Genomic DNA, 115,343 nt, shown 5'->3' on the forward strand with positions numbered 1-115,343 from the left:
TGGTTATACCTGTAGATTAGTTGCCGTTCGCTTCCAGCCACTTTCTGGCGTTCACGAAGGCTTCCATCCAAGGCGATACTTCATCGTGGCGGCCTTTCGGGTAGTGCGCCCACTGCCACTGCAGGAGCGAACGCTCGATGTGCGGCATCATCACCAGGTGGCGACCAGTTTCATCGCAGATCATGGCCGTGTTGTAGTCAGAACCGTTCGGGCAGGCCGGGTAGGTTTCGTACGCATACTTTGATACGATCTGGTACTTATCCTCGGTGTGCGGCAGGCTAAAGCGTCCTTCACCGTGCGATACCCAAACACCTAGCGTAGAACCGGCCAGGCTCGAAAGCATTACCGATTTGTTTTCCTGGATGGTGAGGGAAGTAAAGATACTCTCGTGCTTCTGGCTCACGTTGTGCAGCATTCTGGCTTTCTGATCGTGTCCCATCGTAATAAAGCCAAGCTCCACAAACAGCTGGCAGCCATTGCATATACCTACTGATAGCGTGTCTTCGCGCTTGAAGAAGTTTTCGATGGCATTCTTTGCTTTCTCGTTGTACATGAAGGCACCGGCCCATCCTTTGGCAGAGCCTAGCACGTCGGAGTTTGAGAAACCACCAACCGCACCAATGAAGCGGATGTCTTCCAGTGTTTCTCTTCCGGAGATCAGGTCGGTCATGTGCACGTCTTTCACGTCGAAGCCGGCCAGGTACATGGCGTTCGCCATTTCACGCTCGGAGTTGCTTCCTTTTTCGCGGATGATGGCGGCCTTGATTCTTGGCTTCGAGCTGTCGATCACCGGTTTTTTACCGTCAAATCCTGCCGGGAAGGTATAGTGCAGTTCGTGTTTCTTGTAGTTCTCGAAACGCTCTCTGGCGCTGTGTGGTCCGCTTTGCTTGATATCGAGCAGGTATGAGGTCTTAAACCAGGTATCACGCAGCTGCGCGATGTCGAAGGTATAGGCATCTGCACCGTTCTTCAGCTCCAAGGTAGCGCTTGAAGTGCTCGTTCCTATTTTGTGGAAAGGAACATTGTTCGCTTTCAGTGTTTCTTCGACATCTGCTGAAGCCTGGAACACGACACCGATGTTTTCAGCGAAGAGCACCTTCACGCTATCCGCTTCGCCCAGTGAGGTCAGGTCGATTGAAGCGCCCAGGTTGTTATCCGCGAAGCACATCTCCAGCAAGGTAGTGATCAGACCGCCGCTGCCGATGTCATGACCTGCGGCAATCTTTCCTTCTTTGATCAGCTGCTGCAACGTGTTGAAAGCATTGCCGAATAGCTCCGCATCGGTAATATCAGGTGTCTCGTTGCCGATTCTGTTGACGATCTGTGCAAAAGAAGAACCGCCCAGCTTAAAGGCGTCGTTTGACAGGTTGATGTAGTATATGTTGCCGCCATCACGCTGCAACACCGGTTCTACCACCTGGCGGACGTTGCTGCAATTTCCGGCTGCTGAAATGATCACTGTGCCCGGCGCAATCACGTCCTCGTCCCTGTACTTCTGCTTCATCGAAAGCGAATCCTTACCCGTTGGGATGTTGATGCCCAGGGCAATCGCAAATTCAGAGCAGGCTTCTACGGCTTTGTACAGACGGGCATCTTCTCCTTCGTTCTTCGAAGCCCACATCCAGTTGGCTGAAAGCGAAACGCTCTTCAGACCGTCTTTCAAAGGAGCCCACACAATGTTTGATAAGGATTCCCCGATGGCGTTGCGACTGCCCGCTGCCGGATCGATCAGGGCTGAGATAGGGGAGTGCCCGATGGAAGTGGCTATACCTTCTTTGCCCTGGAAGTCCAGCGCCATCACACCGCAGTTGTTCAGCGGCAACTGCAGCGGACCAGCACACTGCTGCTTCGCTACACGTCCGCCTACGCAACGGTCTACTTTGTTTGTGAGCCAGTCTTTGCAGGCTACTGCCTCTAACTGCAGCACTTGCTCCAGGTAGGTATAAAGCTGTTCTTTGTCGTAGGTTACCGGCTGGTATTTCCGGTCAACCGTCTGGTCGTTCATCACCACTTTAGGCGAACTGCCAAACATGTCGCTCAGCTCCAGGTCCATTGGCTTCTGGCCGGTAGAGGCTGACTCAAAAGTAAAGCGGTGGTCACCGGTCACGTCACCTACGGTGTACATAGGAGCACGCTCGCGTTCCGCTATTTTCTGCAGCGTCTCAATATCCTTTTCACCGATCACCAGGCCCATACGCTCCTGCGATTCGTTGCCGATGATCTCTTTAGCCGACAAAGTAGGATCGCCAACTGGCAGCTTGTCAAGATCTATTTTGCCGCCTGTTTCTTCCACCAGTTCAGAAAGGCAGTTCAGGTGACCGCCGGCGCCATGGTCGTGAATGGAAACGATTGGGTTGTGTTCGCTTTCCACCATACCACGGATGGCATTGGCAGCACGTTTCTGCATTTCGGGGTTTGAGCGCTGAATGGCGTTCAGTTCTATACCTGTACCGTGCTCACCTGTGTCGGCAGAGGACACGGCAGCACCGCCCATGCCAATGCGGTAGTTCTCTCCACCCAGGATCACAATCTTGTCGCCTGTTTTCGGGTGTCCTTTCTGTGCCTGATTTGCTTTGCCATAGCCAACACCACCGGCCAGCATGATCACTTTGTCGTAGCCCAGTTTACGTGGGGCTTCTACCTGGTCTGCTTTCTCGTCGTGTTCAAAGGTCAGAACCGAACCTGTGATCAATGGTTGTCCGAACTTGTTACCGAAATCAGTAGCACCATTTGAGGCTTTGATCAGGATGTCCATTGGCGTTTGGTACAGCCACTTTCTTTCCTGTGTGGCTTGTTCCCACGGGCGGTCTTTCTCCAGGCGTGACAAAGCAGTCATGTATACAGCCGTACCTGCCAAAGGCAAGGCGCCCTGACCACCGGCCAATCGGTCGCGTATCTCACCTCCAGAACCGGTAGCGGCACCGTTGAATGGCTCTACCGTCGTCGGGAAGTTGTGTGTTTCTGCTTTGATGGAAATAACCGATTCGAAGTCAGTTACTTGGTAATAGTCAGGAATATCAGCGCGTTTTGGGGCAAATTGCTGCACCACCGGCCCTTTGACAAAGGCCACGTTATCTTTGTAAGCCGAAACGATGTCGTTCGGGTTTGCTTCTGATGTTTTGCGGATCAGTTTGAACAGCGAACTCGGCTTCTCTTCACCATCGATTACAAACTTACCATTGAAGATCTTGTGACGGCAGTGCTCGGAGTTCACCTGTGAGAAGCCAAACACTTCGGAATCAGTCAGCGGTCTGCCCAGTCTTTCAGCAAGCTGGTTTAAGTAGTCCACTTCCTCTTCACTCAGCGAAAGGCCCTCCTGCTTGTTGTAAGCTGCAATATCGGTAACCGGCTGCACAGGCTCCGGCTGGATGTTAATTGTGTAAATCTCCTGGTCCAGACCGTTATACCTTTGAGAGAGCATCGGGTCAAAGTCCGTGAAGTCCTCTGTTACGATGGCAAACTCTTCGATCCGGATAATGCCTTCAATGCCCATGTTCTGCGTGATCTCTACCGCATTGGTACTCCAGGGGGTGATCATGGCAGCACGGGGGCCAACAAAAAAGCCACTCAGCGCAGTTTCCTGCTTTAGAGTGGCGTTGCCGAATAACCATTCCAGTTTTTGGATGTATGTAGCGCTCAGTTCACCTTCGCTTTGTAAGGCATAAACTGTATTAGGTTGACTAAAAAAGAAGTGAAGCATGCTTAGTTTTTTTCAATACACAAAGGTAGGTTTTAAATTTCAAAAACTGAACACCCAAACTACTGGTATGTGCTCCTTTTGGTGATTATGGAACAGGAAAGGTTCCTAAACTGGAATGACTTGTTTCGCAAGTAAAGCGATGTTACTGACGCTATTGTCTAAAGCGTAGGCATCAGCTTTAAAAACCTACTACTGGCTTGAACTTATTATAGAATTATTAGTATATATAACACCTTTGTTCAGATAAGCTGTAATCTCTAATAACATGTGGTTCCTCTTTTAAGAGCGTAGTTACAGATGAGCTGGGCAAACTGTTTTGATCTGATAAATCAATATAATCTGTTCACTCCAAATATATTTGTATGAGAATTTTTACGCTCAGGCTCAGTTTCCTGCTTGTCCTTGTTTTGATGGCAACGTTAGGAAAAGCGCAGGATATCTACCCATCTGTAGGTATAATCGGAACAGCAACAACAAAGGGATGGGAGGCTTCTACGCCGATGAAACTTTCCAACCCCAGCGATCCACACCAATGGACACTCACGCTAAACTTATTTCAGGGAGAAATAAAGTTCAGAGCGAACGATAGCTGGGATGTCAACTGGGGAGGGAGCAGTTTCCCATCTGGAACTGGTACACGGAATGGTTCAAATATACAAGTGCCATCTACAGGCTATTATACCATCAACTTTGATGATCGTACCGGGAATTATCATTTTGAAGCTCTTCACCCTACTACTTATGCCACTATTGGATTAGTAGGGGATGCTACGGCTAACGGTTGGAATGTCTCAACGGCTATGCTGAAAGATCCGACTGATCCGCATAGCTGGACATTAGAGCAAATTACACTTAGCGAGGGGGAGGTAAAGTTCAGAGCAAATGACGCATGGGAAGTGAGCTGGGGAGGTAGCAGCTTCCCTGCAGGTACTGCCTATCATAGTGGATCTAACATAGTCGTAACACCTGGTGAATACAGGGTAACATTCAATGATATAACCGGTGAGTATTTCTTTAAAGACCTGAACCCTACAATATATCAAACGGTGGGGATTGTCGGCTCAGCTACAGCCAAAGGATGGGATGATTCCACACCTATGCAGCTTGTTGCAGAAGGTGACCCGAACAACTGGATACTGACGACCTATCTTCAGTCTGGTGAACTGAAGTTCCGGGCCAACAATAACTGGGATGTCAACTGGGGCGGCAGCGATTTTCCGTCAGGTACCGGTACATTGAATGGACCAAACTTACAGATAGCAGAGAGTAGCTACTATACCATCCGGTTCAATGACCTTACAGGGGCCTACCATTTTACAAGACTATATCCGACAGCCTACGAAACGGTAGGTATTATAGGCAGTGCTACTGCTAACGGATGGGAGAGTTCCACACCGATGGTGAAAGGAGCAGACGGCCATACGTGGACGCTGGAGAACTTTGAGCTTTCTGGTGGTGCAGTGAAGTTCAGAGCGAACAATAGCTGGGAGGTAAATTGGGGCAGTGCAGATTTCCCAACAGGGGTAGCGGTGCAGAATGGCCCAGACATACCTGTGGCACAAGGTATCTACACGATTACTTTCAATGATGTAAGCCGTAGGTATAGCTTTGAACTTACAGGTGCTGCAACAGGTGGTATCGTGACCATGAGCCCGGCACTGCCTACAGCCGATGAACCGGTAACTATTACTTATGATGCCAGCCAAGGTGTGAGCGGGTTAAGAGGGGCGCAGAAAGTATACATGCACTCAGGTGTGGTGCTGACCGGACCTGATGGCACCGCCTGGAGCAACGTGGTAGGTAACTGGGGACAGGATGACGGCATAGGAGCGATGACACCTGTAGAAGGGGAGCCCAACAAATGGCAGATCACGCTGCCCAGCATTCGGGAGTACTACAATGTGGAAAGTGGCGTGCCATTGTTCCGATTAGGTATGGTGTTCCGCAACGCCAATGGCACCCAAGTAGGTAAATCTGAAACCGATGGGGACATCTTTGTTGACCTTAACCCCGGGGACTATGTGCGTTTTACTGCGCCACTAGCTGCAGAGGTGTTTGGCGTTAGCGGAGAAAAGCTGCAGCTTAGCGCAGAAGCCTCCGGCGAAGGAACGATCACACTGGAAATAAATGAAGGCAGCGGTTACCAGCAAGTAACTCAGGTCAGCAACAGCAAGACGATCAGCTATACCTATACCTACGGTACTGCCACCAGTCTGCAGCTTCGGGTAACCGCGCAGTTAGAGGGTAAGACTGTAACTGCCGAAAAAGCCTTATCCATCATTCTTCGAAAGCCGAATACCATAGCCGCGCTACCTGATGGCATGCGCAACGGTATTAATTACGACCCGAATGACCCAACCAAAGCCACACTGGTATTACTGGCTCCTAAAAAAGATTTTGTATATGTGGTGGGCGATTTTAATAACTGGCAGGTTAGCGATGCCTATCAGATGAACCAGACTCCTGACGGGGAATACTTCTGGCTGGAGCTAAACAACCTGGAGAACCAAAAGGAATATGTGTACCAGTATTGGGTGGATGGCACTATCAAAATAGGAGACCCTTATGCCGACAAGGTAGCCGACCCTTATAACGACAGCCATATACCTGCACATATCTATCCAAACCTTGTGGCCTATAACAAGACCGAAAATGGTATAGCTACCGTGCTGCAAACAGGCCAGCAGCCTTATCAATGGAAGTTTCCGGAGGTAGTGGGTGGACGCCCGGCTAATGAAGACCTGGTTATTTACGAGCTGCTGGTGCGCGATTTCCTGAGCACGAACAGCTACAGTGTGCTGGCCGACACACTGTCGTACCTGAAGCGCCTGGGTGTAAACGCGATCGAGCTGTTGCCTGTGATGGAGTTTGAAGGTAATGAAAGCTGGGGGTATAACCCAAGTTATCTGTTTGCACCGGATAAATACTACGGCACCAAAAACGACCTAAAGGCTTTTATCGATAAGGCGCATGAAGAAGGGTTTGTTGTCTTGCTGGACATGGTACTCAACCACCAGTTTGGGCAGAGCCCAATGGTGCGCATGTATTTTGATGACGACACAAACCGGCCTTCAGCAGAGAGTCCCTGGTTTAACCAGGATGCCACGCACCCCTACAACGTGGGCTACGACTTTAACCACGAAAGCGCCTATACCAAACGCTATGTGGATGATGTGAACCGCTACTGGATAGAGGAGTTTAAGTTTGATGGCTATCGCTTTGACCTGACCAAAGGATTTACGCAGCGGAATAATCCGAATGATGTGGGAGCCTGGAGTGCTTATGACCAGTCCCGCATTGATATTCTGAAGCGCATGTCTGACGAGATATGGAAGATTGATGCCAGCGCCTATATTATTATGGAGCACCTGGCTGATAACAGTGAAGAGAAAGTGCTGGCAGACTATGGCATTATGCTGTGGGGTAACATGAACCATGCTTATAATGAAGCTGTCAATGGCCAAACCGGTGCTGACCTTAACTGGGCCCTTTCCTCCACAAGAGGCTGGAGCCAGAAAAACCTGGTATCTTACATGGAAAGCCATGACGAAGAGCGCCTGATGATGCGGGCCTTGAACCACGGAGGCAGCAACGGAGATTACAATATCAAAGAAGTAGGTACAGCCCTGGAACGTATCAAGTTGGCTTCGGCCTTTTATTACCCGCTGCCGGGACCAAAAATGCTCTGGCAGTTCGGTGAGCTGGGATATGATGTGCCTATTGACTTTAACGGCAGAACAGGTAATAAACCACTACCATGGGGCGATGATACAGGCATAAACTATTATGACGATCCGGCTCGTAAAGATTTGTATAAAGCCAAAGCCGCTATCATTAACCTGGTTAACGAGCACAGCCATGTTTTCGAGGAAGGAGCATTCTCCTGGAACCCAACCGGGCAGCTGCGCAGGATAAGTGTGAGCCATGCCGATATGAATGTCATCATCGTCGGCAACTTTGGACTCACAGCAGGAAGTATTCAGCCTGGCTTCCAGCATACCGGCACCTGGTACGACTTCTTCTCTGGCCAGTCTTTCAAAGTTAGCTCAACCACAGGCAATCTGAGTTTGTCACCAGGCGAATTCCATATTTTAGTTGACAAGCCTGTTAAGTTTCCTGAACGAGGTATAACGGCTAACACATTTGTTTATATGGCTGATCCTGCTGAACTGGCAGTAAGCTTTATGGAGCCTTTTGCAGCCAGGCTCACCTGGACAGACAATGCTGCCGGTGAAACAGGCTATGTGATTGAACGCAAAAGTGAGTTGCAGCAGGAGTTCGAGCTATTGGTTATGCTGGGAGAGAATGTACAGGAATATGTGGATGAACAGCTTGTTGACGGGCTTAATTACCAATACCGCGTAAAAGCGATCAGTTCCACTGTACCACATTCTGGCTGGAGCAATGTAGCAGAAATTGATCTGCCTTTGCTTGCACCTGCAAACCTGGCAGCAGCAGCGGCAGATATGCGTACGGTGGCCCTGCAATGGCAAGACCGATCATCAAACGAAACAAATTATGTAGTAGAGAGGGCAACACAGCACGGTAATATCTTAACGTCCTATGCGGTTATTGCAGAGCTGGCTGCCAATGCAGCTACCTATACCGACACGCAAGTGCGTCCTGGCATGCACTATCACTACAGAGTGCTGGCAAAAGATACGGATGAGCTATCAGATTATAGCAACACAGCCAGTATACGTATTGCAGATGATCCTTCAGGAGCAACATTACGGGATCAGCTGACGCAAAGCATCAGTATGTATCCTAATCCGGTCTCTGATGTGTTATCCATCCGGAGTGACTTGGCACTTACGGAAGCTATGAAGTTCCAGATTGCAACTGTTGACGGTACGGTAGTTCATAGCTTCGAGATGTCGCCTGGTAAGGGAAATGAAGTAAAGGTTAATGTGAGCAAATGGAGAGAAGGAATTTATGTCTTAAAGGTAAGCTATCAAGGAGTTGTAGTCAGTCAACTGCTGATGGTGAAACGCTAATGGAGTAAATTTAAGGTATAGGAGGGGAGGAAAAAGGAAACGCCACGCAGGGTATAAACTGCGTGGCGTTTGTATATTACAGGTATAGCTTATGCAAATGCAGCCGGGTATAGCTCTTTAGCTCTGTGCTTAATCTTATCTATTGTATCAATATAGGCAATGGTCAGGATATAGGAGATGGTGATGTGCAGAGCATAGGGCCAGATTACTTCCGGAATTAGTTTTTCCAGAACCATGTAGTTAAGGTACATCGGAAAATACACCAGTGGTATGAACCCAAAGGTATACTGCATCACCGACAGCTTTTTTTGCAGGTTCTTTTTCAGATAGACAAACTCTCTTACCGCAAAATACAGAATGGCAGCCGTCAGTGCTCCCAAGCTGACAAGTTTCACCATAGCTGGATCGAGTGAGGTGAGCGCCAGTTGAAAACCAACGAACAGTACAAGAGAAAGTAGCAGGTGAGGCAACTTAAAATAACCTAAGAATGTCCGTAGCCACCGCAGCATGTTCTCTTTCTGAATAGCCGCTATTCGCTTTTCATATACATCCATAAAGCCGAAGATGCCGAAGCTTTTGTAGACTTTTTGAATAGCCTCGTCCAGCGTCAGGTCGGGGTTCTCCTCCCATTGCTGCTCAATGTCAGAGGCAAGGTGGTCTACCAGCTCTGTTTGGATGTCATAGGTGTCTACAAACTTCTTCTGCAGAAAGGCATACAGTTTTTCGATATCAGCCGCTGTGAGTTCTTTTTTCATATTTTGGAGGGGTTAGCCAGGTTCGTGTTCAGGATTAACTGCATTTGCTCTACAAAGCCTTTCAGCTCGGCCAGCTTATCAGCTGTTTCTTTCTTGCCTGCCTCTGTCAGCTTATAATATTTCCGCATCCGGTTGCCGATATGCACCATCTCTGCCTGAAGCAGCCCTTCGGCTTCTAGCTTGTGAAGCGAAGGGTATAGAGCGCCTTCTGTTATATTGAGTTCTCCGGCTGTCAGCTCCTTTACTTTCTGTGTTATTTCATAGCCGTACATTCTGGCATTTTCCTCCAGAAGTTTCAATATAATGGTCGAGAGACTGCCTTTATAAAGCGAACTGTTTTTCATAACGCAAATATATAAGAGTATTTTGCATAAGAAAGTTAGGTATGCGTTTTTGAGTGAAAAATTTTGGAGCGGGATTAAAGCTGGAGGCTGCCAGGAAGATAAAGCTGGGCAAGCGGCAGTGTTAAGGCTGAAACTCTTCCTGAAGAAACCCCCGTGATCTTAATTCAACTAACTTTTACATATAGCCCAAGCTATACCTAGCCCAGGATATAACTGCAAGCACCAAGACTCAGTAAAGAAGAGGTATGCAACCTCAAAGACGAAGACCTACCAAAGAAGAGCTGGCAGCGGCTAATGGGAGAACCTTGCCTGATATCATTGCTCCCAACCTTAAAGTCCTTTTCTGCGGCATCAACCCGGGGCTTTATACGGCTGTGGTTGGACACAACTTCGCCCGCCCGGGCAACCGCTTCTGGCCGACCCTGTATGCGGCAGGTTTTACGCCCCGGCTATACCTGCCCGAGGAAGAAAGTGAACTGCTGAACCTGGGCTTCGGAATCACCAACATTGTAGACAGGGCCACAGCCAATGCCGCTGAACTGTCAGCCGCGGAGTTGGTAGAAGGTGGGATCAAGCTGGTGGAGAAAGTGATCGTGTACCAGCCGCAGGTGCTGGCTTTGCTGGGTATATCCGCCTACCGCGTAGCCTTCGGAAAAGTAAATGCAGGTATAGGTATACAGGAGCAGACCATTGGGAGTACCAGGCTGTGGTTGCTGCCCAACCCCAGTGGCCTGAACGCGCATTTCCCGCCCCCAAAGCTGGCCAAGGTATACCAGGAGCTCAGACTCTTTGTCGATACGCTTAACTAGAAAAGCCTGTCTTTTGGCTATACCTATGAGAGGCAGGTGTAACTGATCAATCCGATTAGTGCCAGATCTGTAAGCTTACATTGCTCATGCTAACTTAAGCTACGGCCCTGGAAAACGGATGATTTGGATAGCCTTCGCATTGGGTACAACTCTTGTTAACGGTAGGCGTTCTCATTGTATTTTATGTCCGCTATTTCCAGCTTTAACCACGTCCAATCCCCTTCGTCAAGTCTCCAGGTGGCGGTCATGTTAGAGGGGACTTCTATACCTTCAAACCTTTTATAGTCGTTTACCAGCAGCACCCACTCATACCTTCTGGCATCTTTGACATTATCCTTAAATCGTAAGGCTGAAAATTTGACAAAATCTCCCTCAGCATTGAAATAGAAGGTTCCGCTTCCCTTTGTTCCTTTGTAGTCCATGGTCGCAATGGCAGTCGTATCGTCCACTTGTTGCCATGAAACATAGGGGCTCAGAGCCAAAGAAGGGAACCAGACCAATTCACCTAAATATCGCTGTAGCGTTCCTTCATTGAGTTTTTCACCTTGTTCGTTTACTACAGGTATAAGCGAGTTAATTTTGATCAGCATTTCTCCTTCTCCACCTTCAAATTTGTCTCTACCCTGAAAGCTGAGTAGGCTATTCATTTTTACGTCTACTGTCCAGATAAAAGCAGGGCTGTCGATCATGGTGTATTGCAAAGCAGTTGCTTTCATCCAGTTTTGTTGGTCGGGCTTCAATTTCATTTCAGCTTTTTGTGTCACCTTTCCCACCTTGATAGAAGGCTTTCCGATAACTCCTGACCGCCTCAACCACTTCTGTACAGGCTCAGGTAAGTCTTTGATATCATTTTCGGTGATTATCTTTTCGGTTGAAGTTTTGCTTTGAGCTAATAACTGCTCGGCTTCTTGTTGAACAGTTCTTTGAAAATTGTAAAAGCCGAAGGATACTATTGACACAACTAAAATGATGATGTTTGGGATTGTGCCAAACCTGGCATCTTGCCAATACAAAACGATCAGAATTTGCGAAACAAGTACAGACAGAAATCCTAAGAGCCAGGTATACTTACTGTTCGCTAAATAAAATACACCATAAGTTAGCGTTAACACAGCTGCCAATAACCATACTATTCCCATCGGTTTGGATATGGGGAGTGTCAGTTCTTTTACTTCTTTCATTCCAAACCCTTTCACAAATCCCAGTATGTGGATGACTCCGTGTATGAAGACAAGTATCAAAAATGCTGCTCTCATTTTATCAATTATTATAAGCTCCAAACTGACCGACAGTACGCGTACGTGGCATGAGGAAGGTATCAGCCTCAGCGCTTACTATAGGTCTTGTTAGTGAAGTATGTTGTTTCTCTCATTGCCTCTCTACGCATGCTTCAGGTAAAAGCGGAGGTGAGAGTTGCAGCACTTTATAGCTTAAAGAGTTCAGCGCTCCTGCCTGAGAAGTTGCCACGTTAATAAAAGTATAATAATAGCTGCAACTGCTGTAGTCGGTTGCAACCAGGACGTGTATCCTATAATGGCCACTTGTACTGCGATCCAAAGCAGCAGGATTATACCGCAGCTATAAGCTGCCATACCTGCCATGCGGTGTCGCCGAAACACAGCAACTGCAGCAACAAGAGCATAACCTCCAATAAAAACAAAGAGAAACAGGCTTGGAATAAAATAGTCCTGAAAGGGGCTGCCCTCCAACCACTCAGTAGGAATATCTTCTGCTCCCGACATTCCATAATACCCGCCACCCAATGCATTCAATGCTACAAACAGGAGCAATCCCCCTAAGGCGTAGCGAACAAAATGACCTGAAGATCTAGCCATTATACTTCGATTTGTTGATGAAAAGCACTGCATTGGAAACTGTCGCTTCCTTACTTAGTGTTAGTGCCGGGCGTGTTGTATTTTACCGCGCTACTTTCTGTAAAACAGGTTATCACGGTATTGCTCCTGCTGTATTCCAAATATAGTATATAATCGTGATTGCAAACACTGTTCTTAAAAATTACTTATTCACTCCTTTCCTGCGATTCACTGGACGCAGCTGGTAATTTATAACTCCTCAAGCCACACGGCACTATAGTATTTACTATACACAAAATCATAGAAATAACATCTACATATGTTAGCCCTTCCGCCTGAACGCATTACAAAAAAACGATCTTTATGATTTTTGTATTATCACGTGATGCTGTTTTCGTTAGAAGCGTATACCTTTAAGGCAAAGTAAATTACAAACTCAGCTGGCATGGAACATGAATTTACAAACTATTGAAAAGGCACTGGAGCTGGATTTTGTGACGATACGGTACAGCCCTGATAAGAAAATGTTCTGGGGTGATTGGCGGGGCAATATACCGAGCGAACCACTCCGTGAAGCCATGCATTTTGCCAGTCAGTTTATACTAGACAATGAAGTCGAACTTGTATTAGTGGACTATACCTTCATGTTGCCACCATCGCTGCAGGACCAGAACTGGATTGCCACACACTCTGCTGCAATACTGCAGAATAGTAAGCTAAAGCGTGTTGCTAACGTGATGGGTTCCGATATTTTTCAGCAAATCTCCATCGAAACTATGAATGTATTAGCCTACAAATACCCCTTACCCTTCGAGTCCCGCGATTTTATGTTCAGAGGTGATGCACTGGAATGGCTATTCAGTACCGATAGCTAAAGCTTAGGTCAGGCTTCTGCATCCGCCTCCGGTTGTCTTTGCCGCAGCACCTTATTGTCGATGGAGTAGCGTCCAGGGCCTTTGATCATGAAGAAGAGGAGGAGGGCTGTCACAGCCAGGGACAGGATCAGTTCGGTGTTGCCCAAGCTAATGCCTCCTTGCTGGGGATTTACGATCAGCAAAGCACCTATCAGAATCGGAATCTGGCAGAGCAGGGCCAGGCGCGTGAGCATGCCAAATGCGATCATCAGTCCACCCACTATATGCACCATGCTGGTGAGGAAGTGAGCCTTGCCGGCAGAGAGCACGTCCTGGCTGGAGCTAAAGATGTAGAATACGTCCGTAGTGTGCTCCAGGAAGAGCAGGCCTTTGACGAGCAGGAACAGTCCGAGTAGGATTCGCAAGCCGTCCATCCAGACCGGATTGTTGGCGCTGTTGATGCGGCGGGTGTGGCGGAGATCATGTGCGAGTGCCATGGTGGTAGGGTTTAATTGAAAAAATGCGCTATACCTATATTTACGTTCACTTCCACCATCCCGTTTATTTGCAATGCTTTTTGAGTCGTTTGGCCAGAAAATTCGGCTTTTTGCCGGAGCAGCTTTCACTATTGTAGATACAATCGTAGCTTTGCAGACCGAATGAACATTCAATTGGAAAGTGGGAAGCAGCTATATGGAGCCGATCGCAGAAAAGAAGAAAGCCATCTTTATTAGTACGATGGAGCTGGTCCGGGATAAGGGCTTTCACGGTACGCCCATGAGTATGGTCGCCAAACATGCCGGGGTGGCAGCTGGCACCATTTATCATTACTTCGAAAGCAAGGAGCAGCTCATTACCGAGCTGTTTGACTATGCACAGCAGCAGGTCATTGCGGTTGTGGAGCGGGAAACATGTGCCGTTATCCCGTTCAGGGCCTGTTTCTTTAACCTCTGGGGCGGACTCTATACCTTTTACCAGAACAATCAGAACCTGCTCCGGTTCTTTGAGCAGTTCGTCAACTCCCCTTACAGTTCGGCAAGGCCTCCTCTGGAAGAAGACAAGTTCTATACACTGCTCTTCGCTTTTTTTGAGCGCGGTATCCAGGAAGGCGAACTGAAAGAGGTAAGCCCGAAGATATTGGCTACGCTCACCCATAGCAGTGTCCTTTCCATGGCCAAAATGACGGGCAGCGGCAGACTCCACCTGGACAGCAAAGAGCTTGATCAGATACTACAGCTTCTCTGGAATGGCATCGCGCGTGAACGCTAGTTTAGCCTCTAATAGAGTAGAATGGCAACATTACCAATGTTTAAACAATAACATCAGACGCCGAAATGAAACATGAAAGACAAAACTAAAGCTGTAACAGCACCATCAGTTGCTGCACCTGCACGTTTAATATTCAATCAAAAAGCTGAACACCAGAATTATACATGAAATTGATACCATACATTAAATCTCTGCTGATTGCCTGCCTGCTGGCACCGGGTACCCTGTTGGCACAGGACCGACAAGGTGTGGCGGCAACCGACAGCCTGACGCTGGAGCAAGTCGTGAACTTTGCCCTGGAGAACAGGGCAGCCATGGAGCAGGCGCTGATCGACGAACAGATCGGTGAGCGGGAGATCAGGGCCAGTCTTTCGGGCTGGTTTCCGCAGATCAATGCTAATTTCGGTAGCACTTACAACATCCGAAGACCGCAGCAGCCGATTGGAGGGGAACTCATTACTTTTGGCCAGAAGTATAATTCCAGCTTGGCGCTACAAGCGACCCAGAGCATTTTTGACAACAACCTGTTTCTGGCTTCGAGAGCATCCCGTTCCAGAAAACTGTTGCTGGACCAGCAGGTGACGGATACCCGCATCAACACGGTGGTAGAGGTGAGCAAGGCATTTTACAGTGTGCTGCTCACGCAGGAGCAGCTGCGCATTCTGGACCAGAACATCTCGCGCCAGGAAAAGCAGTTCAACGACGCCCGTAGCCGCTACGAAGTGGGACTGGTGGATAAGACGGACTACCAGCGTGCCGCCATTACACTGGCTAATATCCGCTCAGACCGCAAGCGGGTGCAGGAGAACATAAAGGCCAGCATAGCCTACCTGAAGCAGCTGATGGGATATCCGGTAGAGCAGGAGCTGAACCTGACTTACCAGTATGCCCGCATGGAGCAGGAGGTACAGGTAGACACGACTGAGATCATCGCCTTCGACAAAAGGGTGGAACTGCAGCAATTGCAGACACAGCGCGAACTGCTGAAGCTGAACACAGCCTTTAACCGCTGGAGCTTCCTGCCAACCGTTTCGGCTTTCGCTAACTACAATCTCCTGTACTTCAACAATGAGTTTGCCAACCTGTACGACCAGCACTTTCCTAACTCGTCGGTAGGACTGCAGGTAGCCTTGCCAATTTTCCAGGGAACGAGAAGGCTGCAGAACCTGAAGATCGCGCAGTTGCAGGAAGACCGCCTGGATGTGCAGATCGAAGACGCCCGACGGGCCATCAACACGGAGTACCAGACGGCGCTGGCGAATTACAAAGGCGATTATACCGAATGGCGCACGGTGCAGTCGAATCTGGAAATGGCCGAGGAGGTGTACGAGATCATCAAGCTGCAGTACGATGAGGGCGTGAAGGCCTACGTGGATCTGATCGTGGCCGAAACAGAGCTGCGCACTACCCAGCTGAATTACTACAATGCCCTTTACAGCGTGCTCTCCAGCAAACTAGACCTGCAGCGCGCCCTTGGAAACATAGACATCAATCGATAAAATCAGAGAAACAGGATAATGAAAAATAAATACGCCTGGCTGTTCGCAGCCATCATCAGCCCGACTTTGCTTGTGTCTTGCGGCGGTGACGATGCCGGACAGCAGCAGATGAACCCCGCGGCCATGGCCGTTCCGGTGAACACGATTCAGGTACAACAGCAAAGTGTAACCGGCCGCGACACTTACCCGGCTACCGTGGTGCCGCTGCAGGAAGTAGAGTTGCGTCCGCAGGTATCGGGATATATCACCAACATTTTTGTGCAGGACGGACAGCGTGTGAAGAAGGGTCAGAAGCTTTACGAAATAGACCAGAACAAATACCAGGCAGGTATACAGCAGGCGCAAGCGAGTCTGCAGAGCGCCAAGGCCAACCTGGCCCGTGCCGAGAAGGACCTGGAGCGATACGAGCGCCTGGCTGAACGCGACGCTATTGCCAGACAGCAGGTAGATTATGCCCGCACCGAAGTACAGACCGCACGTGCGCAGGTATCAGCCGCACAGGCGCAGGTTAGCAGCGCCTCCACCGACCTGAGCTACTCGACTATCACGGCTCCGTTCAGTGGTGTGATCGGTATTTCGCAGGTAAGGGTAGGTGCGCAGGTATCGCCAGGGCAGCCATTGCTTAACACGGTGTCGTCCTCTGACCCGATCGCGGTCGACTTTGTGATCAATGAGGCCGAGATTGGCCGCTTCAGCAACCTGCGCCAGGGCAATCAGCCTGATTCGCTTTTCACGATCCGCTTCAGCAACCTGCGCCAGGGCAATCAGCCTGATTCGCTTTTCACGATCCGCTTCAACAACGGAGAACAGTACGAGCACAACGGTAAGCTGATCGCCATCGACAGGGCCATCGGGCGCAGCTCCGGTACTACCACAGTGCGCGTGCAGTTCCCGAACCCCGACGAACGCCTTATACCAGGTATGACCGTGAGCCTCAACGTGCTGAACCAGGACCTGGGCGAGCAGATCGTGATCCCGTTCAAGGCGGTGACAGAGCAGTTGGGCGAGTACTACGTGTATGTGGTGCAGGGCGACTCGGCGGTGCAGCAGAACGTGCAGCTGGGCACCCGCGTGAACGGCAACATTGTGGTGCGCGAAGGCCTGCAGCAAGGGCAGCAGATCGTGACCGAAGGTATACAGCGTCTGCGCCATGGAGCTAAGGTACAGCTCGAAGGTCCTGAGCAGGGACAGCCACAGGCGGGAGCCGCAAAATAATTGGAGATAGGTCTTTCAGAAGTTTAGCAGAAGATATGATTTCAGAAGTTTTTATAAGAAGGCCCGTCACCGCCATGGTGATCTCGATTGTGATCGTACTGGTGGGTTTACTGGCCATGATGAATTTGCCTGTCACGCAGTATCCGGATATTTCGCCGCCCACCGTATCGGTATCGGCTAACTATACCGGCTCCGATGCGCTGACGGTAGAGCAGTCGGTGGCGACGCCGGTGGAGACGCAGATCAACGGTACGCCAGGTATGGCCTACATCACCTCCACCAACACGAGTACCGGCCAGATGAACATGTCGGTGACCTTTGAGGTGGGCACTGACATCGACATTGCCACCCTCGACGTGCAGAACCGTGCCAGCATTGCGCAGCCGACTCTGCCGGAAGAGGTAAGGCGACTGGGTGTGACGGTGCGTAAGCGTAACCCGAGTATCATGATGGTGATTGGTATCTACTCGCCCAACCGCACCCACGATATTCAGTTCCTCGACAACTACACCAACATTTATATCAAAGACGCTCTGATGCGTGTAAGCGGGGTGGGGGATATCACCTCAATTGGCCAGGACTTCAGTATGCGACTGTGGCTGCAGCCGGACAGGCTGGCGCAGTATAACATTGGCGCCAACGAGATTACGGCGGCCATACAGGAGCAAAACCTGCAGGTAGCAGCCGGTACGGTAGGCGGTGCGCCGCAATACAACACACAGGCTTTCCAGTACCCGATCACGGTAACAGGCCGACTGCAGACGCAGGAGGAGTTCGGCGATATCATCGTGCGCACGAATCCGGCAGACGGCTCGGTGGTATACCTGCGCGACGTAGCCCGCATTGAGTTTGGCCGTTTCGATTATGGCCGTCAGTCGAAGATCAACGGCAATCCGGCTACCATGATGCTCCTGTACCAGGCGCCGGGCAGTAACGCCCTCGAAACAGCCGAAGGCATCTATGCCGCGTTGGACGAACTGAAAGCTTCTTTCCCGGCTGACGTGGATTATATCGTTTCGTTTGAGACGGTGTCGGTGGTGCAGGTATCGATCAACGAGGTGGTGAAAACGCTGGTGGAGGCGCTGATCCTCGTGATCCTGGTGGTGTTCCTCTTCCTGCAGAGCTGGCGCGCGACGCTCGTGCCGATCCTGGCTATACCTGTGTCTATCATCGGTACCTTCGTGTTCTTCATTCCGCTGGGCTTCACCATCAACACACTCACGTTGTTTGGTTTTGTGCTCTCAATTGGTATTGTGGTGGACGACGCCATTGTGGTGGTGGAAGCGGTGCAGCATTACATAGACCATGAGAAGCTCTCGGCCAGAGAAGCTACACGCAAAGCCATGAAAGACATCACGGCGCCGGTTATTGCCATCGGTCTGATTCTGGCGGCGGTGTTTATACCAGTGGGCTTTATTCCTGGTATCGTGGGTAGACTCTACCAGCAGTTCGCGATTACGATTGCGATCTCTGTGTTGATCTCCGCCTTCGTGGCCCTTACGCTCACGCCGGCACTTTGCTCCCTGATGCTCAAGCCAATGAACGTGAACAAGGACTCACGCGGCATCAACAAATTCTTCTACAACTTCAACAACTGGTTTGCCCGCACCACGGAGCGTTATTCAGTTGGGGTGCGCAAGAGCATCAAAGCGACACCACTGGTGCTGATTATCCTGATCTGTATTTATGTGGGTACTTTCGGATTGTTCGCCACCAAGCCAACCGGCTTTATACCTACCGAGGACGAAGGCCGTATGTTTGTGTCGGTGGAGCTGCCGGAAGGCGCTTCTATGAGCAGAACCAACGAGATACTCGAGGAGATCGGTAACCAACTGGGCTCGGTGGAAGCGATCCGTAACTATACCTCCATTGCCGGTCTGAACGCGATTAACTTTTCATTTAAGTCGAACAGCGGTACCTTCTTTGTGCAGCTGGAGCCCTGGGACCAGCGCAAGGATGAGGCCTCGCACCTGAATGGGGTGATGGCCGAAGTGCAGCAGAAGATTGCAGGTATAAAAGAAGCCAACGTACGCCTTGTAGCGCCCCCGGCTATACCTGGTCTGGGCCAGTCGGGCGGTTTCACCTTCGTGCTGCAGCAGCGCCGGGCCGGCGATGTGCGTGAGCTCGAACAGGTAATGGGCCAGTTCCTGGCAGCTGCCAATGCTCGGCCTGAAATAGGGATGGCCTACAGCTTCTTTACAGCCAAAACACCGGGCTACCACATTGACGTGGACCGTGAAAAAGCGAAGCGACTGGGTGTGAACATCGCTGATATTTACACGACCATGTCTACCTACATGGGTAGCCGTTACGTGAATGACTTCACACGCTACGGCCGTAACTTCAGGGTAGTGGCGCAGGCCGACACTTCCTACCGCATGGACATCGAAAGCCTGAAGCAGTACTACGTGATGAACAGGCAAGGGGAGGCCGTTCCGCTGAGTGCACTGGTAACCTCGCGGGTGGTGGAAAACGCGGCGGTGATCTCGCACTACAACCTGTTCCGCTCTGTCGACATCAACGGCGGTGCGGCACCGGGCTACAGTAGTGGACAGGCGCTGGATGCACTGGAGGAAGTAGCAGCCGAGGTATTACCTGCCGGTTATGGTTACGAGTTTACGGGCCTGAGCCGCGAAGAACGTGCAGCCGGTGCGAGTACGATCTACATCTTCTCGCTCTCGATCCTGCTGGTGCTCCTCTTGCTGGCAGCACTTTACGAAAGCTGGTCGGTGCCGTTCTCCATCCTGTTTGCGATTCCGCTGGGAATGTTCGGCGCGATACTGGCGCTCACCTTGCTGCCTAAGCTGGACAACAACGTGTACGCCCAGATCGGTATGATCACGCTGATCGGTTTGGCGGCCAAAAACGCCATCCTGATCGTGGAATTTGCCAAGGAGCGTGTAGATCGGGGCATGGACCTGATCGAAGCGACCATCGAAGCGGTGAAGCTGCGTCTGCGGCCGATCATCATGACCTCACTGGCCTTCATTCTGGGTGTGGTACCGCTTGCATTAGCAGGTGGTGCAGGTGCCGTGTCGCGCCAGACGATTGGTTGGGTAGTAATAGGCGGTATGCTGGCCGCGACCTTCCTGGCGATCTTCGTGGTACCGGTCCTGTACGTGGTGATCACCCGCATTGCCTACGGCAAAAAAGGCCTGGCTGAGCTTCGCGCCAAAGGCGACGATTTGCCGGATAACGATGGCGGTGATCCGGCTTATGTGAATCCTTAGGTTTTAGACAAAGGATTATTTGACAAAGGACAAAAGACTTTTTGATCCTGGTATAAATGAAAAGCCCCGGCCGTCTTTGGTCGGGGCTTTTCATTTATACCAGGATCTGTCTGTACCTATAGCTATACCTATGCAAATCAGAGCATAACTGTAAGTTCAAGGTATAGAAAACCTATCATTGTGTAGCGCTGAGAGTCGGAATCCATCCATCTAAATAGTCCTTTGTCTTTTGTTAAAAAGTCTTTTGCCAGGCACACTACCTAGGAGTTTTCTCCAACAATCGCTCCATCCAGAAGATCAGGAACAGGGCGACGAGGTTCACACCGATGAGTTTCTGGCTCAGGTCGGTGCCGATACTGAAGTGAAAAGAGGAGAGGGCCAGCCGGAATTTAAAGATCCAGCCTTCCACCATATCCACACCAAGTCCAACACGCAAGCCTGCCACATACTGAAAGGCGTAGCTGCCGAAGGAGAAGTACACCACCTGCAGCACCTGGTTGATGATGGAGAGCACCAGTCCACGTCGGTGGTTGCGGAACAGCATGCGTCCGCAAAGGATGGAGAAGATGTAAAGTCCGCCGGCAAAAAGGCCGATGCGCATGGCCGTCTGGTCTACAAACATCTCGCCGCTGAACATAACCCATACTGTAAGGGCTATACCTAAAATGCCGCCGACAATCTGGTAAAGCGCAATGGCTTTTATTTGCTTATTGTAAGAAGTATCCAAAGAAGTGCTTTTTCTGCTAGTTTGATTTGTATTTGCTCTTTTAGCATATCAAAATTACAAATTTATACGCACCTGTTCAGCACAATTGTCATGACGTTTGTGATGGCTTTAACCTGGGCTACTTTATCGTGGAGTGACGGGAGGTATGGATGAAGGAGTCGTGTAGCGGGTTTGCCAACAGAAAGAGGACTGGAATGCTCCTGTTAATACTTGAAAAGTACATTTGTACCGTTTCGTATCCACTTTTCAAAAAAGGCATTGTCATTGAATTCTCCCGAAAGTAACACGGAGCCGGTTTCTGTTACAGGAGTGCGGGTGCTCATAAAGTCAGAAAGGAAGCTCTGGTTATTAGGTACCCAATCCAGTCCTTTTTTGAGAGCAATGCACAAGTATTCATGTGTTATGGTATCTACTAAGTATTTTCTGTTCATCTTTAGCGTATTAGATTTTACATTGTATAAGAGCGCTGGTAAAGACCTTAAGCCCATAGCAGCAATAAAAAAGCCTTACCGGAGGTAAGGCTTTTTAGCAGATATAGTTTAGAACTAAGCGCGTTTTACATTAACCGCATTTAATCCTTTTCGTCCTTCTTGCAGGTCAAAGCTTACTTCATCACTTTCTCTGATCTCATCAACGAGGCCAGAAGCATGTACAAAGTATTCCTGATCTGAATTTGTTTCTTTAATAAACCCGAACCCTTTCAGGTCATTGAAGAATTTTACTGTTCCTGTATTCATTATTGTGTTTGTTATTATATACCTACTACATATCTGCAGGTATATACGTTCATTATTTTTTACAATATACAATAAATAAATTACAAACACTCACCCTAGCCTCACTCTTTCGCAAATAAATAGGATTCATAGCAGCATGATGATAAGGGTTTTCTAAAAGCGTACAGTCCGTGTTCTCCAGGTATGAAATCCTATAGTGTGATTTATTTGTGCATACTTGAAATGCCTAATCCAGCCAATACGCGGCTCCTGACATTAAGTGCTCCTATAATGCGGTTGACTGGTGTTGGCTCCATTCTAATGAGAGTAGGTATAGCGATGATGCCTGCCTCCTCGGCCTTATCAGGGTCTTTCTGTATATCAATTATTTCAAGCTGATAATTACCATTTAGATTCTCCCTGCAAATTTTAAGAAGTGTGTCCACAGCCTCGATAGAGTTCAGGCTGTGTCCGTTAATAAAGAGCTGAAATACATGCATGCTCATTTTGTTGTTTTTAGCGAAAAGCTTCGTAATCGAACGACTACTATTTGTTTACTGTAATCAACTGTTACTCAAGCTTGATAAGCATAGGGTTGCCAGTCAGAATGCCGCTGATTCCTTCGAAGTGCTTTCCTATGTTTGCTCCCTGATCTGTTATTGAAAACTTCCGGATAGAAGAGTCATGCTTGGATCCGCGCATTTTAAGCACAGCGATGCTTCGTTGCATTTCGCCTGACATCTCTACATAGCGCAGCAGAATAATGGAGTCTGTGATAGGAGAAATGTTGCCTTCTGTATCGGATGTGCCGCCTGCCAGCAAGGGCGTATTTGACGTAAACATGCCTGTAATTTCCTCGTGCTTGAGGTAAGCCGTGAAGGCTATGATAAACTCCCGGAATCCTTTGTCTGTAGAAGTTCTGGACAAAGCCGACAAACTATCAATTGCGATCCGGTCAGGCTTGAAGTCTTTTACAATTTCCTGGATATTGATGAAATGATCCTCAAGTGAGGAAATCTCCGGGTAGATGCAAATCACCTTTAAAAGCCCTTCTTCTTCGAGTTCTTTGAAGTCGATTCCCCAGCCGGCTGCATTACGGTGTAGCTGTTCGGTGCTTTCCTCAAAGGCCATGAGCAGGCAGCGCTCATTGTTTTGCCGTATGGCGTGGATGAAGTTGGCTACCAGCAAGGTTTTACCAGCCCCGATTGCCCCGGAAACCAAGTTGATGGAGCCCTTGTAAAACCCTCCGTTTATCATATCGTCCAGTGCCGGTATACCGGAAGTAACCCGCTCGTTAGAAGAGATATGGCGGAGATTCATGGCTGAAAGCGGAATAATGACAATGGCCTTCTCCGGGTTTATGGAAAATGGGTTTTCGCCTTTCTCGTGATCACTTCCCCTGAATTTAAGAATTTCGATGGTTCTCCTGCGCTTCTCATTCTGAAGTACATTACGAAGTATGATCACATTGTCTGTCAGAAATTCCTCTACTCCGAAACGTGTAATGTTTCCATACTCCTCCAGGCGTTCAGCCGTTATAATAGACGTGGCATTTAACCGTGATAACGTAAGAGCTACCTGTATTAATTCACGGCGTATGGTGTGCGTCTCTTCGTGGAATTGCGTAAAGATGCTGCCTATAGAATCTATAACAACGCGCTGTGCTTTACATTTCTGCACGGCTCTCTCCAGTCTTATCCTGAATGCACTCAGGTCGAAATCACCGACAGCAATTATTACCTCTTCTTTTGGGGCGGCATCCACAAATATCCACTTGCCTTCTCTTTCCCATGTATCAATGTCCCAGTTAAAGCTTTTCAGGTTTTTCCGGATATCGTCTACCTGCTCTTCAAACGTGACAAAAACGCCCGGCTGATCGAACAGCTGGATACCCAATGCGAGGAACTGCGCACCGAAAAGTGTTTTTGCGCTACCAGAGCTGCCTGCTACAAGGGTGGTTCGGCCAAGGGGCAATCCGCCGTGAGATATATGATCGAAGGAAGCGTTTCCTGTTTCTAGTTTTTTAAGGTTCATAGGCAAACGTAAGCGGTTTGGGAAGAAGAAGTATGGGGCTGAACTTACAGGTCGAGGTGTTACCATGACAGGCAGTTTAATTTTGCTTTAGAAATGTTGAATAACCATTTGTGAGTTTATTACTGCCTGATGACTTTACACCTCATGTTAGGATACAGTAACCGGCTGTATAAGCAGATCATAAGCGCATGCACACTGAGGTCCGAAACAGCACATAAAAGATGCACAAAGGTGGGTGGAATAGAAGGGGAATTCTTTACATACTTGTTCAAGTATGTTTCAAATATTACAGGTTTTCGAGCACGTTCTCCCGCTTCTCTTTGATTTTCTTGTAAAAGGTAGGGGAAAGCCCTGTCACCTTTTTAAACTGACTTGACAAATGGGCCACACTGCTGTAATGTAGGCGATGAGCAATTTCGGTAAGGGAGAGTTCATCGTAAAACAGCAGTTCTTTTGCTTTCTCTATCTTGTGAAGGATAATGAACTGCTGAATGGTGATACCCTTAACTTCTGAAAAGATGTTGGCCAGGTAGTTATAATTATATCCCAGTTTCTCGCTTATGTAAACTGAATAATTCACGTTCGGCTGTTCTTCCGAAGCGTGGATCATGTCGGTGATAAGTGTCTTTATCTTTTCGATCAGTTTGCTTTTGCTGTCGTCAAGCAATTCCAGGCCGGCTTTGCTTAAATTATCTTTCAGCTGTTCCAGCTGAATATCGGTGATGTCTTTGTGTATTTCTACTGTGCCGAGGTCAACTACCACGTACTCTGACTGTAATCCAAGATTTATAAGCTCTTCCTGCACCAGCGCTTTGCAGCGGCTGCTGACCATATACTTAATGTATAGTTTCATTTAATTGGGTTAAGTACACACTCAAATCCGGGAGTATGAAACGGCGCTGCTGCTGGGAATTGCTTAGAACCTGGTGCGATTGATGAGCAATGAGATCAGGACTTTACAAAAATTGTAAAGCAGGTTCAGGTTGTTGTATTAATTACGTTTGTGCTGCCATATTAATTCATTAAAAGTAAAGTATATTTTTGAGTTACAATACAATAAGTTATAAAAGACTGCTGCTCTTTTGCTTAGAGACAGTGAAAAACAACCCAAAATACTGGCACACAGTTGCGGCTTTGCAGTAAGCAGGAATCTAGTGCTTAACCAGGTGACTTAAAACCAGGAGATATATCTGATCATCAGAAAACCAAAAACAATTCTTACCACTTGTATAATAATTTCATCGCTATTGACTACATTCCCAATAAGAAGATAAAATCACTATTCTGGAAATGATGAAAAAGGCATGGCAGCATTCATAAATAAGAACAGTAGCCAGATTAAAGTTGGGCTATACGCAGCAGTGGTCGTATTCTTTGCTTATACCATGATCTTTGGTTTCAGAAAATCTTTTACTGTCGCCACGTTCGACGGGATTGAGATTGCCGGTTACAGTTACAAAACGATTCTGGTGATCAGCCAGGTGCTGGGGTACCTGCTGGCCAAATTCTATGGCATCAAGTATATAGCAGAGCTTAAGCGAACAGGCAGGGGGCAGGTGATTCTCCTGCTAACGGGCATCGCCTGGCTAAGCTGGCTGTTTTTTGCCCTCGTGCCGCCTCCTTACAACATTGTTTTTCTCTTCATCAACGGATTCCCGCTGGGGATGCTTTGGGGAGTCGTTTTCTCTTATGTGGAGGGCAGGAGAAGTACCGATTTTATCGGAGCAACACTAGCGGTAAGCTTCATCTTCGCCTCCGGATTTGTCAAGTCGGTCGGTGCCTGGCTGATGGTGCAGTTTGGCGTATCAGAGTTCTGGGTGCCTTTTTATACCGGTTTGGTGTTTGCCGGGCCGCTTCTGCTTTTTGTTTTCCTGATGGAAAGGATTCCGCCACCCAGCGAAGAGGATGTCAGGCTGAGAACAGAACGAGCTCCCATGACAGAAGAGGATCGGAAACGCTTTATAAAGGAGTTTTTTGCCGGTATAGTTGTTTGTGTGATCATCTACTGCTTTGCCACCATCTTCCGGGATATTCGCGATAACTTTGGCGCAGAAATGTGGAAAGAGCTGGGCTATTTTGATCAGCCTGCCATCTTCTCGAAAACAGAGACGCCCATTACCTTGATTATCCTGGTCTTGATCGGCAGCATGGTGTTGATCAAAAACAACTACAGAGCGCTGCAAACGGCCCATGTTTTTATCCTGATCGGATTTACGATCGCTGGCATTTCAACGGCACTTTTTGCCGCTCAATCCATGGATCCGGTATGGTGGATGATGCTGGTCGGGCTAGGTTTGTACATGGTATACATCCCTTTCAACGCCGTCTTTTTCGACCGGCTGATCTCTGCTTTCAGGTATACCGGAAACGTAGGCTTTCTGATCTATGTGGCGGATTCTTTTGGCTATGTGGGCAGCGTTGGGGTGTTGTTCAGCAAAGAGATCTTTCAGGTACAGCTGAACTGGGTGACGTTCTTCTCTAACAGTGTGATCGCCCTTTCCGCAATCGGTATCCTGCTGACCGCTTTCTCCATGGTGTATTTTGGAAGGAAGTATGAGAAGATGAGGAAAAGAGATATGAGTGAGGCAATGGCAGTGCAGGTATGACCGCTTTACAAATACTATAGCAACTGAGTATCACCGCCCTCACTTGTTCAGGAATTTATAAAAGATGACACCACCCACTGCATAGAGCAACCCATCTACCCAGTCTCCGGTATAGCGGACCATATACCTGGGGAAAATCATCTCAAAAGCCACTGTAAAATAAAGTACCGCGAATGTCACCTGGCGCCAGGAGAGGCATACCTGTGGCCCGTATATGAAGCGCAGCACAAACAAGGTAGTGGTAAGCACCAGCGGCATGCAAAGCAAATCATCCAGGTAATGCTGCACCCACCAGGGCCTGGGCAGGTCCAGCCAACGCCATACCCAATGACTCAGGTATACCGCTGTCAGCACCCGGAACGAGGGACTAAGCGTGCTCCAACTTATCCGGCCAGCAACGCGATAAGCCATAGGATAAAAGACACAATAGAAACAAAGGCGATCTGAAAACCAAGCCCGATTCGTTTGATAATATTGAGGTACCAGGGGTCTTCCGGTTTTATCTCGATGAATTTGATGGAGAAACGCTCCTCTTCTTCCTGTTGGCGTTCGGCACGGGCCTGTTGACGGGCAACGGCAACAGGGTCAAGCACGCTGCCGCAATGCTCACAACGGTCGGTCGGATCTTGGTCCCAGCGGGACCATTTACCGCAGTTCGGACATTTCTTGCTGGCATTCATAGAAACTCAAATTGATAACCTGCTGCATCAGCAAGTCGCTGACGGGAGGTAGACACATTAATTTACAATGACCATTCAGGCCATTGTCGCCCAAAGGGACTATTGCAAAGTTAACATCTTTTATTTAGCCACCTCCGGTACATAAGGTTTAGCAGAATTACTCGAAGAGGGGAAAAACAAAAAAGGCCCTCAGTTTCCTGAGCGGCTTTCTAGTAATCCGTAGGATGGAATTATTGAACCTTATCCACATGGAATTAACCAGTCTCGAAACATTTTTAAAGGCATAATAAGCGAGCCAATAGGTACTACTACTTATCCATTAACTCTTTGCGGATACGGCTGAGTGATTCGGGAGTCATGCCCAGGTAAGAAGCAATCATCCAGAGCGGCAAGCGCAGAGAGAGAGACGGATAAGTTTCAACAAAACCTACATACCGCTGTTCCCCGGTTTCACTTAAGTGGCTAATCAGCCGTTTCTGAAAGGTTCGAAGGCTGTTTAACTGTAAACTGCTCAACAGCTGTTGTACATCAGGAACTATCCTATTCAACTCATCAAAGAAGGCCAGGTCTATGGCTAACAAATCGGTTGCTTCAATGGCATCTATGTAAAAGATAGCAGGAGTCTTTTTAAACAGGCTGATCTGTTCAGCTATCCACCAGTTCTCAGGCGCAAACTGAATAATGTGTTCTTTGCCCTTTTCATCGATCACATAGCTTCGCAGGCACCCTTTCAGCACAAAACCACCATACAAACACACTTCTCCGACACTTAGTAATACCTGTCCCTTCTCCACATGCCGTGTTTTTAAATGTGGCTCGAGTTGGGAAAGTTGCTGGTCAGTGATAGCCAGCTTGGAGCGTAGATAATCAAAAAAGGCTTCTGTCATATTTCTTAACATACATCAAGGCGCTGGCTTTACGAGCCCGCTACCTTTGTAGCACAAGATAAGTAAAAAACTAAAATTTAAAATTTTAACCATCATGACAACGAACAGCACTGCAACTCCACAAAATCAATCTAAAGCCCTGCACATCACACTTTGGGTAGTACAGGTATTATTAGCCTTGGCATTTGGTATGGCAGGCTTTATGAAACTGGTTACGCCACTCACAGATCTTGCCGCACAGGGAATGACCTATGTGAATTCATTTGGAGAAGGCATGGTTCGCTTTATAGGGATTAGTGAGCTATTGGCTGCTATTGGTTTAATCTTACCAGCTGCCTTACGAATCAAGCCTGTACTGACACCACTTGCTGCAGCTGGTTTAGCAGTAATCATGGTACTTGCTTTCGGATACCACGTTACGAATAATGAGCCGTTCCTTCCAACTGCAATATTATTTACATTGACAGCCTTTGTTGCCTGGGGACGATTTAAAAAAGCTCCCATTCAGCCTAAGTCTGCTGCAGGTAGAAGTACAAGCATGTCCTTATAATTCACGCTGAAGTTAATCAATGTTGCACTAGCTTAATGGCATTGATAGAAGCGTTCATGAAACGGTTGCTGAACAAAGCAACCCTCGTTCACACCTGCCGTGCATCACATCAGGATACAGAGTGACAGTATCAGGAAAGCTGAGTTTTTACCTGGCTACTTTTTGAGAATGACGGTAGGGCTAGATAATGGTGCGCTGTCTACTAAAGACAAGATCAGAAGCTACACTGTTTGGAATATCGAACGTGAGAAGGGTACCATAGACCTGGCCATTGCCACAGAAAGCAATGCTAGGGACAGTAATTGTAGGGGAAATCTTTTTTGTTACTTTTCTGTTACTCTGGAAATAAAAAACCCGCTTATTAGATAAAATAAGCGGGTTTTTAAGCTTTACTATGTAGTCCGTAGGGGAATCGAACCCCTGTTGCCAGAATGAAAATCTGGAGTCCTAACCCCTAGACGAACGGACCATTCTGTCGTTTTGTGGTGCAAATATACGGCAAAGCGCTTACATGGCAAATATTTTTCCGGATTTTTAACCTTAATTTACGTAAAACGTTAGGAGTCAGGCGGGAAAAAATATATTGGTTTTCCTTAATGCTAATCGTAACTTCGCACCATCAAATTTTAAAAACAAATCAATCCCAAATACCATGTCTAAAATTAAAGTTGCAATTAACGGTTTTGGCCGTATCGGCAGACTTACTTTTAAGGCCCTTCTGGAGAAGGACAATGTAGAGGTAGTAGCGATCAACGACCTGACCAACACCAAAACATTGGCTCACCTGCTGAAGTATGATTCAGTACACGGCCGTTTTAATGGTACAGTAGAAGCCACTGACAACGGTATTATTGTAAACGGCAGAGAGATTCAAATCACAGCTGAGCGCGAGCCGAAGAACCTGCCTTGGGGCGATCTGGGCGTTGACGTTGTGTTGGAGTCTACTGGTCGTTTCGTTGACGAGCAGGGCGCTGGTGGTCACCTGGAAGCTGGTGCCCGCAAAGTAGTTATCTCAGCTCCTGCCAAAGGCAACATCCCAACTGTGGTACTGGGTGTGAACGAAGACATTCTGACTGGCGACGAGCGCATCGTTTCCAACGCTTCTTGTACGACTAACTGCCTTGCGCCAATGGCGAAAGTGCTTGATGATACGTTCGGTATCGAAAAAGGCTATATCACAACGGTTCACGCTTACACAGCTGACCAGAACCTGCAGGATGCACCACACAGCGACCTGCGCCGTGCCCGTGCCGCTGCTTACTCTATCGTGCCTACTTCTACAGGTGCTGCCAAGGCCGTTGGTCTTGTACTGCCTCACCTGAAAGGCAAACTGGACGGCGTGGCTATGCGCGTGCCTATTCCGGATGGCTCTTTGACTGACTTAACTGTAGTACTGAAGAAGCCAGCTACGAAAGAGGAAATCAACGCTGCCATGAAGAAGGCTGCTGAAGGCGAAATGAAAGGTATCCTGGAGTACACAGAGGATCCGATCGTTTCCATCGACATCGTAGGCAACACGCACTCTTGCATTTTCGATGCAGAGATGACATCAGCTAACGAAACACTGGTGAAAGTGGTAGGCTGGTACGACAACGAGGCTGGCTACTCTAATAGAGCCGCCGACCTGATCGCCAAGCTTGGCTAATCACCTGATTTATACCTTATTCCTGCAAAAGCCCGCCATTCTGGTGGGCTTTTGTGATTTTGTGGCGATTATAAAAGAAAAACACTATATTTCATCAGGAATGACATTTGTCATAGTACAGGCGTATACAGGCCTGTATTTTTACAACTGAAATAGAACAAAGCATTATAAAACCGCACAAAATTATGAGAAGAATACTTGTACCAACCGACTTTTCCGATCAGGCCCGCAACGCCTTCGAAGTAGCTGTTGCCATTGCCCGCCAGACGGGTGCTGCCATCAAACTGCTGCACGTGGTCGAAATGCCTTATTCCTACTCTTTCAGTGCAACCGGCGACCTGGTAGGCGGAAACGGCATGGAGCAGGTATACATGATGAAGCTGCTTGAGAACACCAAGTACCGCATGGCCGAACTGGAGCGCTCTGTGGAGCACGAAGGGGTGGAAGTGGTGCAGGAGGTAGACGCAGACAACGTAATCCGCAAGATCCGTCGTGTGATCAGCGACGACAAGGTGGACCTGGTGGTGATGGGCTCGAAAGGCGCCAGCGGTATGGACGAATTCCTGATCGGATCCAACACCGAGAAGGTGGTGCGTACGGCCGAGTGCCCGGTACTGACTGTGAAAGGACCGATCCCGAACCTGCAGATCCGAAACATCGTGCTGCCTTCTGATTTCAAGCGTGAGATCGGAACGGCTGTGGAGAAGTTCAAGTATTTCCAGCAGATGTTCGGAGCAAAACTACACCTGGTTTACATTAACACGCCGGGTGCCTTCGAGTCGAGCAGCAATCTGCGTGCACGCATGCAGAAGGCCGCCGAGCGCTACGGACTGCAGAACTTCACGATCAATGTCTACAATGATACCATTGAGGAAGACGGCATCCTGCACTTCGCAGAGGAGACCGGAGCTGACCTGGTGATGATGGCCACACACGGCCGCACCGGCCTGTCACACCTGCTCAGCGGTAGCATCGCCGAAGACCTGGTAAACCATTCCGACATACCTGTGCTTACTTTCCATCTGAAATAAGTAGGCCACACCTATGTAACAGAAAGCCCGGCTACTTGCCGGGCTTTTTTATTCTCCAAAGGAATGGGTTAATTTGCGTAGAATTAACCCAGATAGCAGCGTTATTGGCCTGCCCGTCCGTATATGAGCAAACGTCCCCACTTCCGGTTCATCATCAACCCCACGTCTGGCCCCAGCAGCAAGGTGGATGTAGCCGCCCGCATTAAGCTTCACCTGGACCACGAAAAGTTTGACCACGACATCGTGTACACGGACTATGCCGGGCATGCACCGGAACTGGCCAGGCAGGCGGCAGAGCAGGGCCGTGAGGTGGTGGTAGCCGTTGGGGGCGACGGTACCGTGAACGAGGTGGCGCAGGGAATCCTGCATACTGAAACGGCCTTGGGCATTATCCCCAGGGGCTCCGGTAACGGACTGGCCCGTCACCTGCAGGTGCCCCTGACCGTTGATGCTGCTATCCGTTATCTGAACCACGGACACCGCTCTAAGATAGACAGCGGGACCATCAACGGGCGCCCGTTCTTCACTACCGCAGGTATAGGCTTTGATGCGTACATTAGTTCGGTGTTTGCGGGGAGTAAGAAGCGCGGTCTGAAGACCTATGTGGAACTTATCCTGAAAGAGGTGCGCAACTACCGCCATCTTCCAGTGAAGGCCGTTATTAATGGCAAGACCATTGAAACGGAGTTGTTTGTAATGGCCTTTGCTAATGCAGCGCAGTACGGCAACAATGCCTATATCGCCCCCATGGCTGATATACGGGATGGTATGCTGGACGTGTGCCTGGTGCGTAAACTGGATATGTTTAAGGCCCTGCAACTGAGCTATGCCATGCTGGCCAATAAGCCGGCCAGTGCAGACAGTGCCGAGTACTTTAAGACAGAAGGCGTCATGGTGCAGACTGACCACGAAATGATGCACCATGCCGATGGGGAGTATCTGGGCAAAGCCAAAGAGTTTGAAGTGCGTATGGTGCCACAGTCACTGCACGTGGTGGCGCGCTAAACATAGGAGACTAAGATTATGAGCGACAAGAATAAAAAAGGCAGACAGGGAGTTGTATACTCCACCAGTTCTGATTTCAGTTACCAATACGAGCAGGAGCACGAGGCCCAGACACTTCCGCCACAGCAGCAGAACCTGAAAGTAATGCTGGATAAGAAAGCCCGTGGAGGCAAGCAGGTAACGCTTGTAACGGGATTTGTAGGAACGGAAGACGATCTGAAAGAACTGGGCAAACTGCTTAAAAATAAATGTGGCGTCGGCGGTTCTGCCAAAGACGGCGAGATCCTGATTCAGGGCGACTTCCGCGACAAAGTGCTGCAGGTACTACAAGCCGCAGGCTATAAAGCCAAGAAGGCGGGAGGGTGATGCAAGTTTAGGAGTTTGAGAATTTGGGAGTTAGAAAATCTGAATGTTGAGAGGAGCTAAGTGTTGGGTCGCCCCCTGTAAGAAGCGTGCACTAAACAATCAGCAATAAACAATTAACAATTTTACCCATCCCGAAATCCGGGCTCGAGCCTTTCAGCTCTCAAATTCTCAAACCCCTAAACTTTCAAACTCTTCAACTTACTCACCGGCCCTTGCAGGTGGTAAAAGTTGGCTGACTTCTGCACGAACAGGCGACCAGCCAGGGCAGGAGCCCTGGGGGGGCGGGGTTTGTATACCTGCACGGCTCCTTTGTCTTTGCCCGGTATACGTTCGTAGCCAATCTCCTCGAGTTTCTGATCGAGCGCTTTGGGGGAGATGCTCTTCACCGGTATCCTGATTTCCGTGCGCCTGTACCATAGCAACAAAGCAATGGTGAACAGCAGCGAGAAGATAGCCGAATTCACCAGGATCTCATTTACCGCCCCGGGAGCATCTTCTTTAAACCTGCCGGATATCCCAAACCAGGCCGCCGTCAGCAAAGCATACATCCCGAAGAAGTATAGATTCAACTTCACAAATCGCTGCAAGGTGTAGTTTTTCATGAGTGGGATTGTGGAATAACTAAGGTTGAATGTTTGCTGATTTGAATGCTGTTTTGTTTAAATAGGCGTAAAGTAATCAGTGTTTTGTGGTGCTTTGTGTTAATTTGTAGATTAAGTAAAGATTTTACTTAAATGGAGCATCTTTGACACCCTAGCAGTTTATCATTGTCCTACAACCATTCTCCATTCCTGACCACCTTCTCCAGATCCTCCGGGGTATCGATGCCGATGGTTTCAAACTCCGTGGTAGCAGTGGTAATGCGGAAACCGTTTTCGAGCCAGCGCAGTTGCTCCAGTGACTCGGCCAGTTCCAGACTGGAAGGGGGCAGCTGGGTGATCTGCTCCAGTATATCGGTGCGGTACCCGTAGATGCCGATGTGCTTGTAGTAGGTATGCTGTTTGTGCCAGATGTCGTTGGGCACGTTGCGGCAATAGGGAATAGGCTGCCGGCTGAAGTACAAGGCTTCTCCATGAAGGCTTACGACTACTTTAGGGGCATTGATATTGAAGAGCTCTTCCGGAGTGTTGATCTTCTTGACGAGGGTAGCCAGCTGCGTCTGCGGATTGTTGAAACAGGTGGCCAGCAATTCAATCTGCTCAGGCTTGATGAAGGGTTCGTCGCCCTGGATATTGATCACATACTCGAAAGGCTGGTCGTGTAACTGATAGGCTTCGAAGCAACGGTCGGTGCCGCTTTGGTGGTGTGCTGCTGTCAGCACGGCCTTGCCTCCGAAGCCGTGCACGTGATCCAAAATGCGCTGATCATCAGTGGCTACGATAACATCAGTTAAACCAGATGATGAAGCCTGTTCGTATACCCGCTGTATCATGCTTTTGCCATTGATGTCGACAAGTGGCTTTCCGGGAAAACGGGTGGAGGCGTAGCGGGCAGGTATAATGCCGAGTATTTCCATAGGGCAGACGGTTATCTTTGGCCAGCCGTGCAGTGGCAGGCCCCGGCAAGTTACATAACAGACAGGAGTAATGCAGCAGACTGCCGCAAAAAGCAATTTGCCGGTTAAGGTCTTTTTTTGACAGAGATGACACGGATAGCTTCCATGGCCCTGCTTTGGGTGGAGAGGCCGCAGCGTATATCCAGCTGGCGGCCCAGCTTTTCAAATTCAATTAGCACGGGTGTCTCTCCCTCTACTTTGAATGCTTCATCAATATCCCCTTCATTCTCGGGCTTATACCTGTTGCCGTTGATGAGCACTTCAAAGCCACAGCCATCCACCATATACTCACCAGACCAGATCAGCATGGCTTCTTTGGTATCTGTTTCGGTATTTAGCGTATGCTGGCAGGAATTAAGTAAAAGAGAAGTAAGACTGAAAAATAAGGTGAGCTGTAGAAACAGTTTCATATAGGAACAGGATATGTGAACTTATGTAAGAAGAGAAGCCTGATTTATAGTTTCTTAATTGAAAGGATACGGATAAAGTCCTTTTTAGTAGCAACAGGAAGCATGCCGCACTGGGTGTCCCGCTGGCCCAGCTGCACAAATTTCACCTCGACAGGTATGGGGTCATGTGATTTGAAGGAATTGTCAATATCAGCTTCATTTGCCGGTTTGAAGCGTTTCTCACCTATTTGCACATGAAAACCGCAGCCATCTACGGCGTAATCGCCGGACCAAGTGATAGAGGCAACTTCTTCCAGCACTTCCAGGTCCTCGTCCTTGTCGCAAGAGAAGGCAGAAACTGTAAATGCAGCCAACAGGAGGGTGTAGCGGATAATGTTTTTCATGTGATCGAGGTTTGGTTTACTGGCATGACCCCAAAATGCCCTCCAGCGTTGCAAAGATTGCCGAAAATAATGCTAAACTCTTAAACTCCCCGATTCCTAAACTTTCTTCACCCGGAGCGCAAAGGTACTTTGGTCAATCACCTGCACGGAGTCACCTTTTTCGATGAAGCCGTCGCGGGCCTGCGCGTCATATACGTTATCGTCAATCATCACACGTCCGCTCGGGGCCATGCGGGTATAGGCGACACCTGTTTTACCAATCAGGTGCTCGACTGAGTTGCTGGAGCGATAGCCCTCTTTGCTGGCGAAGGTATTGGCAAGAGTGACTCGCTGCAAGGCGCGGCTGCCCAGCACGCGGTTCCAGGTCAGCATGACAATGATCACAGCACTGATCATACCCAGCAGCACCGACACCAGGCTTTCCATAAGACGCTCCGATGAAACGAAAGTAAAGTCAAAGGCCTGGTTGTTGATCATGATCAGCAGCAGCGACAGGAACACCAGCGAAATACCACTTATACCTGTCACACCAAAGCCAGGCACAACAAACACCTCCAGCGCAATGAGCACCAGCCCCACAATGAACAGCAGGATCTCCCAGTGCTCAGCCAGTCCGTTGAGGTAGAAAGGTGTAAGGTAGAGCACACCGGCCACAATAGCAGCCATCAGCGGAAAGCCCACACCCGGCGTCTGCAGCTCAAACCACAGTCCGCCGATGATGATCAGGATGAGAATGCCGCTGATAACAGGATTCAGGAAAAAAGAAATGACTTTGTTGGTAGTGCTGAGTTCATATCGGATGATCTCAGCATCCTGCAGATTAAGCTTTTGCAGCACCTCGTCGATGTTGTTAGCCTGTCCTTCACAGAAGCCGTGCTGGATGGCTTCGGATGTGGTGAGTGTAAGCACCTGATCGGCAGACAAGGTGCTGTCCACGGCAGCGTCTACCATGGCCTCAGCCAGTCTGGGATTGCGTCCGTTTGCCTCTGCAGTGGAGCGCATGATGGAGCGCATGTAGCTCTGGTACTTGCCGGGAGCTGCCTGTCCGTCGGCACCGACCACCGTGGCTGCCCCGATGTTGGCGCCCGGTGCCATGTAGATGCTGTCGCAGGCAATGGAAATAAGCGCCCCGGCCGAGGCTGCATTCTTATCGATGAACACATAGATCGGTTTCGGGTACTCGAGCAGCCGCAAGCGGATGGCGTCAGCATCATTTACGGCACCGCCATAGGTATTCAGCTTCAGCAAAATGTGATCCGCCTCCACGCGGGTAGCCTCGTCGAGGGCCAGCTGGGTATAGCGGTTGGTGCGCGGGTCGATCTCTGACCCGATCTCCATGATGAACACCTTCTGTCGCTCCTGTGCCAGAACGGCTGTGAAAGAAAAGAGAAGGGCCAGCAGGAGGAGTGACGGCCATTGCCATATTTTTGCGTTAGATTTCATACATTTGAGCTTAATCGGAAATAAGGTACTAAAAAAATCCCGCTTATTCTTTCCCTACTTTTTAAATACGATTTTGAGGCGCCTGTGTGGCGTATCCGGCTGGATGCACCCAATGGCTGGCTGGCACTGGAGGTGCGCGACGCTGACCTGCTGCAGGTCCGCTTCTATACCCAGCACCTGCCCGACGCGCAGCTGCAGGAGCTCAAACTGCCCGATGCTAACACCTGGTGGCTGGGGCTGGAGGACGTGCACAAGCAGGTCGTATACCTGCACGGCTATGGCGACCGAAAACTGGGGCAGCACAAAGGTATACGGGCGTTTGCGGCGGAAACAGGTAAAGCACTCTGGCAGCAGCCGGAACTGGCTTTTTACGGAGTGGAGGAGAGGGGCGTGCTGGCTTACGAGATTGCACAAGAGCGTTTGGAACTGCTTTTGCTGGAAAGCGGTTACGGTAAAACCGTGCAAAACGATATAGGCCAAAAAGAGGCGGCAGATCGGGTGCAGCGCTACCACGAACACCGCTTTGGTGCTGTGCAGTACCCGCACCTGTACCGGGAGGGCGAGGCTTACTTTAAGCAGGTGCGTGATTTCCTGGCGCAGGAGCTTGATTGTGAGCCTGTAAGCGCCCTGGAGTACGCCGAGATGGATACCTGTCTGGTGGTGAGTTACTACTGCAAGTCAGGTGAAAATAAGTTAGATAATTTTCTGGCTGTTTTTGATTTAAATGGTTTTTTGCACTTAAATGAGTTACTTGCAGGTGCAATTGATGGCGTAGGTTCAGATACTTTTTTTATCTTTATGCGCAATTTGTACTTCGTGCAAAACAAAACAACCTGGAAGGCATATTCTCTTTAAATTTTATAGTTCGACTTTTAGCTATGATCCGAATTTTACTTATCGCCCTTGTAGCAATGCCGCTGCTCCCTTTTTCGGCTTCAGCCTTCGACATGGTTGCCCTGCGCGACTCTGTAGGTGTAGAGCGTAAGAATGGGAAGGTATACGTGCAGCACCGTGTGGAGCCAAAAGAAACGCTTTACGCCCTTTCCAGAAAGTATGGCGTCTCTGTTGCACAGATCGTGGACTCCAACCCCTCAGTAGAAACCACCATTAATGTCGGCCAGGTTGTGCTGATTCCGCGTAAGTATGCCGCAGCACCAGCCACTTTCAAGCAGACGCCTGCTGCAGGCACCGCCAGCAACCGTACCTTTACGGTGAACAGCCGTGGCGAGAAGCTGCACCAGGTAGAGCCACAGCAGACACTCTATTCGATCTCCCGTATGCATGGCGTGAAAGTAGATGATATCAAGCGCTGGAATAACCTGCCTGACAATACGATCAGTGTAGGATCTCACCTGATCGTGGGCAAGGGCCAGGCGGTACCGTCCAAGAATCCGATTTATGTGAGTGAGACTGATGACGAGATTGCAAAAGATAGCGTAACGGAAACTGCTGTGGCTTCGACAGAGCCTGTGGCAGCCAGCACTAACCCAGCCAATACCCACATCGTACTCACGCCGCAGCCAGCTACGCCAACACCGGCTACCAGCGTTTCGGACGACGACGAGGAGGTGGTAGACTCTGTGTCTGGTGCCAAAAAGATCATCGAGACAGGTATGGCCGAAATGATCGATCCGAAAGCAGATACAAACAAATACCTGGCGCTGCACAAAACTGCTCCGGTAGGTACTATCATGCAGGTGAAAAATGCCATGAACGACCAGGTAGTGTATGTGCGTGTGATTGGTAAACTGCCGAATACAGGCGAGAACAACAACGTGGTAGTGCGTCTGTCGAAGAAAGCCTGCCAGAAGTTAGGCGCCATCGACCAGAAGTTCAGAGTAGAATTGTCTTACATGCCATAAGCAGGTATAGCGATAAAAGGAAAGCCCGGGCAGCCATGTTCGGGCTTTTTGTTTTTGGCGGCTTCTATACCTGCAATGGACGCTTAGTTTGGGTTGCCTGCCGCATAATGTTTAACTTGCAGGGCGCTATTTCTCGTACCAAGCACATGAAACAGGACATCGCCCAGATCAAAGCCCTGCTCGACGACCGGGTAACCCGCTATAACCAGCCCAACTTTATATCGAACGACCCGGTGTCCATACCGCACCGTTTCACGAATAAGCAGGACATCGAGATCAGCGGCTTTTTTGCATCCATTCTGGCCTGGGGACAGCGCAAGACCATCATCAACAACTGCCTGAAGCTGATGGACCTGATGGACAATGCTCCACACGAGTTCATCCTGCAGCATCAGGAGCAGGACCTGCCGCGTTTTCTGGGCTTCAAACACCGCACCTTCAACGACACTGACCTGCTCTATCTGATCCACTGGTTCAGGTGGTATTATGAGCAGCACGAGAGCCTGGAAACGGCTTTTACAGGAGAGCACAATAAGATCAGGACGCAAAAGGAGCGACTGGAGCATTTTCACGACCTGGTATTCAGTCTGGAGGATGCCCCGCACCGCACCCGCAAGCACATCTCCACACCGGCCCGCAAGTCAGCCTGCAAGCGGCTGAACATGTACCTGCGCTGGATGGTGCGGCCTGCTGACGGCGGCGTGGATTTTGGCATCTGGCACACGATGCAACCTGCTGACCTGGTCTGTCCCTGTGATGTGCACGTAGAGCGGGTCGCCCGAAGGCTGGGCCTGATCACGCGCAAGGGCATGGACTGGCAAACAGCAGAAGAACTGACCGACCACCTCCGGGCTTTCGACCCGGAGGACCCCGTGAAATATGACTACGCCCTGTTCGGGCTGGGAGTGGAGGAGAAGTTTTAAGGTATAGCATAATGAAAACCCGATGCTGCAGCATTTGAGAGAAGCTCTGGATGAGCACCTGGCAAACAATTATACCTCCGACGGTCCCGGCGCAGCCCTGCTGGTATCGGTGGCGGGAGAGGAGCTTTACACAAGCGGTAGAGGTATAGCTGACCTCGTAACCACTGAGCCGATCACGCCTGACACTACTTTCCGACTGGCTTCGGTAAGCAAGCAGTTTACGGCCATGTGTATCCAGCTGCTGGAGCAGGAGGGATGCCTGACTTATGATGATACTTTAAAGCAGTATTTTCCGGAGTTTCCGGCAGGTATAGGAGCGCAGGTTACGCTGCGGCATTTGCTCAGCCATACCTCCGGCTTGCTGGATTATGAGGAGTTTGTGGAAGAACAGCCTGACTGGCAGATCAGTGATGAGGAAGTACTAGCCATAGCTGCCGCACAAATCAAGACCTACTTTACACCCGGCACCCAATACAGGTATAGCAACACGGGTTTCGTGCTGTTGGCGCTGGTAGTGGAGCAGGTGTCAGGTATAGCCTATGCGGATTTTGTGCAGCAGCGCATCTTTACCCCACTAGGTATGGAAACATCGATGCTCTACCAAAAGGACAAGGCTATACCCAAGCGGGCGATGGGTTATGCCCGAAGCGAGAAAGGGGAAATTCTACAGGCTGACCAGGGCACCTGCACCGCCACCAAAGGCGACGGCTGTATCTATACCTCTGTGCGCGATTACCTGCGCTGGCACAAGGCGCTCATCAAAAAGTCCGGTATGGCACCCGCGCTGGAGCAGGTATACGCTCCTATTGGGGGTTATGAAAATGGCTTCTACGGGATGGGCTGGTTCTTTGGCAGGCGTAGCTCAGGCGGACTGGAAATGTATCACACCGGCAACACCAGCGGCTTCAGCAATTTGGTCATTCGTATACCTGAGAACGAGGTGCTGATTGCCTGTTTTTCCAATACGGCCGATAATCCATATCTACTGACGGGTTTCCTGGATGTGCTGGAGCAGTTTCCGCTGCTTCGCCCAGAGAACCGACTGGTAAGAGATCTGCTTGCGTTGACACGTTAGCCTATAGCTTGAAAAGTGACTTCTTAAAGCAGACGTTCTTTTTCGAGCTGGCAAAAGGCCCTAATTTGAGGTGTTGGTATAGGCAATGAGATTACAAACTCCGTTGCTGGGTTTCAGGATTGTTTTGATGTGATCCAGGTATAGGAATCAACTCTCATTTCCCTTGGGTAAATATTCTAACATCTGTAGCAAATCGGTCTTCTTCCTCCATGTCCGGGAAATGAGCGCTGTTTTCATACAGCTTAATGATGCTGTTGGCTAACACCTGCTTCAAGGCAAGCCCTGTGTGTAGACCGCCGTTTTTGTCATGCACGCCACAAATGATCAGGGTAGGGGTTTTTACACCGGTTGCCTTCTCCACCAGGTCGGCTTTATTGTTTTTGATGTACACCTTCGCCATAAGGCCAGTGTTTTTCAGGTTGCTTTCCTGCCACAATTGCCTGTTTTTCTGTGCCAGCTCAGGTTGCAGAAACAGGAATCGGTCGACCACATCTGTAGAGCTCAAGTTCCATACCTTTCCATACTTATCCTCTATTGACGTAGTGTCTTTCAGTATCTGCTCTATCCCAGCCTTGAAAGTACTATCTCCAATAGCATAAAAGCCTTGAATCTGCACCAGCATGTTCGCTTTCGACAATTCAGCAGGCGATGATAAGATCAATTTCTCAACCCGTTCAGGATGTGCCATGGCATAACGTAAGGCTAATTCGGCCCCAAACGAGTACCCGAGTAAGGTCATTTTCTGAACTCCTAGAGCTACTCTCAACTGTTCCAGGTCACTGATGAGCGTCTCTAACAAGTAGTCATTTGGGTCTTGTGGAGCTTCACTTCTTCCGCTTCCGCGCTGTTCGTAATAAACAACTGTAGCAAAAGATTCGATCTTAGGCCCTATCGTCCTTTCAAAATTATAATGGTTGCCACCCGGGCCGCCATGCACGACTACAATGGGAGTGGTGCTGTTTTGGCTGCCTTTTACTTTCACCCAATGCTTAATGCCATTTAAGGTGTAGTATTGTTCCCCATCATTCATCTGCATGCTACTCTCAAGAGCCTGGCTGCTAGTTACAGGCCGGCCACAGGAAAAGAGTACCGCTACTAGCAAAAGGCTGTATATATACTTCATATGGATGACATCTTATTTACCCTTGAACGAGTAACGCTATTTTCCAGGTTCGATTCTGCAGAGCAGGCAGCATTATGCCTCAGGCTTCACCGCAATCTTCAATACCACCTTGCGTACGTTTTCCTCTGTGATCATGGCGGCGTGGGCATCGTCTGGGTAGAAGATGGTAAACGAACCAGCCGGCACATCAAACCAGAAGGCAGGACGATCCGGGAAGAAGGCCGCATCGCGTTCGTCCTGGTAAGGGTCATTTGGAGCCTCGCATTGTGTCAGGTCTTTCCAGCCCATGTGGTCGGTGCCGGAAATCACGTACTGTATGTCAATGTAGCGGCGGTGCACCTCCAGTTTGGCGTCCTTTTCAGGTATACCGCTGCCTTCGGAGATAATCGCAAAGAGATCTTTGCCTACCATCGCCTTTTGCCCAAGCGGGAGCGTCATCAGATCAGCTTCCTGTAAAAATTGGAAAGCCTGTGCAAAAAGCGGATGCATGCAAGTGTAGCGGTCGGCGTTAGTGATTTTGTCGAGTACCATGTGTTTAGTTAAGAGTTAAAAGTTGTAGCGACGTTACACTGTAACGTCGTGGTGCTACGCAGCAGGATCGTGTGATTACAGGGTACGACCTATTAGTTCGCTCACAGGCTCCCTGACCAAACCACGCAACCTAGAACCAGCCTTAAGCATTTTATTCACCAAATTATTTATAAAACCACAGCGAACGAAAGCAGCGGCTTTACTTGTTATAATATGCTAAATTTGCCCTAAATCTAAGAGATAACAATTGATCTATCCAGAGAACTTTGAAATAAAAATTGGCTTTGCGCAGGTGCGGGAGATGCTCTCAGAACTTTGCCTGAGCCCACTCGGCCGGCAGTTTGTCAGCCGCATGACGTTTCTGAACCGGCATGACCTGGTTCAGCGTCTTTTAGAACAAACAAACGAGTTTAAACAACTGCTAGAGTCCGACGCCGAGATTCCGCTGCAGCATTACTTCGACGTAACCGCCTACCTCGACCGGGCCGCTATACCGGGTACTTTCCTGGAAGTGCAGGCTTTCTTCGAGATCAAGATGTCGCTGCGCACGATCCGCGACTCGCTGCGCTACATTTCCAGTGCCGAAGAGGGCAAATACGAAGCTCTGAAAGCCCTTGGTGCCAATGTAATGGTAGAACGCTCCCTACTCGCCGCCCTCGACAAGGTGGTGGACGATGCCGGTGCCGTGCGCGACGATGCCTCCCCCGAACTGCAGCGCTACAAGCGTGACCTGATCGCGCAGCAGGGACAATTGCGTAAAACGATCAGCTCGATCATTCGACATGCCAAAAACGAAGGCTGGACGCCCGGCGATGCGGAGCCGACCATACGTGGTGGACGACTGGTTATACCTGTTATTGCCGAGCACAAGCGCCGCATCAAAGGTTTGATTCACGACGAGTCGAACACAGGACAGACTGTATACATTGAACCGGAGTCTATCTTCGAACTCAACAACGACATCAAGGACCTGGAGAATGCCTATCACCGTGAGCTGATTCGGATCCTGACAGGCCTGACCAACACGCTGCGCAACTTTATACCGGAGCTGCGGAAGGCTTACCAATACCTGGGTTTGCTGGACTTTATCAGGGCCAAGGCGGCTTTTGCAAGACGAGTGGAGGCCACGATGCCAAAGCTGCACAAGTATCCGCACATCGCCTGGAAAGAGGCCATACACCCTTTGCTCTACCTGTCGCATAAGCAGCTGGGTAAGCCAACGGTGCCGATGGACCTGGAGCTGACCCGCGACCAGCGCATTTTACTGATCTCAGGACCAAACGCCGGTGGTAAGTCCGTGAGTTTGAAAACCGTGGGCCTGGTGCAGTACATGCTGCAGACCGGCATGCTGATTGCGGTGGCCGACGGTTCGGAGGCAGGTATCTTCCATGACATCTTCATCGACATCGGCGATGAGCAGTCTATCGAAAACGACCTGAGTACCTATAGTTCGCACCTCACTAACATGAAGAAGTTTGTGACAGTGGCCGATAACAAGAGCCTGGTGCTGATTGACGAGTTCGGTACTGGTACGGAGCCGGTGCTGGGTGGTGCTATTGCCGAGGCGGTGTTGCAGAACCTGAATGACAGCAAGGTGTTTGGCGTGATCACAACGCACTACACCAACCTGAAGAACTTTGCTGAGCGCACACCGGGCATTGTGAACGGCGCCATGCGCTATGACCATAAAAACCTGCAGCCGCTCTATCAGCTCGAAATTGGTAAGCCCGGTTCATCCTTCGCGATCGAGATTGCCCGCAAAATCGGTTTGCCGAGGCACATCGTCGATAAAGCCAGTAGCTTGGTGGGTAAAGACAAAATCCGCTACGACCGCCTGTTAGAGGAGCTCGAAACTGAGAAGCAGGAGCTGGAGAAGAAGCTGAAAGAGGCCACGGCCCTGGAGCTGAAGTTGAAGCGTAACGTGAAGGAGTACCAGGATCTGAAGAACTTCCTGGAGGAGAGCAAGCAGGACGTGATGCGCGAAGCCAAAGGCAAAGCGAAGCTTTTGCTGAAGGACGCTAACCAGAAAATCGAAGCGACCATCCAGCAAATCAAGCAGAGCCAGGCCGAGAAGGAGCAGACAAGGCAGGCCCGTCGCGAACTGGAGGAGTTTGCCACTGAAAAAGTGCGTAAGGAAGATCCACGACCTGCTCATAAACGGGTGGCCAGCAATGGCGGACCACTCAAAGCTGGTGACACGGTTTCACTGATCGGGCAGGACTCGGTAGGCCAGATCGTAGGTATAAAAGGCAAAACGGCGGAGGTACTGTTCGGCGGCCTGAAAACGATCGTGAAGGTAGACAACCTGGAGCGTGCCGAGGCGCAGACCAAAAAGCAGAAGAAAGCCGAAGTGGCTGAGGGCTATACCCGTGGCATGAACATCACGCAGCGTATGGCTGACTTTGGCTCTACGATCGACATCCGGGGCGAGTATGCCGAAGATGCTTTGAATAAAGTGATGAACTTCACCGACGAAGCCATTATGCTGGGTATACCGGAGATCAAGATCATCCACGGCCGTGGCAACGGTGTGCTGCGACAGGTGGTGCGCGACTACCTGTACTCAGTGCCGGAAGTGGTCAGCCTGGCCAGCGAGGCAGAGGAAAGGGGAGGCGACGGTGCTACCCTGGCTGTACTTAAATAAAAAAAGGCTCCTGTTAAGGAGCCTTTTTTGTTCTAGCGAGTGTATCTTACTTCTAGGTCTACAGGTTCATCATCTTCAAACTCAAGGGTTTGTTCTAAGCGAAGTTCTTTATCTGTAAGTATCAATACTCTGGCAGTATATTCATCATCTGTCCCTTTGTCAAATATGATCGATTGATCGTTATTCGCAAATTCCCAGGTGCCACTTAGTGAGCTTCTTTCATAAGAATCCACATAAGTACCGGCCTTATCGAACTTGACCGTGTTCTTTTTGATGTCATAGCCAAGTTCTTCTAAAAAGAGTTCAGAGATGTCATTGCCGAAAGCCCAGAGCGAGTTGCCTGTCCAGGTATTGGCTGTCAGTAAGTCTCTGTTCGAAGGCTCCTTATCTTCATCTTTGTCGCACGACGTCATGCTGGTCACCAGAAGGAGGGCAAACAGGAAGGTGAGTAATTTTTGGATTTTCATGAAATGGTCTTTTAGTGAAGTAATGGAATTACCTGGAGCCCGTCCTGAGCCTGTAAAGGTGCCATGGAGACGCACGAGGGTATGTTTAGTCCTAACTTAAGGAATTTAGTCTTTTTTCACAAATTGGACCTTGGCATCGAAGTTCGTGTTGTTGCGGTTTACAGTGGCGATCAGGTCCATGTTGGTAGCGGTGAGGTTCTCTATCTGCAGGTCGCCAAGCAGGTCAAAGTAAATGATCGTTTCATCTTCCTTGAACTCCCATGTACCAACAGTGGTCTGTGTAGAGCCTGCCTGGTCGTATACCGCGGTATAGGTACCGTCGCGGCGCAGAGTCAGGCGTGTGCTCTTGATGTCGAGCAGCATGTCTTTGATCTCGGGGCGGTCTGACACGTCAAAACCGTTCACCAGTACGCGGTCACCCTGCCACTCATGGGCTACAATGAGGTCCGTTTTGGTTGGTGCCGGATCATCGTCGTCGTCACAGGATACCAGTGTAAGGGGAAGCGCTAAAAATAAAAACAGGAGTCGGAATATATATAATTTCATAGGGTAAAAAGCAATTAAAGTACACCCTATATATCGCAGCCTGCCTAAATAAGTTAGGGAAGTTTAGTTAAAAATTTGAGCGTTTCCCTGAAGTTAGCAGGGCTACATGATGTTTACTTCCGGCTGCAGTGAGATGCCGAACTTCTCTTGCACAGATGCTATGATATCCTGGGCCAGCTGAAGCAGATTTTCGCCTTTTGCGCCACCGTAGTTTACCAGTACCAGTGCCTGGTTTTTGTGCACACCGTAGTTATCGATCACTTTGCCCTTCCAGCCGCATTGCTCAATCAGCCAGCCAGCTGGTACCTTCACGCTGGTTTCCGACACTGGGTAGGCCGGCATCTCAGGGTATTTTTCCTTGAGCACGTCAAAGAGGAGCACCGGTATCTCAGGGTTTTTGAAGAAGCTGCCCGCATTGCCGATTTGGGCCGGATCAGGAAGCTTGCTGCGGCGTATGTGGCACACGGCGGCGCTTATATCGTGTATGGTAGGCTGCTGCACCTGCATCTCCTGCAGGGTGGTCTGGATAGCGCCGTAAGAGGTGTTCAGTTCGGGGTTTTTGCGAAGGCGCAGTATGACGGACGTTACGACATACTGTCCCTTCAGGCTGTGTTTGAATACACTTTCGCGGTACCCGAACTGGCAGGCTTCCTTGTCGAACGTTTGGACTTCGCCGGTTTCGAGCTTCACGGCTTCCAACTCCACAAACACATCCTTGAGCTCTACACCATAGGCGCCAATATTCTGCAAAGGAGCGGCACCTACGGTACCAGGTATAAGCGACATGTTTTCAACGCCACCCAGATTATGCTCGAGGCAGAAGAGCACCAGGTCGTGCCATTTCTCACCACCGCCAGCCCGCACATAGGTATAGTCACCGTCTTCGCGCAGCACTTCCATGCCTTTGATGCCATTGAGCAGCACGATACCTTCAAAGTCTTTTGTGAATAGCAGATTGCTGCCCCCACCCAATATAAGCTTCGGCTCTTCCTTTACCTCAGGCCGCTGCAGCAGCTCCTGCAATTCCTGCACACTGTCGAAGCGGGCAAAATGCCTGGCCTTCACATCGATGCCAAACGTATTGTAAGGTTTAAGGGGAAAGTCTTTCTCGAATTTCATAAACGGGTATTTGAGGCAAAAATAAGGTTTTATTAGTTAAGAGTTAAAAGTTATGAGTTGAGAGTTATACCTGGAGTTGGTGGAAAGAAGTATGTCTCCTGCTGTTTTGCCTATTAGATGCGCAAGGGGTACTGGTAATTCATACATCCAGAGCAGCGTTCAGGTATAACTTATCACAATCAGAAGATCAAAATTTGAGAAGTGTAGTAGCCAGAGAAGGTGTCGTCTTTTTCAACTCTTAACTAATCACATAACTCTTAACTAAAATAACGCTATTTTTGTGGTTTAAACAGGTATAGCAGATGGCGAAGCAAAAGCAGAGCGATAATTTCAACATGATTGCCACAACGCTCAGTGGCCTGGAAGAGGTGCTGGCAGAAGAGCTGCGTGCGCTTGAGATGGAGTTTATCAAAGTAGGCAACCGGGCTGTTTCTTTCTCTGGGAACCTGCGCCAGCTCTACGAAGCCAACCTGTGGTGCCGCACAGCCATCCGCATTCTCAGACCGATCCGCAACTTCAAGGCCCGCAACGAGCGCGACCTGTACGAGCAGGTACAGAAAACCAACTGGGCCGAGATCATGGATCTGGACCAGACTTTCGCTATTGACGCCGTAGTGAGCCATTCTACGTTTGAGCACTCCCTTTTTGTGGCCCAGCTAACCAAAGATGCTATCGTAGACCAGTTCCGCAAAGCCACCGGCGAGCGCCCATCCGTGGATCGTATCCGACCGGACGTGCGCCTGAATCTGCACATGCACGAGAACATGGTCACCCTTTCCCTCGACTCTTCAGGTGATTCACTGCACCGCCGAGGCTACCGCCTGCAGACCAACGTAGCGCCGCTCAATGAGGTGCTGGCCGCTGGTATCATCGCCCTCTCAGGCTGGGACAAGAAATCGACCTTCATCGATCCTATGGCCGGCTCCGGTACTTTCCTGATCGAAGCTGCCATGATGGCTCAGAACATTGCACCGGGCATCTTCCGCCGCGATCCTTTCGGTTTTGAGAGCTGGAAAGATCACAATGAAGAGCTGTTCGAAATGGTATGGAAAACTGCCGAGGCCAAGGAAAAGCGTGAGCCGCAGGCCCGGATCATCGGGTACGACATCGATCCGGACTATGTGCTGGCAGCCCGCAAAAACATTGAGAATGCCGGACTGAACCATGTTATCAAAATTGAACTGGCTGATTTTTTCAAGACCGAGGCTCCTGTAGAGGAGGGAGTATTGATCATGAACCCACCTTACAACGAACGCATCGTGTCTGATGACATTCACGCCCTCTACAAGCAGATCGGGGACACGCTCAAGAACAATTACCAGGGCTTCGACGCCTTTGTATTTACCGGAAACCTGGATGCTGCCAAGAGCATCGGCCTACGCGCCTCCCGCCGTACGCCACTTTACAATGGCGCTATTGATTGTCGCTTGCTTAAATATGAGTTGTACCGTGGCAGTAGAAGAGGAGAGGGTAAAGAGGAAATGCAGCAAGACTAAGCGTTTAGGTATATAATAGCTGTACAGACGTCGTATACTCGAAACAGTATGTTTGCAAGTCAACTCTTTATGATTGAACAGGTATAGCCTGATCGCCTCATAAGGTATAAAAAGAAGAAGAGCACTATTTATGGGTGCTCTTCTTCTTTTAAAGGGAAACAGTCACCTAACTAAAGTAACCTTTCCTGTATTTGAAATTACATTCTTCTGATCTGTGCACCCAAGGCATTCAGACGGCCGTCGATGTTCTGGTAGCCGCGGTCGATCTGCTCCACGTTGTCGATGATGCTGGTGCCTTCCGCAGAAAGGGCAGCTATGAGCAGGGCCACACCGGCACGAATGTCAGGGGAGGTCATGCGGATGCCACGCAGCGGGATCTGCTTGTTCTGACCGATCACGGTCGCACGGTGCGGGTCACACAGGATGATCTGAGCACCCATGTCAATTAGTTTGTCCACGAAGAACAGGCGGCTCTCGAACATTTTCTGGTGCACCAGCACAGTGCCTTTTGCCTGCGTAGCCACTACTAAGGCAACGCTCAGCAGGTCAGGCGTCAGGCCCGGCCAGGTATGGTCTGCGATGTTCAGGATACTACCATCAATATAGGTATCCACTTCGTAGCGGTCCTGCTCAGGTATAAAGATATCATCGCCTCGGAATTCCATTTTGATGCCCAGGCGCTGGAAAGTATCAGGTATGAGGCCCAGTTCAGGAATCTGACAGTCTTTGATGGTGATCTCGGATCCGGTCATAGCAGCAAGGCCGATGAAAGAACCGATCTCAATCATATCGGGCAGCATGCGGTGTTCGGTACCGCCCATCTGTTCCACACCCTCTATCACGAGCAGGTTAGAACCAATGCCACTGATTTTGGCGCCCATGCGGTTGAGCATACGGCAGAGCTGCTGCACATAGGGCTCACAGGCGGCGTTGTAGATCGTGGTCGTTCCTTCGGCCAGCACAGCAGCCATCAGGATGTTAGCTGTACCTGTTACAGAAGCCTCGTCAAGCAGCATGTAAGCTCCCTTCAAACCTTCTGAAGTAACGGTATAGAAGTCGTCCTCAGCACTGTATTGAAAAGAAGCGCCCAGTTTTTCGAAACCTGTAAAGTGCGTGTCCAGTCTGCGGCGGCCGATCTTGTCGCCACCCGGCTTAGGCATTTTCGCTTTACCGAAGCGGGCCAGCATCGGACCGACGATCATCACGGAGCCACGGATGGCGCGACCTAGCTCTACAAAACGTTCGGAGTCCAGGAAATTGATGTCGATGTCATCCGCCTGAAAGGTATAGGTATCCGGCGCCAAGCGCTCAGTTTTTACACCCAGCGAACGCAGCAGGTCAATCAGTTTATTGACGTCGCGAATATCCGGAATATTAGAGATCGTTACTTTCTCAGGGGTAAGAAGTACGGCGCACAGGATTTGCAGTGCCTCGTTTTTGGCACCCTGCGGAATGATTTCTCCGCGCAGTTTTGCACCGCCTTTTACTTCAAATGAAGCCATTTAATTACTATTTGTTTCGTTGGTTGGAAGTTGATCTGGTGTTTTTGCGGCCACGGTTGTCACCGCCGCGGTTCTGTTGCTGCTGTGGGCGGTTGCTGCCACTGTCCTGCGACTTGCTGCTCACGGATTCGAACAAGTTATTGCTCTCGATCATAGCCAGGTCCAGGTTAAGTTTTCCTTTGGAGATCTGCTGTATATCGTTCAGGATCACATCGTCCGTGATGCTGTCTTTGTTATAAGAGCGGTACAGCGTCTTCATCAGTTTTCCGATTGAGATGGTCGCGGCTTCACGCTCCTGATCATCCTCGATCTCTGTGGCGCGCTGAATCAGTAGCTCCACGTTCTGGCCGTAGTGCTTATACCTGGGCGTGCTGAGTGGGTACTCCATCGGCTGCGGCTTGTCGTTGAGGTACTCCATTGCGCTGAGCGGGTAGGGTGCATCCACATCGAGTTTGGAGCCGGACATCACATAGAGGTGGTTCCATAGTTTTTGCTGAAAGTCCTGTGTGTCGCGCAGCTGCGGGTTTAGTTTGGCCATCAGGTTGACGAGCAGATGCGACAGACGGGTGCGCTCCGAGCGGTCTTCTACCGACAGGATGTGGTTGACCAGGTCCTGAACGTTTCTGCCGTATTCGCGCAGCAACAGGTCTTGCTTAAATGTGGTACTTGCTTCCATTATCTCAATTTATGAATCTCAAATGTATGTTTTTTTTTCGTATCAGGTAGCACGTATCACGTAGCAAGACTTTTGGGGAATTGACTATAGACGTTGTGACAAAAGAAAGGACTATATACATGAAGGTATAATCATTCCCGAAAACTCTTTTGTCCTTTGTCAAATAATCTTTTGTCTCGAGAAAAAGTCGTGCTACGTGATACCTGATACTTGATATGGTTTTTACTCATGTATACGCAGCTTGGCAAAGCTCAGCAATAGGGTTTTCTCGCCTACTTCGTCGAAGTTAATGATGGCTTTGGTGCTGTTGCCTTGTGTATCTATTTTGGATACTACGCCAAAGCCGAATTTAGGGTGCTCTACTTTCATGCCGGCGGCCAGGTTCGACGTATCGCTTGGCTTAAAATCGGCAGGGGCGGTATAGGCCGTGGCCGCCTGTTTGCGGGCCGGCGGCTGCACCAGGCTGCTGATGCTGCTCTTACGCTGCAGCACACGGTCAAACACGTTTCCACCGCCGCTGGCTGTGTTTTGCTCGCCATACTTGAAGTTGAGGTACTTCGGATCGATCTCGTCGAGGAAGCGGCTCTTCTCGCAGGCACGCAGGTTTCCCCACTGGTAACGGCTGGTAGCGTAGGTCAGGTATAGCTTTTTCTCAGCACGGGTGATGGCTACGTAGAACAGGCGTCTTTCCTCTTCCAGGTCAGCGCGGGAGTTCAGCATCATCTGGCTCGGGAAGAGGTTCTCTTCCATACCTACGATGAACACGTTCTTGAACTCCAGACCCTTAGCTGAGTGGATCGTCATCAGCGTCACAAACTCGCCGTCCATATCGGCTTTGGTGTCAGCATCGGTGATCAGGGCAATGTCCTGCAGGAAAGCCGACAGACTCTTGTCCTCCTTCTCCGGATCGTCGACATACTCTTTTATACCGTTGAGCAGTTCCTGGATGTTCTCGTAACGGGCCAGGCCCTCCACGGTTTTGTCCTGGTAAAGATCGTCGACTATACCTGAATGCTTGGCCACATGCTTGGCTACCTCAAAGGCATCCTGGTTATCAGCAATGCGGGCAAAGTCTTTGATCATGATCGAGAAGTTCTCGATGGCTGTGCCTACCCGGTTGCCCAAAAACTGCCCGGCATTCTGTATTACCTCCCATACACTGTGATTGGTCTCGTCGGCCGTCACAAAGATCTTCTGCTCGGTAGTTTCGCCTATACCTCGTTTCGGGTAGTTAATCACACGGCGCAGGGCCTGCTCGTCGTTCGGGTTTACCACCAGACGCAGGTAAGCAATCAGGTCCTTGATCTCTTTGCGCTGGTAGAACGAAAGACCACCCACAATCTTATACCTGATGTTCATGCGGCGCAGGGCTTCTTCCATGGCCCTGGACTGCGCATTGGTGCGGTACAGGATGGCAAAATCGTCGTAGGAGAGGTGGTTGCTCATCTTCTCCTCAAAAATGGTCGTGGCTACCAGCTTGCCTTCCTCATTGTCGGAGTTGGCCTTGATCACCTCAATTAGCGGTCCCTGCTCATTGTCGGTATAGACATCTTTCTTCAGCTGAGCCGAGTTATTCTTGATCACCGAATTGGCCGCATTCACGATGTTCTTGGTAGAACGGTAGTTCTGCTCGAGCTTGAACACCTCCAGCTCCGGATAGTCGCGCTCAAAGTTGAGGATGTTCTGGATGTCAGCACCCCGGAAGGCGTAGATAGACTGCGCATCGTCACCCACTACCACAATGTTGCGGTTCTGGGCGGCCAGTTTGCGGGTAATCAGGTACTGCGAGTAGTTCGTATCCTGATACTCGTCCACCATCACAAATTTAAAGATGTTCTGGTACTTGTTGAGCGCATCCGGGTGGTCGCGGAACAGCACGTTTGTCTGGAATAGCAAATCGTCGAAGTCCATGGCGCCGGCCTTAAAGCAGCGGTTAGCGTACTGCTCGTAGATCTTACCGATCTTCGGGCGCATGGCCGCTTCGTCGTCGGCCTGTATCACCGGGTCATTCAGGTACTGCTTTACTGAGATCAGCTTGTTTTTGGCGGATGAAATACGACCCAGCACCACGTTTGGCTTGTAGAGCTTGTCGTCCAAGTTCATCTCCTTCACAATGTTGCGAATGAGCGTTTTGGAGTCATCCGTATCGTAAATCGTAAAGCTTTTCGGATAGCCGATCTTTTCCGCCTCTGCACGCAGGATGCGCGAGAAAACAGAGTGGAACGTGCCCATCCAGATATTCTTGGCCTCGTTTCCGATCACTTTCTCGATACGGTGGCGCATTTCTTTGGCCGCCTTGTTGGTAAAGGTCAGAGCCAATATGTTGAACGGATCAATTCCCAGGCTAATGAGGTGGGCGATCCGGTAAGTAAGTACTCTTGTTTTGCCTGAGCCGGCACCCGCAATGATCATGGCAGGCCCCTCGGTGTGGAGCACGGCCTTGCGCTGCGACTCGTTCAGTAAACTAATATAATCCATTTCGTCTCTTCCGCGTGCGTCTTTAATAATCCATGCAATTTACACATTCCAATCCGTTTTAGGAACGGCACTTGCACATTTAGAGAACCAGACAGCCCTTGTAATTGGTTTCTTATAGAGTAATGCGTTTTTGGCCTCTCATTTGCGTGTCTTCGGGCAGGGCTTTTTAGAGAAACGCCGCATTATCTGTATCTTTGTAAAATTGAGAAGGTTGCTGCGGGTTTTTAACACCTGCTATACCTGAGAAATATATGATCCCATTACCACGCATGAAAAAGCTACTCCTGCTCCTTGCACTGCTCCCGGCCGGCCATCTGGCTGTGGCGCAATCCGATACCGCTCAGGTTGTCAAGGTGATACCTGACTCCCTGAGACAGGCAAAAGTGCCCCGTTCCGCCAAACAGGTATGGCGCACACCGGAAATGCAGGAAGCCATGGACCTTTATATCGGTCTGCAGTACAACGAAGCTTACGCCAAGTTCCGGCAGGCTGCCGCGCGCGACGAGGCAGCGGCTTACTACTTTATGGGCCGCATGCACCAGTATGGTGAGCTGCGTGAAGACGGTGCGTCAATTGATGAAATCATCACCTCTGACTCGGTTGCCTATGTGCGCAACCCGGAGAAGTTTTACAAAGCTGACCCTGACACCGCCCGTATTCTCTTCGAGAAGGCACTGGAAGGCAGCAGCTTGTTCGGCAACCTGGGCCTGGCTGAGCTCATGACCCTGCGTAACGAAGAAGACAAGCAGCGTTTTACCCGCCTGATGCGCAGTGCCGCTCTCGACATCCGGGATATGGCCATAGCGGGAGATGCCTTCAGTAACCGCATCCTGGGCAGTATGTACTATACCGGCTACGGTGAGATGGAAGATAAAGGTTATGCCTTTACTTATATCAAGCGGGCCGCCGAACTGAATGATGTGGCGGCCTATACCTCATTGGCTAACCTATACCTGAGAGGGGAGGGCGTGAAAGAGGACGTAGCACAGGCAAAGTACTGGCTCGAGAAAGGCGCCGCTGTCGGAGAAAAGGAAGCCCTCTATACCTTGGGTCTGCTGTACGAAGAAGGCAACCTGGGAAAGCCAGAGCCTGAGAAAGCGCGCAAACTTTATCATGAAGCTATCTCACAGGGTAGCTCCAATGCGTTTGAACAGCTCAAGTACCTCAACCAGTCTTCTGATCAGAAGTTGGTGCTGGCAGCCATTGAACGTAATCCGGACATCGTTAAGCGATCACTGGAGAATGGGGCCTACGTCAACACCGTGTCTGTACCAAACGGCTATGACTTTGACTTCAGACTGCGCACACCGCTTATGCATGGCATTTTCATTCCGCTGCTACTCGAAGACTACGGCGTGATCTACCAGCCCGATGTACGACTGCAGGTGGCAAGTCTATTGCTGCAGGCTGGGGCTGACGTTAATGCAACCGACCAGGATGGCAAAACAGCCCTGCACTATGCCATGTCAGGTGCACGCATCAATACCGAGGGCTTCGAGATCGAGCAGGCACAGTTGCTGGATACACTGTTTAAGTATAAAGCCGACCCGAACATCGTGGATAACAAAGGTAATACCCCGCTCTACTATGCGGTACGTTTTGCCAATGGCACACATATGATGGAGATGAGTCGTCTGCTCAAAGGCGGCGCCAACCCGAATATTCAAAACCTGGAAGGCCTGACCCCACTCATGCTGGCCTGTCAGCTGGATGGAGGCAACGAGGTGATTGTCATGCTGATCAATGCGGGTGCAGATCCGAGCCTGCGTGACTATACTGGCAAAACAGCCATGGACTATGCAAAACGCGAGAGTGTGCAGAATATACTCGTAGCGGCAGGAGCGAGAGCACCAAAGCGCTAGTCTAAACTTATTTAACTTTAATTTTGTCTCCTCTTTGCCGGTGACTCCGGTATAAGAAGCATATTTTACCGCCTAAAACACATGATCGTTCTTCAGAATACCGTCATCAGTGACGACATCCGCGATAATTTCTTTGTCTGTAATCTTGAGAAGTGCAAGGGGGCCTGCTGCATAGAAGGCGATCTTGGTGCTCCGCTTGATGCAGAAGAGTTGACCATACTGGAGGAGAATTATGAGCACATCAAGCCTTACATGACCGGAGCCGGCAAGCTGGCCGTGGAAGAGCAGGGGCTGTACATCGAAGATTTTGAGGGCGACTACTCTACTCCAACCATCGAGAACCGTGAGTGTGCCTATGCCCTTTATGATAATGAAGGCATTTTGAAGTGTGCTATTGAGCAGGCGTATTACGATGGCAAGATCAGCTGGAAAAAGCCGATTTCCTGTCACCTGTACCCGATACGCATCACGAAGTACGATGACTTTGAAGCACTGAACTACGACCGCTGGAGCATTTGCGCCGCTGCCTGCAACTTTGGAGCGGACCTCGGTGTGAAGGTATACCAGTTCCTGAAAGAGCCGCTCATCCGCAAGTATGGGGAGGCCTGGTACGGTGAACTAACGGAGATGATTGAAAATGAAACGCAAGCCGCTACGTCTTAAGGTATAGGCAGATAATATAAAACAGCAAAGCCCGGCCTGAATGGTCGGGCTTTGCTGTTTTATTTGAGGTTCAACTATTTGATCAGACCAGCAGTGGCCCAAAGTTGTATCAGGTTATTTGACAGCTTATCGCCTTTGCCCTGTGCCTGGCGGGCCCAGTGCGTTGCCTGTTCGTAATCACCCGCAGCCTCGTAGGCAACAGCCAGGTTATGGGCTGCCCTTATACCTGTTTTCGTTGACAGGTCCTGCGCCAGCAGCTGTAGTTTGGTAATGGCCTGCTGAAACTGCCCCATCAGCAGCATCAGGTTGAGATCCTGAAAGGGGCTGCCGGTGTAAATCTGTCTTGCCAGCAGCATCGGCTGCGGGTAGAAGCGGTCCCAGTAGCTATAGCCTGTCTCCACGGCCAATTGGTTTACGACCGGACCTGCCTTGCCCATGGCAGGCCCTATGGCGAGCAGGCCGCTTACTACGGTTCTGGAGTCGTAGAAATCGGATTGCTCAATAGTTGCCTGATCCAGAACTGTACCTGTGCTGTCGTACAACGACCAGGTGCTGGCCACAACCAGGTCAAAGTTGGCAGTTTTGGTCTTGTAGCCTTCTTCATCTTCATAGGAATCTATTTGCTTCCCAAACCGTGTGTCAAACTTATCGAGTGTCAGGATCAGGTGGGGGCGGTGCTTGCTATACAGCTCCTGCACTTCGGCATCGCTTAACCTGGGGGAGGAGGGGGAAAGAGTGACAGCCTGGTCTGGGTTGACAAGTACAAAGGTGGAGTCACTGTAAACGGCGCCCATAACGCCCCCAGCTGCCTGGTAAGCTCCTTCGCGCAGTACCTCTATCACGTTACCATTTTTGTTCGATGCCTGTATAGCAGGGTCGTATCGGTTGACTACCAGTACCTTCCATTGGTCAGGGCTCACCCGCACCACGGGAGGGCGCACTGTTTCCATCATCACAACAGACACACAGCTGCTCAGCTGCAGGGCCAGTAAACTCCATAACAGGGTAGCAAATAGCTTGCTTGATTTCATTGCGGTTTCTTTTCAGATGCGTGGCTAAATTAATGCAAATATGGTATTCAGTCTATATTTTAAAACCACATATATCGGGCCAAATAAAAAAACCGGCCCATTGCTGAGCCGGTTTTTCTTCAATTAATGAAATGTCTAAAGTGCACTGAAGTCGAAGTTATCCAGGTATGCCGTCGTGAAGTTTCCTTCCTTAAAGCCCGGATCATCCATCAGTTTCAGGTGGAATGGTACGGTTGTCTTGATGCCTTCGATCACAAATTCGCTCAGAGCACGCTTCATTTTCACCAGTGCCTCCTCACGTGTCTGCGCACTCACGATCAGCTTCGCGATCATGGAGTCGTAGTTCGACGGAATGGTATAGCCGGAGTAAACGTGTGAGTCTACGCGCACACCGTGGCCGCCTGGTACGTGCAGGTTGGTGATCTTGCCCGGAGAAGGACGGAAGTTGTTCTTCGGATCCTCCGCGTTGATGCGGCACTCAATGGCATGCATCTTCGGATAGTAGTTCTTCCCTGTGATCTTCTCGCCGGCCGCTACTTTGATCTGCTCTTTGATCAGATCGTAATCGATTACCTCTTCCGTGATCGGGTGCTCCACCTGGATACGGGTGTTCATCTCCATGAAGTAGAACTCGCGGTGCTTGTCTACCAGGAACTCAATCGTACCTACACCTTCGTAGTTGATGGCCTTTGCGCCTTTGATGGCGGCCTTGCCCATGCGGTCACGCAGGTCGTCGGTGATGAACGGAGAAGGAGTTTCCTCCACCAGTTTCTGATGACGGCGCTGGATAGAGCAGTCACGCTCCGAAAGGTGCGCTACCTGTCCGTGCTGGTCACCGATCAGCTGAATCTCAATGTGACGCGGCTCTTCGATGAATTTCTCCAGGTAGATACCGTCGTTACCGAAGGCAGCCTTTGACTCGGTACGGGCATCGTTCCAGGCCTTATCAAACTCTTCTTCGCTCTTAATGATACGCATACCACGTCCACCGCCACCGGCAGTTGCCTTGATGATGACCGGGTACTTGATCTTCTTAGCCAGTTTTTTGCCTTCTTCAGCTGACTTAAGCAAGCCGTCAGAGCCAGGTATAGTAGGTACGCCTGCCTTTTTCATGGTGTCTTTGGCCGAAGCCTTGTCACCCATGGCATTGATCATTTCCGGCGATGCACCGATGAATTTGATGTTGTGCTCGGCACAGATGCGGGAGAACTCTGCGTTCTCAGACAGGAAGCCGTAACCCGGGTGAATCGCGTCTGCATTGGTGATCTCGGCAGCCGAGATCAGGTTTGGCATGTTCAGGTAGGACTGGGCACTTGGCGGTGGTCCGATGCACACAGCCTCGTCGGCAAAGCGCACGTGCAGACTTTCTTTATCGGCCGTGGAATACACGGCTACCGTCTTAATGCCCATCTCCTTACAGGTACGGATGATGCGCAGGGCAATCTCGCCCCTGTTAGCGATTAGTATCTTTTTAAACATAATGTCGGATTTGAAGATTTGGAAATGTAGAGATTGTCGTGAAAATGATATAAAAATGGAGAGGGACATGCCTTCTCCATTTTCAAATCTTCACATTTTCAAATCTTCACATTTTCAAATCAATGAATTAGCTAGGATCTACCAGGAACAGTGGCTGATCATACTCTACTGGGTTGGCGTTGTCTACCAACACTTTCACGATCTTGCCTGATACTTCTGACTCGATTTCGTTGAAGAGCTTCATCGCTTCGATGATACAGATCACCTGACCCTTTTTCACCTCGTCGCCTACGTTTACAAACGATGGCTTGTCTGGGCTGGAAGAGCGGTAGAAGGTACCGATCATAGGTGCTTTGATGGCGATATACTTGCTGTCGTCGCTGGCCGGAGCAGCAGCAGGGGCAGCCGGAGCGGCTGGTGCCTGTGGTGCTGCAGGAGCAGGGGCAGCGGCCGGTGCAGGAGCAGCAGCGTGTTGTACCGGAGCAGAGGCAGCTTCCTTTACATACGTTACCTGCTGATCGGGATCGCGCTTCACCGAGATCTTGAATTCTTCTGTCTCAATGTTTACTTTATTCAAGCCAGATTTGGCGATAAAGTCAATAAGGTCCTGGATTTCTTTAGCTTTCATTTTTTCTATTTTACTCTTTCTGCGTAAGAATAAGTTCGTGTGTCTACTTTGATTTTTTCGTCCTGGCCAATGAACAACGGTACCTGGATAGTGGCGCCTGTTTCAACGATGGCTGGTTTTGATGCGTTTGTAGCGGTATCACCTTTGAGGCCGGGCTCTGTATACGTAATGGTTAGCTCCACAAAAGGAGGGATCTCGCAGGTAAGCGGCGTTTCTGTCTCGGCATGGAACAGGATCGTTACTTCCTGACCCTCTTTCATCAAATCAGCAAAAGGAACCATCTTTTCGTCAAGTGCTACCTGCTCAAATGTATTCATGTCCATGAAGTTATACCCCAGGTCATCCTTGAAGATAAATTGGTGAGGGCGCTGCTCTACACGGGCAGTTGTGATCTTGTGACCGGCAGAGAAGGTATTGTCGACTACTTTGCCAGTCTTGATATTGCGAAGCTTTGTTCTAACGAAAGCCGGGCCTTTGCCTGGTTTAACGTGCTGAAATTCAATAACTACATAGAGGTCGTTATTGTATTCCATGCACAGACCATTTCTGATGTCAGCTGTGGTTGCCATAGTATGCTGTTGTTACGCTTGATATTGAATGAAACGATAAAAGTATAGCGCAAATCGCTGTCTTGCAAACAAAGTTAGCTATTATACTCAAATATTGATTAAAAAGCTTAGGGCAACTTGCCCGAAAGTCAGGTTGAGAACCCGTGTACAACAAAGGCTGGCATATAAGGTGACAAGTCAGTCTTTTTATATAAATTAGCCATTATTTTAAAAAAACAGGCCATGCCAGCATGTGCGCTTTATGCCTTTCTGCGTATGGTTGTATGCCCATAGCACCTGGATGGTGCGTTTTTTTAATGTAAACCTTTTTTACATGGATTATAAGCTCATCTTTGATCATACCCCTGAAGCCCTGGTGCTGCTTGACCCCGATCTGAAAATAGTAGGAGCCAATAAGCGCTATCTTGAAGTAACGATGCGGCAGCTGGATGACATTCGCGGAAAACATTTTCTGTTGGAAGCCTTTCCGGAGCCTAATGTGCCTTATGAAGAAAATCCGGTTAGACATTCTATTGAAGAAGCCATCCAGAAAGGACACAAGGTATACCTCGATGTCATTCGCTACGCCATAGCACGGCCTGACGGAAGCGGTTACGACGAGCGTTTCTGGGAAGCCTCACACACGCCTATCCTGGATGAAAAGGGGAACCTGGTGTGTGTACTACAGGAGACGAAAGACGTGACTGAGCGGGAGGAGGCAAAAAAAGCGCTGCAGGATATCGAGCAGAAATTCCGGTTTATGGCGGACTCCATGCCGCAGCTGATTGATGCTGATGATGCAGAAGGAAACTCCACCTATTTCAATAAGCAATGGAAGACTTACTCAGGTATGCCGATCGATCAGTTGATGGCTGGCGGCTGGAAAGATACGATTCACCCGGAGGACTTGCCGGGCGCCCTGAAAGCCTGGCAGCAGTCGCTGGAGAAGGGGGAGGCCAGCCAGGTAGAGATGCGCATCCGTGACAAAGATGGTGACTTTCGCTGGTATCTGAGCCGCTACCAGCCTATGCGAAATGATGATGGGACCATCCGGATGTGGTTAGGAAGCTGCAGCGATATACATGAAATGAAGAAGCTCGTACAGGAACTTCTGGCAAGCAACGAACAGATGTCGGAACTTGCTGACCAGGTGCAACTAGCTTTTCGTAAAGTGGAGAACGAGCGGATGACATTGGAGCGTTTGATCATGCAGTCCCCGACTTTCTTCAGTATTTTAAAAGGACCTGAACATCGCTACGAACTGGTCAATCCCAAGTATCAGGAACTGTTTCCTCACGTAAATCTGATAGGTAAAACTGTGGCTGAAGCGTTGCCAGAGGTAGCCGAGCAGGGCTTTATTGAAGTACTGGATAATGTGTACCAGACTGGCAAAACTTTCGAAGCCAAAGAGATTATTGTGAAGCTGTCTAATGCGGAGGGTAAGCTGGAGGACAATTACCTCACCTTCATTTTCCAGCCGCTATTCGACGAGCATAATCAAATAATAGGTATACTGGTCGCTGGCTTTAATGTGACCGACAAATATCAGATGAAGAAGAAGCTGCAGGAATTAGGAGTCGAAGTAGATGAATTGTAGTAGCAGAAGATTTTAGGGAGAGACAGGTGAATTCAGCACAGGTAGATTTTCAGCAGATCCGGATTAAACATATTCTGTTTAAGTCCAAGGTACGTTCTGTGCTGTACGGAGGAGTGCTCGATAGCGTGTTCTTTTCTGATGCAGGTCCGATCAGCAATTGGTTTACGCAGGTGGGAAAGGTGAAGTATGGAAACGAACCGGAGTTATACAGTTTGCAGAAAACGCATAACGACTTGCTATCAAATGCAAATCAATTGTTCAGCCTGTACCGGAACGGCAGCATAGACCAGGCTCATGCAGGTATGAAGGACATTGAGAAGCTCTCTGACCGGTTTCAGGAGTTGCTGGCGCAGGTAGAGAAACGCTTAGCGCTTCGCGCCGATATCGTGTAAGTGTCACAATTCCTATAAACAGAAAAAGCGGCTAATGTGCCGCTTTTTCTGTTTATAGAGGTATAAATTATTTCGGATCGTAGGCCCACTTCACATAGATAGCGCCCCATGTAAAGCCACCACCGAAAGCCGCCAGAATCAGGTTATCTCCTTTTTTGAGTTGCTTCTCATACTCCCACAGGCAAAGTGGAATAGTGCCACTTGTTGTGTTGCCATAGCGCTCAATATTGAGCATTACTTTGTTGCTTCCAACGCCCATACGATTCGCGGTGGCGTCAATAATGCGCTTGTTCGCCTGATGCGGTACCAGCCAGGCAACATCCTCTGCTGTGAGGTTATTGCGTTCCATCACTTCAGCCGATACATCGGCCATACCTTTCACGGCAAACTTGAATACCTGCTGCCCTTCCTGGTATGCGTAGTGCTCACGTGCCTGTACCGTTTCAATCGTAGCTGGTTTGCGGCTACCGCCCGCTTTCATGTGCAGGTACTGTGCGCCTGTGCCATCAGACTTCAGCACAGAGTCCTGTATCCCGAACCCTTCTGTATTTGGCTCCAGCATCACGGCTCCACCACCATCACCAAAGATGATGCAGGTCGTGCGATCGGTATAGTCAATAATAGAGGACATCTTGTCGGCACCTACCACGATCACTTTTTTGTACTGACCCGATTCGATGAACTTCGAAGCAGTCGCCAGTGCGTAAAGGAAGCCCGAGCAGGCTGCCTGCAGGTCGTAACCGAATGCATTCACGGCGCCCACCTCTGCCGTGATCAGGTTGGCCGTCGCCGGGAAAACCATGTCAGGGGTGGTGGTGGCGCAGATGAGCAGGTCTACTTCTTCTGCTTTGGTGTTGGTTTTTTTGAGTAAGTCCAGTACTGCCGGTACTGCAATATGGGAAGTGCCTTTGCCTTCGCCCTTGAGAATGCGCCTTTCCTTTATACCGGTGCGTGAAAGAATCCATTCATCATTTGTGTCCACCATTGTCTCCAGTTCCTTGTTCGTGAGCACGTAATCGGGAACATAGCCAGCCACACCTGTAATCGCGGCAGTAATTTTACTCATGTTGTGAAAGGTATAAGTGTTGGAAGTTTAAGACGGCAATATAATAAAAAAAACTTGGCACAAACCGTCGTTACCGCAAAAAGAGTAGGGAGACAGTTTGTGCCAAGAAATATGTTTGGCCGAAGCCAGCGCCTTATTGGGCGCCTGTATGCTTTTTAAATCGCTCTGACAGGTTGGAGGCTACCATCTTCTGGGCCTGCAGCACCATGCTGCAAATTGCCTTCGGGCTGGATACTCCGTGACCGATCACGGCATTGCCATTGATACCCAGGATCGGGCTGCCACCTACGGCCTCATAGTTAAACTTGTCGAAGAACGGATCATGCATGTTCTTCTCGTTGAGGATGTCGTAGATGGATTCCGCCATCTTGAGGATAATGTTGCCTGTATACCCATCGCACACAATTACATCGGCTTTGTCGTTGAACATATCGCGTCCTTCGATGTTGCCAATGAAGTTGATGTTCGGGTTGGCTTTGAGGCGCTGGTGGGCAGCCTGTGTATTCACAGTTCCCTTTCCTTCCTCTTCGCCAAGGTTCATCAGGCCAACCTTAGGCTTTTCGATGTCCAGTACATACTTGGCGTAGATAGAACCAATCTCACCAAACTGCTCCAAAACCTCTGGCTTGCAGTCAGCATTAGCACCTACGTCGAGCATGATGCCAAAGCCGCCATTCAGTTTCGGTACCAGGCCTCCGATAGCGGGACGCAGAATACCTTCAGTGGCTTTTACGCTGAACATGGCTCCAACCAGCATGGCGCCAGTATTGCCGGCGCTGCAGAAAGCATGTGCTTTCCCAGCTTTAAGCAATCCATAACCAACAGCAATGCTGGAGTCAGGCTTTTGGGTCAGGGCTTTGGTGGGGTGTTCTCCCATTTCAATGACCTGGGTGGCATTCATCACTTTGATGCCTGTGCCTGTGTATCCATATTCTTCTAGCAGCGGATTGATTTCTTCTTCCTTACCTATCAGCAGGATTTCATAATCAGTGTCAAGCTGCTCTGCGGCTAACAAAGCACCCTTTACAGTTGCTTCGGGTGCAAAGTCGCCGCCCATAGCGTCCAGGGCGATCCTCATGTACTGGATGGAGTTAAATTATACAGAACTAAACAGAGTACAGTCTAAGCTTACTGAGCGTTAGTTGTATAATTTTTGATCGCCAATTTGCCTTTGTGGTACAGGTCACCTTCTACCACATAAGCATGGTGGAACAGGTGAGGGGTATCTGTAGTAGGGCAGATAGCAATCGCTTTCTCAGAGAGCTTCTGGTGAGTTCTTCTCTTATCTCTTCTGGTCTTCGAAATCTTGCGTTTAGGATGTGCCATTTTTAGTTAAAAATTTACTTGCTGTTATTTAATACTTTATTATTCTACTGCTTGTTAGTTCAGGTTTTTCAAAGCGTCCCAACGCGGATCAATGTCGTCCTCGTCATCACCGTTGTCGTCGCTCTCACTATCGCCTCCCTTGCGTGAAGAGTAGATCAGGATATCCCTTTCATCTTCTTCATCGAGCTCTTCCACAAAACGTGGGTGAAGCTTTTTCATAGGCAGCGATAGGCCTATGTAATCATACAGGTGCTGTGCCACATTGAGCGTCTGTGTCTCGGGCGTAATCTGCCACAAGTCCTCGTCGAGCTCGGCATTCTCAGGACCAAACTTGATCAGCAGTGTCTCTTCTATGTCCACTGGCTGGTCAAACTCCTCCAGACTGCGGTCGCAGGTGAGGCGTACATGCCCTTTGATGTCAAAATGCAGTGTCAGCAGCGACTCGGTCTTATCGAGCTCTACCTTTGCCAGTAGCTTTCCCCCCAGTATGATCTCCTGCTCAAACAAAGAGAAGAATGAATCGTCCATCTCAAACTCATAAGAATGCTTCTTATTGCTGAGTTTGGCGATGCCGATTTCGTAGTCTCTAAGCTTTTTCACTACCGTGTTTTTATTGCAAGACGCAAAATTAGAACATTATTTTGACAAATAAAATAGCAGCCCTATTTATAAAACAGGCTTTTGCTCCGTCTGGCGCTTTTTTATGATGTCGCAGGCAAGGAACAATGCTTCTCTGAAAGAGGTTTCATCGGCTGTGTGTTTGCCGGCTATGTCGTAAGCGGTGCCGTGGTCCGGTGAAGTGCGCACGATTGGCAAACCGGCCGTATAGTTTACCCCTGTTTCCATCGCGAGCGTCTTGAAAGGGATAAGTCCCTGGTCGTGGTACATGCTCAGCACCGCGTCGAACTGCTTGTATAAGCGCATACCAAAGAAGCCATCGGCAGGGTAGGGGCCGAACACCAAATGTCCTTTTTCTTTCAGCTGCATCACGGCCGGGCGGATGATCTCTGTTTCCTCCGTGCCCAGCAGGCCCTTCTCACCGGCATGCGGATTAAGACCCAGCACGGCGATGCGTGGTTTCAGAATGCCGAAGTCACGACGCAGCGACTCCTGCAGGATGGTGATCTTGCGGATGATCAGGTCGAAGTTGAGCTTGCTGGCTACGTCCTTTACAGGTATATGCCCCGTCACGGTGGCAACACGCAAGTCGTCGGCTACGAGCAGCATCAGGCTGTCGGCAGCGTCGAAGTAGGAGGTCAGGAACTCGGTATGGCCCGGGAATTTGAATTCCTCGGACTGTATGTTGTCTTTGTCGATCGGGGCCGTTACCAGACCGTCCAGCAGACCGGCCTTCAAATCCTGACAAGCGGCCATGAGTGAGTCAAGCGAGGCCTTGCCAGACTCTGGCTTTGGTGTGCCCGGCTCTACGGCGATGTCTTCTTCCCAACAGTTGATCAGGTTGATTTTTTTAGCTACAAGCTCCTGCGCAGAGCCTACTTGCTGGTAGTGGAAATGCTCGGCACTCAGGGCCTTGCGCACCTTATTGATCACGCCGGCAGAACCGTAGATTACCGGAGTGCAGAAGTTGAGAATGCGCTGGTCTGAAAGGGTTTTGACGATGATCTCCGGGCCGATGCCGTTTGTGTCGCCGATGCTGATGCCTATTTTTGCTTTGTGTCTGTTGTCCATTTTTTGCTTAGTTAGCCTGCGAGCTAAGGTAGTTGTAAACGAGGCGTACGCCTGAACCGGTAGCCAGTTTGCCACGGTAAGAGTCTTCACCTAATAAATAGGCTGTTCCGGCTATGTCGAAGTGTACCCACGGATAGTCGGTGAAATACTCCAGGAACACACCCGCTGAGATAGCACCAGCCTCGGCACCGCCCAGGTTCTTGATGTCGGCTATGTCTGACTCGATGTGCTTCTTGTACTCATCCCAAAGCGGAAACTCCACAATGCGCTCGTGCTCTGCCTCACCGGCTTTTTTCAGGGCTGTCATCACTTCATCGCCGGCATTGCTCATCGCCACCAGGCCTTCTTTGCCGATGGCGCGGGCCGCGGCGCCTGTCAGCGTAGCCATATCGATCACCAGTTCCGGCTTATACCTTTGCGCAAAGCTCAGCGCATCGGCCAGGATCAGGCGTCCTTCGGCGTCGGTGTTGAGCACCTCCACGGTCATGCCATTGTGCATAGTGATCACATCGCCTGGGGCGTAAGCTTTTCCGCCCGGACGGTTGTCGGTGGCAGGTATAAGCGCGATCACGTGCAGCTGTATGTTGTTCTTTGCCAATGCGTACATAACACCCGCCACGGCAGCAGCGCCAGCCATGTCAGACTTCATATAGTCCATGGATTGCGGCGTTGGCTTCAGGCTAAGGCCACCGGTGTCGTATACCACCCCTTTGCCTACCAGCACGTAAGGCTTGGCGTTCGTGGCGCCTTCTGGCTTCCATTCCAGTATGTTAAAGGTAGGCGGCTCTTCACTGCCCTGGTTGACAGCCAGCAGACCACCCATCTTCAGCGACTGTATCTGCAGCTCATCGAACACCTGCGTATTAAAACCAGCCTTTTCGCCCAGTTCTATCAGTTGTTCGCTGAACTGCGTTGCACTTTGGTGGCTGTTGGGCTCGTTTACCAGATCGCGGGTCACGGTCACAGCATCGAGTACGTTTTGTAGCTCCATCACGTCAAACTCAGACAGGTTTTCGTCTGTCAGTACGATGGTCTGCAGCGAACTTGGCTTGCTGTTTTTGGTTTTGTATTTCTGAAACTGGTAGTTGCTCAGGTACAGGCCCTCGGCCAGGTAGGGACTAGCCTCTGATTTGGTGAGATCCTGAATGGCTAACTCAGCCACCTTGTCGGCTTTGAGTTGCTTGAGCAGGGCATAGCCTGCCTGGCGCAGGTTCTCTCTGGTGGCGTTCTGCGATTTCCCCTCCGTGTATACCACCACGTATACCCGCTGGGTATAGCGGTTCAGGGAAACGATCTTCGCTTCCGCTTCGAGTTGGCGTTTCAGGTAGGCGGTTTCGTCTGAGCTTAGCTCTGCGAGTGAATCCGTCTGATCAGCCCGCACAATCAGGGCTACGTCTGTATTTTTACCTACCGATGTATTGTATTTGAGTTGTGTTGGCATTTGTCATTCGTATCTTTGAGCACGCAATATAGTAAGTATATAGTGTAATGCGAAAAAGCCCGGTACAGGTATAGCCAATGCCGGTGTCGCATATAAATAAGGTATAACGGGTTTCCGGCAAAATTGTCTTGACAAGCCGGCGCCATAACGCATAGCATGTGAGCAAAGTAAGTCCTAAAAAGCACCTGGGCCAGCACTTCCTGGTAGACCAGAACATCGCCCGCAAGATTGTGGAGCAATTGACTTTGCCCGGTGGGGTAGAGGATGTGCTGGAGATCGGTCCTGGTATGGGAGTGCTCACGCAGTACATGCTCCAGCACAAGGAGTACCGCACGACCGTGTTGGACATCGACCGCGAGTCCATTGCCTACCTGCAGCAGCACTTTCCGGCTTTGGGCGACCGCATCATATCGGCTGACTTTCTGAAGACCGACCTGAGCAAACTGTTCCCGGGTAAGTTCGCCATCATCGGCAATTTTCCTTACAACATTTCCAGCCAGATTTTCTTCAAGGTGCTCGAACACCGTGATGTGGTGCCGGAAGTCGTATGTATGATTCAGAAGGAAGTGGCTGAACGATTGGCCTCACCTCCCGGTAATAAAGCGTACGGCATATTAAGTGTGCTCCTGCAGGCCTTCTATACCATTGATTATAAGTTCACGGTGCACGAGAATGTGTTCCACCCGCCACCCAAAGTTAAGTCAGGCGTTATCAGTGTGGTGCGCAACGATCGGCAGAGCCTGCCGTGTGACGAAAAGCTTTTTTTCTCGGTGGTGAAAAACAGTTTTGGAACAAGGCGCAAAACGCTGCGTAACTGCCTCAAGACATTTAACCTGCCGCCAGAAGTGACGGAGCAGCCTGTTTTCGACAAAAGAGCGGAGCAGCTGTCAGTAGAGGATTTTATAGCATTGACCCAGCTCGTAGAGCAGAACATATAATACCATGCAGGTAGAGATCACACGTGAATACATAGAACAGGTTGAAGAGGCGATCACACGCGACGACAAGGGGTTCATACTGGAGTCCATGTCCGACATGTATCCGGCTGACATCACGACGGTGTTGTACGAGCTGGACACCAACGAGTCGAAGTACGTGCTGGACCTCCTGCCTCCCGATATTGGTTCTCAGATTCTCAGTGATCTTGACTATGACATACGCACAGACTTCCTGGCCTACTTCACAAGCCAGGAAATAGCCCGCTACGTCAACCTGATGGACTCGGATGACGCCGTAGACATTCTGAACGAAATGAATGTGCAACGGCGGGAGGAAGTGATTGCCCTGCTTGAAAACGAAGAGAAAGCAGATGACATTCTGGACCTCTTGCACTACGAGGAGGACTGTGCCGGTGGTCTGATGGCGAAAGAGCTTATCAAGGTGAATATCAACTGGCGCGTGCGGCAGTGTATTGAAGAAATACGCAGACAGGCGGAGGATGTGGAGCGCATCTATACGGTATATGTGGTTGATAACCGCGACATCCTGCTAGGCCGCCTGAGTATTAAAGCGCTGCTGCTCTCCAAAGATGACAAACTGGTAAAAGAGATTTATAATGAGGACGTGATTTCGATTGAGTCGTTCCGGGACGAAAACGAGGTAGTGGCCGTCATGCAGAAATACGACCTGGAGGCTATACCTGTCGTGAACATACAGGGCCGTTTGCTGGGGCGCATCACCATCGACGACGTGATCGATGTAATGCAGGAACAGGCTGAACTAAGCCGTCAGCTCATGACGGGTATCTCCGAAAATGTAGAGGAAGATGACAGCGTGTTCCGCATCTCGCGCTCCCGTATACCCTGGCTCGTGATCGGTATGGTGGGCGGTTTGCTGGCCGCGCACTTCATGGGTTTCTTCGAGGCCGATATTGCCATGCTGCCGGCTTTGGCGCTGTTTGTACCGCTTATTACAGCAACGGGCGGTAATGTAGGTATACAGTCCTCTTCCATCATCATTCAAACGCTCTCTTCAAACGCCGTGATCTTCGAGAACTTTGCCCAGCGTCTCTTGAAGCTCATCCTGGTTGCCCTGCTGAACGCCCTGATTATTTCAGCCCTTGTGTTTGGCTTCTCCTACCTATTCCGGCAGGACCTGAAATTGTCAATGGTAGTGTCGGTCGCACTGTTCTCGGTTGTGATGCTGGCCTCCCTGATGGGTACGCTGACTCCGATGGTGCTTGATAAGATGGGCGTGAATCCTGCTGTTGCCGCCGGGCCTTTTATCACAACCGCGAATGACTTGTTGGGCCTGGCAATATACTTTGGTGTAGCGCATATGCTGTATGATTTGTAATACCATGTCCACAATTCGCATCCTCATTATCGACGAAGTGCACCCTAGTATGTTTCCTATGCTGGAAGGTATAGGTATAGCCTATGATTACCGGCCGGAGATAAAACCCATAGAGGTATGCGAGGCCTTAGTGGAGTTTGAGGGGCTGATCGTGCGGAGCAAAATGCGGATAACAGCAGAAACGATTAAACTAGCTGATCGGCTCATGTTTGTGGCCAGAGCTGGTGCGGGTCTGGACAACATTGATGCCGAAGCGCTGCAACAGAGAGGTATAGCCCTGATAGGAGCCAATGAAGGCAACCGGCAGGCGGTGGGGGAGCATGCGCTGGGTATGCTGCTCAGTCTGATGCGCAACATCACGCGTGGCGACCGGCAGGTGCGCGACAAGGTATGGCTGCGCGAAAAAAACAGGGGAGAGGAGATCAGCGGCAAAACGGTTGGCATTATCGGCTACGGAAACATGGGGCAAAGCTTTGCCCGTGTGTTGAGTGGCTTCGGTTGCCGCATCCTGGCCTACGACCGATTTGCCCCTGAAAAAATTACAGCACCGGCTGAGTCTGTGTCGCTCGAGGCCTTGCAGGCGGAAGCAGATATAGTGAGTCTGCATATACCTTACATACCGGAAAACCGGGCCTTCGCGGATGATGCTTTTTTTGAGGGCTTCAGCAAACCGATCTGGTTCATGAATACCTCCCGCGGTGAGGTAGTGGACCAGGCTGCGTTAGTAAGGCACTTGCAGCATGGCAAGCTCAAAGGGGCAGCGCTGGACGTGCTGGAGAACGAGAAGCTCCAGAGCCTGACCGAAGAGCAAAGCCGTAGTTTTGATTACCTGAAATCGGCTGATCATGTGGTGCTCACCCCCCATATTGCAGGCTGGACCCATGAGTCTTATGTGAAGATTAACGAGGTACTGGTGCAGAAAATACAGGCCTTGCAGGAGGCCGGTAAGCTTTCTTGAGAATACCTGCTCCAGGGCTGTCCTATGCTGCCGGGTTTACGTATAGAAGAGATGTTGGCGCCTAAAAGATCGCCTTCAGGGGCTTGCAAATAAGTATTGCAGAAAGATTTTGTATTAAAATAAATTTGTATATTTGCTCAACACAGTGCCACTGGGGGATGCCCGTGTGCATGTGGCTTGCCCAGAATTCCCGGCTTGTTTTGAAGCAGCCAGGCTGAAGAAGAAAAAATTAATCATCAACATATCAGGCAAAAAGAACGGTTATGTTTCACATAGCCGTTCTTTTTGTTTTTGTGTTTTAAAACGTGAAGACATATTATGAGCAACATTTCTTATTACACCGCTGAAGGTTTACAAAAGCTGAAGGAAGAGCTGCACGACCTAAAGACAAGAGGCCGCTCAGAGGTGGCCCGCCAGTTGTCTGAAGCACGCGACAAAGGGGACTTGAGTGAGAACGCTGAGTATGACGCCGCCAAAGACGCACAGGGTCACCTGGAACTGAAAATTGCCAAACTCGAGGAAGTGGTTGGTAACGCCCGTCTCATAGACGAGTCGAACCTGGACACGAGCAAGGCGCTGATTCTCTCCAAGGTGAAGATCAAGAACCTGAAGAACAACATGGTGATGGACTATACCCTGGTAGCGGAAGAAGAAGCGGACCTGGCTTCGGGCAAAATTTCGGTAAAGTCTCCGATCGGTAAAGGATTGTTGGGCAAGTCAGTCGGCGAAAAAGCCGAGATAACCGTACCAGCTGGTAAGATCGAGTTCGAAATACTGGAAATTAGTCGCTAAGCTTATGGAGCCATCTATCTTCACTAAAATTGTAAAAGGCGAGATTCCTGCATACAAAATAGCCGAGGATGATCGCTACCTGGCCTTTCTGGATGTGTTTCCCACGACCAAAGGCCATACCCTCGTTATACCTAAGCAGCAGATCGACTACCTGTTTGACCTGGATGACGAGCTATACCTGGGCCTGATGGCATTTGCCAAAAAAGTGGCGGCTGCAGTAGAGAAAGCTGTGCCATGCAAGCGCATTGGTGTAGCGGTAGTAGGGCTGGAAGTACCCCATGCGCACGTGCACCTGATCCCGCTTAACAAGATGGCAGATATGAACTTCGCCAACAAGCAGCAGTTCAGCAAAGAAGAGTTTGAAGAAGTAGCCGAAAAAATCCGGAAGGAATATGAGGCTGCTTAAGGTATAGCAAGGCTGTGCCGGTAAACAAAAGGGGCGAATCAGAAAGATTCGCCCCTTTTGTTTTATGCTTAATTTTCTATCAGGATGGAAGGTTTAAACTCCTGCCTGGTGGTGTCTTTGGGCTGTACCTGTTGCGGCGCAGGCTGCTGTTTCTGTTGCTCCTGCTGCTTGGCCTGCTCGCGTGCCTGTCGTCTGAAGAAGCCTCTGAACAGGAAGTTGCTCTGCAGCGCCTCCATGTTCTGGTCCAGCTTCTCGGTGCCGGTCTCCAGGTTTTGCATCGTGCTTTGCAGCTGACGGGCAAATTGCTGATCGTTCAGGAGCACCCCCACAGCACTGTTGTTGTTGTTCAGACGGCTGCTGGCCGTGCGCAGGTTCTCGGTTATTTCAGAAGTCGAGGCTGTGGCCTCTTCCAGCTGCGTCATCGAATTCTTCAGCTGCTGGAACACTTCCTTGTCTGTCGCAAGCTGGTTAGCTAGTCCACCCGGTGAGTTGAGTTTGTTGGTGAAAGCTGAAAGGGAGCGGGAGGCATTGACCGTGCTTTGTGAGGTGCGCTGCAGGTTGGCCACCACATCACGGAAGTCCTGCGCCATGGTCGTGTCAGTAAGTAGGGCACCAACGGTTCCCTCGCCGTTTACGAGACGGGAGGTAAGCTGCTTAAAGTCGCCGGTGATCGCTACCAGGTTTTCGTTGTTCTGTTGCAGCTTCTCCATCAGGTCATCCGTGTTGAGCGGACTCACAGCCGTAATTCTGTCCCCATCCTGAATAGGAGCGGCTGACTGGGTGCCACCGTCAATCACGATGTTCTTGTTGCCGATAAAGCTTTCAGAGCTGATGCGGGCGGAGGCATTCTTTCGGATGTACTGCTGCACCTTCTCCTCGATGTTCATGACCACCTCTACCTGTGAGTCGCCGTACAGATTGATGGATTTGATCGTGCCGATCTTCACTCCCGAAAACCAGACATTGTTACCGGTTCGCAAACCGGCCACATCGTCAAATATGGCTGTCAGCGTGATCGTGCTGATCAGGCGCTTTTGCTGACCGGCTAGGGTAAAGATACCCGCCACCAGGATCACGATCGCCAGGAAAGTGAAAATGCCAACTATAACCGTGCGTTTATTATCTGCAGAACTCATCTAGTCTATAAAGTTGTAGTTATAAAATGATTGTACGCGCTCGTCATTACTATCGAACACTTCCTCAAACGTACCTTCGCGCTGGAACTGTCCGTCGAGCAGCATCACTACTCTGTCTCCTACGGCGCGGGCGCAGGTTAGGTCGTGCGTGATGATAATGGACGAGGTATTGAACCTGCTCTGTACTTCGTTGATCAGGTTATTGATTTCGATACAGGTAATGGGGTCCAGACCGGCAGTGGGCTCGTCGTATAGCATGATCTCTGGTTTCAGGATCAGCGTACGGGCAATGCCGATGCGTTTGCGCTGACCACCTGACAGCTCAGAAGGCATCTGGTTGATTGCCTGTGCAAGTCCTACAGCCTCGAGCACATAATGAATCAGCTCCTCACGTTCGGTTTCCGACATATGTTTTGCGTGCCGCACCAGCGGAAATTCCAGGTTCTCCCGCACCGTCATACTGTCGTAGAGGGCGCTGTTCTGGAACGAAAATCCGATCTTGAGCCGAAGCGCATCCAATTCCCGCGGCTTGAGCGTGCCTACTTCTTTGCCCAGCACATTGACAGAGCCTTCGTCTCCGTACAACAGGCCTGAGATGATCTTGATCAAAACTGACTTACCTGTACCTGAACGGCCCAGCACGACCAGGTTTTCTCCTTTGAACAGGTCCAGGTCCACGCCTTTGAGAACCTCAAAATCGTCGAATGCTTTTTTGAGGCCCCGGATAGAAATTACCTTCTCGTTTCTATCAATGTTGGGATTTATTTCTTTTGCCTCCATTAAAAAGCTCTGATTGCGTTAATGACCTGCATGATGAGCAGCTCTTCAATAAAAATAAGGAACATGGCCGTCACCACCGACGAGTTGGCCGCTTTACCCACACCCTCTGTGCCCTTTGAAGAGTTATAACCTTTGTAGCAGCCCACCATACCGATAGTAAAGCCAAAAATCACGGATTTAACCGATGAGGCAATGATATCCAAAAACGTAATGGCATCGAACACCTGGTAAAAGAAAGTGGTGAGCGTTGTCAACTCGTTCTGGTGCACGTTGAGGTAACCGCCAAGCAGCGACACGAGGGTGGTGTACATGGTCAGCGCCGGAATCATTAAAGTTGATGCCAGCACACGGCTCACCACCAGGAATTTAAAAGGATTGGTAGCCGACACTTCCATGGCGTCGATCTGCTCGGTTACCCGCATAGAGCCCAGCTCGGCACCGATAGCGGAACCTACCCGGCCGGCTGCAATAAGTGCCGTCACCAGCGGACCAATGGCCCGGATGATCGCCACAGAAATAAGAGCGGGCAGGAGAGAGGTAGCGCCAAAGTCAGCCAGGGAAGGGCGCGACTGGTTTGTGAATACGATACCGATGATAAAACCAGTGAGCGAGATGAGCGGCAGGGAGCGCACTCCTATTTCGTAACACTGCTTGATAATTTCTTTGAATTCGTATGGCGGGAACCACATTTCCTTAAAAAACCGCGCATTGAAACGGTATATCCTGGCCAACTCGACAAATATTCTGTCGAGTCTGCGTGTCGTAACATACCTGCGCCGGGCTGGAGCACTTCCCGGTTTATCTTTGTCTAAATCCATTTAAGCTTTTTAGGATTCATATGTACGCTTACCCGTGAAAAGGCAGCGGCAAATTAAATCAAAATTAAGAATAAGCCTGATGCTATATTTAACTGTATCCGCAAAAACATGTTTAAACTTTGTTTTGGCGTGGTATTTTGTATAGAGTGCAGGCTGAATTTTCGCCTTCGCAAAAGGCAAATCAAACAAGCTTATAAGCCTTACGAAAGATAGAGGCGATTTTTTACAAATCTGCGAAATATTTTCAAAAGCTTATACTTGGGGGAGTTGAGGAGTTTAAGAGTTGGGGAGTTTAAGAGATAAAGAGTTTGAGAGTTTCCCAAGGAGTATATGTAGGGACAGGTCCTGCTACGAAGCGCCACGACGTAACCATGAAACGTCGCTACATTTTTGATTTTCTAATTCTTAAACTCCCCAACTCTTAAACTTCTAAAGCTTTCTCTCGGGGTTGTCGGTCAGGAAGGCTTTCCAGGAGTTGGTGCCTTTCTTAGCGTTGTTGCCTTTCTGGTAATGGTGACAGAGGGCCACGGATAGAGCGTCGGTGGCGTCGAACATCTTCGGGTCGGGCTGGATCTTGAGGATTTGCACCAGCATGCTGGCCACCTGCTCTTTGGAGGCATTGCCGTTTCCGGTTACCGACTGCTTTACTTTTTTGGGAGCATACTCCACATAAGGGATGTCGCGGGAGAGGGCGGCGGCGATGGCAACTCCCTGTGCCCGACCGAGTTTGAGCATACTCTGCACGTTCACGCCAAAGAAAGGTGACTCAATGGCCAGCTCGTCGGGCAGGTATTCGTCGATGAGCTGTATCATGCGGTCAAAAATTTTCTTTAACTTGATGGCGTGGTTGCTGTAGCTTTTGAGGTGAATAACGCCATACTGCACTACTTTTACCTTGGAGCCTGTCACTTCAATCAGGCCATAGCCCATCACTTGTGTTCCAGGGTCAATGCCAAGTATTAATTTATTGGGTGGGAGTGCAGAAGAGTAAACCATAAGAGGCGCAATTTAAGACAATATCTTGAACATTACCCGCAACAGAAGGTTCCTTTTAGTCGCCGGCAAAATTGCCGTGGTGCTGCTAACGCTATACTTCCTGTACCTGGCCATCTTTACGGCGCCTGACACCCTGCTCTCCTGGCGTGGAATACTGCAGGCTGCCCGCCAAAGTGATTATACTTTTCTACTAATTGTAAGTGCGCTGCTTATACCTGCCAACTGGGGACTTGAGGCCTGGAAGTGGCAGCTGCTGGGGCAGAAGCTGGAACACATTTCATACCTGCGGGCTTTCCGTGCGGTCATGGTCGGGCTCACGCTCGGCTTCATCACTCCTAACCGACTAGGCGACTATGCCGGCCGTGTGCTGGAGCTCAAAAGCAAAGAGCGGCTGGAAGGTATAGGCGCGGTCTTCATTGGTAGGTTCTGTCAATTGGTGGCTACGGTGCTGGTGGGCTCACTTGGGCTGCTCTACTTTGCCTTGCTGCTCTACTGGAGAGATTACCCTGCTATCTGCCTGAGTGTATTCTTTTTGCTGCTCGTGCTCAACGCGGCCATGCTGCTGCTGCTCTTCAATGCCCGTGCCATGGTGGCCTTGGTCGCTGCGGTTGGACCGCTGCGCAAGCTGGCAAAGTACCTGGCTGTTATGGGGCGCTATACCTTTACGGAGATGAATCAGGTGTTGCTGCTGTCACTGCTGCGTTACTTTGTGTTCCTGCTGCAGTTTGTGCTGTTGCTGGTCCTGTTTGAGGTGCGGCTGAGTCCGGTGGAGTACATCAGTGGTGTGTCGACTGCTTTTTTCCTGAAGTCGGTTGTACCATCGGTGTCGCTGCTCTCGGACCTGGGCGTGCGGGAGCTGTCTGCAATGTATGTATTCGGACTGCTGGGGCAGGAGCGTCTGCAGGTGCTGAGCGCCAGCCTGAGCCTATGGCTGCTCAACATCATGGTGCCGAGCGCTGTGGGTTTGTTTTTTGTGTTGCGCCTGAAGCTGGGCAGGAGAGGAGGTTCCGCCTGATGTTTGTGCTGCTGCTCCTGCTATCATTAATGGCTTATGCTTGGATTATCTTGCGCTGTTTATTTGCCTGGAAGCGCCTCCCTATACCTACTATACCTGTTGGGTTTGCACCTGTTACTAAACTTACGGTGATCATCCCTGTGCGTAACGAGGCACAGCAGATACTGAATTTACTTCGCGATCTAGAGACACAAAACTACCCGGCGGAGCTCTTCGAAGTGCTGGTGGTGGACGATCACTCCGATGACGGCACTGCTCAACTGATACAGGAATTTATACCTGCTACTAACTTGAGTTTGCGTCTGATCCGGCTGGCTGGGCAGATGGAAGCAACCGGAAAGAAAGCCGCCATCAAACAAGGTATAGCAGAGGCCAGCGGCGAGCTGCTGGTCTTTACTGATGGTGACTGCCGTGTGCAGCCGGACTGGCTTTTATACTTTGCCTATACCTACGAAACGCAGCGGGCAGTTTTCATTTCAGGACCAGTGAGTTTTCACAACACCCATACCTTGCTGGAGCGTATGCAACTGGTTGAGTTCGCGTCGTTGATCGGAGTAGGAGGAGCCTCCATTGGGCTGCGGCAACCCAGTATGTGCAATGGCGCCAATCTGGCCTATACACGGGAAGTTTTCGAAGAGGTAGGAGGCTTTGCCGGAAACGAAGGTATAGCCAGCGGTGATGATGAATTTTTGCTGCACAAGGTAAGCCAGCTATACCCGGAGCGGATTGCTTTTTTGAAGCACCCCGGAGCCATTGTGTACACCGAAGCACGCAAGACGGTGCGCAGTTTTATAGCGCAGCGGGTGCGCTGGGCCAGCAAGTGGCGCAGCTATCAGAGCCTTTCAGTGAAGCTGGTGGCTCTGAGCGTGTTTGCCGTCAACTTGCTGCTTTTTCTCGCTATACCTGGCGTACTGCTGGGCTGGCTTTCGTTTTGGACTTTTCTAGCGGCTTATGCTGCCAAGTTCCTGATAGATTTCCTGTTTTTAAACCAAATACTTACTTTCATGCGGAAGCAGAACTATCTGATTTTTATGCTTCCGCTGCAGCTAGTTTACATTCCTTACGTACTATATACCGCCATCAGCGGCCTCTCAGGTCGCTATACATGGAAAGGCCGAACCATCCGAAATCATGACTGAGAATGAATTTGCCATCATGGACGAACTTTATTTTGTGACGTCCTACGCTGACCTCAAAAGTACCAGCGCACTAACTGACGAAGAACTCTGCGCTGCCCTGCGCGACCTGATTGCCAAAGGCTACATCAGAATCCTGTACCCGGATCCGGATACGGAGCATGCATACGATGAAGCTACTTTTGGGGAGCACTGCCAGCAGTACTTCTACCTGGCTACCAAAGCAGGATTAGTGGTGCATAACTCTATCTGATAGTTATGATTTCACCGCAGGACCAAACAAATACCTGGACTACGTAGTTGCAAGTGTACGCATGTGACGAATACGTATTATTTCAAAGGAATTGGGAGGGCTGGTAAAGAATGCGACTGAATTTTTGTAAATTTACACGGTATATACCTGCGTGACAGGTGTAACTGGCGGCAGAGCCCCCGAGTGCGGGTTTCTCGCCAACCCTAAACTATGAAACCGAATGCCTGATATAGTCGCTCCGAACATACAGCAAGAGTTAAACCTCAAAAAGCTGGAATTATCGGCCTTGTTGGAAATCACCCAGGCGATTAACGACAACCTGCCCGAAGAGGCGCTCTACAAAATCTACCGCTTTACGCTGCTCGCGCAGTTGCAGATCAACCGACTGGCGCTGTTTGTGCACGACGAGAAGTGGGATTGCAAAGTTAGCTTTGGCACCGACCTGGAAGCCGCCAAGCAGCACCTCCCCGAAACCATTCTCGAGCTGAAGGAAATCACCCGCATGTCCAAGTTGAGCGTGGACAAGAAGTGGCGTAATTTCGAGATTGTGATCCCGATTCTGCACAACGGCAAAGTGCTCGCTTTCGTGATGATCGGGAAAATACAGCCTTACTATACCAATATCGAAGCGCTGAATTTTGTGCAGACGGTGAGTAATATCATGCTCGTGGCCATCGAGAATCACCGCATGGCCCGTCAGCGACTGGCACAGGAATCGATCCGAAAAGAGATCGAGATTGCCCGTGAAGTGCAGTCCATGCTCTTCCCCAAAAAGCTGCCCAACGACAAAGATGTGGCCATTCACGCCAGCTATATTCCACACTCTTCCATTGGCGGAGACTACTACGATTTTATTGAGATCGACCAGGACCAGTTTCTGTTCTGTGTGGCAGACGTGTCGGGCAAAGGCGTTCCTGCTTCGCTGCTGATGTCGAACTTCCAGGCAGGTCTGCGCACAATCATACGTCAGACATCGGATCTGAACACGGTCGTTTCTGAGCTCAACCACCTGATCTACCGCAATGCGATCGCTGAGAAGTTCATCACTACCTTTGTCGCCATTTTTAACCGCAGTACCCGCGAACTGAGCTACGTGAACGCCGGCCACAACGCCCCGATTCTACTCTACGAAAACAACACCCACGATCTGCTCAATGATGGCTGCACCATGCTGGGCGTGTTTGATGTGCTGCCATTTATGAACGTGGGCAAGATCCATGTGCCGCACAATGCCGTGCTGCTTTGCTATACCGACGGTCTGACCGAGGTGTTTGACGAAGATGAATCGGAATTTGGCATTGAAGGCACCATCGACTTTATGCAAAAGAATCGATTCCTAAGCTCTAAAATGCTGCACCTGCAGCTGCTCAACGCCATCAACCTTTTCAACGAAGAAGCTTCTTTCAACGACGATATCACCCTGCTGTCATGTAGGTTTAAGTAAGATAAATTGTTTAATTGTTGATGGTTCAATTGTTAGTATCAGTTGGGTTAATAATATTCTGTCCATGCGGCATTAACCTGCAAAAGCTTCACTGCTCGTGTCGTAGTCTCTCTTAAAGGTTTCGAGGATAACGATCAGCAATCAACAATCAGAAATTCAACCATTTAACAATTAACAATCCAATTGCTCCGCCTGTACAAGACACCCGCTTTGCTTCGCCGGCTTTTGCCCGGCTATACCTGGCTGCGGGAAGAGCAGGGGAAGGTGCTATACTTGACTTTCGATGACGGACCTATACCGGAGGTGACTCCTTGGGTGCTGGAGCAGTTGGCGCAGTACAGGGCCCAAGCTACTTTCTTTGCCGTGGGTGATAATATAGTGAAGCACCAAGGTATAGCGGAGCAGATTTTAGTGCAAGGCCATCAGTTGGCAAACCATACGCATAATCACCTGCGTGGCTGGGAAACGTCGCTGGAGCGCTACCTCGAAAATGTGCAGCAGTGTCAGCAGGTACTGGAGCGGCTTAACCCACAAGCAACGCAGCCAAAGCTTTTCCGACCGCCTTATGGTCGCATTACATTAAAACAGGCGGCAGCCCTGCGACCAGATTATGAACTGGTGATGTGGGACGTGCTCACCAACGACTATGACCGTTCGCTTAGCCCCGAAAAATGCCTGCGGGAGGCTATTCGCTGTACCCAAAATGGTAGCATCATCGTATTCCACGACAGCCTGAAGGCCCAGCGAAATATGCAATACGCCCTGCCTCGTTTTTTAGACCATTTTACCGCACAGGGCTATACCTTCCAGACCCTATGATGGTATCCGTCGCCTATTTTATACTTTACTTTCTGCTTTTTCTGGTTCTGCTGGCCCTGCTGCTCTTCAACCGAAAACGGTATCCGTTGCGCCCCGCGTATACGCCCTGTGTCAGCATCCTGATTGCCGCCCGGAACGAAGAACACAATATCCTGAACTGCCTGCGGGCCATCGAGCGCCTAGACTACCCCCATGACAAGTTGGAAGTGCTCATCGGTGATGATGGCTCCACGGACAACACGCGGGCGTTGGTGGAGGCGTTCATAAAAGGCAAGCCCGGCTATACCTGCATCACCATTACGGGTATGGTAGGGCGGGCCAAAGGCAAGGCCAACGTGCTCGCGCAGTTGGCACACCGGGCTACGACAGATTTTTTCCTGTACACGGACGCTGACATACAGGTACCTCCCTCTTGGGTGCAGGCGATGCTGGCGGGGCTGAGCAATAGGGTGGGAGTGGTCACCGGCCTGACTACCGTAGGAGGCACAAGCCTGTTTGCCCGTATGCAGAGCATGGACTGGCTATACTCCCTGGGGCTGATGCAGTCCGTCAGTGATATCGGCCTGCCCGTCACCACTATGGGCAACAACATGTTGCTCACACGCGAGGCCTATGAAGCGGTGGGCGGCTACGAAAACATTAAGTTCTCCATTACGGAGGATGTGGCCATTTTTAACCAGGTACTCAGACGTGGTTTTGATTACCGGAACATTTATGACCGCAGCGTGCTGGCACTGTCGGCTCCTGCGGCCACTTTCTGGCAGTTGCTGGAGCAGCGCAAGCGCTGGATGCGCGGAGCGACGCACCTGCCGGTTTACATGTTTGCCATACTGGCGATGCACTCGGCCTACTATCCCGTGCTGCTGCCTTATTTCTGGCAGGCATCCGTAGGTATAGCCAGTGCCATTTTTATGGCCAAGCTGTTGCTACAAAGCACCTACCTGCACATTTGTCTCAGGCGCTTAGGCCTGCGCGTGCCTTGGTGGCAACATGTCGTTTTCGAGCTGTTCATGGTGGTCACCAGCATCATCCTGATCATCTACTTTTTTATACCTACCAAAGTAAGGTGGAAAGGGAGGAAGTATTGAAGTTAGAAAGTCGGGAAGGTATAAAGGTAGCGAAGTTACACCGTAACGTCGTAGTGCTACGCAGCATTACCGTCGCCCTGTAGGTGCAGGTCCTTGCCATTTCTCCCTAGGTACAGGTCGCGACCTGTCCGAAGCGTGCACCGGCAATCGTACACGAACAACAATCAACAATTAGCAATTTAACCATTCAACCACTTGATGATGCAAAATCTTGCTACATGTGTCGTGATACGCAAGAACATTTGCAGCCTTAACCATTAGTTCGGACCTTTGCGCTGCTATAATTTGATTGAACAGGACGCACATGACATTAATAGATTCGCACGCACATATTTATTCAGAGCAGTTCAAGCAGGACCGGGACGAGGCACTAGCCCGTGCTTTGGCTGAAGGGGTAGAGAAGATCTACATGCCCAACATCGATCACACTTCCATCGATAGCATGCTGGAGACAGAGGAGAAGCACCCTAACCAGTGCATTGCCATGATGGGCCTGCACCCAACCTCAGTGGACAAGGACTTTGAGAAAGAACTATACCTGGTGGAAGAATGGCTTGGTAAGCGCAAGTTTGCAGCGGTGGGCGAATGCGGCATCGACCTGTACTGGGACAAGACTCTTCTGCCACAGCAGCAGGAGGCCCTGAGAGTGCAGGTAGAACTGGCCAAAAAGCACCAGCTTCCGATCGTGCTCCACACCCGCGACTCTTTTGAAGAAACATACGAGATCATCGCTGCTGCACAGGATGGCAGTCTAAAAGGAATATTCCATTGCTTTTCGGGCACTGTGGAGCAGGCGGAGAAGGTAAAGGAACTTGGCTTTTTGATGGGGATTGGCGGTGTGGCTACGTTTAAGAATGGCGGCCTTGATAAGGTGTTGCCGCATGTTAGCCTGGACAGCTTGGTACTTGAAACAGACTGTCCATACCTGGCGCCCGTGCCGCATCGTGGCAAGCGCAACGAACCCGTGTACCTGCCGCTGGTAGCCCGTCGCGTGGCCGAACTGATGCAGAAGCCCGTAGAGGAAGTGGCGCAAACCACGACCAGCAATGCTCTCAACCTCTTCAAACTGTAAGCGATGGAAGTAGTTAAAACCAATATCGACACCGCCGCACCCGCACACCCGGAGGCTTCCATTCTGATCATCTATACCGGTGGTACGGTAGGTATGGTGTATGACGAAAAGCATCACCTGGTGCCTTTCAACTTCAGCCAGATACTGCAGAAAGTGCCCGAATTGAGCAACTTCAAGTACATGCTGACAGTGCTAAGCATAGAGCCGGCCATCGATTCATCTAATGTGGCACCTAGTGACTGGCTGATGCTGGCCAACCTGATTCGCGACAACTACGCCGATTACGATGGTTTTGTCGTACTGCATGGCACCGATACCATGGCTTACAGCGCCTCAGCGCTTAGTTATCTGCTCGAGAATCTGGAGAAGCCCGTTATTTTTACAGGTGCCCAGGTGCCGATCGGCCGTACCCGCACCGACGCCCGTGCCAACCTGATCTCGGCTCTGCAGATAGCGGCCACCAAGGTTAATGGCAAGAGCATCGTGCCCGAGGTCTGCATCTACTTCCATAACCTGCTCATCAGGGGGAACCGGGCCAAGAAGGTAGAGAGCCGCCATTTCAATGCATTTAAGTCAGAGAACTACCCGCTGCTGGCCAAAGCCGGTATCAGCATCGATTTTTATGAAGGCGCTATTTTGCCCCACCCGGAGAAATCCCTGCATGTTCACCAGCAACTGGATGATAGTGTGGCGATCCTGAAGCTTTTTCCGGGTATAACGCCTCAGGTAATGCGCAGTGTACTCGAAGCGCCGGGCTTGCGTGGGTTGGTGCTGGAAACATTTGGGGCAGGCAATGCGCCTACCTCAGGCTGGCTGCTCGAGATGCTGGAAGATGCTATATCAAGGGGGATTTACATCCTGAACGTGTCGCAATGCGACGAGGGCAGGGTAGACCAGGGCCGTTACGAAACCAGTAAATTCCTGCTCAACATGGGGGTGATCGGCGGCGATGACATCACGACAGAGGCGGCGATTACGAAGCTGATGTTTGTGCTGGGGCTCGACCTGCCGGCAACGCAAACCCGTGAGTTGCTTGCCAGTAACCTGCGCGGTGAGATCAGTATCTAGCCCAGTGCAATATATTTATAAGGTATAGCAGGTTAAAAATTTGCGATAGTGTAAGTTATTGGCGTATATTTGCACCCACAATAGAGAGCTGTCCGAGTGGTCGAAGGAGCACGCCTGGAAAGTGTGTATACCCCAAAAGGGTATCAAGGGTTCGAATCCCTTGCTCTCTGCTGCATAACCCGAAAGAGCCTGTGAGCGAATAGCTTGCAGGCTCTTTTGTTTTCGGAGGTTCTTGATAATTGTATCTCCTCAACCTGGTTTATTGAGTTAGGCCCTTAAATAAGGAGAACGCGTAAACCTCAGTCATGATGGTACTTCTCTCCCCTCAGAATCGTAAACCCCCGGTATAGCTGCTCCACAAAAAACAAGCGGACCATTTGGTGCGAGAAAGTCATTTTAGAAAGAGAGATTTTGTCGTTGGCCCGCTCATAGATGGTAGGGGAGAAGCCGTAGGCGCCCCCGATGATGAAAACCAGGTTGGTGGTGACGGAGTTGAGCTTCTTTTGCAGGAAATGTGCGTATTCGGTGGAGGTAAAGGTTTTGCCCTTCTCGTCGAGCAGCACCACATGGTCGCCGTCCTGCAGCTTTTGGAGTAGTATTTTACCTTCGGCCTCTTTCAGGTTGTCCGCTGTGAACTTACCTCCCTGTTTGATGTCAGGTATAATGATGAACTCAAACGGATGGTAATGCTTCAGCCGCTTCATGTACTTCTGTATACCTTCTTCCAGAAATGCCTCGTCTGTTTTACCGATCGCGATGAGCTTGATTTTCATGTAGCACTTTTTCTCCCAATTTCGGTCAAAAAGCCGTGTTTCGCAAATTTGGCCTGAATCAGGGAGGTATAGATCAGTACCTGTTAAGCAGCTTTACTGATTTTTGGGCAGGTCACGCTCGAGGTAGTCTTTTATGTAAAGCTCCCGTACAAACACCTGCAGCACTGCTACCAGCGGGGCGGCCAGTATCACACCAAGCGGACCGACCAGTATACCGAAAAGCACCAGCGAAAGAAGGGTGATCACCGGCGAAATGTGAACGGTTTTTTCAAATATGAGGGGCGCCAGCAGGTAACTTTCAATAGATTGGATCACAAAGTAAAGGATGGCTACATACAGCGCCGCCATGGGGCCGTCCAGAAAGGCAATCAGGATGGCTGGGACAGAAGCTATAATAGGACCGACAGTAGGTATAAAATCCAGGAAGAAGGCGATGACGGCCAGCGCCAGCGCCATGGGTATACCGAGCAACATCAAGCCGACAGCCGTCAGAATGCCAACGAACACCATGGTGACGAGCTTCCCAAACAGCCACCACTTGAGGGTTTCATAGCTTTTGTCGAGTACTTCCCACAACCGGGTGCGGTGCCGTACTGGTACCAGGCTAACAATGCCCCGCTGGTACTGTGCCGGGCTCGATGCGAAGAAAATGCCGATCACGATCACGATGAACAGATCAGTGATGATGCTGATGGTGGAGGTAAAGAAGGTCTGGGCCCTGTTCACGATTTCCTGTGTTTCAGGCATCATGCTCTCCTGACTGTTCTCAAGCTCGTCGAGCGCTTTTGCTCCCCAGCTCGTTCTGCCCAATTGGTCCTTTAGTCGTTCGATGGAAGAGGGGAGGGTTTCACGCAAATCTTCTATCTGTGCTTGCACGGTAGGGGCGATAAGCCAACCTGCCAGAAAGATCAACCCGAAAAACAACAGCGAAGAAAACGCCAACGCCAGCCCTTTTCCCAAACCTGTTTTGTCATGTAGCCAATTGGTCATGGCACGTAGCAGCACCGCAAATAGTATGCTGGCGAACACCAGGAAGAAAAAATGCGCAGCATATAAAACTAAAGCTAGCAGAGCACTCAGTAGCAACACAACGGAGGTGGTAATGACAACTTTGCGGGTAAAAGAGATTTCCTGCTTCATGCACGTATAGCTATGTGATAGCGACCTTTTCAGATTTTATTCCTTGAAAGTTTATACTCATTGCACACTGTAAAGGATATAATATACTCCTTTTGCCATTAGTGATAGCTACCTGATGGGGTGATGAATTTATAGCAGGTTTGATTGTTTAGCTTTATTCTAAATTACTGTATAACAAGGGTTGTATGCAACCTGTTGCGGGTAATGACAGGTAAATATGGTATAGTAGAATAATGTAGAACTTAAAACTATTTAGATATGGAAGCAATATGCAATAACTGCAATCATTGGGAGCAGGACCCAAACAAAGTACAACTTCAAAGCAATGAATTTGGCTTGTGCGATGAGTTAACCGGGCAGCATGCCCTGGAGCCGGCGTATGTACTGCCGCTGGTTCATGAAGGACCGGAAGATAAGAAGCCCAGAAGATTTGAGATGATCACAGGGGCTCAATTCGGCTGCAATCACTTCAGTGAGCGTAAAGGGTGGGTATAAACCTTTTGGGTAGGCTATAAAACAAATGCCCTGCAGGAGACTGCAGGGCAAATGCCTAATCTAAACACAAACAACCAACACTAATATTATCTATTCATTTATTATCTATTCAATCTATTTCTATTCTTTTATTCTATTCTATTCTATTCTATTCTATTCTATTCTCAAGGAGTAGCGGCCTTGTATTAGTAGCGTAAGTAGGGCATGTTGCTCACCCCGGAGAGTGAGTCCAGTATACCTACGAAATAATCGCCTATAAACAGACCAGTTCCTTTCTTAACCGCGTCTGAGCCTAATGACGAATTAATCACCTCCCCATCAATAGTCGAGTATTCTTGTGAATCCTCAGCTTGGGAATTGCTTTTTGTAGTTTTTAAGTTGTTGCGGCAACCAATGCTCTGCATTGGCATACCGACTGTGCTTTCATAGATGTTCATGTGATTGGGTAGTTTGGTTTTGTATGATACAATAATACAGCTACGCTCTCTCCTAACACAGGAAACATAATTTCAATAGGTAACTTGGTTTATATTGTGTTAATATATAAATAAATCTATTAAGTGTGCTCTGTGTGCTTCTTATGAAGGTAATAAGAAGCTAAATTTTAGAGGGAGTATGTTGAAAAGTAACAGAGAAGCGTTTACTTTTTATTCTGTAGGGAACGCAAAATATAATAGCTGATAGTCTGTAGGGCGAGGACTGTGAGCGACAGCATGGCGCCAGGTATAGCAACGAGCCACCAGGCGGCCGTGTTGGTGCGTATACCGGCTATCATTCTGCCCCAGCTCACCAAGTCGGTGCTTACGCCAATGTTCAGAAATGACAGCGTAGACTCCAGCATGAGCAAACCGGCTAAACCGAATGAAAATGCGACCAGCACCGGACCCAGTAGGTGTGGAAGCGCATGGCGGACCAACAGGCGTCTTTGTGTAAATCCGAGACTCGTTGCAGCCTCAAAAAAAGGCAGCTCTCTAAGACGGAGCATTTCTGCTCTTGCCAGCCGGGCCGTTCCCGTCCAAAAAGTAAGGACGAGCAACGCCGATAGAGCCGGCAGAGTAGGAGGTACTATAGCCGCTAGCACCAGTATCAAAATCAGCCGGGGGATGCTTGCCTGCACCTCAACTATCCGTAGCAAGAGCTCATCAGTTGGAAAAGGAATCGTCTTGTTGAGAAAAGGCAGTCGCCTGAAAAGCGGCGCGAAAACCAGTACAAGGGCTAAACTCAAACTGACGGCAACAGTGCCTGTGAGTAAGAAATCAGTGTAAGGGGCTCCCTGGCTATATAAAATAATCGGGAGATATATTCCGTAATAAGCAAAAGGTAACAGGGCGAAGAGTAAAGCTGTCAGCAAGGCCCGGCTCAGGTGCAGGCGACGGTTTCCAAAAAGGCCAGCTGTTGCTCCAAGTGCTAAGCCGATCAGGCTGGCGATCGCCATGACAGGTAGACTGATGGCAAATGCCGTACGGGCACCATACAATATATTGGCTAACACATCGCGGCCCAGACCATCGGTTCCGAGCCAATGCCTGGGTTTGTCTATTTCCGTTCCCAACCTTAAAGGTGCCTGGTAGATTTGCTCCAGGTCCAGTTCGTTTGGCCCGTAAGCAAGCGGTAACCAGGGAAGTGCCAGTGCGACAATAGCCAGCAAAATCAGGTATAGCAAGGACAGCCTGAAAGCCAACGCCATCTGCCATGCCTCACGCGCTATGTGCCACAGTTTTTTCATGATGCATGGGCACCTATGCGCGGGTCAGCCAGTGCATAAAGCAGGTCAGACAGCAGGTGCGATAACAACCTGAATACGGCTACAATGATAACGATGCCTACTATTACCGGGTAATCACGAGCCAGTACAGTGTCAATGAGCAATCGGCCCACGCCAGGTATAGCAAAGATGGTTTCAACGATAACGGCGCCCGCTACCAAGGCAGGCAGAAAGTCAGACAAAAGCGTGATGACAGGCAGCAAGGCATTGCGCAGCATGTGGCGGCGAATGACGCGATGCTCAGAAAGACCTTTTGCACGGGCCGTGCGGATATAGTCCTGCCCTGCCACCCCTGCCATCGCCTGATAAAACTGATTGGTGAGGTAGGGTAGATTGGCCAGTACCAGGCAAAGCATCGGGAGCGCCATGAACTGCAGCCATTGACTGATTAGCTGTAGCCAGTTCTGGTCGTAAGCACTGTAGTAGCCCATGCCATACACCGGGAAAAGCTGCAGGAAAGCGGGACTCGCCAGCAGCACCAGCAGGAGCATGGCCAGGACAAAGAGGGGTACGCTATCCAGTAGGAAAAGGGAGGGAAGCAGGGTGCTGCGCCAAATGCGCCCGGAGCGGCGAATCATCAGGATGGCTATTTCCAGGGCCAGCAACGTCGCAACGAAGATACTCGCCAGTAGTAACCACCAGGTGTTCCCGATCGCTTCGCCCAGCACGGTGGCCACTGGCCTGCCGTCTCGCAGTGAAGTTCCCAGACTTCCTTTTAACAAACCGGTTATCCAGCGGTGGTACTGGTTTTGGGAACTATGCCACTGCATGGATGGGAGTAAATAGGTATAGCTGGAGGAATTAGCCAATAAGCTGTTTCCATTATCTATCAACTCAGAAGTGATAGCTGATCTGGCAGGTAACTGCTGTGCTATACCTGATAGGGCTTGCCGGAGATCAGCGTGCTCCTGGTGACTGTGGATGGCGAACATATGCTGCTGTACCTGCAGGCGCTCTGTTTCCGAGAGGTTTTCTTCCAGCTCTTTCAGGCTTCTGAAAAAGTGGGTGGCTGCCGCTGGGTTGCCATATTGCCAGGAAAGTTTTTTCAGGAAGGCTCGATCACGCGCCGGGAAAACCCGGTGCAGGGTGTCGGGTAAGGCGGCAGAGGTAATGCTGAAATAAAACAACGGCAGGTCCTGGCCGGTGGCCTCTAAAAACTGACGGTAGTTGCGGTCACGTGAAGCAGCATCGCTTCGGCTATAATAGCCCCCTTCCTGCTGAGCCAGGCTTGCACTTCCAAAAGCACCTGGCATCAGTTTACTCAGCAAAAAAATGGCAGATGCTATGAACCAGAGCGTAGGTATAGCCAAGAGAAGCCGCCTGAATACAAAAGTGGACATGGCAGCATCAAGGCTTAAGCATAAATGAACTCAGGTCGTAATAGGGGCGTACACCCGACACTTTGGTATTTGTGAACCTGTTGTGTATAGCTATTTTCTCTTTTCGGAAATACAGTGGCACGAAGGCAGCTTCTTCTTGTATGATCTCCTGCAACCTGTGCAGGAGCCGGGCTTTATCAGTTTCGCTTTCAGCTCCGTTGATTTCGTTCAGCAGCTGATCGCTCTCGGGCGTGCCAAAGCCGGTTGTATTGAATCCGCCCGGGCCGGCAAAACTTGTGTGGAAGAGTGGCTTGAAATTGAAGACGAAAGGATTACCTGATATCCCCCTGAAATGCATGTCATAATCCAGCTGCTCGATCTTCTGGTTGTAAACATTTCCCTCCAGCGGCTGCAACGTAACAGCTATACCTGCTTTTGTCGCGTGTTGCTGAAAGACAAGCGCCATCTGTTCATACATGGTGTTGCCGGCTCTGTAGAGGAGCTCAATACGTAAATCCTCCCGTTGGCCATTCAGTTTTCTGTACCAGCCGTTTTGCTCCTGAATCCAGCCAGCAGCTTTTAGCAACGTGACTGCCTGCTCAGGGCTGTAGGGCCGGGGCTGTAGCTGCGGGTGGTAAAAGTCTTTCCGGTCAGGTGGTATAGGACCTACTGTCGGCGTGGCGTAGGATTGCTGGCTTACCCGGATCATGCCGTTAACGTCCATCAGGTGCGCAATGGCTTGGCGGGTTCGTTTATCGCGAAATTTGGCCCTGCGCGTGTTAATAGCTGCATAGATCAGGTCATAGCCCTGAGGGGTATGCAGGTCGTAGTTTTTCAGGAAGTTGTCATCCTGCCGTAGCTGCTCAAATTCATTGACAGGTATATTATCCAGCACATCAAGTTGCACATTTTTGAGCGCCAAAAGGGCAGTGGTATTGTCAGGTATAATCTGGAAATTAATTTGCTCCGGGTTAGCATTGAGGTAACCGGCAGCATTGCCAGTATTTTTTCCCCACCAGTTGCCCTTGCGTTTCAGCACAACATACTGGCCTGTGGCCCACTCAGCTAACTCGTAGCCAGCACTTCCCTGTAATATGTCTTTGCTGTCGGGCGAGCCCAACTTGTTGCAGCGCGCCGCCACAGCCTGTGTACGATCTGTGTTATAATGGGTGCTGTCAGCCTGTGACAATGCGGTGAAAGGTATAGTTGAGAAACTACCCTGAGGGTCAAGCAGGTAAGCTGGCAGGATAAAGAAGTCACCGGTCAGGAGTTGCATCTCAGGGGTGAAACCCTGGCAAACCAGTGTGAATTTTTTGGGATCAGAGGCGTCTAGCTGGATGTCTTGTATAAACTCAACCTGTGAGCGAATACTCTCATTCCGGATAAAAGGAGCCTTCAGCACCTTCAGGGTGAAGGCCACGTCCTGTGCAGTAACGGGGCTCCCGTCAGACCATTCGGCCTCGGGGCGCAGCTGGTAATGGAAAAAAGTAAGCGAGTCTTTGCGCTCCACTTCCGGAAAAGCGGAGGCAAGACCCGGCTTTAAAGTATTGTCTTCAAGATCTACAGTCAGCAGGCTTTGGTAGAGCAGATTAATTATCTGCAAGGCCTCCTGCGAATTGTAGTTAATAGGGCTAATGCTTCCTGGGTCTATTGCCAAGCGCAGACGTACTTCATCAGGCTGTCTTGCCGGCTGACCGCAAAAATTTAATAGTAATAATAAGCTTAGCAGGAATGCTTGGGTTCTCCGCATTATATCTTGACTCACTTTAGCTAAAACCGGGTAGAGGCAAGTTAGGGAAAATACAGCAAATCCCAAGAAGCGATTGCTTTCCTATTTTTCAATAGTCGTCCATGTGCCCGAACCACCCATGAGCTTCATGGCGTCATCGGTTTTAGTCGTATTGGTGGTTGTAGTTGTAGTTGTGTTTGTTGTTTCCTTGTCTTTAGTAGTATCAGTAGGAGTGCCCAACAACAGGTTCAGAACGATAGTGATGATGATAGTTGCCATGATTTCTAGGGGTTAAATCGGTTTATTGTGTAACAAAGATTCACACAGATGAGGTGAAAAGAAAAGAAAGTTTTTAGATAAAAGTAACTATCATTATAACCATATTTATTATAATTTATTTTATAAAATATATAAAAGTATGGGTTTGGGGTGTTATATTTGATTTTTACTATCTAATTAAGTTTTAAAAGTAACATTAGTCAGTTACATTTAAGCTAAAATTAGTCGAAGATAGTGGTGAAAAATGCTTCATGGCCGTTTAAGAAGCTAATGGGTTTCTAATATATAGAATTTTTACTTGATAGTTTGCATGAAGGAAATTAAAAAACTGATTGATATAGTTCTTTCCTGTAGTCAGGCAGACACAGCTTTGCTTGAACTTCCTAAGCAAAGTGTTAAGGAGAAGAAATTCATTCAGGGAATAGAACTTGGGCATTATACATCAGATGAGGAGGCTGCAAAAGATCTCTACAATGCTAACCCAAATGATGTAAGATATAAGATGCTGAAGCATAGGGTTAAAAAGAAACTCTTCAATGAATTGAATTATGTAAACGCTGAAAAGGTCACTGCGAACTTTGTAAGACAGAAAGAAATTCAATGTAACAGTCTGATATACCAGGCGAATATAGTACGTGCTCGCTACGAGTTTGATCTGGTGATCAATTTAGCTAGTAAAGCACTTGCCGTAGCTCAGGAGTTTGATTTTATTGACCTGAAACTATCTGCGCTTGAGCTACTCTGTTTGGGGTATTCAGATCAGGGTCTGATCAAAAAATTTGCGGCAGCTCAAGAAGATCTCAAGATGACGATGCAGCGCTTCGTTAAAGAACGTGAAGCGGTTTCTATGTTTCAGCACATTAATATGCAGCTTCGTAAATCGACTAAGACCAGAAAGGAGTTTTTGCCTCAACTGCCACTCTTGATAGCACAACTGGATAAGCTTTGGCAGGAATCAGGTACTTTTAGCACATACTATGCCTATTATAGGACATATATCTGGTATCATGAACTGGAGGGTAACTTTAAAGATATTATTACAATCACAGTCGACGCACTCAGGTTGGTTGAGCAGAATAAGATCAACGCACATCGTTTTGATCTAACTTACAATAACTTCATCATGGTCTATGCTCACCTGAGAGCTAAGAAGCTGAACGATGGGTTAATGTATGCGCAGGAAAACCTTGGGCTTTATCAGCCGTCTACCCGCAACTGGTTTGCTTACATGGAAAACTATTTCCTGTTGGCAGTGCACGCCCGGAGGTATGATTTGGCAGATATACTGCTGCAGCAAGTAATTGAAAACAGTGCCTTACAAACCATTCCCACCATTGCCAAAGAACGCTGGATGCTTTACCGGTCTTATTTTAGACTGATTCATCCGCAGGCAGCTGTTCCGGAAGGAGAGGCCAATAATCCATACCTGCTTTCGCTGCCGGAGTACAGCAAGGATAAGCTGGGCTTCAATGTAGCGATTCTCACGTTGCAGTTCATTTATTTGCTGGAACGAGGCGAGACGGAAGCTCTGCTTTACCGCATTGAGAGTATTAAGAAGTATGTTTCTACACACTTAAAAGATGCTTTCAGCTTGCGCAGTAAGCTATTTTTGAAGCTGCTGGTGCTGACTGTAACCGAAGATTACGATGCCACTGCTTGCCGCACAAAAGGGGAGGCGCTTTACAAGAAACTGATAGAAACACCGGCTCCTGGAGATGCTTATGCAGAAATCGAGATTGTGCCTTACGAGCATTTGTGGGATCTGATTCTGCAGATTCTGGCAAAAGCTGAAGTGAATTTGAAGGCACGCACACGCTGAATAAATATTTTACTATATTTCAGCTATGCAAAAAAACAACCCTACCATAACCAGGGCATGGTGCGTGTATGATTGGGCCAATTCGGTGTATTCGCTCGTCATCATCTCCACGATCTTCCCGATCTACTACAGCGCCGTGTCCGAGCATCCCGAAACGGCCTCTACCATCGTAAGTTTCTTTGGGCTGGAGCTCCAGAGTTCAGTGCTCTTTTCCTATGCCGTGTCTGGCTCCTTCCTGCTGATCGTGCTCATGAACCCCTTCCTTACAGCAATTGCGGACTACAGCGGGCGTAAAAAGCTGTTTATGCAGCTGTTCTGTTACATGGGTTCCATTTCCTGCGCCGGGCTTTTCTTTTTTACAAGAGAAACCTTTTCAATATCGGTCGTGCTGTTCATGCTGGCGTCCATTGGCTTTACCGGCAGTATTGTGTTCTACAACTCATACCTGCCTGAAATTGCCAGCGAAGACCAATATGACCGCCTGAGTGCCCGTGGGTTTGCCATGGGATATATAGGCAGTGTACTACTTCTTCTCTTCAATCTTGCCATGATCCTGCAACCAGGCTGGTTTGGCATTGCCGCTGACAACACAAGCCTACCGCCGCGTATTGCATTTCTGACTACAGGCATCTGGTGGTTCGGCTTTGCCCAGTATACCTTCTATCACCTGCCTGCCAACGTGTACAGACGCAATCCGCAAGGCAGCTGGATCCTGAATGGTGTAAAGGAATTGCAGAAGGTCTTGGGGCAGGTAAAGGAACTGCACCTGCTCAAACGATACCTGCTGGCTTATTTTTTCTTCAATATGGGGGTGCAAACAGTAATGTATGTGGCCACGCTGTTTGGCATAGAGGAACTGGAACTGCCAAGTGATAACCTGATCATCACCATCCTGATCATTCAACTGGTGGCCATTGCCGGAGCCTATGGCTTTGCAGCACTCTCTGCCAGGTATGGCAACATCAGAGCCCTGATCATCGCTGTTATAATCTGGATTGGGATATGCATAGCTGCCTATTTTATCACCACAGCTTATGAATTTTATGCCTTGGCGGCCGTAGTCGGCTCTGTGATGGGAGGTATACAGTCGCTCTCACGGTCGACCTATTCCAAACTGATTCCAGCCACTACGCAGGATCATGCTTCTTATTTTAGTTTCTATGATGTGACCGAGAAGGTTTCGATCATGCTCGGCACCCTGGCTTACGGAGCAGTTGCGCAGGTAACTGGTTCGATGCGCTACAGCATCCTGGCACTAATTATCTTCTTTGTGCTAGGCCTGATCTTCCTGTCGCTCATCAAAGGCAAAAAGTCACTGGAGCCCCAGGGAGAAGCAGAGGCAGTAGCTGGTTAGGTATGGAGGAGTATAAAATGAAAACGGCAGCCTGGTTGGGCTGCCGTTTTCGTTTATATTGCAAATGTTTGTTGCTGATTGTTAATTGTTAGGTGCATGATTTCCACTGGTGATTAGTGCACGATTCGGACAGGTAGGGACCTGTTGCTATAGAGCAGACTCCATACTTCAACAATTTAACCATTTAAACAATCAACAATTCTACTTCTTATACACCTGTACCCCATTCACGTAGGTGCTGAGCACTTGCAGGCCGCGCATCTGATCGTTTGGAACCTTCATCAGGTCGCGGTCTACGATGATGAAGTCGGCGAACTTGCCGGGCTCGATGCTGCCTTTTTCTTTTTCTTCGAAAGCAGCTTTGGCAGCCCAGATCGTCATGCCGCGCATGGCTTCCTCACGGCTCAGGGCGTTCTCCATCTGGAAACCACCTTCCGGCCAGTTTTCACCGTCCTGACGGGCTACCGCTGCATGGAAACCATAAACAGGGTTAATATCTTCTACCGGGAAGTCACTGCCTAGTGGCATGTAGCCGTTCTGGTCCAGCAGCTGCTTGAAAGGGTAGGCATGTGCGATGCGCTCTTTGCCGAGGCGGTCGCCGGCCCAGTACATATCCGATGTAGCATGCGTCGGCTGCACCGATGGCAACACGCTATACCTGCCAAACTTGTCCATATCAGCAGGGTTGATGATCTGGGAGTGCTCTATGCGCCAGCGCTTGTCGTTTTTACCGCCCAGCACTTCGCCGTAGATATCGAGCAGCAGACGGTTCGCAGAGTCGCCAATGGCGTGGGTGTTCATCTGGAAACCGTGCTGGTTCAGTAGTTTGGCAATGTCACGGAACTCCTGTTCGGATGCCAGCAAAAAGCCGTAGTGACCATGCTTATCGCTGTAAGGCTTGAGGAGGTTGGCACCACGGGAACCTAAGGCTCCGTCAGAGTAAACTTTAAAAGAGCGTACGTTCAGGCGGTCGGTCTTATAAGGTCCGTTTGCAAAGTAATGGTCCTGGTTCACCTTGCCCGGGTTCATCATGGCGTACACACGCATCTGCAGTTCGCCACTTTTGTGCATGGCATCCATCAGGTCAACGGTAGATTTATCCAGACCGGCATCAGCTACAGAGGTAAGGCCAACGGCAAAGCAGTTTTTCTCTGCATTCTGTAAAGCCTGTCGCTGCTCCTGCTCGTCCGCTTCAGGTATTACAGCTGTTACTCTGTCAATAGCATTATCGATCAGAATGCCGGTCATTTTACCGCCTTCCACTTCAACCAGACCACCCACCATTTTCGTTTGTGGTGTTATACCTGCCAGATCCAGGGCTTTCTGGTTCACAAGCGCGGCATGGCCGTCAATGCGGGTAAGGATGATCGGTGTGTCCGGGAAGAGCTGGTCCAGCGTGTCTTTGGTCGGAAATTCCTTCACAGCCCAGTCATTCTGATCCCAGCCGCGACCTGTGATCCAGTCCGCCTCCGGGTAAGCCTTGTGCTGGTCCACGACCTTCTGCACCACTTCCTTAAACGAGGTGGTACCCACCAGGTCGGCCGACTGCAGGGCCAGGCCATAGCGGAAAAAGTGAGCGTGTCCGTCAATCAGGCCGGGGTAGATGGTTTTGCCTTCGGCGTCGAGCTCTTCGGTGGCGCTATACTTTGCCCGGATGTCGGCTGTCGTGCCCACTGCCACGATTTTGCCGTCTTTCACGGCAAAGGCCTCGGCCTGGTCGAAATTCTCGTTCACAGTGTACACGTTGCCGTTGTACACGATCAGGTCAACCGACTCGCTGCCGGTGTTAGTGGTGTTGCAGCTACTCAGGAGGGTGAGGCCCAGCAGGGCGGCGGCTGCAAAGGAGCGTAGTGTTTTTTTCATGTATCTGCTTATTCGAAACGCATGTGTTTCACCGACTCACCCGAATTGATCAGCTCGATCAGGGAGTCTATACCTATACTCAGGTGTTTTTCTACATAATTAGTGGTTACCAGCTTGTCGCTCTCTGAGGTTTTCACACCTTCCGGAATCATCGGGTTGTCTGATACGAGCAGCAGAGCGCCATGGGGAATTTCGTTGATGAAGCCCACGGTAAAGATGGTGGCAGTTTCCATGTCAATGCCCATGGCACGGATCTGGCGCAGGTACTCTTTGAAGTCCTCGTCATGCTCCCACACGCGACGGTTGGTGGTGTACACGGTGCCGGTCCAGTAGTCCATTTCGTGCTTCTTGATCATGGACGACACGGCACGCTGCAGACGGAAAGACGGCAGGGCCGGGATTTCAGGTGGCAGGTAGTCATCCGATGTACCCTCGCCGCGGATGGCCGCGATCGGCAGGATCAGGTCACCGATGGCTGTCTTTCTTTTCAGACCACCGCATTTTCCCAGAAAAAGGGCTGCCTTTGGTTTAACAGCTGAGAGCAGGTCCATCACAGTGGCGGCCATGGCACTGCCCATACCGAAGTTAATGATGGTGATGTTGTTGGCCGTAGCCGTCTGCATCGGCTTGTCCAGACCCTTTATCTCCACACCGAAGCGGTCGGCGAACATGCGTACGTAGTTGATAAAATTCGTGAGCAGGATATACTCGCCAAATTCATCCAAAGGCACACCAGTATACCTTGGCAACCAGTCGCTTACAATTTCTTCTTTGGTCTTCATGTTTTAAATATAAGTAATTAGATATAAAAAAGCCGCCTTGGCAAGGGAGAGTTTGCTGGGGCGGAGGCTGTAAATTTGGTAAATTGCGGTATGGAAATGCTGAACTTACCGACATTTGATTACAAAATTAAGCATTCTGGCGCTAATGTCATGATATTTGATGCACTCCGCCGCAAATATGTACTGCTTACGCCGGAAGAGTGGGTTCGTCAGCACTTCGTGCATTTCCTCATCGGGACTTACCGCTATCCCAAAAGCCTTATCAGTATTGAACGGGGCACCACCTACAACAAGTTGCAGAAACGCACCGATATGTGTGTGTACGATCAGGAAGGCAAACCATACCTGCTCGTGGAGTGCAAGGCTGCGCATGTACCCATTACGCAGGATGTCGTGAAACAGGTATCGGTCTATAATCAGGTGCTGCAAGCCCGCTATGTAGTCATTACCAATGGTATGGAGCATTACTGCTGGGAAGTGGATTTCGGGACCCGCCAGTTTACACCGCTACAAGGTATACCGGCTTTCGGAGCGGAGGTATAGCGTTTAGCTTCTACGAGGGAATCGCGTTTTCGGGGCTTCCAGCTTATTTTTTTCGCAGCCAGAAATACAGGTCGTTGGCCACCATTTTGTTTTTGAAGTACTGCACATAGGCCTTCAGCTGCTGTTCATGTGCAATATTTGCCTGCTCGGCAGGTGCCAGTTCCGGGAAGGTATGAAAGCGCAGTTCGTCTGATGCCGTTAGCTCTGTCACACCATCCTGCTGCACCAAGTAATAAGACACCCCATTGTAAAGGAGCGCATGACCCGTTGCGGTACTGTCGAGCACGGACTGGCCGAAGAGCAGCAATTTATCGCTTGGCAGTTGCAGGTAATCCACTATCGTTGGCAGAATATCAGCATGCTGCGTCACCTTTTGCACGTCAGCCTTCAATTTTTTGGCTGGATGGAAGAGCAGGAGTGGTACCCGGTGATAACCCAGTTCCTGCTGGTACTCCGGCCGTATGCTCTTCTGGGTATGATCGGCTACCAGTATAAACAGGGTATTCTTGTACCATGGCTGCTGGGAGGCTGTTTTGAAAAACTCCCGCAGGGCATAATCGGCATAGCCTACAGACTCGTGTATCTCCAGTTCGCCTTTCGGGAATTTGCCTTTGTACTGGGCAGGCACAGTATAAGGTTGGTGTGAGCTGAGCGTGAAGACGGTGCTGAAAAAAGGCTGTGGGAATTTGCTCATTTCCTGTACCGTGTACTGCAGGTAGGGCTCGTCAAAGATACCCCAGTTGCCGTCAAAATGCTTTGCCCGGAGTTCCGAAGGATATTCATCCAGCCCATAGTAGTGCTGTATACCTGCCATTTGGGTATATTGGTTGAATCCCATTGTGCCGTTCGTCGCGCCATGGAAAAAGGCCGTGGTATAGCCAGCGCTTCGCAGTAAGTGCCCCGCACTATACACCGTATTGGACTGGTAAGGGGAGGTAATGTAAGGATCAGGCAGGAGTGAGGGCAGCCCCGACAGGATAGATGGCAGCGCTTCAATGGACTTACGGCCATTGGCAAAGCTGTTGCGGAAAAGAAGTCCCTCGCCAGCCAGCGAATCCAGAAAAGGAGTATAGCCTTCGCCGTTGTTCAGGGCCCCGACATACTCGGAGGCAAAGCTTTCCAGAATTACCAGCACTACATTTTCCTGAAGCGGCTCTCCGGCAGGTATAGCATACCTGCCTGGCTTAACTGGCAAAGCGGCCAGCACTTCTTCGTCTGATGCAAAAAAGTGCTTCTCCTCTAAAGTGGCTTTGCCAATGCTCTTGATTAAGGTAAAAGGGGTGTTGAGCGAAAGGTGTCCCAACGAAGCATGCTCGTGCACAAAGGCGTGCGCCGGACGCAGCGGCTTCAGCTGTATACCTCCGCGTATACCCAGCACAACAAAACCGGCTACCAACAGCAGACGCAGGTAGCGCAACCAAAGTACCGGTGGCTGATCAGGTATAGCAGCTGGCTTTGGGTATAGTTTGATGATCGCGAAGACCAGGCCTGCAAATACAAGGCCCATGTACCAGTAATAGCTGGCCAGCTGCCCCAGCTGCCCCAGCACATCGCCGGTGATGGTGAAGACCTCGTTGCCTGATCGTCTGCCAATGAATTTGAAAAACTCCACATCGGCCAGTGCCAGGGCAATAAAAGGTGCATTGGTGAGTACAAACAGCCACTGAAGTACGCGTTGGTAGGCCGGGTGCTGCAGGTTACCGTGGGGTAGCAGCGACAGCAGTATAAACAGGGAGTTTATGATCACCAGTGCCGCTACGTCAAAGCGGAATCCGTGCACAAAGGCCAATGCCACCTGCCCGGCGGAGGCTTCGGCGAAGTGGCCGAAGTTGAATACGAAGAAAACGGCACGCAGCAAGGTATAGAGCAGAAAAACAAGCCCTAAACGGCGCAGCAGCAGTTGGAACGAACTGTCAAACATCAGATAGATAAGAGAGTCTTAGCATAGAGGCTGCCTCTGTGGATGAGGCAAACCGGCAATAAAACACAAAGATATTGAAAATGGTGCGCTTTGGAATAAGGTATCTAAAACAAGAGCGCCTCCCTGATCAGATCAGGGAGGCGCTTTGATTATATAGGATGATCTATACTTTGCTTACAGCACAGTGTCAACCTCAGTGTACTCCAGGTTGAAAGCTTCCGCCACACCTTTGTAAACCACTTTACCCTGTACTACGTTCAAGCCAAGCTTCAGCTCGTTGCTGTCGGCGCAGGCTTTCTTCCAGCCCTTGTTCGCCAATTGGATGGCGTAAGGCAGGGTAGCGTTGGTAAGTGCCAGTGTAGAGGTATAAGGAACGGCACCTGGCATGTTGGCCACGCAGTAGTGTACCACGTCGTCGATGATATAGGTTGGGTTCTCGTGCGTAGTAGGCTTGCAGGTTTCGATGCAACCACCCTGGTCCACTGCCACGTCCACTACCACAGTACCCGGACGCATTTCCTTCAGCATGTCGCGTGTGATCAGGTGAGGAGCCTTAGCGCCTGGGATCAACACGGCACCGATGATCAGGTCGTGCGTAGAAAGCAGTTCGCGGATGTTGTATTCGTTTGACATGAAGGTGTTCACGTTCGCTGGCATGATATCGTCCAGGTAACGTAGACGAGCCAGGTTCGTGTCGAGGATGGTTACGTCAGCACCCATACCTGCGGCCATTTTGGCTGCGTTGGTACCAACCACACCTCCGCCCAGGATCATCACCTTGGCAGGACGCACTCCTGGTACGCCACCCAGCAGAATACCACGGCCTTTCAGTGGTTTCTCCAGGTACTTAGCACCTTCCTGCACAGACATACGACCGGCAACTTCTGACATAGGCACCAGCAATGGAAGGCTTCTGTCAGGACGCTCTACCGTTTCGTAGGCAAGGCAAACAGCTTTTTGCTTAATCATGGCGTGCGTAAGCGGCTCATAAGAAGCAAAGTGGAAGTAAGTGAACAGCAACTGGTCTTCTTTGATCAGGCTGTACTCCGACTCGATGGGCTCTTTCACCTTAATGATCATCTCAGCGATGCCGTATACCTCTTCAATGCTAGGCAGGATAGAAGCGCCAGCCTGGGTATACAACTCGTCCGGGAAGCCGCTGCCTTCGCCGGCAGTAGCCTGTACGTACACGGTGTGGCCATTGCGCACCAGTTCCACCACGCCGGCAGGAGTTACGCCTACGCGGTTTTCGTTATTCTTGATTTCCTTTGGAACACCAATAATCATGTCGTTCTTTCTTATAGTATTAGATATTGGAAAAGCTGCGCAAATATACCATATCTATCTTGAAATAAAAGGCTAAACAAGAAACCTGCTTTAAGATTGTAAAAACATTTGCACACAGTTGATTTAAAGGGATTTGGAATAGGCTGGGAAGAGGTATGGTGGTGCAGGACAGACGGACTTAAGCAAGCCGTCGGGGAGGGTAGGATGGGGATACTTCCAAATTGCATCTTACCTACTCCAAGATGCCAGGACCAAAAGGTATAAAATGAAAAAAGGCAGTGATAAAATCACTGCCATTAGTACAAAATAAAACTATGAAAAAAACTATCTGAAAGGTACCGGCTGATTGCCTTCCCTTAACATATTCTTTTGAGCCAGACTCTCTACTACATTTGCCTTCAGCGTGAGCTTCAGGTCTGGCATTACAATATCATTTGAAACGATGGTTACTACCTCATTTTGCTCCCTTAACATCGTAGGAATATAGGTTAGTTCCAAAGTTGCCTGCTGTCCCGGTTTTAATGCTGGTTCCGAAACTTTATAGGTTACGCAGTTGCAGTTTGACTTCACGCCCTGCACTACAAGGTCCTGCCGACCTGTGTTTTTGATTGTGAACTTAGCCACCGCTTTTTGTCCTTTTTCAAGTTTTCCGAAGCTGTGTGAAGTAGTTCCAACAGCCAAACGCGGTGAGTTTGCTTTTTGTTCCGGCGTGTAACTAGTTTTTAAATCTTTTGGTCCAACCTCTCCTTTAATGAAGATAACGGCCTGAGGCGTAGCAGCATTCGAGATCACAGAAATAGACTTGTGGAACGGTCCCGGACGGCCGTTGCTGTTGTACATCGCCTTGATCACGCCTGTTTTACCCGGCATGATCGGGTCTTTGGTCCACTCCGGTGTGGTGCAGCCGCAAGAAGGCTGTACCTGAGCTATAACCACAGGCTTGTCGCCTACGTTCTTCACTACAAACTCGTAAGAAGCAATCACACCTTCGGCAAATGTGCCAAAGTCGTGCGTCTCTTTCTCAAACTTGAGTTCGCCCTGCGCCTGGGCTGAAAAACCAGCCAACAGAAGGCTAAGGAATGTAAGGAAGTAAAATTTTCTGTTCATAATGCGAAGTAAAGAAATTTTGCGAAAGTAAAAAGAGGTTCTGCAAACAAACAAAGATATAAAATCTTTTGACAAAAAAACAGTAACAATTCCTATGCCTGATTGGGCGGCAGAAGGGCTCTAATTTGATTTTAGGCTAATCTTCTGTACTTTTGAAGAGAAAATCCATAATAAGCTTTTACAGACAAGACATGCAAACTGCTGAAGCATCTATAACTCAAAGACTAAGCACTCAGGAAATACTCAACGACTACCGCATTGCGTGGGAGAGCCGCCATGCGAGCCTTGCCGGCCGCAAGGAGGTTTTCATGGGTAAAGCCAAGTTCGGTATTTTCGGCGATGGCAAAGAAGTTGCCCAGCTGGCCATGGCCAAGTTCTTCCAGAATGGCGATTTTCGCTCTGGTTATTACCGTGACCAGACTTTTATGTTCGCCATTGGCGAGCTGACGCTCCAGCAATATTTTGCACAACTATATGCACACACCGATGTGGAGGCCGAGCCTTCCACAGCCGGTCGCGCCATGAACGGACACTTCGGTACCCGCCTGCTCGACGAGGAAGGGAAATGGAAGAACCTGATGGAGCAGAAAAACTCCAGTTCTGATATTTCGCCTACTGCATCGCAGATGCCGCGTCTCGTAGGTCTGGCCTATGCCTCTAAGCTATACCGTCAGAATCCTGATCTGCAAGGTATGCAGCAGTTTTCGGTGAACGGCAACGAGGTGGCTTTCGGTACGATCGGTAATGCTTCCACCTCTGAAGGCATGTTCTTCGAGGCCATCAACGCAGCTGGCGTATTACAGGTGCCAATGCTGGTATCGGTTTGGGACGATGGCTACGGTATTTCGGTTCCGGCTGAGTACCAGACCACCAAAGGCAGTATTTCTGAAATTCTGGCCGGTTTCCAGCGCAACAGTCGCGAGGAGCAGGGCTACGAGATCTTTAAGGTGAAAGGCTGGGATTACCTGGCGCTTTGCGAAGCCTACGAGGCTGCCGTAAAGGTATGCCGCGAGGAGCATGTGCCGGTACTGGTGCACGTAGAAGAGGTAACACAGCCGCAGGGTCACTCTACTTCTGGTTCGCACGAGCGCTATAAGTCTAAAGACCGTCTGGCCTGGGAAGCAGAGTATGACTGCCTCGTGAAGATGCGCGAGTGGTTGCTGTCTAACGAGATAGCAACCACTGAGCAGCTTGATCAGATTGAAAATGAAGCCAAAGAAGCCGTGCGTCAGGCTCGTACTGCCGCCTGGACCGCTTTTGCAGACAGCATCAAGGCCGATCACGAGGAGGCTCTGAAACTGATGGATAACCTGGCAGCTGCCAGTGAGCATATCACCGAGATCGCCACTATTACTGAAGAGCTCCGCAAAACGTCAACTCCTATCCGCAGCGATGCGGTGAGAGCGGTGCGCAAAGTATTGCGCTACGTGCGCGACGAAAACAACCAGGCCAAGCGTGAGCTGGTGGGTTGGCTGGAGCAGACCATGGGCGAAAATGCGGATCGTTTCAACTCCTATTTATATAGCCAGTCTGAAGAGGCTGCCTTGCTGGTAGAGGAAATAAAGCCTGAGTTTGCCGAGGACGCCCCGCTAGTGGACGGCCGTGAGGTGCTGCAGGCCTGCTTCGATGCCATGCTGTCCCGTGACCCGCGTGTGTTCGCCATTGGTGAAGACGTGGGCCGCATCGGTGACGTAAACCAGGCTTTTGCCGGTCTGCAGGAGAAGCACGGTGAATTGCGTGTAACCGACACCGGCATTCGCGAGTGTACGATCATCGGTCAAGGTATAGGAGCTGCCCTGCGCGGTCTTCGCCCGATCACCGAAATTCAGTACCTCGACTACTTATTATATGCTATTCAAATCCTGTCTGACGACGTGGCCTGCTTGCAGTACCGCACCAAAGGTGGCCAGAAGGCCCCTATGATCGTGCGTACCCGTGGTCACCGTCTGGAAGGCATCTGGCACTCCGGTTCTCCGATTGGTATGATCCTGCACAGCATCCGAGGTATGCACGTGCTCGTGCCACGCGATATGACACAGGCGGCAGGTTTCTACAATACTCTGCTTAAGTCTGACGAGCCGGCGCTGGTGATTGAGTGCCTCAACGGCTATCGCCTGAAAGAGCGTATACCTAGCAACGTCGGCGAATTTACCGTGCCACTGGGCAAGCCGGAGGTGCTGAAGGAAGGTACTGATATCACCATCGTGACCTACGGCTCCATGTGCCGCATTGTGATGGATGCCGCCCGCCAGCTCGAGGAGTTCGGTATATCCGCTGAGGTGATCGACGTGCAGTCACTGCTGCCGTTTGACCTGGAGCACATGATCACAGACTCAATTCGTAAGACCAACCGTGTGCTGTTTGCTGATGAGGATGTGCCAGGTGGTGCAACCGCTTACATGATGCAGCAGGTGGTGGACGAGCAGGGCGCCTGGCGCTATCTGGACTCCAAGCCACAGTGCCTGTCAGCGCATGCGCACCGTCCACCATACTCATCTGATGGCGACTACTTCTCTAAGCCAAACCCGGAGGATGTATTCGAGGCAGTATACGAGATCATGCACGAGGCCGATCCGAAGGCTTATCCTACGATCTACTAAATATATTGTGCTATAAAACAGAGAGGCCCTGTACCAAATGATACAGGGCCTCTCTGTTTTATACCTTAAGGAAGCGATCAACCGCCTACTGCTGGCTGGAATAAGGTTATCTCGTCTGTTGTCACGATATTGCTGCGATTAGGCACAGGAGTGGTGCGGTCGTAGATGTAAATGTCAAACTTGATGACAGCACCGGGACGGAGCAAGGGAAATTCGGATGCATTGATCTCGTTGATGCTGTACTTGATTTCACCTTCCAGCGGTTCCGGGCGCTCGTCAGATGAAAGCCGCTGAAATCGGCCTGAGAACTGAAAGCCTGGCACTGGGAAAGGGTAGGGCTCAAAGCGGGAATTGCTTGGATTGTTCGGGTCCTGTACCTTGATGTACATCACGGTATGAAAATTCTGCTCATACTGAGATCCTTCATTGAAAGGCGGCTGAAAGTCTTCGGAATCCCGGTTGCTGGAAAGGCCCAGGTTGCCGTCTCCGTCTTTAAAGCCGATGACCAATACAAGTGAATCGCGTAAAGAGGTGATATCCGGCCTTTGAGGAAATGGAGTGTCCACAAAATGGTACTGCTCCACACGCCTGAATTCAATTTCAGGCACTACGTCATAGACAGGCTCTTTACGGCAGGAGCTAAGGGCTAGCAGCAATAGCAGGCAGGCCGCACCATACTTTAGCATGTATCTCATGTGGGATCTCAGAAAATGAAGCTAAATTTACTAAATCAAACGAACAGATACAGGAATTGTTATAAATAATTTGGATGGATTTCAAAGCCCGACACCTGCAGCTATTACTGGCTGATCAACCCTTTGATTTTAAGGAAGCCGCCCTGGCACTATTCAGGTACCAGGCCGAACATAATCAGGTATACCGTGACTATCTGCAGCATTTGGGCCGCGACCCGCAGCAGGTAAGCCAGCTGGAGGACATCCCTTTTCTGCCCATCGAGTTCTTTAAGACGCACGAGGTAAAGACAGGCGCATTTGAGCCGGAGGTGACCTTCTATAGCAGCGGCACTACTCAGATGACACGAAGTCGGCACCAGGTAGCCAGCCTGGATTGGTACCTGCACACTACCAAGCGTATTTTTGAATCGTTTTACGGCCCTCTGACCGATTATGTGGTGCTGGCGCTGCTGCCCTCTTACCTGGAGCAGGGTGGTTCGTCGCTGGTGGCTATGGTCGACTATTTTGTGAAGCAGTCGGGGCAGGAGGAAGAGGGCTTCTACCTGCGAAACCATGGTCAATTGCTACAGACCGTGAAAGGGGCGCAACTGAAAGGAAAAAAAGTACTGCTGATTGGAGTATCCTACGCCTTGCTCGACTGGGCCGATGAACTGCAGGGAAGAGAGAAATTCAGTGGCGTGACTATCATGGAGACCGGTGGTATGAAAGGGCGTCGGCGGGAGATGATCCGGGAGGAATTGCACGCATACCTGAAGCAGGGCTTTGGTGTGGGTGCGATCCACTCAGAGTATGGCATGACGGAGCTGTTGTCGCAGGCTTATTCGCTGGGCGATGGTCTTTTCCATCCGGGCTATACCTTGCAGGTACTCCTCCGCGATCTCAACGATCCCTTCGATATCCGTCCTGACATACGCTCAGGCGGCATCAACGTCATCGACCTGGCCAATGTTGACTCATGTGCCTTTATTGAGACCAAAGATATCGGGCGCCTGAAGCCGGACGACACCTTCGAAGTGCTGGGCCGCTTTGACAATTCTGACATTCGGGGCTGCAATCTGCTGATCGCCTGACATCCAAAACAACCATCTTCCGTTTAAGCTGCCCATGGGTTACATATTTTTTATCGCACTGGTGGCAGGTATGCTCCTGCTGTTTTACAGGTGGGCCACCCGCAAGGAACGTCACCGAAAGCAAATTCTAAAAAAAGGCTTTCCGGCTGAGTGGCGAAAGATCCTGCAGGACAGGGTGGGCTTTTACCATACCCTCAAAACCGAAGAGGAAAAGGAGCGCTTCGAGCGGATGCTATTACTCTTTGTATCTGAAAAGCGCATTACAGGTATAGACACGGAGGTTGATGCTACGACGAAAGTACTGGTTGGCGCCAGTGCCATCATCCCGATCTTCGGTTTTAAAGACTGGGAATACCATAACCTGGGGGAGGTGCTGGTGTTCCCCGGCAGCATCCACAGGTATAAGAACAATGAAAACGAAGCTGTATCGGAGGTGCTGGGGCGGGTGAATCCTTTTCAGAACGACCATTATGTCACGCTGTCCAAACCGGCGCTGGAGCAGGGCTTCAATGATATGGCTGATCGTAAGAATGTAGGTATACACGAGTTTGCGCACATGCTCGACCAGGCCGACGGCGAGATAGATGGTGTACCTAAAGCTTACTTGCCGGACGAGTTGCTGCAGCCCTGGGAGGAGCTGATGTACCGCAAGATCAGCCAGATCGAAAGAGGCAAGTCAGACATCGATAACTACGGTGCGACCAGCGAAGCAGAGTTTTTTGCTGTAGTGACGGAGTATTTCTTCGAGAAGCCCGACCAACTGGCTGAAAAACATCCGCGTCTGTACGAGCTGCTAACCAAGGTTTTTCAGCAGAACCCCAAAAGGCGGTTCCGTCTCAACTTCCGGGAGCTGCTCAACCCCTATGGCAAGCGCCTTGGTCGCAACGAGCCTTGCCCCTGCGGCAGTGGAAAGAAGTACAAGCAATGCTGCTTGCTGAAGCAGAGCAAAGCAGCTGCCTAAGGTATAAAAGCAAAACGCCCCAGCCAGCAGGCCGGGGCGTTTTGCATAGTTGAGAACAGTAGTATTAATTAAGCCACAGCCGGACGGGCATAGGCCTTGGCATCTTCCAGTGTGATGTCCTGGCCGCTCATGATCACCAGACGCTCTACCACGTTGCGCAGCTCACGCACGTTGCCGCGCCAGTCAAGCGTTTTTAGGTAATCCAGCGCATCGTCTGTAATGGTCTTCGGCTTGTTACCATAATCGTTGGCAATGTCCTGCAGGAACTTCTGCACCAGGTCAGGTATATCCTCGCGGCGCTCGTTCAGCGGCGGCACGTGGATCAGGATCACGCCCAAACGGTGGTACAGGTCTTCGCGGAAAGTCTTGGCTTCGATCTCCTCCAGCAGGTTTTTGTTCGTTGCGGCCAGCACACGCACATCCACCTGTATGTCTTTGTCGCCACCCACCCGGGTAATCTTATGCTCCTGCAGGGCACGCAGCACCTTGGCCTGTGCAGACAGACTCATATCACCTACCTCGTCCAAAAAGAGCGTGCCGCCGTTGGCCTGCTCAAACTTGCCGATGCGCTGTTTCACAGCTGAGGTGAAAGAGCCCTTTTCGTGGCCGAACAGTTCACTTTCGATCAACTCGCTCGGTATAGCAGCGCAGTTTACCTCAATCAGCGGGCCATTAGCACGATTGCTGTGCTCATGTATAGCACGTGCCACCAACTCCTTGCCAGATCCGTTCGGACCTGTGATCAGTACGCGGGCATCCGTGGGGGCTACCTTCTCGATCGCCTGCTTCACGCGGCCCAGTGCCTCCGAAGTGCCCACCATTTCGTAGGTCTTCGATATCTTCTTCTTCAGGATCTTAGTTTCGGTCACCAGGTTCGACTTGTCCAGCGCATTGCGCACAGACACCAGCAGTCGGTTCAGGTCCGGTGGCTTCTGCAGGAAGTCGTAGGCGCCTTTTTTGGTCGCCTCCACAGCCGTGTCGATCGTGCCATGCGCCGATATCATGATAAAAGGAGTGTCAGGTGCCATTTCCATGGCCTTTTCCAGCACTTCTATACCATCCATGCCTGGCATCTTGATGTCGCAAAGTACCACATCGTATTTCGTCTTTCCGATGTGCTGCAGTCCTTTCTGACCATCTTCGGCTTCGTCTACGGTGTAGTTTTCAAATTCCAGGATTTCTTTCAGGGTGCTGCGAATGGCCCGTTCGTCATCTATAATCAGGATTTTGGGCATATTTTTTTCGTTCGTTTTATGCTGTAAGCAGTAAGTATAGAAAATAAACAGCCGCTAATCAAGCGGCTGCAGCATTTGTACGATAAATCCAAAAATTTAGCTACCTGTCAGGTATAAGCCGACCTTAGGAGTTGGTGAAGTTGATCACGCTATACAGTTCCGGCTCCAGGAAAGGACCGCCCGGATAACCCGCTGTGTAGTCGAAGTTGATCCAAAGCTCGCCATTGGTCTCGTGGAAGTGAATCTTACCGCCAGTCACTTCATCCGGGAAGAGCGAGCGTACGGCATAACTTACTTTGTCCAGATCCTCCACGGTTCCCATCTTCACCTCGGTATACATGTGGTTAGGCGAGATCACAATGCGGGCCTCACCGCCAATGGCCATAATGGAGGAGGCCATCAGGATGGCATAGTCGTCGCAGTCGCCGGCCAGTAGCTTGATGCTCTCGGTAGGAGGAGAGTAGTAGTCGAGACCGAGTGGGTCGTTTACGTAGCGCCAGCTGTTGCGCACATGCTTGAAGAGCGAGAAGTAGCGTACCATCTTGCCATACTTGCGGTAGTACTCGTCATGAAAATATCGGGTGGAATTCTCTACGGCAAAAGACCGTACCACTGGGTGGGTCGGCTGCATGGCGCTCTTTACACGGCGTTCCTGGAAGTAAGTACCTCGTACGGGTTTGAAATAAGATACTTTGCTGGAGTTGCTGGTCATGTTCACCAGCATGGCGTTGTAGTCGGCGTAGAGGTTCTCTACAGTGTAGTCGTCGAAGGTGCTGTTGAAGAACATGGCGCCCATGATGCCTACAAAAGCCAGCAGGATCAGTTTTTTGTTAATGCTGGTCACAATGACCGAAATAATGGCTGCCAGGATAACACACAGCAGGAAGTTCAGCTCATAGTCGATGAAGCTGATGGGAGGAAGATAAAAACTGATCAGGACCGCCATCGGGAACACGATGATGATCTGGATGAACCGAACTAAAAACGTAGTCAGATTAGAGAGCTTGAACAACTGCGTCATGATTCCCTGCTTTTGTGGTTTCTGGCGCCTATAGCCCTTCTGGCTTTATAAGTGCATTGGCTTAATTTGTCTTATACCTGTAACGCAAAATCCGGGCCTTTTTACTCACTGCTACTCCCGAAAATTTTAAATTTTTTGCCTGCGTGGCGGTATGCTGATAATTTCGGCAATATTTTCCATAATCTGAAAGCCTTTTTAGGTAGAAAGGTTAAAATTTAGTTAAAACCGTAGGTTTTGCACATTGCCCTGCTGCTGCGTTTCATTTTACAACGTAAGTTTACTATATCATCAACCCAATATATTATCCAAAACTATGAAGAAAACAGTATGGCTGTTCTTTGTTACCTGGCTCTGCGCTTGTAGCATGGTGTGGGGGCAGCATTTGCAGCGCCGTCCTTTTCTGGGGGTGCAGGTGTCACCAGTCTCAGACTCACTGGCCAGAGCCGATAAACTGTCCGGAACTCAGGGAGCCTTTGTCCGTCGCGTAATTCCCAATAGTACAGCCGCTGCCCTCAAGCTGCAGGCCGGCGACGTGATTGTGCGTGTAAACGGCACGCCTGTCAACAATTATATGGATGTACCTGCCATGGCTCGGCAGTTTCGGGCTGGCGAGCCGCTATCGCTCGAACTCAGCCGCAAGGGTAAGCGCAGCACTGTAAAGGGAAAGGTACAGCCCATGCCGTTCGAGACCGACCCGAATGCAGAGGTGCGGTATGGCGAGGTGCCACTGGTTGACAATCGCTATGCTCGCTCCATTCTTAAAAAGCCGAAAGGCAAAGGCCGCTTCCCGACGGTGTTTTTTGTGCAGGGCTATGGCTGCAGCAGCCTGGACAACCTGCCGGCTGAAGACCCGCAGCGGCAGCTGATCGATGGACTGGTGGCCCGTGGCTATGCTGTCTTCAGAATGGACAAGCCTGGTTCCGGCGATAGCCAGGGCAGCAAGCCCTGCACCGAGATAGGCTACCAGGAAGAGCTGGAGGCGTTCACCGCCGGCCTAAAACTGTTGAAGCAGGATCCTGCCGTTGATCCGGATAATGTATTTCTGTTTGGCCACTCCCTCGGTGGCAATACGGCGCCCCTGATGGCGGCCCGCGAAAAAGTAAAGGGCTTGATGGTGTACGGCATCACTGGAAAGCCCTGGTTTGAGTATCTGCTGGAGGTATACCGCGATCAGCGCACGCTCCTGGGCGCCGACTACGTGCAGGTAGACCAGGACATGCGCACGGTGGTACCCTTGCTCTACGAATTCATGATCCTGAAAAAAACACCACAGGAACTGGCTCAGAACCCCGATTACCGCACTGCGTTGGAGCACATCATGGACTATGATGGGCAGGGACATTTGTATGGCCGTCACTATACCTTTCTGCAGGACCTGCAGGATCTGCCTATGAGCCAAGCCTGGCGCGATGCCGGCGCCTATACCCTTGCCATTTACGGCGAGGCTGATGTGGCCGCTTTGGATCCGGAGGGTGCCCAGTTAGTGGTAAACCTGGTGAACAGTTACCATCCCGGCAAAGCTACGTTCGAGTTTCTGCCCCGCACAGACCATGGTTTTATGGAGGTGGGCACGATGGAAGAACACCTGAAAAGGCGGGGCAGTGCGGAAAGCGATACGTTCCAGCCCAGGTTTAACCAGAAATTGGTGGAGTTGGTAGATAAGTGGATGAAAGACAAAATAAAAAGAGCGTAGCTGCCGGCTACGCTCTTTTTATTTCTACTGGTACTGAATGTAGAGCGGCTTCGGGTTTAGTTTGAGAATCTCCTCCGGCGTCATCAGGCGGGAGGAGTTGCGGGTGTCGTTCTTGTAGAACACTTTGAAGCCCGTAAACTGCACTGGCTCTTTGGCAATAAAGCGACGGTAAGTGTCCCTTTTGAGCGCCGGTGGTCCCCAGCCATCCATGTGCATAACTACTTGTACCTCTGGACGCAGTTTGATGTCCTGGGAGTTTTGGATCATGCGTTGTGTAAAGCGGTGCACGATCAGCAACTTAGGCGGCAGGTTATATTCTTTGGTTATGTCAGCGAGCATGCCGGTGGCATAATTGATGTCTTCAGCGTCAAAGCTTCCGATCTTTTTTCCGGGTACTTCGCCTTCCTTCATGGCAAACTCGGCGTCTATACCCAGGTGCACGTTCGGCAGTTTCAGGAACTGGGTAAGGCGGGGCAATTCCTCAGGCAGGGTACTACGACCTACCTGCACGTCCAGAAACACAATGGCGTCCCGCTGTCTGGCCATCTCCAGCACATCCTCGATCATTTTATCGGTCATGCGCAGGCGGTACTTGTCGCCACGGCCGGGGTGACCCTGTGCAGTAACGACAATGGCATGTAGGGCGGGCTGCACCGGCGTCAGGGAGTCGGCCTTCGTCCAGTTGGCTACTTCCTCATCCAGGCGGCTGAGCATTTCCTCGACCGGATACTCGCCCAATATACCCATGCGCTTTGACAGTGGGTTGCCATAGTAGGCCAAAATGCGCTTGTGCGGCAGGATGGCACCCGGCAGCGGCTCAGGCCCGGGGTATACAGTAGGTGCTTCAGCAGCAGAGGCTGTTGCTGTTGTATCAGTTGGCGTCTGTGCTGTCACAGTGTCGGCAGAGGCAGTGGCTGTGCTGTCAGTTGACTGAGCCGGCAGTTCGTATTTTTCTGTCGTGGCTGGCAGCGAAGCAGATTGTACTTCTTTGTCCTGCGTGCAGGAAGCGGAGCCCAGCAGGAGGGTGGCCGCCAGTACGGCAGCAGCAGGTTTCAGGCGTTTGTGTAGGTAGTAGGGTGGTAAGTTCTTCAGCATGAAGCTTTTGATCGCTTCACGTGTACTGGGTAAAAAGGAATTCATGGCTCAGGTATAGGTATCCGGTGTAAATAGTCTATTAAAGTATAGATATTTTGGGAGGATACAGCGCCTGAGCCTGCTTTTTTAGTAAAAAACTTATTAATGGGTATAGTGGCGCTTTAGCCACTGGCTCAGGCCCTGCAGACCCGGAAACAGCACCCGTTCGGTGATATTAGCCTGATCCAGTTTGTCACGGATTTCCCACTTCAGCCCGGCCGGTATGATCACTCTAAAATACAGTTCCGGATGCTGCTCCAGCCACTGGCTCATATTGGCCTGCGCCTTCGACATGAGTGAAAAAAGCGCATACTGATGCACAATGCGTTCGTCCAGCGAGGGCGGCTCAAGGAATACTACAAATTCTTCCTCCTGTAGCAAGGCCAATTCTTTGAGCGAGGAGCAAACAGGCTGCAGGATTTCGGGCGTAAATACATTAGAGCCTTCTTCTTTGATAGGCGTTTGAAGTTTGAGCGGCAGGTACTCGTTCACCTTAACATAATTAACGCACCACACTACACCGTCTTCATCGTATTTGGAGAGATCCTGTGTGGCAAAGTGCAGGGCAACGTAAGGGGAATAGGTCCAGTCGAGCAGACGGGTGGGCAGCCCGTGGTGCTGCGCTACGGCGAGCCAGTTCCAGAGCGAGTCGCCGGGTGAGGAGTTGCTATGTGCGTATTTTCTGAAGTTGCGCAGAATGTGCTGCTCCAGTTCATGGTAGCGATCGCCCAGTCTGGTCAGACTGGTACTCAGGTCATACTGCTTGCTCCACGAACCTCTATACACATAGGATGAGCGAAAGCGTTTGATGTTCTCATTCCAGCTATGATCAAACAAGGCAGACTGCACCTCAGCCCAGCTGTTGACCGTAATTTCTTTTCCTTTTTTCATGTAAGGGTATTGCTGTGATAAAATAGCAGGGGTGGGCTGTTTCCTATACCTTATTCGTCAGCTAAATGTTATAGTCTATCGCTCAGCAACCCTGATAATGCAAATGCAGCAGCAGAATGTCATCATACCTATACTTTAATTCAGGTATATTTTGTACTTTATAACTACGTATTTGTGCTTAATTGATAACGGTATTCGCCCTTGTGTCGTAAGTTCTTAAATGTTTTACTCATAAGCTCTATACACATTATGTTTTATCATGATAACAAACTACAATATAAAGTAAGGGTTGAAAAACCTAATCCAACTTTCGCCAGGATGCTGCAACAAGCTATTGGCGGGATAGAGGGCGAGATGCGGGTCTGCATGCAGTACCTGTTTCAGGGCTGGAACAGCAGGGGGCCTGCAAAGTACCGCGACATGTTGCTGGAAACTGGCACAGAGGAGATCGCACATATCGAGATGCTGGCAACGGCCGTAGCGCTGAACCTGGAGGGTGCTCCTTTGTCTCTGCAGGAAGAAATGGCTAAAGATAAAGCGATTGGGGCCGTGATGGGAGGTATGACGCCGCAGCATGTGCTTTCTTCAGGCTTGGGGGCTATGGCTGTAGACAGTAATGGGAATCCGTTCAACGGCTCCTGGATTGTGAGTAGCGGCAATATCGCAGCTGATATGTACGCCAACGTAATGGCCGAGTCTACAGGGCGCTTGCTGGCTACCCGTCTGTGGGAAGTAACTGACGACCCGGGTATGAAGGATATGCTCTCATTCCTGATCGCCCGCGATACCATGCACCAGAACCAGTGGCTGGCGGTGCTGGAAGAACTGGGTGGGCTGGAAGGTGTACATCCGATCCCGAACAGTTTCCCGCAGGCTGAGGAAAACCAGCAGTTCAATTACGCTTTTGTGAGTACGGCCATCAACGGTGCTACACGAGCAGAAGGTCGCTGGTCTCAGGGTACCTCTATGGACGGTAAAGGCGACTTCAAAATGGTGCCGGCAGAGCCGCAGGGCGGTGAGCCACAGCTTGGACCACCTGACCCAAGAGGTCATGCGCAGGTAGAGCAGATGGCCGGTCAGGCAGGTGGCATAATCGGTAAGATAAAAGACGCTTTGTAAGAGAAGCCAGAAAGACCCATAGAAAGAGGAAGCGGGTGCGGGTACTATACCTGTACCCGCTTCAACTTTTAAAAGAGGTTCATCTGTATACCTGCTCTGGTACAGAAGTGGTTATAGTTGTAGGGTTTCATGCTGCGACCTGCCATATAGCGGTTGCGGCTCATGCGGAAAAGCTTGCTGATGGCCTCAGCGAACTTGCCTTCGCCTCGCATGCGGGTGCCGAAGCGACTGTCGCTGAGCTGTCCGCCATGGCAGTCGGCGATCTGGCTCAGCACTTTGTCAGCACGGTCGGGGAAGGCCTCCCTGATCCAGTCTTCGAAGATGGGGCCGATGCTGCCGTTGAGCCGCACGATGGTATAGGCTGCGCTGCTGGCGCCTGCCTCGGCTGCACTTTTGATGATAGCCGGAATCTCAGAGTCGTTAAGGCCAGGTATAATGGGTGCCACCATCACATTGACAGGTATACCGACGTCTGCTAGCTGCTTCACTACCTGCAGCCTTCTGGCGCCGGTGGCGGTGCGGGGCTCCAGTTTCTGGCGCAGCTTCTCGTCGAGGGTCGTGATGCTGATGTTCACGTGCACCAGGTCCAGCTTATTGAGCTGCTGCAACAGGTCGAGGTCGCGCAGGATCAGGGCGTTTTTGGTGATGATGCTGACCGGGTGGCGGTACTGCAGCAGCACTTCCAGCATGCGCCGGGTCAGCTGTTTCTTCGCCTCGATGGGCTGATAGCAATCTGTGTTGCCGGCCAGCATGATGGGCATGACCTGCCAGTTCTTGTTCTCCAGTTGCTTTGCCAGCACTTCCGGGGCATTCTCTTTCACGATGATCTTGCGCTCAAAATCCAGGCCGGCACCGTAGCCCCAGTACTGGTGGGTGTTGCGGGCATAGCAGTACACACAGCCATGCTCGCAGCCCTGGTAGGGGTTCATGGAGTAGGAGAGCCCCAGGTCCGGACTCTCCACCTTGTTCACGATCTTTTTAGGGTTCTCCCTGAAGAACTCGGTTTTGGAGTTGGAAAGCATTGCCTCATCCAGCCCCTCGATGTGCTCGGCTACGTATTCCTGCTTTAAATAGGGATTGGCGGGATTGTATTGGGCGCCGCGGCCTTTCAAAAACTCTTCTGCTTTCATAGTGTCATTGGTTTTCTGATTCATTTGGAACGCCAGTGAGAAATCTGGAGCTCTTCTTAGCTATTCTCTTTACATCATGGATTTGCCGAGGGCTGCTGAATGGGCAGCTAAGGCCTTTTCGGCTAAGGGGCGGCGCAGCTCTTTCTTATCCCACTTCCAGCAGCTCCCCCAACTGCGTGGTGTAACAGGGCGACTTCTTTTCGCATTTCAGCTGCCAGGGGCGGGTGGTACCCTGGGCAGCGCTGGTAACCGTGTCGCGGCCCCAGGCGCTGTTGAGTTTGTCAAGAGTGTGCATCAGGCGCTGGTGCTTGTCGCGATCCACAGTATCGAGCAGGGAGGTCTGTACCTGGTTCTGTGGCCGCAGCTCCGACACGATCACACCGCTCTTCTTGTAGCGGTAACCTGCACGGTAGAGTGCCTGCAGGGCCATACTGGCGTAGTGCAGCAGCTCGAGGGTGCTGTTGGTGGCCGTAGGCAGGGCAATGGTCTTGCTGTTGAAGTACTGCTGGTCTGTCTCCCGGAAAGGGTTGGTTTGCAGGAATACCGTAATGGCGCCTGCGCAGCTCTGCTGGCGTCGCAGCTTAGTGGCACAGCGCGAAGCGTAATTGGCCGTAGCCTCCTGCAGCTGCGACAGTTCCGTAACAGGAGCTCCAAAAGAGCGGGAAGTACAGATGTGCTGTTTGTTGGGAGCTACCATCTCCAGGTCCTGGCAGGGTTCGCCGCGCAACTCCCGCACGGTGCGCAGCCCCACTACGGTCAGGTGCTTCTTCACAAAGGCGTCGGAGGCGTTGCGCAGGTCCAGGGCAGTGTGGATGCCAAAGCTTGCCAGCTTCTGGGCATAGCGCCTGCCCACA

The 115,343-nt window shown here is 50.2% G+C and carries 106 protein-coding genes and 2 tRNA genes (1 of these 108 running past the window's edge); 46 read left to right on the top strand and 62 right to left on the bottom strand.

The features are described from left to right. Positions 1-16: 16 nt before the first annotated feature. Positions 17-3,700 carry a phosphoribosylformylglycinamidine synthase gene (purL, locus tag AC5FXQ_RS12610; protein WP_493602784.1) on the bottom strand — a complete coding sequence of 1,228 codons (3,684 nt, stop codon included), beginning with the start codon at positions 3,698-3,700 and terminating at the stop codon, positions 17-19. A gap of 410 nt (positions 3,701-4,110) precedes the next feature. On the opposite strand from purL, the gene AC5FXQ_RS12615 reads away from it, so the two are divergent. Beyond that, entirely contained in the window at positions 4,111-8,697 is a 4,587-nt protein-coding gene (locus AC5FXQ_RS12615; protein WP_493602785.1) for an alpha-amylase family glycosyl hydrolase, read from the top strand. A gap of 89 nt (positions 8,698-8,786) precedes the next feature. On the opposite strand, the gene AC5FXQ_RS12620 is transcribed toward AC5FXQ_RS12615, so the two are convergent. Beyond that, positions 8,787-9,452: a hypothetical protein gene (locus AC5FXQ_RS12620; protein WP_493602786.1), complete on the bottom strand. Its 666-nt coding sequence runs from the start codon at positions 9,450-9,452 to the stop codon at positions 8,787-8,789. Then, positions 9,449-9,796, bottom strand: a complete 348-nt coding sequence (locus AC5FXQ_RS12625; protein WP_493602787.1) for a PadR family transcriptional regulator — start codon at positions 9,794-9,796, stop codon at positions 9,449-9,451. The genes AC5FXQ_RS12620 and AC5FXQ_RS12625 overlap by 4 nt, the downstream gene beginning before the upstream one ends. A 245-nt stretch (positions 9,797-10,041) precedes the next feature. On the opposite strand from AC5FXQ_RS12625, the gene mug reads away from it, so the two are divergent. Further along, positions 10,042-10,605 (top strand): G/U mismatch-specific DNA glycosylase, encoded by a 564-nt coding sequence (mug, locus tag AC5FXQ_RS12630; RefSeq protein WP_493602788.1) that lies wholly within the window; start codon positions 10,042-10,044, stop codon positions 10,603-10,605. A gap of 155 nt (positions 10,606-10,760) precedes the next feature. Here mug and AC5FXQ_RS12635 read toward each other — a convergent pair whose 3' ends face one another. Both AC5FXQ_RS12635 and AC5FXQ_RS12640 read right to left on the bottom strand, forming a co-directional pair. Then, positions 10,761-11,786, bottom strand: a complete 1,026-nt coding sequence (locus AC5FXQ_RS12635; protein WP_493602789.1) for a DUF6544 family protein — start codon at positions 11,784-11,786, stop codon at positions 10,761-10,763. Between the two features lie 258 nt (positions 11,787-12,044). Beyond that, on the bottom strand, positions 12,045-12,440 hold the full coding sequence (locus tag AC5FXQ_RS12640; RefSeq protein ID WP_493602790.1) for a hypothetical protein: 396 nt from the start codon (positions 12,438-12,440) through the stop codon (positions 12,045-12,047). A 431-nt stretch (positions 12,441-12,871) separates the two neighbouring features. Here AC5FXQ_RS12640 and AC5FXQ_RS12645 point away from each other — a divergent pair, with 431 nt between their 5' ends. Further along, a complete protein-coding gene (locus AC5FXQ_RS12645) occupies positions 12,872-13,294 on the top strand; it encodes a hypothetical protein (protein ID WP_493602791.1) in 423 nt (140 codons plus the stop codon). A gap of 8 nt (positions 13,295-13,302) precedes the next feature. On the opposite strand, the gene AC5FXQ_RS12650 is transcribed toward AC5FXQ_RS12645, so the two are convergent. Further along, positions 13,303-13,770 (bottom strand): DoxX family protein, encoded by a 468-nt coding sequence (locus AC5FXQ_RS12650; RefSeq protein WP_493602792.1) that lies wholly within the window; start codon positions 13,768-13,770, stop codon positions 13,303-13,305. A gap of 196 nt (positions 13,771-13,966) precedes the next feature. On the opposite strand from AC5FXQ_RS12650, the gene AC5FXQ_RS12655 reads away from it, so the two are divergent. The 4 genes from AC5FXQ_RS12655 (at position 13,967) to AC5FXQ_RS12670 (ending at position 20,486) form a co-directional block, all read left to right on the top strand. Next, positions 13,967-14,542, top strand: coding sequence for a TetR/AcrR family transcriptional regulator (locus AC5FXQ_RS12655; protein ID WP_493602793.1), 576 nt, complete (start codon positions 13,967-13,969; stop codon positions 14,540-14,542). Between the two features lie 164 nt (positions 14,543-14,706). After that, positions 14,707-16,041, top strand: a complete 1,335-nt coding sequence (locus tag AC5FXQ_RS12660) for a TolC family protein (protein ID WP_493602794.1) — start codon at positions 14,707-14,709, stop codon at positions 16,039-16,041. An 18-nt stretch (positions 16,042-16,059) separates the two neighbouring features. Next, positions 16,060-17,256, top strand: a complete 1,197-nt coding sequence (locus AC5FXQ_RS12665; RefSeq protein ID WP_493602795.1) for an efflux RND transporter periplasmic adaptor subunit — start codon at positions 16,060-16,062, stop codon at positions 17,254-17,256. 35 nt (positions 17,257-17,291) lie between these two features. Next, on the top strand, positions 17,292-20,486 hold the full coding sequence (locus AC5FXQ_RS12670; RefSeq protein WP_493602796.1) for an efflux RND transporter permease subunit: 3,195 nt from the start codon (positions 17,292-17,294) through the stop codon (positions 20,484-20,486). Positions 20,487-20,742: 256 nt separating this feature from the next. Here AC5FXQ_RS12670 and AC5FXQ_RS12675 read toward each other — a convergent pair whose 3' ends face one another. From AC5FXQ_RS12675 to AC5FXQ_RS12700, 6 genes are all read right to left on the bottom strand, one after another. Further along, entirely contained in the window at positions 20,743-21,213 is a 471-nt protein-coding gene (locus tag AC5FXQ_RS12675) for a hypothetical protein (protein WP_493602797.1), read from the bottom strand. Between the two features lie 203 nt (positions 21,214-21,416). Beyond that, positions 21,417-21,644: a hypothetical protein gene (locus AC5FXQ_RS12680; protein ID WP_493602798.1), complete on the bottom strand. Its 228-nt coding sequence runs from the start codon at positions 21,642-21,644 to the stop codon at positions 21,417-21,419. A gap of 114 nt (positions 21,645-21,758) precedes the next feature. Then, the gene (locus AC5FXQ_RS12685; RefSeq protein ID WP_493596170.1) at positions 21,759-21,950 is read right to left on the bottom strand and encodes a cold-shock protein; all 192 of its coding nucleotides are present in this window, start codon (positions 21,948-21,950) and stop codon (positions 21,759-21,761) included. A gap of 203 nt (positions 21,951-22,153) precedes the next feature. Further along, positions 22,154-22,435: a circadian clock KaiB family protein gene (locus tag AC5FXQ_RS12690; RefSeq protein WP_493602799.1), complete on the bottom strand. Its 282-nt coding sequence runs from the start codon at positions 22,433-22,435 to the stop codon at positions 22,154-22,156. A gap of 64 nt (positions 22,436-22,499) precedes the next feature. Next, the gene (kaiC, locus tag AC5FXQ_RS12695; RefSeq protein ID WP_493602800.1) at positions 22,500-23,963 is read right to left on the bottom strand and encodes a circadian clock protein KaiC; all 1,464 of its coding nucleotides are present in this window, start codon (positions 23,961-23,963) and stop codon (positions 22,500-22,502) included. Between the two features lie 286 nt (positions 23,964-24,249). Then, entirely contained in the window at positions 24,250-24,816 is a 567-nt protein-coding gene (locus AC5FXQ_RS12700) for a helix-turn-helix domain-containing protein (RefSeq protein WP_493602801.1), read from the bottom strand. 451 nt (positions 24,817-25,267) lie between these two features. Here AC5FXQ_RS12700 and AC5FXQ_RS12705 point away from each other — a divergent pair, with 451 nt between their 5' ends. Then, a complete protein-coding gene (locus AC5FXQ_RS12705; RefSeq protein WP_493602802.1) occupies positions 25,268-26,569 on the top strand; it encodes a DUF5690 family protein in 1,302 nt (433 codons plus the stop codon). Positions 26,570-26,608: 39 nt separating this feature from the next. On the opposite strand, the gene AC5FXQ_RS12710 is transcribed toward AC5FXQ_RS12705, so the two are convergent. The 3 genes from AC5FXQ_RS12710 to AC5FXQ_RS12720 all read right to left on the bottom strand — a co-directional run bounded on the left by AC5FXQ_RS12710 (position 26,609) and on the right by AC5FXQ_RS12720 (position 28,148). Beyond that, positions 26,609-26,980, bottom strand: a complete 372-nt coding sequence (locus AC5FXQ_RS12710) for a hypothetical protein (protein WP_493602803.1) — start codon at positions 26,978-26,980, stop codon at positions 26,609-26,611. Next, positions 26,953-27,162: a hypothetical protein gene (locus AC5FXQ_RS12715; protein ID WP_493602804.1), complete on the bottom strand. Its 210-nt coding sequence runs from the start codon at positions 27,160-27,162 to the stop codon at positions 26,953-26,955. The genes AC5FXQ_RS12710 and AC5FXQ_RS12715 overlap by 28 nt, the downstream gene beginning before the upstream one ends. 395 nt (positions 27,163-27,557) lie before the next feature. Next, positions 27,558-28,148, bottom strand: coding sequence for a Crp/Fnr family transcriptional regulator (locus tag AC5FXQ_RS12720; protein WP_493602805.1), 591 nt, complete (start codon positions 28,146-28,148; stop codon positions 27,558-27,560). Between the two features lie 82 nt (positions 28,149-28,230). On the opposite strand from AC5FXQ_RS12720, the gene AC5FXQ_RS12725 reads away from it, so the two are divergent. Continuing rightward, the gene (locus tag AC5FXQ_RS12725) at positions 28,231-28,686 is read left to right on the top strand and encodes a DoxX family protein (RefSeq protein WP_493602806.1); all 456 of its coding nucleotides are present in this window, start codon (positions 28,231-28,233) and stop codon (positions 28,684-28,686) included. A 397-nt stretch (positions 28,687-29,083) separates the two neighbouring features. Here the strand turns inward: AC5FXQ_RS12725 and AC5FXQ_RS12730 are convergent. Beyond that, a tRNA-Glu gene (locus AC5FXQ_RS12730) sits at positions 29,084-29,155 on the bottom strand. A 183-nt stretch (positions 29,156-29,338) separates the two neighbouring features. Between AC5FXQ_RS12730 and gap the strand changes: the two genes are divergently transcribed. From gap to AC5FXQ_RS12750, 4 genes are all read left to right on the top strand, one after another. After that, positions 29,339-30,331 (top strand): type I glyceraldehyde-3-phosphate dehydrogenase, encoded by a 993-nt coding sequence (gap, locus tag AC5FXQ_RS12735; RefSeq protein ID WP_493602807.1) that lies wholly within the window; start codon positions 29,339-29,341, stop codon positions 30,329-30,331. Between the two features lie 185 nt (positions 30,332-30,516). Next, on the top strand, positions 30,517-31,362 hold the full coding sequence (locus AC5FXQ_RS12740; RefSeq protein ID WP_196120621.1) for a universal stress protein: 846 nt from the start codon (positions 30,517-30,519) through the stop codon (positions 31,360-31,362). Between the two features lie 123 nt (positions 31,363-31,485). Beyond that, positions 31,486-32,367, top strand: coding sequence for a diacylglycerol/lipid kinase family protein (locus AC5FXQ_RS12745; RefSeq protein ID WP_493602808.1), 882 nt, complete (start codon positions 31,486-31,488; stop codon positions 32,365-32,367). 18 nt (positions 32,368-32,385) lie between these two features. After that, positions 32,386-32,733 carry a translation initiation factor gene (locus AC5FXQ_RS12750; protein WP_493602809.1) on the top strand — a complete coding sequence of 116 codons (348 nt, stop codon included), beginning with the start codon at positions 32,386-32,388 and terminating at the stop codon, positions 32,731-32,733. A gap of 176 nt (positions 32,734-32,909) precedes the next feature. On the opposite strand, the gene AC5FXQ_RS12755 is transcribed toward AC5FXQ_RS12750, so the two are convergent. The 5 genes from AC5FXQ_RS12755 to AC5FXQ_RS12775 form a co-directional block, all read right to left on the bottom strand. Beyond that, positions 32,910-33,335 (bottom strand): hypothetical protein, encoded by a 426-nt coding sequence (locus AC5FXQ_RS12755; RefSeq protein WP_493602810.1) that lies wholly within the window; start codon positions 33,333-33,335, stop codon positions 32,910-32,912. Between the two features lie 170 nt (positions 33,336-33,505). Further along, positions 33,506-34,249: a 3-deoxy-manno-octulosonate cytidylyltransferase gene (gene kdsB / locus AC5FXQ_RS12760; protein WP_493602811.1), complete on the bottom strand. Its 744-nt coding sequence runs from the start codon at positions 34,247-34,249 to the stop codon at positions 33,506-33,508. Positions 34,250-34,353: 104 nt separating this feature from the next. Further along, on the bottom strand, positions 34,354-34,698 hold the full coding sequence (locus tag AC5FXQ_RS12765) for a hypothetical protein (RefSeq protein WP_493602812.1): 345 nt from the start codon (positions 34,696-34,698) through the stop codon (positions 34,354-34,356). Between the two features lie 44 nt (positions 34,699-34,742). After that, positions 34,743-35,081, bottom strand: a complete 339-nt coding sequence (locus tag AC5FXQ_RS12770) for a hypothetical protein (RefSeq protein WP_493602813.1) — start codon at positions 35,079-35,081, stop codon at positions 34,743-34,745. A 96-nt stretch (positions 35,082-35,177) separates the two neighbouring features. Next, the gene (locus tag AC5FXQ_RS12775) at positions 35,178-36,524 is read right to left on the bottom strand and encodes an NfeD family protein (RefSeq protein ID WP_493602814.1); all 1,347 of its coding nucleotides are present in this window, start codon (positions 36,522-36,524) and stop codon (positions 35,178-35,180) included. Between the two features lie 84 nt (positions 36,525-36,608). Between AC5FXQ_RS12775 and AC5FXQ_RS12780 the strand changes: the two genes are divergently transcribed. From AC5FXQ_RS12780 to AC5FXQ_RS12795, 4 genes are all read left to right on the top strand, one after another. Then, entirely contained in the window at positions 36,609-37,379 is a 771-nt protein-coding gene (locus AC5FXQ_RS12780; protein WP_493602815.1) for a DUF4905 domain-containing protein, read from the top strand. Positions 37,380-37,402: 23 nt separating this feature from the next. Then, on the top strand, positions 37,403-38,386 hold the full coding sequence (locus AC5FXQ_RS12785; RefSeq protein ID WP_493602816.1) for a septal ring lytic transglycosylase RlpA family protein: 984 nt from the start codon (positions 37,403-37,405) through the stop codon (positions 38,384-38,386). Positions 38,387-38,532: 146 nt separating this feature from the next. Further along, entirely contained in the window at positions 38,533-39,309 is a 777-nt protein-coding gene (locus AC5FXQ_RS12790; protein ID WP_493602817.1) for a TIGR02757 family protein, read from the top strand. A gap of 34 nt (positions 39,310-39,343) precedes the next feature. Then, a complete protein-coding gene (locus AC5FXQ_RS12795) occupies positions 39,344-40,384 on the top strand; it encodes a serine hydrolase domain-containing protein (protein ID WP_493602818.1) in 1,041 nt (346 codons plus the stop codon). 154 nt (positions 40,385-40,538) lie between these two features. Here the strand turns inward: AC5FXQ_RS12795 and AC5FXQ_RS12800 are convergent, their stop codons facing one another. Both AC5FXQ_RS12800 and AC5FXQ_RS12805 read right to left on the bottom strand, forming a co-directional pair. Next, positions 40,539-41,420 carry an alpha/beta fold hydrolase gene (locus tag AC5FXQ_RS12800; RefSeq protein ID WP_493602819.1) on the bottom strand — a complete coding sequence of 294 codons (882 nt, stop codon included), beginning with the start codon at positions 41,418-41,420 and terminating at the stop codon, positions 40,539-40,541. 159 nt (positions 41,421-41,579) lie between these two features. Beyond that, positions 41,580-42,038, bottom strand: a complete 459-nt coding sequence (locus tag AC5FXQ_RS12805) for a NanQ anomerase/TabA/YiaL family protein (protein WP_493602820.1) — start codon at positions 42,036-42,038, stop codon at positions 41,580-41,582. Positions 42,039-42,285: 247 nt separating this feature from the next. On the opposite strand from AC5FXQ_RS12805, the gene AC5FXQ_RS12810 reads away from it, so the two are divergent. Further along, complete coding sequence (locus AC5FXQ_RS12810; RefSeq protein WP_493602821.1) at positions 42,286-44,682, top strand: endonuclease MutS2; 2,397 nt, start codon at positions 42,286-42,288, stop codon at positions 44,680-44,682. 32 nt (positions 44,683-44,714) lie between these two features. Here the strand turns inward: AC5FXQ_RS12810 and AC5FXQ_RS12815 are convergent, their stop codons facing one another. From AC5FXQ_RS12815 to murB, 3 genes are all read right to left on the bottom strand, one after another. Further along, the gene (locus tag AC5FXQ_RS12815) at positions 44,715-45,149 is read right to left on the bottom strand and encodes a hypothetical protein (protein ID WP_493602822.1); all 435 of its coding nucleotides are present in this window, start codon (positions 45,147-45,149) and stop codon (positions 44,715-44,717) included. 105 nt (positions 45,150-45,254) lie between these two features. Further along, positions 45,255-45,695 (bottom strand): hypothetical protein, encoded by a 441-nt coding sequence (locus AC5FXQ_RS12820; RefSeq protein WP_493602823.1) that lies wholly within the window; start codon positions 45,693-45,695, stop codon positions 45,255-45,257. Positions 45,696-45,797: 102 nt separating this feature from the next. Further along, positions 45,798-46,814, bottom strand: coding sequence for a UDP-N-acetylmuramate dehydrogenase (gene murB, locus AC5FXQ_RS12825; protein ID WP_493602824.1), 1,017 nt, complete (start codon positions 46,812-46,814; stop codon positions 45,798-45,800). A 302-nt stretch (positions 46,815-47,116) separates the two neighbouring features. Between murB and AC5FXQ_RS12830 the strand changes: the two genes are divergently transcribed. Continuing rightward, positions 47,117-48,310, top strand: coding sequence for a THUMP domain-containing class I SAM-dependent RNA methyltransferase (locus tag AC5FXQ_RS12830; RefSeq protein WP_493602825.1), 1,194 nt, complete (start codon positions 47,117-47,119; stop codon positions 48,308-48,310). A gap of 197 nt (positions 48,311-48,507) precedes the next feature. On the opposite strand, the gene murA is transcribed toward AC5FXQ_RS12830, so the two are convergent. The 3 genes from murA to AC5FXQ_RS12845 all read right to left on the bottom strand — a co-directional run bounded on the left by murA (position 48,508) and on the right by AC5FXQ_RS12845 (position 52,966). Beyond that, positions 48,508-49,812 (bottom strand): UDP-N-acetylglucosamine 1-carboxyvinyltransferase, encoded by a 1,305-nt coding sequence (murA, locus tag AC5FXQ_RS12835; protein ID WP_493602826.1) that lies wholly within the window; start codon positions 49,810-49,812, stop codon positions 48,508-48,510. A 7-nt stretch (positions 49,813-49,819) separates the two neighbouring features. Then, positions 49,820-50,488, bottom strand: coding sequence for a DUF4290 domain-containing protein (locus AC5FXQ_RS12840; RefSeq protein WP_493602827.1), 669 nt, complete (start codon positions 50,486-50,488; stop codon positions 49,820-49,822). A 222-nt stretch (positions 50,489-50,710) separates the two neighbouring features. Beyond that, positions 50,711-52,966 (bottom strand): ATP-dependent helicase, encoded by a 2,256-nt coding sequence (locus AC5FXQ_RS12845; RefSeq protein ID WP_493602828.1) that lies wholly within the window; start codon positions 52,964-52,966, stop codon positions 50,711-50,713. 251 nt (positions 52,967-53,217) lie between these two features. On the opposite strand from AC5FXQ_RS12845, the gene AC5FXQ_RS12850 reads away from it, so the two are divergent. Together AC5FXQ_RS12850 and AC5FXQ_RS12855 are read left to right on the top strand one after the other, a co-directional pair. Then, positions 53,218-54,828: an ankyrin repeat domain-containing protein gene (locus tag AC5FXQ_RS12850; RefSeq protein WP_493602829.1), complete on the top strand. Its 1,611-nt coding sequence runs from the start codon at positions 53,218-53,220 to the stop codon at positions 54,826-54,828. Between the two features lie 81 nt (positions 54,829-54,909). Then, positions 54,910-55,491, top strand: a complete 582-nt coding sequence (locus tag AC5FXQ_RS12855; RefSeq protein WP_493602830.1) for a DUF3109 family protein — start codon at positions 54,910-54,912, stop codon at positions 55,489-55,491. Positions 55,492-55,565: 74 nt separating this feature from the next. Here the strand turns inward: AC5FXQ_RS12855 and AC5FXQ_RS12860 are convergent, their stop codons facing one another. The 4 genes from AC5FXQ_RS12860 to efp all read right to left on the bottom strand — a co-directional run bounded on the left by AC5FXQ_RS12860 (position 55,566) and on the right by efp (position 59,198). Then, positions 55,566-56,522 carry a DUF6340 family protein gene (locus AC5FXQ_RS12860; protein ID WP_493602831.1) on the bottom strand — a complete coding sequence of 319 codons (957 nt, stop codon included), beginning with the start codon at positions 56,520-56,522 and terminating at the stop codon, positions 55,566-55,568. Positions 56,523-56,657: 135 nt separating this feature from the next. Then, a complete protein-coding gene (gene accC / locus AC5FXQ_RS12865; RefSeq protein WP_493602832.1) occupies positions 56,658-58,001 on the bottom strand; it encodes an acetyl-CoA carboxylase biotin carboxylase subunit in 1,344 nt (447 codons plus the stop codon). Positions 58,002-58,128: 127 nt separating this feature from the next. Continuing rightward, complete coding sequence (gene accB, locus AC5FXQ_RS12870; protein WP_493602833.1) at positions 58,129-58,629, bottom strand: acetyl-CoA carboxylase biotin carboxyl carrier protein; 501 nt, start codon at positions 58,627-58,629, stop codon at positions 58,129-58,131. Positions 58,630-58,634: 5 nt separating this feature from the next. Continuing rightward, positions 58,635-59,198: an elongation factor P gene (gene efp, locus AC5FXQ_RS12875; protein WP_007660147.1), complete on the bottom strand. Its 564-nt coding sequence runs from the start codon at positions 59,196-59,198 to the stop codon at positions 58,635-58,637. Between the two features lie 313 nt (positions 59,199-59,511). Here efp and AC5FXQ_RS12880 point away from each other — a divergent pair, with 313 nt between their 5' ends. Together AC5FXQ_RS12880 and AC5FXQ_RS12885 are read left to right on the top strand one after the other, a co-directional pair. Beyond that, positions 59,512-60,774, top strand: coding sequence for a PAS domain-containing protein (locus AC5FXQ_RS12880; protein ID WP_493602834.1), 1,263 nt, complete (start codon positions 59,512-59,514; stop codon positions 60,772-60,774). A 26-nt stretch (positions 60,775-60,800) separates the two neighbouring features. After that, positions 60,801-61,166, top strand: a complete 366-nt coding sequence (locus tag AC5FXQ_RS12885; protein ID WP_493602835.1) for a histidine kinase — start codon at positions 60,801-60,803, stop codon at positions 61,164-61,166. A gap of 67 nt (positions 61,167-61,233) precedes the next feature. Here the strand turns inward: AC5FXQ_RS12885 and AC5FXQ_RS12890 are convergent, their stop codons facing one another. From AC5FXQ_RS12890 to AC5FXQ_RS12915, 6 genes are all read right to left on the bottom strand, one after another. Continuing rightward, on the bottom strand, positions 61,234-62,232 hold the full coding sequence (locus tag AC5FXQ_RS12890; RefSeq protein WP_493602836.1) for a beta-ketoacyl-ACP synthase III: 999 nt from the start codon (positions 62,230-62,232) through the stop codon (positions 61,234-61,236). Positions 62,233-62,365: 133 nt separating this feature from the next. After that, positions 62,366-63,310 carry a phosphate acyltransferase PlsX gene (plsX, locus tag AC5FXQ_RS12895; protein ID WP_493602837.1) on the bottom strand — a complete coding sequence of 315 codons (945 nt, stop codon included), beginning with the start codon at positions 63,308-63,310 and terminating at the stop codon, positions 62,366-62,368. A 50-nt stretch (positions 63,311-63,360) separates the two neighbouring features. Next, positions 63,361-63,558: a 50S ribosomal protein L32 gene (rpmF, locus tag AC5FXQ_RS12900; protein WP_007658910.1), complete on the bottom strand. Its 198-nt coding sequence runs from the start codon at positions 63,556-63,558 to the stop codon at positions 63,361-63,363. 54 nt (positions 63,559-63,612) lie between these two features. Further along, positions 63,613-64,158, bottom strand: a complete 546-nt coding sequence (locus tag AC5FXQ_RS12905; protein ID WP_493602838.1) for a YceD family protein — start codon at positions 64,156-64,158, stop codon at positions 63,613-63,615. Between the two features lie 66 nt (positions 64,159-64,224). Then, positions 64,225-65,247 (bottom strand): 4-hydroxythreonine-4-phosphate dehydrogenase PdxA, encoded by a 1,023-nt coding sequence (gene pdxA, locus AC5FXQ_RS12910; RefSeq protein WP_493602839.1) that lies wholly within the window; start codon positions 65,245-65,247, stop codon positions 64,225-64,227. Positions 65,248-65,254: 7 nt separating this feature from the next. Further along, entirely contained in the window at positions 65,255-66,688 is a 1,434-nt protein-coding gene (locus AC5FXQ_RS12915; protein ID WP_493602840.1) for a leucyl aminopeptidase family protein, read from the bottom strand. Between the two features lie 158 nt (positions 66,689-66,846). Here AC5FXQ_RS12915 and rsmA point away from each other — a divergent pair, with 158 nt between their 5' ends. From rsmA to AC5FXQ_RS12940, 5 genes are all read left to right on the top strand, one after another. Next, positions 66,847-67,626 carry a 16S rRNA (adenine(1518)-N(6)/adenine(1519)-N(6))-dimethyltransferase RsmA gene (gene rsmA / locus AC5FXQ_RS12920; protein ID WP_493602841.1) on the top strand — a complete coding sequence of 260 codons (780 nt, stop codon included), beginning with the start codon at positions 66,847-66,849 and terminating at the stop codon, positions 67,624-67,626. Positions 67,627-67,630: 4 nt separating this feature from the next. Next, positions 67,631-68,983, top strand: coding sequence for a magnesium transporter (gene mgtE, locus AC5FXQ_RS12925; RefSeq protein ID WP_493602842.1), 1,353 nt, complete (start codon positions 67,631-67,633; stop codon positions 68,981-68,983). Between the two features lie 4 nt (positions 68,984-68,987). Further along, entirely contained in the window at positions 68,988-69,941 is a 954-nt protein-coding gene (locus AC5FXQ_RS12930; protein WP_493602843.1) for an NAD(P)-dependent oxidoreductase, read from the top strand. A gap of 318 nt (positions 69,942-70,259) precedes the next feature. Next, positions 70,260-70,733: a transcription elongation factor GreA gene (gene greA, locus AC5FXQ_RS12935; protein ID WP_493602844.1), complete on the top strand. Its 474-nt coding sequence runs from the start codon at positions 70,260-70,262 to the stop codon at positions 70,731-70,733. Positions 70,734-70,737: 4 nt separating this feature from the next. Continuing rightward, positions 70,738-71,139, top strand: coding sequence for an HIT family protein (locus tag AC5FXQ_RS12940; RefSeq protein WP_493602845.1), 402 nt, complete (start codon positions 70,738-70,740; stop codon positions 71,137-71,139). A 68-nt stretch (positions 71,140-71,207) separates the two neighbouring features. Here the strand turns inward: AC5FXQ_RS12940 and AC5FXQ_RS12945 are convergent, their stop codons facing one another. The 4 genes from AC5FXQ_RS12945 to ruvC form a co-directional block, all read right to left on the bottom strand. Next, entirely contained in the window at positions 71,208-72,275 is a 1,068-nt protein-coding gene (locus AC5FXQ_RS12945) for an MlaD family protein (protein ID WP_493602846.1), read from the bottom strand. Further along, a complete protein-coding gene (locus AC5FXQ_RS12950) occupies positions 72,276-73,055 on the bottom strand; it encodes an ABC transporter ATP-binding protein (RefSeq protein WP_493602847.1) in 780 nt (259 codons plus the stop codon). Beyond that, positions 73,055-73,873 (bottom strand): MlaE family ABC transporter permease, encoded by an 819-nt coding sequence (locus tag AC5FXQ_RS12955; protein ID WP_493602848.1) that lies wholly within the window; start codon positions 73,871-73,873, stop codon positions 73,055-73,057. The genes AC5FXQ_RS12950 and AC5FXQ_RS12955 overlap by 1 nt, the downstream gene beginning before the upstream one ends. 429 nt (positions 73,874-74,302) lie before the next feature. Next, the gene (ruvC, locus tag AC5FXQ_RS12960) at positions 74,303-74,869 is read right to left on the bottom strand and encodes a crossover junction endodeoxyribonuclease RuvC (RefSeq protein WP_493602849.1); all 567 of its coding nucleotides are present in this window, start codon (positions 74,867-74,869) and stop codon (positions 74,303-74,305) included. A gap of 25 nt (positions 74,870-74,894) precedes the next feature. On the opposite strand from ruvC, the gene AC5FXQ_RS12965 reads away from it, so the two are divergent. The 9 genes from AC5FXQ_RS12965 to AC5FXQ_RS13005 all read left to right on the top strand — a co-directional run bounded on the left by AC5FXQ_RS12965 (position 74,895) and on the right by AC5FXQ_RS13005 (position 82,934). Then, complete coding sequence (locus tag AC5FXQ_RS12965; protein ID WP_493602850.1) at positions 74,895-75,884, top strand: lysylphosphatidylglycerol synthase domain-containing protein; 990 nt, start codon at positions 74,895-74,897, stop codon at positions 75,882-75,884. Then, positions 75,884-77,023: a glycosyltransferase family 2 protein gene (locus AC5FXQ_RS12970; RefSeq protein WP_493603051.1), complete on the top strand. Its 1,140-nt coding sequence runs from the start codon at positions 75,884-75,886 to the stop codon at positions 77,021-77,023. Before AC5FXQ_RS12965 ends, AC5FXQ_RS12970 begins: the two co-directional genes overlap by 1 nt. Next, positions 77,016-77,273, top strand: a complete 258-nt coding sequence (locus AC5FXQ_RS12975; protein WP_493602851.1) for a hypothetical protein — start codon at positions 77,016-77,018, stop codon at positions 77,271-77,273. The genes AC5FXQ_RS12970 and AC5FXQ_RS12975 overlap by 8 nt, the downstream gene beginning before the upstream one ends. 220 nt (positions 77,274-77,493) lie before the next feature. Continuing rightward, positions 77,494-78,717 carry a GAF domain-containing SpoIIE family protein phosphatase gene (locus AC5FXQ_RS12980; RefSeq protein ID WP_493602852.1) on the top strand — a complete coding sequence of 408 codons (1,224 nt, stop codon included), beginning with the start codon at positions 77,494-77,496 and terminating at the stop codon, positions 78,715-78,717. 183 nt (positions 78,718-78,900) lie between these two features. Beyond that, a complete protein-coding gene (locus tag AC5FXQ_RS12985; protein ID WP_493602853.1) occupies positions 78,901-79,536 on the top strand; it encodes a polysaccharide deacetylase family protein in 636 nt (211 codons plus the stop codon). After that, positions 79,533-80,624, top strand: a complete 1,092-nt coding sequence (locus AC5FXQ_RS12990; RefSeq protein ID WP_493602854.1) for a glycosyltransferase — start codon at positions 79,533-79,535, stop codon at positions 80,622-80,624. Before AC5FXQ_RS12985 ends, AC5FXQ_RS12990 begins: the two co-directional genes overlap by 4 nt. 304 nt (positions 80,625-80,928) lie before the next feature. Then, the gene (locus AC5FXQ_RS12995) at positions 80,929-81,696 is read left to right on the top strand and encodes a TatD family hydrolase (RefSeq protein WP_493602855.1); all 768 of its coding nucleotides are present in this window, start codon (positions 80,929-80,931) and stop codon (positions 81,694-81,696) included. A 3-nt stretch (positions 81,697-81,699) separates the two neighbouring features. Next, on the top strand, positions 81,700-82,764 hold the full coding sequence (locus AC5FXQ_RS13000; protein WP_493602856.1) for an asparaginase: 1,065 nt from the start codon (positions 81,700-81,702) through the stop codon (positions 82,762-82,764). Between the two features lie 82 nt (positions 82,765-82,846). Beyond that, a tRNA-Ser gene (locus tag AC5FXQ_RS13005) sits at positions 82,847-82,934 on the top strand. Between the two features lie 129 nt (positions 82,935-83,063). Here the strand turns inward: AC5FXQ_RS13005 and rlmH are convergent. Beyond that, the gene (rlmH, locus tag AC5FXQ_RS13010; protein ID WP_493602857.1) at positions 83,064-83,537 is read right to left on the bottom strand and encodes a 23S rRNA (pseudouridine(1915)-N(3))-methyltransferase RlmH; all 474 of its coding nucleotides are present in this window, start codon (positions 83,535-83,537) and stop codon (positions 83,064-83,066) included. 93 nt (positions 83,538-83,630) lie between these two features. Beyond that, a complete protein-coding gene (locus tag AC5FXQ_RS13015; RefSeq protein ID WP_493602858.1) occupies positions 83,631-84,677 on the bottom strand; it encodes an AI-2E family transporter in 1,047 nt (348 codons plus the stop codon). A gap of 258 nt (positions 84,678-84,935) precedes the next feature. On the opposite strand from AC5FXQ_RS13015, the gene AC5FXQ_RS13020 reads away from it, so the two are divergent. Further along, positions 84,936-85,172: a hypothetical protein gene (locus AC5FXQ_RS13020; protein WP_493602859.1), complete on the top strand. Its 237-nt coding sequence runs from the start codon at positions 84,936-84,938 to the stop codon at positions 85,170-85,172. A gap of 185 nt (positions 85,173-85,357) precedes the next feature. Here the strand turns inward: AC5FXQ_RS13020 and AC5FXQ_RS13025 are convergent, their stop codons facing one another. The 5 genes from AC5FXQ_RS13025 to AC5FXQ_RS13045 form a co-directional block, all read right to left on the bottom strand. After that, the gene (locus AC5FXQ_RS13025; RefSeq protein WP_493602860.1) at positions 85,358-85,609 is read right to left on the bottom strand and encodes a hypothetical protein; all 252 of its coding nucleotides are present in this window, start codon (positions 85,607-85,609) and stop codon (positions 85,358-85,360) included. Between the two features lie 203 nt (positions 85,610-85,812). Next, on the bottom strand, positions 85,813-86,898 hold the full coding sequence (locus tag AC5FXQ_RS13030; protein WP_493602861.1) for an ABC transporter permease: 1,086 nt from the start codon (positions 86,896-86,898) through the stop codon (positions 85,813-85,815). Further along, positions 86,895-88,277: an ABC transporter permease gene (locus tag AC5FXQ_RS13035; RefSeq protein ID WP_493602862.1), complete on the bottom strand. Its 1,383-nt coding sequence runs from the start codon at positions 88,275-88,277 to the stop codon at positions 86,895-86,897. The genes AC5FXQ_RS13030 and AC5FXQ_RS13035 overlap by 4 nt, the downstream gene beginning before the upstream one ends. Before the next feature lie 7 nt (positions 88,278-88,284). Further along, entirely contained in the window at positions 88,285-89,859 is a 1,575-nt protein-coding gene (locus AC5FXQ_RS13040) for an ABC transporter substrate-binding protein (protein ID WP_493602863.1), read from the bottom strand. A gap of 228 nt (positions 89,860-90,087) precedes the next feature. Further along, the gene (locus tag AC5FXQ_RS13045) at positions 90,088-90,264 is read right to left on the bottom strand and encodes a hypothetical protein (protein ID WP_493602864.1); all 177 of its coding nucleotides are present in this window, start codon (positions 90,262-90,264) and stop codon (positions 90,088-90,090) included. A 310-nt stretch (positions 90,265-90,574) separates the two neighbouring features. Here AC5FXQ_RS13045 and AC5FXQ_RS13050 point away from each other — a divergent pair, with 310 nt between their 5' ends. Together AC5FXQ_RS13050 and AC5FXQ_RS13055 are read left to right on the top strand one after the other, a co-directional pair. After that, positions 90,575-92,083 carry a hypothetical protein gene (locus AC5FXQ_RS13050; RefSeq protein ID WP_493602865.1) on the top strand — a complete coding sequence of 503 codons (1,509 nt, stop codon included), beginning with the start codon at positions 90,575-90,577 and terminating at the stop codon, positions 92,081-92,083. 25 nt (positions 92,084-92,108) lie between these two features. Continuing rightward, on the top strand, positions 92,109-93,437 hold the full coding sequence (locus AC5FXQ_RS13055; protein WP_493602866.1) for an MFS transporter: 1,329 nt from the start codon (positions 92,109-92,111) through the stop codon (positions 93,435-93,437). Between the two features lie 201 nt (positions 93,438-93,638). Here the strand turns inward: AC5FXQ_RS13055 and AC5FXQ_RS13060 are convergent, their stop codons facing one another. Together AC5FXQ_RS13060 and AC5FXQ_RS13065 are read right to left on the bottom strand one after the other, a co-directional pair. Next, positions 93,639-95,300, bottom strand: a complete 1,662-nt coding sequence (locus tag AC5FXQ_RS13060; protein ID WP_493602867.1) for an amidohydrolase — start codon at positions 95,298-95,300, stop codon at positions 93,639-93,641. Between the two features lie 8 nt (positions 95,301-95,308). After that, entirely contained in the window at positions 95,309-96,082 is a 774-nt protein-coding gene (locus AC5FXQ_RS13065) for an AMP nucleosidase (protein WP_493602868.1), read from the bottom strand. A gap of 150 nt (positions 96,083-96,232) precedes the next feature. On the opposite strand from AC5FXQ_RS13065, the gene AC5FXQ_RS13070 reads away from it, so the two are divergent. Further along, the gene (locus tag AC5FXQ_RS13070) at positions 96,233-96,625 is read left to right on the top strand and encodes a type I restriction enzyme HsdR N-terminal domain-containing protein (RefSeq protein ID WP_493602869.1); all 393 of its coding nucleotides are present in this window, start codon (positions 96,233-96,235) and stop codon (positions 96,623-96,625) included. Between the two features lie 43 nt (positions 96,626-96,668). Here AC5FXQ_RS13070 and AC5FXQ_RS13075 read toward each other — a convergent pair whose 3' ends face one another. From AC5FXQ_RS13075 to AC5FXQ_RS13085, 3 genes are all read right to left on the bottom strand, one after another. Then, on the bottom strand, positions 96,669-98,546 hold the full coding sequence (locus tag AC5FXQ_RS13075) for an LTA synthase family protein (RefSeq protein WP_493602870.1): 1,878 nt from the start codon (positions 98,544-98,546) through the stop codon (positions 96,669-96,671). Between the two features lie 174 nt (positions 98,547-98,720). Next, positions 98,721-99,833, bottom strand: coding sequence for an alanine dehydrogenase (gene ald, locus AC5FXQ_RS13080; protein ID WP_493602871.1), 1,113 nt, complete (start codon positions 99,831-99,833; stop codon positions 98,721-98,723). Positions 99,834-100,157: 324 nt separating this feature from the next. Further along, positions 100,158-100,940, bottom strand: a complete 783-nt coding sequence (locus AC5FXQ_RS13085) for a DUF1573 domain-containing protein (protein ID WP_493602872.1) — start codon at positions 100,938-100,940, stop codon at positions 100,158-100,160. Positions 100,941-101,131: 191 nt separating this feature from the next. Here AC5FXQ_RS13085 and AC5FXQ_RS13090 point away from each other — a divergent pair, with 191 nt between their 5' ends. Next, positions 101,132-103,540, top strand: coding sequence for an alpha-ketoacid dehydrogenase subunit alpha/beta (locus AC5FXQ_RS13090; protein WP_493602873.1), 2,409 nt, complete (start codon positions 101,132-101,134; stop codon positions 103,538-103,540). 77 nt (positions 103,541-103,617) lie between these two features. Here the strand turns inward: AC5FXQ_RS13090 and AC5FXQ_RS13095 are convergent, their stop codons facing one another. Next, on the bottom strand, positions 103,618-104,235 hold the full coding sequence (locus tag AC5FXQ_RS13095) for a hypothetical protein (RefSeq protein WP_493602874.1): 618 nt from the start codon (positions 104,233-104,235) through the stop codon (positions 103,618-103,620). Positions 104,236-104,309: 74 nt separating this feature from the next. Between AC5FXQ_RS13095 and AC5FXQ_RS13100 the strand changes: the two genes are divergently transcribed. Together AC5FXQ_RS13100 and AC5FXQ_RS13105 are read left to right on the top strand one after the other, a co-directional pair. Then, on the top strand, positions 104,310-105,305 hold the full coding sequence (locus tag AC5FXQ_RS13100; protein WP_493602875.1) for a long-chain-fatty-acid--protein ligase: 996 nt from the start codon (positions 104,310-104,312) through the stop codon (positions 105,303-105,305). Positions 105,306-105,339: 34 nt separating this feature from the next. Next, positions 105,340-106,266 (top strand): zinc-dependent peptidase, encoded by a 927-nt coding sequence (locus tag AC5FXQ_RS13105; protein WP_493602876.1) that lies wholly within the window; start codon positions 105,340-105,342, stop codon positions 106,264-106,266. A 68-nt stretch (positions 106,267-106,334) separates the two neighbouring features. Here AC5FXQ_RS13105 and AC5FXQ_RS13110 read toward each other — a convergent pair whose 3' ends face one another. Continuing rightward, a complete protein-coding gene (locus AC5FXQ_RS13110) occupies positions 106,335-107,501 on the bottom strand; it encodes a sigma-54-dependent transcriptional regulator (protein ID WP_493602877.1) in 1,167 nt (388 codons plus the stop codon). A gap of 124 nt (positions 107,502-107,625) precedes the next feature. Further along, positions 107,626-108,522 (bottom strand): transglutaminase, encoded by an 897-nt coding sequence (locus tag AC5FXQ_RS13115; protein ID WP_493602878.1) that lies wholly within the window; start codon positions 108,520-108,522, stop codon positions 107,626-107,628. A gap of 313 nt (positions 108,523-108,835) precedes the next feature. Here AC5FXQ_RS13115 and AC5FXQ_RS13120 point away from each other — a divergent pair, with 313 nt between their 5' ends. Then, entirely contained in the window at positions 108,836-110,215 is a 1,380-nt protein-coding gene (locus AC5FXQ_RS13120; RefSeq protein ID WP_493602879.1) for an alpha/beta hydrolase family protein, read from the top strand. Between the two features lie 24 nt (positions 110,216-110,239). Here the strand turns inward: AC5FXQ_RS13120 and AC5FXQ_RS13125 are convergent, their stop codons facing one another. Both AC5FXQ_RS13125 and AC5FXQ_RS13130 read right to left on the bottom strand, forming a co-directional pair. Beyond that, entirely contained in the window at positions 110,240-111,355 is a 1,116-nt protein-coding gene (locus tag AC5FXQ_RS13125; protein WP_493602880.1) for a hypothetical protein, read from the bottom strand. A gap of 96 nt (positions 111,356-111,451) precedes the next feature. After that, complete coding sequence (locus AC5FXQ_RS13130; RefSeq protein WP_493602881.1) at positions 111,452-112,240, bottom strand: FRG domain-containing protein; 789 nt, start codon at positions 112,238-112,240, stop codon at positions 111,452-111,454. Positions 112,241-112,489: 249 nt separating this feature from the next. On the opposite strand from AC5FXQ_RS13130, the gene AC5FXQ_RS13135 reads away from it, so the two are divergent. Next, on the top strand, positions 112,490-113,359 hold the full coding sequence (locus AC5FXQ_RS13135; protein WP_493602882.1) for a manganese catalase: 870 nt from the start codon (positions 112,490-112,492) through the stop codon (positions 113,357-113,359). A 68-nt stretch (positions 113,360-113,427) separates the two neighbouring features. Here the strand turns inward: AC5FXQ_RS13135 and AC5FXQ_RS13140 are convergent, their stop codons facing one another. Together AC5FXQ_RS13140 and AC5FXQ_RS13145 are read right to left on the bottom strand one after the other, a co-directional pair. Next, positions 113,428-114,489 (bottom strand): PA0069 family radical SAM protein, encoded by a 1,062-nt coding sequence (locus tag AC5FXQ_RS13140; protein ID WP_493602883.1) that lies wholly within the window; start codon positions 114,487-114,489, stop codon positions 113,428-113,430. Between the two features lie 145 nt (positions 114,490-114,634). Beyond that, positions 114,635-115,343 carry the 3' portion of a Y-family DNA polymerase gene (locus AC5FXQ_RS13145; protein WP_493602884.1) on the bottom strand. 560 nt of this gene lie beyond the right edge of the window, so only the last 709 of its 1,269 coding nucleotides appear in the window; the start codon falls outside the window, past its right edge — the gene reads right to left on this strand; the stop codon is at positions 114,635-114,637.

It is taken from the genome of Pontibacter sp. LHS1, from assembly GCF_058932855.1.

Coding starts and splice junctions, on each gene's coding strand:
- accB (WP_493602833.1), bottom strand. CDS start 58,629: ATGAAAGCTAAAGAAATCCAGGACCTTATTGACTTTATCGCCAAATCT.
- plsX (WP_493602837.1), bottom strand. CDS start 63,310: ATGAGGATCGCCCTGGACGCTATGGGCGGCGACTTTGCACCCGAAGCA.
- purL (WP_493602784.1), bottom strand. CDS start 3,700: ATGCTTCACTTCTTTTTTAGTCAACCTAATACAGTTTATGCCTTACAA.
- AC5FXQ_RS13030 (WP_493602861.1), bottom strand. CDS start 86,898: ATGAAAAAACTGTGGCACATAGCGCGTGAGGCATGGCAGATGGCGTTG.
- AC5FXQ_RS13090 (WP_493602873.1), top strand. CDS start 101,132: ATGCAAACTGCTGAAGCATCTATAACTCAAAGACTAAGCACTCAGGAA.
- AC5FXQ_RS13130 (WP_493602881.1), bottom strand. CDS start 112,240: ATGAAAAAAGGAAAAGAAATTACGGTCAACAGCTGGGCTGAGGTGCAG.
- rlmH (WP_493602857.1), bottom strand. CDS start 83,537: ATGAAAATCAAGCTCATCGCGATCGGTAAAACAGACGAGGCATTTCTG.
- AC5FXQ_RS13065 (WP_493602868.1), bottom strand. CDS start 96,082: ATGAAGACCAAAGAAGAAATTGTAAGCGACTGGTTGCCAAGGTATACT.
- AC5FXQ_RS12685 (WP_493596170.1), bottom strand. CDS start 21,950: ATGAATACAGGAACAGTAAAATTCTTCAATGACCTGAAAGGGTTCGGG.
- kaiC (WP_493602800.1), bottom strand. CDS start 23,963: ATGAACCTTAAAAAACTAGAAACAGGAAACGCTTCCTTCGATCATATA.
- AC5FXQ_RS12855 (WP_493602830.1), top strand. CDS start 54,910: ATGATCGTTCTTCAGAATACCGTCATCAGTGACGACATCCGCGATAAT.
- AC5FXQ_RS13085 (WP_493602872.1), bottom strand. CDS start 100,940: ATGAACAGAAAATTTTACTTCCTTACATTCCTTAGCCTTCTGTTGGCT.
- greA (WP_493602844.1), top strand. CDS start 70,260: ATGAGCAACATTTCTTATTACACCGCTGAAGGTTTACAAAAGCTGAAG.
- AC5FXQ_RS12950 (WP_493602847.1), bottom strand. CDS start 73,055: ATGGAGGCAAAAGAAATAAATCCCAACATTGATAGAAACGAGAAGGTA.
- AC5FXQ_RS12620 (WP_493602786.1), bottom strand. CDS start 9,452: ATGAAAAAAGAACTCACAGCGGCTGATATCGAAAAACTGTATGCCTTT.
- efp (WP_007660147.1), bottom strand. CDS start 59,198: ATGGCAACCACAGCTGACATCAGAAATGGTCTGTGCATGGAATACAAT.
- AC5FXQ_RS12625 (WP_493602787.1), bottom strand. CDS start 9,796: ATGAAAAACAGTTCGCTTTATAAAGGCAGTCTCTCGACCATTATATTG.
- AC5FXQ_RS12645 (WP_493602791.1), top strand. CDS start 12,872: ATGAATTTACAAACTATTGAAAAGGCACTGGAGCTGGATTTTGTGACG.
- AC5FXQ_RS12785 (WP_493602816.1), top strand. CDS start 37,403: ATGATCCGAATTTTACTTATCGCCCTTGTAGCAATGCCGCTGCTCCCT.
- AC5FXQ_RS12740 (WP_196120621.1), top strand. CDS start 30,517: ATGAGAAGAATACTTGTACCAACCGACTTTTCCGATCAGGCCCGCAAC.
- murA (WP_493602826.1), bottom strand. CDS start 49,812: ATGGCTTCATTTGAAGTAAAAGGCGGTGCAAAACTGCGCGGAGAAATC.
- AC5FXQ_RS12700 (WP_493602801.1), bottom strand. CDS start 24,816: ATGAAACTATACATTAAGTATATGGTCAGCAGCCGCTGCAAAGCGCTG.
- AC5FXQ_RS12930 (WP_493602843.1), top strand. CDS start 68,988: ATGTCCACAATTCGCATCCTCATTATCGACGAAGTGCACCCTAGTATG.
- AC5FXQ_RS12680 (WP_493602798.1), bottom strand. CDS start 21,644: ATGAACAGAAAATACTTAGTAGATACCATAACACATGAATACTTGTGC.
- AC5FXQ_RS12725 (WP_493602806.1), top strand. CDS start 28,231: ATGACAACGAACAGCACTGCAACTCCACAAAATCAATCTAAAGCCCTG.
- AC5FXQ_RS13045 (WP_493602864.1), bottom strand. CDS start 90,264: ATGGCAACTATCATCATCACTATCGTTCTGAACCTGTTGTTGGGCACT.
- AC5FXQ_RS12775 (WP_493602814.1), bottom strand. CDS start 36,524: ATGAAATCTAACGCAAAAATATGGCAATGGCCGTCACTCCTCCTGCTG.
- AC5FXQ_RS12815 (WP_493602822.1), bottom strand. CDS start 45,149: ATGAAAATCCAAAAATTACTCACCTTCCTGTTTGCCCTCCTTCTGGTG.
- AC5FXQ_RS12635 (WP_493602789.1), bottom strand. CDS start 11,786: ATGAAAGAAGTAAAAGAACTGACACTCCCCATATCCAAACCGATGGGA.
- AC5FXQ_RS12665 (WP_493602795.1), top strand. CDS start 16,060: ATGAAAAATAAATACGCCTGGCTGTTCGCAGCCATCATCAGCCCGACT.
- AC5FXQ_RS13075 (WP_493602870.1), bottom strand. CDS start 98,546: ATGTTTGACAGTTCGTTCCAACTGCTGCTGCGCCGTTTAGGGCTTGTT.
- AC5FXQ_RS12755 (WP_493602810.1), bottom strand. CDS start 33,335: ATGAAAAACTACACCTTGCAGCGATTTGTGAAGTTGAATCTATACTTC.
- AC5FXQ_RS12970 (WP_493603051.1), top strand. CDS start 75,884: ATGTTTGTGCTGCTGCTCCTGCTATCATTAATGGCTTATGCTTGGATT.
- AC5FXQ_RS13095 (WP_493602874.1), bottom strand. CDS start 104,235: ATGAGATACATGCTAAAGTATGGTGCGGCCTGCCTGCTATTGCTGCTA.
- AC5FXQ_RS12840 (WP_493602827.1), bottom strand. CDS start 50,488: ATGGAAGCAAGTACCACATTTAAGCAAGACCTGTTGCTGCGCGAATAC.
- AC5FXQ_RS13135 (WP_493602882.1), top strand. CDS start 112,490: ATGTTTTATCATGATAACAAACTACAATATAAAGTAAGGGTTGAAAAA.
- AC5FXQ_RS12655 (WP_493602793.1), top strand. CDS start 13,967: ATGGAGCCGATCGCAGAAAAGAAGAAAGCCATCTTTATTAGTACGATG.
- AC5FXQ_RS12800 (WP_493602819.1), bottom strand. CDS start 41,420: ATGCAGATGAATGATGGGGAACAATACTACACCTTAAATGGCATTAAG.
- AC5FXQ_RS12720 (WP_493602805.1), bottom strand. CDS start 28,148: ATGTTAAGAAATATGACAGAAGCCTTTTTTGATTATCTACGCTCCAAG.
- gap (WP_493602807.1), top strand. CDS start 29,339: ATGTCTAAAATTAAAGTTGCAATTAACGGTTTTGGCCGTATCGGCAGA.
- AC5FXQ_RS12860 (WP_493602831.1), bottom strand. CDS start 56,522: ATGAAATCAAGCAAGCTATTTGCTACCCTGTTATGGAGTTTACTGGCC.
- AC5FXQ_RS12745 (WP_493602808.1), top strand. CDS start 31,486: ATGAGCAAACGTCCCCACTTCCGGTTCATCATCAACCCCACGTCTGGC.
- AC5FXQ_RS13060 (WP_493602867.1), bottom strand. CDS start 95,300: ATGAAAAAAACACTACGCTCCTTTGCAGCCGCCGCCCTGCTGGGCCTC.
- AC5FXQ_RS12990 (WP_493602854.1), top strand. CDS start 79,533: ATGATGGTATCCGTCGCCTATTTTATACTTTACTTTCTGCTTTTTCTG.
- AC5FXQ_RS13035 (WP_493602862.1), bottom strand. CDS start 88,277: ATGTCCACTTTTGTATTCAGGCGGCTTCTCTTGGCTATACCTACGCTC.
- AC5FXQ_RS12880 (WP_493602834.1), top strand. CDS start 59,512: ATGGATTATAAGCTCATCTTTGATCATACCCCTGAAGCCCTGGTGCTG.
- AC5FXQ_RS13105 (WP_493602876.1), top strand. CDS start 105,340: ATGGGTTACATATTTTTTATCGCACTGGTGGCAGGTATGCTCCTGCTG.
- AC5FXQ_RS12975 (WP_493602851.1), top strand. CDS start 77,016: ATGACTGAGAATGAATTTGCCATCATGGACGAACTTTATTTTGTGACG.
- AC5FXQ_RS13070 (WP_493602869.1), top strand. CDS start 96,233: ATGATATTTGATGCACTCCGCCGCAAATATGTACTGCTTACGCCGGAA.
- AC5FXQ_RS12940 (WP_493602845.1), top strand. CDS start 70,738: ATGGAGCCATCTATCTTCACTAAAATTGTAAAAGGCGAGATTCCTGCA.
- AC5FXQ_RS12670 (WP_493602796.1), top strand. CDS start 17,292: ATGATTTCAGAAGTTTTTATAAGAAGGCCCGTCACCGCCATGGTGATC.
- AC5FXQ_RS12770 (WP_493602813.1), bottom strand. CDS start 35,081: ATGAAAAACATTATCCGCTACACCCTCCTGTTGGCTGCATTTACAGTT.
- AC5FXQ_RS12805 (WP_493602820.1), bottom strand. CDS start 42,038: ATGGTACTCGACAAAATCACTAACGCCGACCGCTACACTTGCATGCAT.
- ald (WP_493602871.1), bottom strand. CDS start 99,833: ATGATTATTGGTGTTCCAAAGGAAATCAAGAATAACGAAAACCGCGTA.
- AC5FXQ_RS12690 (WP_493602799.1), bottom strand. CDS start 22,435: ATGAGCATGCATGTATTTCAGCTCTTTATTAACGGACACAGCCTGAAC.
- AC5FXQ_RS13100 (WP_493602875.1), top strand. CDS start 104,310: ATGGATTTCAAAGCCCGACACCTGCAGCTATTACTGGCTGATCAACCC.
- AC5FXQ_RS12890 (WP_493602836.1), bottom strand. CDS start 62,232: ATGAGTAAAATTACTGCCGCGATTACAGGTGTGGCTGGCTATGTTCCC.
- AC5FXQ_RS12915 (WP_493602840.1), bottom strand. CDS start 66,688: ATGCCAACACAACTCAAATACAATACATCGGTAGGTAAAAATACAGAC.
- AC5FXQ_RS12850 (WP_493602829.1), top strand. CDS start 53,218: ATGATCCCATTACCACGCATGAAAAAGCTACTCCTGCTCCTTGCACTG.
- AC5FXQ_RS13125 (WP_493602880.1), bottom strand. CDS start 111,355: ATGAATTCCTTTTTACCCAGTACACGTGAAGCGATCAAAAGCTTCATG.
- AC5FXQ_RS12705 (WP_493602802.1), top strand. CDS start 25,268: ATGGCAGCATTCATAAATAAGAACAGTAGCCAGATTAAAGTTGGGCTA.
- pdxA (WP_493602839.1), bottom strand. CDS start 65,247: ATGGACAACAGACACAAAGCAAAAATAGGCATCAGCATCGGCGACACA.
- AC5FXQ_RS12830 (WP_493602825.1), top strand. CDS start 47,117: ATGGCGAAGCAAAAGCAGAGCGATAATTTCAACATGATTGCCACAACG.
- accC (WP_493602832.1), bottom strand. CDS start 58,001: ATGTTTAAAAAGATACTAATCGCTAACAGGGGCGAGATTGCCCTGCGC.
- AC5FXQ_RS12640 (WP_493602790.1), bottom strand. CDS start 12,440: ATGGCTAGATCTTCAGGTCATTTTGTTCGCTACGCCTTAGGGGGATTG.
- AC5FXQ_RS13015 (WP_493602858.1), bottom strand. CDS start 84,677: ATGAAGCAGGAAATCTCTTTTACCCGCAAAGTTGTCATTACCACCTCC.
- AC5FXQ_RS13115 (WP_493602878.1), bottom strand. CDS start 108,522: ATGACGCAGTTGTTCAAGCTCTCTAATCTGACTACGTTTTTAGTTCGG.
- AC5FXQ_RS12845 (WP_493602828.1), bottom strand. CDS start 52,966: ATGGATTATATTAGTTTACTGAACGAGTCGCAGCGCAAGGCCGTGCTC.
- AC5FXQ_RS12955 (WP_493602848.1), bottom strand. CDS start 73,873: ATGGATTTAGACAAAGATAAACCGGGAAGTGCTCCAGCCCGGCGCAGG.
- AC5FXQ_RS12750 (WP_493602809.1), top strand. CDS start 32,386: ATGAGCGACAAGAATAAAAAAGGCAGACAGGGAGTTGTATACTCCACC.
- AC5FXQ_RS12945 (WP_493602846.1), bottom strand. CDS start 72,275: ATGAGTTCTGCAGATAATAAACGCACGGTTATAGTTGGCATTTTCACT.
- AC5FXQ_RS12615 (WP_493602785.1), top strand. CDS start 4,111: ATGGCAACGTTAGGAAAAGCGCAGGATATCTACCCATCTGTAGGTATA.
- AC5FXQ_RS12650 (WP_493602792.1), bottom strand. CDS start 13,770: ATGGCACTCGCACATGATCTCCGCCACACCCGCCGCATCAACAGCGCC.
- AC5FXQ_RS13110 (WP_493602877.1), bottom strand. CDS start 107,501: ATGCCCAAAATCCTGATTATAGATGACGAACGGGCCATTCGCAGCACC.
- rpmF (WP_007658910.1), bottom strand. CDS start 63,558: ATGGCACATCCTAAACGCAAGATTTCGAAGACCAGAAGAGATAAGAGA.
- AC5FXQ_RS13050 (WP_493602865.1), top strand. CDS start 90,575: ATGAAGGAAATTAAAAAACTGATTGATATAGTTCTTTCCTGTAGTCAG.
- AC5FXQ_RS13140 (WP_493602883.1), bottom strand. CDS start 114,489: ATGAAAGCAGAAGAGTTTTTGAAAGGCCGCGGCGCCCAATACAATCCC.
- murB (WP_493602824.1), bottom strand. CDS start 46,814: ATGAAATTCGAGAAAGACTTTCCCCTTAAACCTTACAATACGTTTGGC.
- AC5FXQ_RS12820 (WP_493602823.1), bottom strand. CDS start 45,695: ATGAAATTATATATATTCCGACTCCTGTTTTTATTTTTAGCGCTTCCC.
- AC5FXQ_RS12995 (WP_493602855.1), top strand. CDS start 80,929: ATGACATTAATAGATTCGCACGCACATATTTATTCAGAGCAGTTCAAG.
- AC5FXQ_RS13025 (WP_493602860.1), bottom strand. CDS start 85,609: ATGAACATCTATGAAAGCACAGTCGGTATGCCAATGCAGAGCATTGGT.
- AC5FXQ_RS12790 (WP_493602817.1), top strand. CDS start 38,533: ATGAAACAGGACATCGCCCAGATCAAAGCCCTGCTCGACGACCGGGTA.
- AC5FXQ_RS13020 (WP_493602859.1), top strand. CDS start 84,936: ATGGAAGCAATATGCAATAACTGCAATCATTGGGAGCAGGACCCAAAC.
- AC5FXQ_RS12765 (WP_493602812.1), bottom strand. CDS start 34,698: ATGAAACTGTTTCTACAGCTCACCTTATTTTTCAGTCTTACTTCTCTT.
- ruvC (WP_493602849.1), bottom strand. CDS start 74,869: ATGGTTTACTCTTCTGCACTCCCACCCAATAAATTAATACTTGGCATT.
- mug (WP_493602788.1), top strand. CDS start 10,042: ATGCAACCTCAAAGACGAAGACCTACCAAAGAAGAGCTGGCAGCGGCT.
- AC5FXQ_RS12980 (WP_493602852.1), top strand. CDS start 77,494: ATGCCTGATATAGTCGCTCCGAACATACAGCAAGAGTTAAACCTCAAA.
- AC5FXQ_RS13055 (WP_493602866.1), top strand. CDS start 92,109: ATGCAAAAAAACAACCCTACCATAACCAGGGCATGGTGCGTGTATGAT.
- AC5FXQ_RS12660 (WP_493602794.1), top strand. CDS start 14,707: ATGAAATTGATACCATACATTAAATCTCTGCTGATTGCCTGCCTGCTG.
- AC5FXQ_RS12710 (WP_493602803.1), bottom strand. CDS start 26,980: ATGGCTTATCGCGTTGCTGGCCGGATAAGTTGGAGCACGCTTAGTCCC.
- AC5FXQ_RS13120 (WP_493602879.1), top strand. CDS start 108,836: ATGAAGAAAACAGTATGGCTGTTCTTTGTTACCTGGCTCTGCGCTTGT.
- AC5FXQ_RS13000 (WP_493602856.1), top strand. CDS start 81,700: ATGGAAGTAGTTAAAACCAATATCGACACCGCCGCACCCGCACACCCG.
- kdsB (WP_493602811.1), bottom strand. CDS start 34,249: ATGGAAATACTCGGCATTATACCTGCCCGCTACGCCTCCACCCGTTTT.
- mgtE (WP_493602842.1), top strand. CDS start 67,631: ATGCAGGTAGAGATCACACGTGAATACATAGAACAGGTTGAAGAGGCG.